Annotated in this window: 85 protein-coding genes and 2 tRNA genes (1 of these 87 only partly in view); 41 read left to right on the forward strand and 46 right to left on the reverse strand. The window is 67.3% G+C overall.

Translation table 11 applies throughout. The features are described from left to right. From BN996_RS13200 to ahaH, 10 genes are all read right to left on the reverse strand, one after another. Positions 1-82, reverse strand: the start of a protein-coding gene (locus BN996_RS13200) for a V-type ATP synthase subunit D (protein ID WP_089779654.1). The gene continues 608 nt to the left of window position 1, outside the view; only the first 82 of its 690 coding nucleotides appear in the window; the start codon lies at positions 80-82; its stop codon lies beyond the left edge, outside the window. 135 nt (positions 83-217) lie between these two features. Next, positions 218-2,215: a bacterio-opsin activator domain-containing protein gene (locus tag BN996_RS13205; RefSeq protein WP_089779656.1), complete on the reverse strand. Its 1,998-nt coding sequence runs from the start codon at positions 2,213-2,215 to the stop codon at positions 218-220. Between the two features lie 129 nt (positions 2,216-2,344). Further along, positions 2,345-3,751, reverse strand: a complete 1,407-nt coding sequence (locus BN996_RS13210; RefSeq protein WP_089779658.1) for an ATP synthase subunit B — start codon at positions 3,749-3,751, stop codon at positions 2,345-2,347. A 4-nt stretch (positions 3,752-3,755) separates the two neighbouring features. Then, positions 3,756-5,516, reverse strand: coding sequence for an ATP synthase subunit A (locus tag BN996_RS13215; RefSeq protein WP_089779660.1), 1,761 nt, complete (start codon positions 5,514-5,516; stop codon positions 3,756-3,758). Positions 5,517-5,522: 6 nt separating this feature from the next. Next, positions 5,523-5,843, reverse strand: a complete 321-nt coding sequence (locus BN996_RS13220) for a V-type ATP synthase subunit F (RefSeq protein WP_089779662.1) — start codon at positions 5,841-5,843, stop codon at positions 5,523-5,525. Further along, positions 5,840-6,886: a V-type ATP synthase subunit C gene (locus tag BN996_RS13225; protein WP_089779664.1), complete on the reverse strand. Its 1,047-nt coding sequence runs from the start codon at positions 6,884-6,886 to the stop codon at positions 5,840-5,842. The genes BN996_RS13220 and BN996_RS13225 overlap by 4 nt, the downstream gene beginning before the upstream one ends. Next, on the reverse strand, positions 6,883-7,467 hold the full coding sequence (locus BN996_RS13230; protein WP_089779666.1) for a V-type ATP synthase subunit E: 585 nt from the start codon (positions 7,465-7,467) through the stop codon (positions 6,883-6,885). Before BN996_RS13230 ends, BN996_RS13225 begins: the two co-directional genes overlap by 4 nt. 21 nt (positions 7,468-7,488) lie before the next feature. Further along, complete coding sequence (locus BN996_RS13235) at positions 7,489-7,746, reverse strand: F0F1 ATP synthase subunit C (RefSeq protein WP_089779668.1); 258 nt, start codon at positions 7,744-7,746, stop codon at positions 7,489-7,491. Between the two features lie 171 nt (positions 7,747-7,917). After that, positions 7,918-10,107, reverse strand: coding sequence for a V-type ATP synthase subunit I (locus BN996_RS13240; RefSeq protein ID WP_089779670.1), 2,190 nt, complete (start codon positions 10,105-10,107; stop codon positions 7,918-7,920). Continuing rightward, on the reverse strand, positions 10,094-10,426 hold the full coding sequence (gene ahaH / locus BN996_RS13245; RefSeq protein WP_089779672.1) for an ATP synthase archaeal subunit H: 333 nt from the start codon (positions 10,424-10,426) through the stop codon (positions 10,094-10,096). Before ahaH ends, BN996_RS13240 begins: the two co-directional genes overlap by 14 nt. Before the next feature lie 154 nt (positions 10,427-10,580). On the opposite strand from ahaH, the gene BN996_RS13250 reads away from it, so the two are divergent. Further along, on the forward strand, positions 10,581-11,204 hold the full coding sequence (locus tag BN996_RS13250) for a methyltransferase domain-containing protein (RefSeq protein WP_089779674.1): 624 nt from the start codon (positions 10,581-10,583) through the stop codon (positions 11,202-11,204). Between the two features lie 51 nt (positions 11,205-11,255). Here BN996_RS13250 and BN996_RS13255 read toward each other — a convergent pair whose 3' ends face one another. Then, positions 11,256-11,738: a type IV pilin domain-containing protein gene (locus BN996_RS13255; RefSeq protein ID WP_089779676.1), complete on the reverse strand. Its 483-nt coding sequence runs from the start codon at positions 11,736-11,738 to the stop codon at positions 11,256-11,258. 39 nt (positions 11,739-11,777) lie between these two features. Continuing rightward, positions 11,778-13,154, reverse strand: a complete 1,377-nt coding sequence (locus BN996_RS13260; protein ID WP_089779678.1) for a DUF7094 domain-containing protein — start codon at positions 13,152-13,154, stop codon at positions 11,778-11,780. Between the two features lie 146 nt (positions 13,155-13,300). Here BN996_RS13260 and BN996_RS13265 point away from each other — a divergent pair, with 146 nt between their 5' ends. From BN996_RS13265 to BN996_RS13280, 4 genes are all read left to right on the forward strand, one after another. Further along, a complete protein-coding gene (locus BN996_RS13265) occupies positions 13,301-14,470 on the forward strand; it encodes a helix-turn-helix transcriptional regulator (protein WP_089779680.1) in 1,170 nt (389 codons plus the stop codon). A gap of 69 nt (positions 14,471-14,539) precedes the next feature. Next, complete coding sequence (locus BN996_RS13270; RefSeq protein WP_089779682.1) at positions 14,540-15,337, forward strand: electron transfer flavoprotein subunit beta/FixA family protein; 798 nt, start codon at positions 14,540-14,542, stop codon at positions 15,335-15,337. Continuing rightward, a complete protein-coding gene (locus tag BN996_RS13275; RefSeq protein ID WP_089779685.1) occupies positions 15,334-16,287 on the forward strand; it encodes an electron transfer flavoprotein subunit alpha/FixB family protein in 954 nt (317 codons plus the stop codon). The genes BN996_RS13270 and BN996_RS13275 overlap by 4 nt, the downstream gene beginning before the upstream one ends. Positions 16,288-16,630: 343 nt before the next feature. Next, positions 16,631-17,473 carry a polyprenyl synthetase family protein gene (locus BN996_RS13280; protein ID WP_089779687.1) on the forward strand — a complete coding sequence of 281 codons (843 nt, stop codon included), beginning with the start codon at positions 16,631-16,633 and terminating at the stop codon, positions 17,471-17,473. Between the two features lie 73 nt (positions 17,474-17,546). On the opposite strand, the gene BN996_RS13285 is transcribed toward BN996_RS13280, so the two are convergent. After that, on the reverse strand, positions 17,547-18,680 hold the full coding sequence (locus tag BN996_RS13285) for a DUF373 family protein (RefSeq protein ID WP_089779689.1): 1,134 nt from the start codon (positions 18,678-18,680) through the stop codon (positions 17,547-17,549). A gap of 131 nt (positions 18,681-18,811) precedes the next feature. Continuing rightward, the gene (locus BN996_RS13290; RefSeq protein WP_089779691.1) at positions 18,812-20,692 is read right to left on the reverse strand and encodes a PAS domain S-box protein; all 1,881 of its coding nucleotides are present in this window, start codon (positions 20,690-20,692) and stop codon (positions 18,812-18,814) included. A gap of 107 nt (positions 20,693-20,799) precedes the next feature. Between BN996_RS13290 and BN996_RS13295 the strand changes: the two genes are divergently transcribed. Beyond that, positions 20,800-21,795, forward strand: coding sequence for a radical SAM protein (locus BN996_RS13295; RefSeq protein ID WP_049904989.1), 996 nt, complete (start codon positions 20,800-20,802; stop codon positions 21,793-21,795). Positions 21,796-21,930: 135 nt separating this feature from the next. On the opposite strand, the gene BN996_RS13300 is transcribed toward BN996_RS13295, so the two are convergent. Beyond that, a complete protein-coding gene (locus BN996_RS13300; RefSeq protein ID WP_089779693.1) occupies positions 21,931-22,617 on the reverse strand; it encodes a hypothetical protein in 687 nt (228 codons plus the stop codon). A gap of 90 nt (positions 22,618-22,707) precedes the next feature. Here BN996_RS13300 and BN996_RS13305 point away from each other — a divergent pair, with 90 nt between their 5' ends. The 3 genes from BN996_RS13305 (at position 22,708) to BN996_RS13315 (ending at position 24,650) form a co-directional block, all read left to right on the forward strand. Next, on the forward strand, positions 22,708-23,172 hold the full coding sequence (locus BN996_RS13305; protein ID WP_089779695.1) for a TRAM domain-containing protein: 465 nt from the start codon (positions 22,708-22,710) through the stop codon (positions 23,170-23,172). A 76-nt stretch (positions 23,173-23,248) separates the two neighbouring features. Beyond that, positions 23,249-23,743 (forward strand): Tfx family DNA-binding protein, encoded by a 495-nt coding sequence (locus tag BN996_RS13310; RefSeq protein ID WP_089779697.1) that lies wholly within the window; start codon positions 23,249-23,251, stop codon positions 23,741-23,743. A gap of 121 nt (positions 23,744-23,864) precedes the next feature. Further along, positions 23,865-24,650, forward strand: coding sequence for an SDR family oxidoreductase (locus BN996_RS13315; RefSeq protein WP_089779699.1), 786 nt, complete (start codon positions 23,865-23,867; stop codon positions 24,648-24,650). Between the two features lie 10 nt (positions 24,651-24,660). Here the strand turns inward: BN996_RS13315 and BN996_RS13320 are convergent, their stop codons facing one another. The 3 genes from BN996_RS13320 to BN996_RS13330 form a co-directional block, all read right to left on the reverse strand. After that, the gene (locus tag BN996_RS13320; protein WP_089779701.1) at positions 24,661-25,308 is read right to left on the reverse strand and encodes a hypothetical protein; all 648 of its coding nucleotides are present in this window, start codon (positions 25,306-25,308) and stop codon (positions 24,661-24,663) included. Positions 25,309-25,349: 41 nt separating this feature from the next. Beyond that, a complete protein-coding gene (locus BN996_RS13325; RefSeq protein WP_089779702.1) occupies positions 25,350-26,354 on the reverse strand; it encodes a mannose-1-phosphate guanylyltransferase in 1,005 nt (334 codons plus the stop codon). 78 nt (positions 26,355-26,432) lie between these two features. Next, the gene (locus tag BN996_RS13330; protein WP_089779704.1) at positions 26,433-26,714 is read right to left on the reverse strand and encodes a DUF7091 family protein; all 282 of its coding nucleotides are present in this window, start codon (positions 26,712-26,714) and stop codon (positions 26,433-26,435) included. Between the two features lie 170 nt (positions 26,715-26,884). Here BN996_RS13330 and BN996_RS13335 point away from each other — a divergent pair, with 170 nt between their 5' ends. The 3 genes from BN996_RS13335 to BN996_RS13345 all read left to right on the forward strand — a co-directional run bounded on the left by BN996_RS13335 (position 26,885) and on the right by BN996_RS13345 (position 29,017). Further along, the gene (locus BN996_RS13335; RefSeq protein WP_089779706.1) at positions 26,885-27,820 is read left to right on the forward strand and encodes a replication factor A; all 936 of its coding nucleotides are present in this window, start codon (positions 26,885-26,887) and stop codon (positions 27,818-27,820) included. Further along, positions 27,821-28,411 carry an RPA family protein gene (locus tag BN996_RS13340; protein ID WP_004969002.1) on the forward strand — a complete coding sequence of 197 codons (591 nt, stop codon included), beginning with the start codon at positions 27,821-27,823 and terminating at the stop codon, positions 28,409-28,411. Positions 28,412-28,603: 192 nt separating this feature from the next. Next, positions 28,604-29,017 (forward strand): DUF8146 domain-containing protein, encoded by a 414-nt coding sequence (locus BN996_RS13345; protein WP_089779708.1) that lies wholly within the window; start codon positions 28,604-28,606, stop codon positions 29,015-29,017. Between the two features lie 43 nt (positions 29,018-29,060). Here the strand turns inward: BN996_RS13345 and BN996_RS13350 are convergent, their stop codons facing one another. Beyond that, complete coding sequence (locus tag BN996_RS13350) at positions 29,061-29,522, reverse strand: DUF5814 domain-containing protein (RefSeq protein ID WP_089779710.1); 462 nt, start codon at positions 29,520-29,522, stop codon at positions 29,061-29,063. Between the two features lie 150 nt (positions 29,523-29,672). On the opposite strand from BN996_RS13350, the gene BN996_RS13355 reads away from it, so the two are divergent. Beyond that, a tRNA-His gene (locus tag BN996_RS13355) sits at positions 29,673-29,745 on the forward strand. A gap of 381 nt (positions 29,746-30,126) precedes the next feature. Then, on the forward strand, positions 30,127-30,951 hold the full coding sequence (locus BN996_RS13360; RefSeq protein WP_089779712.1) for a competence/damage-inducible protein A: 825 nt from the start codon (positions 30,127-30,129) through the stop codon (positions 30,949-30,951). A gap of 7 nt (positions 30,952-30,958) precedes the next feature. Here BN996_RS13360 and BN996_RS13365 read toward each other — a convergent pair whose 3' ends face one another. Continuing rightward, on the reverse strand, positions 30,959-32,131 hold the full coding sequence (locus BN996_RS13365) for a M50 family metallopeptidase (protein WP_089779713.1): 1,173 nt from the start codon (positions 32,129-32,131) through the stop codon (positions 30,959-30,961). A gap of 86 nt (positions 32,132-32,217) precedes the next feature. On the opposite strand from BN996_RS13365, the gene BN996_RS13370 reads away from it, so the two are divergent. The 5 genes from BN996_RS13370 (at position 32,218) to BN996_RS13390 (ending at position 37,285) form a co-directional block, all read left to right on the forward strand. Next, positions 32,218-32,607, forward strand: coding sequence for a cupin domain-containing protein (locus tag BN996_RS13370; protein ID WP_089779715.1), 390 nt, complete (start codon positions 32,218-32,220; stop codon positions 32,605-32,607). 132 nt (positions 32,608-32,739) lie between these two features. Then, entirely contained in the window at positions 32,740-34,794 is a 2,055-nt protein-coding gene (locus BN996_RS13375) for a DEAD/DEAH box helicase (protein ID WP_089779717.1), read from the forward strand. Between the two features lie 74 nt (positions 34,795-34,868). Beyond that, the gene (locus tag BN996_RS13380) at positions 34,869-36,725 is read left to right on the forward strand and encodes an SLC13 family permease (RefSeq protein WP_089779719.1); all 1,857 of its coding nucleotides are present in this window, start codon (positions 34,869-34,871) and stop codon (positions 36,723-36,725) included. A 49-nt stretch (positions 36,726-36,774) separates the two neighbouring features. Then, a tRNA-Pro gene (locus BN996_RS13385) sits at positions 36,775-36,847 on the forward strand. Positions 36,848-37,093: 246 nt separating this feature from the next. Then, a complete protein-coding gene (locus BN996_RS13390; RefSeq protein WP_089779721.1) occupies positions 37,094-37,285 on the forward strand; it encodes a hypothetical protein in 192 nt (63 codons plus the stop codon). A gap of 83 nt (positions 37,286-37,368) precedes the next feature. Here the strand turns inward: BN996_RS13390 and coxB are convergent, their stop codons facing one another. Then, positions 37,369-38,139 (reverse strand): cytochrome c oxidase subunit II, encoded by a 771-nt coding sequence (gene coxB / locus BN996_RS13395; protein WP_089779723.1) that lies wholly within the window; start codon positions 38,137-38,139, stop codon positions 37,369-37,371. Between the two features lie 187 nt (positions 38,140-38,326). Between coxB and BN996_RS13400 the strand changes: the two genes are divergently transcribed. Both BN996_RS13400 and BN996_RS13405 read left to right on the forward strand, forming a co-directional pair. Then, the gene (locus BN996_RS13400) at positions 38,327-40,603 is read left to right on the forward strand and encodes a DUF6789 family protein (RefSeq protein WP_089779725.1); all 2,277 of its coding nucleotides are present in this window, start codon (positions 38,327-38,329) and stop codon (positions 40,601-40,603) included. After that, positions 40,600-41,112, forward strand: a complete 513-nt coding sequence (locus BN996_RS13405; protein WP_089779727.1) for a DUF7979 domain-containing protein — start codon at positions 40,600-40,602, stop codon at positions 41,110-41,112. The genes BN996_RS13400 and BN996_RS13405 overlap by 4 nt, the downstream gene beginning before the upstream one ends. A gap of 38 nt (positions 41,113-41,150) precedes the next feature. On the opposite strand, the gene BN996_RS13410 is transcribed toward BN996_RS13405, so the two are convergent. Together BN996_RS13410 and BN996_RS13415 are read right to left on the reverse strand one after the other, a co-directional pair. Continuing rightward, positions 41,151-41,960 carry a cytochrome c oxidase subunit 3 gene (locus BN996_RS13410; protein ID WP_089779729.1) on the reverse strand — a complete coding sequence of 270 codons (810 nt, stop codon included), beginning with the start codon at positions 41,958-41,960 and terminating at the stop codon, positions 41,151-41,153. A gap of 66 nt (positions 41,961-42,026) precedes the next feature. Then, entirely contained in the window at positions 42,027-43,622 is a 1,596-nt protein-coding gene (locus BN996_RS13415) for a spermidine synthase (RefSeq protein WP_089779731.1), read from the reverse strand. A 104-nt stretch (positions 43,623-43,726) separates the two neighbouring features. Between BN996_RS13415 and BN996_RS13420 the strand changes: the two genes are divergently transcribed. Beyond that, entirely contained in the window at positions 43,727-44,443 is a 717-nt protein-coding gene (locus BN996_RS13420; RefSeq protein WP_089779733.1) for a CRISPR-associated protein Cas4, read from the forward strand. A 50-nt stretch (positions 44,444-44,493) separates the two neighbouring features. Here BN996_RS13420 and BN996_RS13425 read toward each other — a convergent pair whose 3' ends face one another. The 3 genes from BN996_RS13425 to BN996_RS13435 all read right to left on the reverse strand — a co-directional run bounded on the left by BN996_RS13425 (position 44,494) and on the right by BN996_RS13435 (position 45,991). Beyond that, positions 44,494-45,096, reverse strand: a complete 603-nt coding sequence (locus BN996_RS13425) for an L-threonylcarbamoyladenylate synthase (protein WP_089779735.1) — start codon at positions 45,094-45,096, stop codon at positions 44,494-44,496. A gap of 125 nt (positions 45,097-45,221) precedes the next feature. After that, positions 45,222-45,728, reverse strand: a complete 507-nt coding sequence (locus tag BN996_RS13430; protein WP_089779737.1) for a redoxin domain-containing protein — start codon at positions 45,726-45,728, stop codon at positions 45,222-45,224. Beyond that, positions 45,728-45,991 carry a glutaredoxin family protein gene (locus BN996_RS13435; RefSeq protein ID WP_089779739.1) on the reverse strand — a complete coding sequence of 88 codons (264 nt, stop codon included), beginning with the start codon at positions 45,989-45,991 and terminating at the stop codon, positions 45,728-45,730. Before BN996_RS13435 ends, BN996_RS13430 begins: the two co-directional genes overlap by 1 nt. Positions 45,992-46,151: 160 nt before the next feature. Between BN996_RS13435 and BN996_RS13440 the strand changes: the two genes are divergently transcribed. Further along, the gene (locus BN996_RS13440) at positions 46,152-47,552 is read left to right on the forward strand and encodes a hemolysin family protein (RefSeq protein ID WP_089779741.1); all 1,401 of its coding nucleotides are present in this window, start codon (positions 46,152-46,154) and stop codon (positions 47,550-47,552) included. 73 nt (positions 47,553-47,625) lie between these two features. Here the strand turns inward: BN996_RS13440 and BN996_RS13445 are convergent, their stop codons facing one another. Genes BN996_RS13445 through BN996_RS20190 form a run of 3 tightly spaced genes read right to left on the reverse strand, consistent with a single transcriptional unit; the run spans position 47,626 to position 49,311 of the window. Beyond that, positions 47,626-47,901, reverse strand: a complete 276-nt coding sequence (locus BN996_RS13445) for a hypothetical protein (RefSeq protein ID WP_089779743.1) — start codon at positions 47,899-47,901, stop codon at positions 47,626-47,628. Next, entirely contained in the window at positions 47,898-49,097 is a 1,200-nt protein-coding gene (locus BN996_RS13450) for an inorganic phosphate transporter (protein ID WP_089779745.1), read from the reverse strand. Before BN996_RS13450 ends, BN996_RS13445 begins: the two co-directional genes overlap by 4 nt. 46 nt (positions 49,098-49,143) lie before the next feature. Then, entirely contained in the window at positions 49,144-49,311 is a 168-nt protein-coding gene (locus tag BN996_RS20190; protein WP_167321013.1) for a DUF7859 family protein, read from the reverse strand. A gap of 96 nt (positions 49,312-49,407) precedes the next feature. On the opposite strand from BN996_RS20190, the gene BN996_RS13460 reads away from it, so the two are divergent. After that, entirely contained in the window at positions 49,408-50,370 is a 963-nt protein-coding gene (locus BN996_RS13460; protein ID WP_089779750.1) for an ArsR/SmtB family transcription factor, read from the forward strand. A 207-nt stretch (positions 50,371-50,577) separates the two neighbouring features. On the opposite strand, the gene BN996_RS13465 is transcribed toward BN996_RS13460, so the two are convergent. Next, complete coding sequence (locus BN996_RS13465) at positions 50,578-51,096, reverse strand: metallophosphoesterase (RefSeq protein ID WP_089779752.1); 519 nt, start codon at positions 51,094-51,096, stop codon at positions 50,578-50,580. Positions 51,097-51,261: 165 nt separating this feature from the next. On the opposite strand from BN996_RS13465, the gene BN996_RS13470 reads away from it, so the two are divergent. After that, positions 51,262-52,206, forward strand: a complete 945-nt coding sequence (locus BN996_RS13470; protein ID WP_089779754.1) for a cation diffusion facilitator family transporter — start codon at positions 51,262-51,264, stop codon at positions 52,204-52,206. Positions 52,207-52,266: 60 nt separating this feature from the next. Here BN996_RS13470 and BN996_RS13475 read toward each other — a convergent pair whose 3' ends face one another. Continuing rightward, the gene (locus BN996_RS13475) at positions 52,267-53,292 is read right to left on the reverse strand and encodes a threonine aldolase family protein (protein WP_089779756.1); all 1,026 of its coding nucleotides are present in this window, start codon (positions 53,290-53,292) and stop codon (positions 52,267-52,269) included. 116 nt (positions 53,293-53,408) lie between these two features. Here BN996_RS13475 and BN996_RS13480 point away from each other — a divergent pair, with 116 nt between their 5' ends. Both BN996_RS13480 and BN996_RS20195 read left to right on the forward strand, forming a co-directional pair. Next, complete coding sequence (locus BN996_RS13480; RefSeq protein ID WP_089779758.1) at positions 53,409-54,491, forward strand: aminopeptidase; 1,083 nt, start codon at positions 53,409-53,411, stop codon at positions 54,489-54,491. A 279-nt stretch (positions 54,492-54,770) separates the two neighbouring features. Beyond that, positions 54,771-54,923: a hypothetical protein gene (locus BN996_RS20195; protein ID WP_167321014.1), complete on the forward strand. Its 153-nt coding sequence runs from the start codon at positions 54,771-54,773 to the stop codon at positions 54,921-54,923. Positions 54,924-54,928: 5 nt separating this feature from the next. On the opposite strand, the gene lrp is transcribed toward BN996_RS20195, so the two are convergent. Continuing rightward, positions 54,929-55,387, reverse strand: coding sequence for an HTH-type transcriptional regulator Lrp (lrp, locus tag BN996_RS13485; protein WP_089779760.1), 459 nt, complete (start codon positions 55,385-55,387; stop codon positions 54,929-54,931). A gap of 126 nt (positions 55,388-55,513) precedes the next feature. On the opposite strand from lrp, the gene glnA reads away from it, so the two are divergent. Both glnA and BN996_RS13495 read left to right on the forward strand, forming a co-directional pair. Then, positions 55,514-56,884 carry a type I glutamate--ammonia ligase gene (gene glnA / locus BN996_RS13490; RefSeq protein ID WP_089779763.1) on the forward strand — a complete coding sequence of 457 codons (1,371 nt, stop codon included), beginning with the start codon at positions 55,514-55,516 and terminating at the stop codon, positions 56,882-56,884. A gap of 142 nt (positions 56,885-57,026) precedes the next feature. Then, positions 57,027-57,989, forward strand: a complete 963-nt coding sequence (locus BN996_RS13495) for an alpha/beta fold hydrolase (protein WP_089779765.1) — start codon at positions 57,027-57,029, stop codon at positions 57,987-57,989. A 28-nt stretch (positions 57,990-58,017) separates the two neighbouring features. Here BN996_RS13495 and BN996_RS13500 read toward each other — a convergent pair whose 3' ends face one another. The 3 genes from BN996_RS13500 to BN996_RS13510 form a co-directional block, all read right to left on the reverse strand. Further along, positions 58,018-58,980, reverse strand: coding sequence for a phosphatase PAP2 family protein (locus tag BN996_RS13500; protein WP_089779767.1), 963 nt, complete (start codon positions 58,978-58,980; stop codon positions 58,018-58,020). A 1-nt stretch (position 58,981) separates the two neighbouring features. Further along, the gene (locus BN996_RS13505; protein WP_089779769.1) at positions 58,982-60,319 is read right to left on the reverse strand and encodes a YihY/virulence factor BrkB family protein; all 1,338 of its coding nucleotides are present in this window, start codon (positions 60,317-60,319) and stop codon (positions 58,982-58,984) included. A gap of 112 nt (positions 60,320-60,431) precedes the next feature. Beyond that, entirely contained in the window at positions 60,432-61,562 is a 1,131-nt protein-coding gene (locus tag BN996_RS13510) for a tRNA (guanine(26)-N(2))-dimethyltransferase (protein ID WP_089779771.1), read from the reverse strand. Between the two features lie 120 nt (positions 61,563-61,682). Here BN996_RS13510 and BN996_RS13515 point away from each other — a divergent pair, with 120 nt between their 5' ends. From BN996_RS13515 to BN996_RS13550, 8 genes are all read left to right on the forward strand, one after another. Continuing rightward, positions 61,683-62,027: an SWIM zinc finger family protein gene (locus BN996_RS13515; RefSeq protein ID WP_089779959.1), complete on the forward strand. Its 345-nt coding sequence runs from the start codon at positions 61,683-61,685 to the stop codon at positions 62,025-62,027. 95 nt (positions 62,028-62,122) lie between these two features. Then, positions 62,123-62,953, forward strand: coding sequence for an HVO_0234 family beta-propeller protein (locus tag BN996_RS13520; protein ID WP_089779774.1), 831 nt, complete (start codon positions 62,123-62,125; stop codon positions 62,951-62,953). A gap of 60 nt (positions 62,954-63,013) precedes the next feature. Then, positions 63,014-63,865, forward strand: a complete 852-nt coding sequence (gene prs / locus BN996_RS13525) for a ribose-phosphate diphosphokinase (RefSeq protein WP_089779776.1) — start codon at positions 63,014-63,016, stop codon at positions 63,863-63,865. Between the two features lie 54 nt (positions 63,866-63,919). Beyond that, a complete protein-coding gene (locus tag BN996_RS13530; protein ID WP_089779778.1) occupies positions 63,920-64,150 on the forward strand; it encodes a DUF7860 family protein in 231 nt (76 codons plus the stop codon). Then, positions 64,151-64,786 (forward strand): uracil-DNA glycosylase, encoded by a 636-nt coding sequence (locus BN996_RS13535; RefSeq protein WP_089779780.1) that lies wholly within the window; start codon positions 64,151-64,153, stop codon positions 64,784-64,786. Between the two features lie 297 nt (positions 64,787-65,083). After that, complete coding sequence (locus tag BN996_RS13540) at positions 65,084-65,500, forward strand: HIT family protein (RefSeq protein ID WP_089779782.1); 417 nt, start codon at positions 65,084-65,086, stop codon at positions 65,498-65,500. 87 nt (positions 65,501-65,587) lie between these two features. After that, positions 65,588-66,403, forward strand: coding sequence for a DUF7847 domain-containing protein (locus tag BN996_RS13545; RefSeq protein WP_089779784.1), 816 nt, complete (start codon positions 65,588-65,590; stop codon positions 66,401-66,403). A 108-nt stretch (positions 66,404-66,511) separates the two neighbouring features. After that, complete coding sequence (locus tag BN996_RS13550; RefSeq protein WP_089779787.1) at positions 66,512-67,255, forward strand: P-loop NTPase family protein; 744 nt, start codon at positions 66,512-66,514, stop codon at positions 67,253-67,255. A gap of 87 nt (positions 67,256-67,342) precedes the next feature. On the opposite strand, the gene BN996_RS13555 is transcribed toward BN996_RS13550, so the two are convergent. The 3 genes from BN996_RS13555 to BN996_RS13565 all read right to left on the reverse strand — a co-directional run bounded on the left by BN996_RS13555 (position 67,343) and on the right by BN996_RS13565 (position 73,928). After that, entirely contained in the window at positions 67,343-68,476 is a 1,134-nt protein-coding gene (locus BN996_RS13555; RefSeq protein ID WP_089779789.1) for a tyrosine-type recombinase/integrase, read from the reverse strand. A 1,271-nt stretch (positions 68,477-69,747) separates the two neighbouring features. Continuing rightward, positions 69,748-73,269 (reverse strand): LAGLIDADG family homing endonuclease, encoded by a 3,522-nt coding sequence (locus tag BN996_RS13560; protein WP_089779791.1) that lies wholly within the window; start codon positions 73,267-73,269, stop codon positions 69,748-69,750. A 53-nt stretch (positions 73,270-73,322) separates the two neighbouring features. Further along, the gene (locus BN996_RS13565; protein ID WP_089779793.1) at positions 73,323-73,928 is read right to left on the reverse strand and encodes a conditioned medium-induced protein 4; all 606 of its coding nucleotides are present in this window, start codon (positions 73,926-73,928) and stop codon (positions 73,323-73,325) included. 161 nt (positions 73,929-74,089) lie between these two features. On the opposite strand from BN996_RS13565, the gene BN996_RS13570 reads away from it, so the two are divergent. The 4 genes from BN996_RS13570 (at position 74,090) to BN996_RS13585 (ending at position 78,263) form a co-directional block, all read left to right on the forward strand. After that, positions 74,090-74,668 (forward strand): biotin transporter BioY, encoded by a 579-nt coding sequence (locus BN996_RS13570; protein WP_089779795.1) that lies wholly within the window; start codon positions 74,090-74,092, stop codon positions 74,666-74,668. Continuing rightward, a complete protein-coding gene (locus BN996_RS13575; RefSeq protein ID WP_089779797.1) occupies positions 74,669-75,370 on the forward strand; it encodes an energy-coupling factor ABC transporter ATP-binding protein in 702 nt (233 codons plus the stop codon). It abuts the gene before it with no gap. Continuing rightward, on the forward strand, positions 75,364-76,068 hold the full coding sequence (locus BN996_RS13580) for an energy-coupling factor transporter transmembrane component T family protein (protein WP_089779799.1): 705 nt from the start codon (positions 75,364-75,366) through the stop codon (positions 76,066-76,068). The genes BN996_RS13575 and BN996_RS13580 overlap by 7 nt, the downstream gene beginning before the upstream one ends. A gap of 77 nt (positions 76,069-76,145) precedes the next feature. Next, positions 76,146-78,263 (forward strand): (Fe-S)-binding protein, encoded by a 2,118-nt coding sequence (locus BN996_RS13585; protein WP_089779801.1) that lies wholly within the window; start codon positions 76,146-76,148, stop codon positions 78,261-78,263. Between the two features lie 28 nt (positions 78,264-78,291). Here the strand turns inward: BN996_RS13585 and BN996_RS13590 are convergent, their stop codons facing one another. The 8 genes from BN996_RS13590 to BN996_RS13625 form a co-directional block, all read right to left on the reverse strand. Next, complete coding sequence (locus tag BN996_RS13590) at positions 78,292-79,254, reverse strand: L-lactate dehydrogenase (RefSeq protein ID WP_089779803.1); 963 nt, start codon at positions 79,252-79,254, stop codon at positions 78,292-78,294. A gap of 202 nt (positions 79,255-79,456) precedes the next feature. Continuing rightward, positions 79,457-79,909, reverse strand: a complete 453-nt coding sequence (locus BN996_RS13595) for a ferritin-like domain-containing protein (protein WP_008576810.1) — start codon at positions 79,907-79,909, stop codon at positions 79,457-79,459. 121 nt (positions 79,910-80,030) lie between these two features. Further along, positions 80,031-80,405, reverse strand: coding sequence for a VOC family protein (locus BN996_RS13600; protein ID WP_089779804.1), 375 nt, complete (start codon positions 80,403-80,405; stop codon positions 80,031-80,033). Between the two features lie 44 nt (positions 80,406-80,449). Beyond that, the gene (locus tag BN996_RS13605; protein ID WP_089779806.1) at positions 80,450-80,773 is read right to left on the reverse strand and encodes a 4Fe-4S dicluster domain-containing protein; all 324 of its coding nucleotides are present in this window, start codon (positions 80,771-80,773) and stop codon (positions 80,450-80,452) included. Between the two features lie 114 nt (positions 80,774-80,887). Continuing rightward, a complete protein-coding gene (locus tag BN996_RS13610; protein WP_089779808.1) occupies positions 80,888-81,178 on the reverse strand; it encodes a DUF7853 family protein in 291 nt (96 codons plus the stop codon). Between the two features lie 108 nt (positions 81,179-81,286). Further along, complete coding sequence (locus BN996_RS13615) at positions 81,287-82,450, reverse strand: acyl-CoA dehydrogenase family protein (RefSeq protein WP_089779810.1); 1,164 nt, start codon at positions 82,448-82,450, stop codon at positions 81,287-81,289. Positions 82,451-82,578: 128 nt separating this feature from the next. Further along, positions 82,579-83,292 (reverse strand): type 1 glutamine amidotransferase, encoded by a 714-nt coding sequence (locus BN996_RS13620; protein ID WP_089779812.1) that lies wholly within the window; start codon positions 83,290-83,292, stop codon positions 82,579-82,581. 114 nt (positions 83,293-83,406) lie between these two features. Then, positions 83,407-84,183, reverse strand: a complete 777-nt coding sequence (locus BN996_RS13625; protein WP_089779814.1) for an alpha/beta fold hydrolase — start codon at positions 84,181-84,183, stop codon at positions 83,407-83,409. Positions 84,184-84,376: the final 193 nt, after the last annotated feature.

An 84,376-nucleotide genomic window follows, 5' to 3' on the forward strand; every position in this document is an offset into this window, starting at 1 on the left:
TGTCGTGGCCCCGCTCGGAGAGTTCGATGCGATCTTCGATCGCCATCAAGTTCTTGCGGGTCGGCTTGACGTCTTCGGCCATCGTTAGCGGGGGTTGTTCGCCTGGGGTGTTAATCTTTTACTGTCTGGCCGGCCGGACCGCCCGAAATCGGTCAGAACGCTCGGTGGATTGACGTCTCCGGACCGCCGGGGCGTCCCCCCGGAGGTCGGCGCGGCGCTACCGCGTCCCCTCCTCGAAAAAACCGGTGACGAGCTTTCGCTGGGCCGCGCGGAGGTGCTGGTGAAACGTCGCCCGCGAGACGTCCATCGCCGCCGCGAGCTCGTCGCCGGTCACGGCGTGGGGCCACTCGAAGAAGCCGCCGAGATGCGCGAGCTGGAGCGCGGTCTGCTGTCTGTCGGTGAGCGCCGCGTTCACCTCGGCGGCGAACCCCCGACCCGTCCGCGGCGGGGCCGACCGCTCTCTGACCGCCCGGAGTTCGACGCCGGCGGCCGCCCCCGAGAGGTCGTCGAGTAGCGCCCGCCCCGCGCCGCGGTCCGGGACGACCGCGGTGAACCGACAGCCGTCACGGTCGGCTTCGAGGCCGCGAAGCCGCCCGCCCGCGTCGGCAACGAGGTGCGTCAGCGACCCCGCGTCGAAGACGACCTCGTAGAGGCCGACGCCGTCGCCGCGGGGGAGCCGGGTCACGCCGGCCACGCCGGGGAAGTCGCCATCGCCATCCACATCGGCCTCGACGTCCGCGAGTCCGTCTGTCGGGGGGTCCGTCGAGACGAACAGGCTGAGCGTCCCGTCGTCGTGAGAGATCGCGCCCTCGTAGTCGAGCGCGCACGCCCCCGCGACGGCGAGTCGGACCAGCGGTTGCGTCTCGTCGCGCACCTCGATTTCGAGTTCGAGTCGCTCGTCGGACAGCAGCGACCGCCGGCTCTCGAAGGCGTCGATGGCCGCGCCGACCGCCCGCCCGAGCGTCCCGAACACCACCCGGACCTGCTCGTCGAGTTCCGCGGCGTCAGTGTAGACGGTCAACACGCCGTAGAGCGTCTCGCGGTGGACCAGCGGAACCGCGATGGCCGAGTCGAACGGGACGACCGGCTCGGCGGAGACGCCCCCCTCGCCGACGGTCGCCGACTGGACGGTTCGCGTCTCGGCGGCGCGAGCGGTGGGGTCGTCGGGGTCGGACCGGTCGATTTCGAGATCGTCGAGGAATCCGGTGTCGGCTCCGGCCCGCTCGTTGGGAACGATGACCGCCGGCGAGAGGTCGCAGTGGCCGACCCACGCGCAGTCGAACGAGCCGGCGGCGGTGACCCGGTCGCAGACGGCGGCTTCGAGCTCCCGTCTGCTCTCGGCGCGGACGAGCGCGCTCGTCACGTCACCCAACAGTCCCTCGATGTGCTCGACGAGCGTCTGGAGGCGTGCGCGCTCCTCGTCGACTCCGGCGGCGTACCGCTCGGCGGCCGCCTCGGCGCGCACGCGCTCCGTGATGTCAGTCTGGAAGCCGACGTAGTGGGTCACCTCGCCGTCCGGCCCGCTCAGGGGCGCGACGTCGACCCGGTTCCAGAACGTCTCGCCGTTCGCGCGGTAGTTCAGCAGTTCGACCGACGCCGACTCCTCGGCCTCGATAGCGCGGCGGAGTTCGGCGACGCGCTCGGGGTCCGTGTTCGGTCCCTGAAGGTATCGGCAGTTCCGCCCCAGCGCCGCGTCGGCCGAGTAGCCGGTCATCGTCTCGAACGCCTCGTTGACGTAGACGAGCGGTCGGTCGGGCAACGAGCAGTCGGCGACGGTGATGCCGACGGGGGCCTCGTCTATCGCCTGTTCCTTCAGGTCCTCCGTTATCTCGCTCGCGGCCGCCGCGCCGCGGCGACGCCACGCGACGGCGCTCTCGACCCGCGCCGGGAGCCGCTCGAAGAGGTTCGAATCGACGACCGGGACCACGTCTGCCGCGCCGGCGTCGCGGGCGGCCGCCGCCGAGAGGTCGCCGTCGGGCGGGACGACGACCACGAGCGGGACCGCGATTGCCCCGTGGACCGCCTCGACGTCCGCGAGCCGGTCGGTCGCGAGCACGACGCAGTCGACCCGTTCGTCGGCGGCGCGCCGGCCCACTGCCTCGACGGACCCGGCGACCGACACCGAAAGCGGCGAGAGCGCGTCCACGAGTCGCTCCCGGTCGACGGCGGGACCGACGACCGCGAGGACGCGGACGGGAGACGAAGTGGCGTCCATGCCGAGACGTAGACGGCGAGACGTAAGGAAGTTCCCGCGGGCGACGCGCGGCCGCACGGCTCGAAGAACGAACGGCGCGAATAGAAGAGGAGAATCGAACCGAGGGACGAACGCGGCGTTCGCCGCGGTCTAGGCTTCCGCTTCGACCGACTCGGCGTCTTCGTCGTAGTAGTCCTCGATGAGCTCTTCGTCGATACGGTTGAGCTCGGACTTCGGGAGCGTCGACAGGAGGTCCCAGCCGATGTCGAGGGTGTCCTCGATGGACCGGTCCGTGTCGAAGCCCTGATTGACGAACTCGGCTTCGAAGCGCTCGGCGAAGTCGAGGTACTTGTTGTCGCGCTCCGACAGCGCCTCGCGGCCGACGATGTTCACGAGGTCGCGCAGGTCTTCACCCTCCGCGTACGCCGCGTACATCTGGTCGGACACGTCGGCGTGGTCCTCGCGGGTGAGCCCCTCGCCGATACCGTCGTCCATGAGACGCGACAGGGACGGAAGCGGGTTGATCGGCGGGCGGATGCCCTGCGAGTTGAGGTCGCGGTCGATGTATATCTGGCCTTCCGTGATGTAGCCGGTCAGGTCAGGAATCGGGTGCGTGTCGTCGTCACCCGGCATCGTGAGGATGGGAATCTGCGTGACGGACCCGTCGCGACCTTGGATGCGACCTGCGCGCTCGTAGAGCTGTGCGAGGTCGGTGTACATGTAACCCGGGTAGCCACGGCGACCGGGGACCTCTTCGCGAGCCGCACCGATCTCGCGGAGCGCCTCGCAGTAGTTGGTCATGTCGGTCAGGATGACGAGGACGTGGTAGTCCTTGTCGAACGCGAGGTACTCGGCGGTCGTCAGCGCGAGACGCGGCGTGACCGTCCGCTCGACTGCGGGGTCGTCCGCGAGGTTCGTGAAGACGACGGAGCGCTCGAGTGCGCCCGTGCGCTCGAAGTCCTCCATGAACTCGTTCGCCTCTTCCTGCGTGATACCCATCGCGCCGAAGACGACTGCGAACTCGGACTCCTCGCCGCTTTCTTCGTCCTCGGGCACCGTCGCCTGACGGGCGATCTGGAGCGCGAGGTTGTTGTGGGGAAGCCCCGACGCGGAGAAGATTGGGAGCTTCTGGCCGCGGACGAGGGTGTTCATGCCGTCGATGGCGGAGACGCCGGTCTGGATGAACTCCTCGGGGTACTCGCGGGAGTAGGGGTTGATTGCCGCGCCGACGATGTCCCGACGCTCGTCGGGAACGATTTCGGGGCCGCCGTCGATTGGCTGGCCGGACCCGTCGAGCACGCGCCCGAGGAGGTCCTCGGTCACGGGCATCTTGAGGGTCTCGCCGAGGAACCTGACGGACGCGTTCCTGTCGATACCGCTCGTGCCTTCGAACACCTGAATCGCGACGAGGCCCTCGGAGGATTCGAGAACCTGTCCGCGCTTGGTTTCGCCTTGGGGCGTCTCGATTTCGACGATTTCGTCGTAACCGATCGGCTCGTCGACCTCGGCGAACACCAGCGGGCCGCTGATTTCGGTGATGGTCTGGTATTCCTTCATGGTCTCAGTACAGCTCGCGGAGCTGCTCGGTGATCTCTGCTTTGAGGTCCTCGATGTACGCCTCCCAGTCTTCCTGCACACCAATGCGGTTCAGCCGGGGAGCCGCCTCGATGGCCTGAATCTCTTCGACGGGGACGCCGGCTTCGAGCGCCTTGAACGCCTCGTCGTTGAACGTGTGGATGGCGGTGAGGATTCCGTACGTCTTCTCGGGGGAGCAGTACGTGTCCGTCGGGTGGAACGCGTTCTGCTGGAGGTACGCCTCACGGAGGTAGCGAGCGATTTCGAGGGTCAACTGCTGGTCCTCCGGCAGGGCGTCCTTACCGACGAGCTGAACGATTTCCTGCAGTTCGTTCTCCTCGTCGAGCACGTCGACGGCCCACTGGCGCTCTTCGGCCCAGTCGTCCTCGACGTTCTCGACGAACCACGGGTCGAGCTGCTCTTGGTAGAGCGAGTACGACTCGTTCCAGTTAATCGCCGGGAAGTGACGGCGCTCTGCGAGGTCCGCGTCGAGCGCCCAGAACGTCTTGACGATACGCAGGGTGTTCTGCGTGACCGGCTCGGAGAAGTCGCCGCCCGGCGGCGAAACCGCGCCGATGACGGAGACGGAGCCTTCCTCGCCGTTGACGGTCGTGAAGTAGCCGGCGCGCTCGTAGAACTCGGAGAGACGCGCGGCGAGGTACGCGGGGTACCCCTCTTCGCCGGGCATCTCTTCGAGACGCGACGAAATCTCGCGCATGGCCTCGGCCCACCGGGAGGTGGAGTCGGCCATGAGCGCAACGTCGTATCCCATGTCGCGGTAGTACTCCGCGATGGTGATGCCGGTGTAGATACAGGACTCGCGGGCCGCCACGGGCATGTTGGACGTGTTCGCGATGAGGCACGTCCGGGCCATAAGCGGGTTGCCCGTCTTCGGGTCGTCGAGTTCCGGGAAGTCCTCGATAACCTCGGTCATCTCGTTGCCGCGCTCGCCACAGCCGACGTAGACGACGATGTCCGCGTCGGCCCACTTGGCGAGCTGGTGCTGCGTGACCGTCTTCCCGGAGCCGAACGGACCCGGAATCGCGGCCGTTCCGCCCTTCGCGATGGGGAACAGACCGTCGAGGATGCGCTGTCCCGAAACGAGGGGTTCGCGCGGGGTCTTCTTCTCGGCGGCGGGGCGCGCCTGACGCACCGGCCACTCCTGGTGCATCGTGATTTCTTCGCCGTTGTCGAGTTCGACGACCGTCTCGGTGACGGAGAACTCGCCTTCCTCGACGGCGACGACCTCGCCGCCCTCGAAGTCCGGCGGGACCATGACCTTGTGCTCGATGGTCACGGTCTCGGGGACCGTCCCCACGACGTCGCCGGAGGCGACCTCGTCGCCCTCGGAGACGGTGGGTTCGAACTCCCACTCCTTTTCGAGGTCGATACCCGGCGCGTCGACACCGCGGTCGAGGAACGCCGAGTTCATCTTCGACTCCAGCACGTCCAGCGGACGCTGGACGCCGTCGTAGATGGCGTCCATCATCCCCGGACCGAGGTCGACGGTCAGCGGTTCGCCCGTACTCTCGACGGGTTCGCCGGGACCGACACCGGAGGTCTCTTCGTACACCTGAATAGTCGTGAGGTCGCCCTCGATTTCGATGACCTCGCCCATCAGCCCTTCGTCGCCGACGTAGACGACGTCGTTCATGCGGGCGTCGAGGCCACGGGCGGTCACGACCGGACCACTCACGCTTGCGATGACACCGTCCTCGCGAACGGAATCTTGTGTTGCCTGACTCATGTTTGGTTATTCGTCCATCAGATCGATACCGATTGCTCTCTTGATCTGGTCACGGAGGCCGCTCGCGCCGCCGGAACCGCCGAGCGTCACGAGCGTCGGCTCGATGCTTCGCTCGACCGACTGCCGCGCGGTACGCGAGAGGTGGTCGAGGTCGTCTTCGTGCATCACGATGATGCCGACGTCCTCGTCCTCCAGCGTCCGCGTCACGGCCTCGTCGAGTTCGTCGTCCTTCGCTTCGTCCGGGACGTTCTCGAACTTGCGGACACCCGCAAGCCGAAAGCCCGTGGTGAAGTCCGGACTGCCGATAACTGCGATTTCCTGGCTCATATGGTGACCAGCTCCTCTTCTATTGCATCGGGGTCCAGCCCGGCCTCGCGGCCGCGGGCGATCGCCCGAATGTTGTCGACCTCGCGCTCCTTGGCGAGGATGTACGAGACGATTGGCGTGACAGAAAGCGGGAACACGTAACCGAGCGTGTCCGCGTACTCCAAGAGCGCCGCGTCGAGGGCGCGCTCGAAGCCGATGAGGCTGTCCGCCTCTTCGAGGTCCGAGAGGGCCGACGAGAGGCGGTCGCCGTACCGGCTGTCACGGATCTTCGACACCAGTTCGTCCGGACTGGTCGCCAGCGACGCGATCTCCCCGGCGCGGAACAACGCACCGCCCTCGATGAAGTAGTCCACGGGGTCGAGGTCGGTGCCGCTGCGAGCGATTCGGAGCGCGTTGCGGGCGTTTCGGAAGTCTATCTCCGCCTGGAGGAACTCGTGGTACTGCTCGGTTTCCTCGCTGACGACGAGCCCTTCGAGCAACTGCTCGTAGAAGGCGCGGTCGACGGCGTTTTCGAGCGGAACGAGAACGCCCACGGTCTCGAAGTCGTCGTACGCCTTCGCGAGTCCCTCTCCGAAAACCGTCCCCGACAGCTGTTCGACGACCTCCTCGATCTCCGTCGCATCGAGCAGACGCGAGATGAGGCTGTCGCTGAACTCCCCGGCGCGGATGAGGTCGGCTTCGACCTCCTCGCGGGGGGTGTCGGAGTAGAGGCCGCGGATAATCGTCTTGACGTTCCACGCGTCGAACTTCCGGAGGTAACGCGCGATGAGGCCGTAGAGGCGGCCGCCCGACCAGTCGAGGATGTCGTTGAACTGCTTCGCCAGGTTCTGGTTCAGCGCGTACTCGATGAGGTCGACGCCGGAGAACCGACTCCCGAGGGCGTTGATCTCGGTCTCGTACTCCGAGTCCTCCATGAATCGGGCGATTTCGGCCGGACTCATACGGACCAGTTTGCGGTAGTCCTCTTCGCCGAACAGCGCACTGCGCCGCGCTCGAACACGAGCGATAACGTATTCGGGATTCGAGCCGCCAGCAGTGCTCATTGGTCGTCGAACAGTCGCGTACTCACTTCCTTCAGGTTGTCCTCCCAGACTGTGTCGAGGACCGAGTCGAAGGTGTTGTTCACCCGAACGCGCGAATTCGTGCCTTCGACCACGACGCCACCGAGGCAGTCGCGCTCACCGGCAAGTTCGTAACCGTCGTAATTGGAGAGGATATCTTCGAGGAGGCCAGCGTCGGACGCACGGCCGTAGACGAGGACCTCGTCCTCGTCTTCGAACTCGACGGAGGCGGCGTCGAGGAGGGTTTTGGTCAACTCCTCGCGTCGGTCGCCCTCAAGCTCTGCGAGCTCGGTCTCGACCTGCTCGCGGACGCGCTGAAGCACGTCGCGGCGGGCGCTCAGCCGGGCCTGCTTGGCTTCGAGCTTCGCGCTGGAGAGCGCCTGTTCGCGCTCCCGTTCGAGTTGTCGCTCAACTTCGGCCTCGCGCTCTTCGACGAGCGCTTCGGCTTCGGCCTCGGCTTCGGAACGAATCGTTTCGGCTCGTTCTTCGCCGGCCTCTTTGATTTCCTCCGCACGTGCGCGGGCTTCGTCTCGGATGTCCTCAACAACGTTGTCCAAACTCATGATGGGAAAGAGAGGGGGTGCTTAGGCCGCGAAGACAACGACCAGCGCGAGGATGACGAGGGTCTCGGGGAGAACCGTAAGGATCAGCCCGTTGACGAAGAGGTCCTCGTCTTCTGCGATGGCGCCCATCGCGGCGGAACCGATGCCACGCTCCGCGTAGCCGGCGCCGAAGGCGGCGAGACCGACGGCCAGGGCCGCCGCAGCGTCGGAGGTAATAGCGGGTGAGGAAGCGGCTTCACTCTGCAGTACAGTCATGAGGGGTTCGATTGCTTCAATCATTGTGTGTTCCTGAGTACCGGATTGTCGTCTCCGAACGTCCGTATGTGCTGGCAGCCGTATCATAAAGGTTCCCAAAACGTTCGGAGCAGTCTGTCTACGACGGTGGAATCGTCGTCATTGCAAAAGCAGTCGCTCCGAACGGACAAAGTCAAAAAAGGACCGATTAGAGGGTTAGTCTTCGGTCGTGAACTCGCGGTCGTAGCCGAACGGCATGTACTCGCGACCGCCGCCCTCGAAGAACTTGTTGAAGAACTCGACGTATTCGAGACGCACGGCCTGCAGGCCGGCGCTCGTGACGCCGAGCGCGAGGACGACGAGGTGGCCGACGACGAGGACGAGCAGCCCGCCCACGACGCCCGCGGCCCCCGAATGGAAGAGACCGCCGAACATGACTTCGGTCACCTCGTGGCCGTGGTACATATCGCCGACGTGATACATGTGGCCCAGACCGAAGTGCCACTCCGCCTCGCTCCCTTCGCCGGTGACGAACACGCCGAAGACGAGCAGGTTGACGGCGAACGCCATCGACGCCTTCGCGATGAGGACCGCGCCGAGACGCGTGTACGACAGGACGTTCGACAGCGGGGCGGCGAACTCGACGAGTTCGGCCAGTTCGGCCATCCCGAGCAGCACCGCGCCGAGCATGTACAGCCCGAAGCCGACCCAGCCGACGGTGAACGAGAAGCCGGAGAAGCCGAGCGGGATGAGCCCGTCAGCGGCGAACGTGGTGAACAGGAACTCCGGCGGGACGCCACCGAGGGCGTCGCTGAAGATCCAGATCCACAGCCCGTTCAGCATGAGGATCCACGAACCGCTTTCGAGGACCGCCTCCTTCGCGCCGTGGAGCTCGTAGCTCTCGACGAAGTCGAAGATGTAGCCCACGTTGACGTGGATGATACCGACGACGACGCTCACGGTGAGCCAACCGAGGGCCCACTCAGCGGTGGCCGGCGACAGCCCCTTCTCGATGGGCGGGTGCGACAGCCCGAGCATCCCCTCCCAGAAGTACTGGGTGATGAGGTGGAAGCCGAATATCTCGCCGTAGAGGATGCCGAACAGCGTCGTGAACAGCCCCGCGGCGAGGGTGACGCCACCCATGCTCTTGAGCGCGCCGTCGTCGAACTTCGAGTAGAGGAAAAAGCCGATGGCGGTGTAGATGACACCGTACCCGAAGTCACCGATCATGAACCCGAAGAACGTCGGGAACGTCAGGAACAGGATGACCGTCGGGTCGAACTCGTAGTAGTTCGGGCGGTTGACCGCCTGAACGAGGAGTTCGAACGGCTCGACCGCGCCGCCGTTCTTCTGGACGACCGGTGGGTCGTCGCTGGACATCGAGACCGTTCCGCCGTCGGTGGCCGCGACCGCACTACCGCTCTCGGCGACCTCTTCGCGCGCGTGGTCGTGCCCGTCGCGCGAGAACTCGGCGCGTTCGATCTCTTCGACGTCGACGTGCTCGCCGACGGCGTCCTTCAGCCCGGTTGCGAACTCGTTGTATCGCTCAGTGGGAATCCAGCCCTCTGCGACGAAGGCGTTCTCGGTCGTCGCGAACGACAGCGGCGCTTCCGTCTTCTGGACGTCGATCGCCAGTCGCTCCTCGGCCGCGAGGAGGAACTCGCCCTCTTCGACGGCGATGTCGTTCAGTTCGGACTCGACGGTGTTGAGCTTCGATTCCAGCTCGCGCTTCTGCTGCTGGAGGTCCTGGATGTAGTCTTCGGGGCTCCCCTCGGCGTCCGGGATTTCGAGCGTCGCGAAGTCCGTGCCGACGAGCGCGTCCACGAGCGCAGTCTCCGACGCGTCCTCCGTGGGACGGCCGAAAATCGCGTGGGTTCGCTCGCCCGAGAATATCTCGTAGGCGTTGATGTCGTCGGCGTCGACGACCGCTCGCTCGACGGTTTCGACCTTCCCCTGACCGACGACGACCTGCAGGGACTCGTAGCCCGAAAGCAGGTCGAGGTCGATTCCGAGGTCGACAAACGGCTCCATCGCGTCGACCTCTTCGTCGATGTCGTCGAGGCGGCTCCGCAGTTCGGAGCGACGGTCGTCCAGTTCGTTGACCTCGGTGCGGATCTCTTCGAGGGGCTCTTCGAGCGCGTCGTCCGGGACGATGCGCTGGCGGCCGGCCTCGGTCTCTTCGACGCCGAGGATGCTCTTGAGCGAGCGGATGGTGACGAGTTTATCGGAGGCGCTCTCGGCGCCTTCGATCGGCGTCCCCGTCTCGAATCCGAACTCCTCCCGCCACGAGCCGTCGTATTCGGTGACGTGCAGCAGTCGGAGGTCGTGGGTAGCTTCGATGACCTCGGGCATGACGCCCTTCGAACCGGTCACCGAGACCTTGCTCATCTGCTCAGGTCTGAGCATCAACCGCCTCCTCGAATTGGCCGATGGCGAACTCGACCGCGTCGTCGATGTGGTCTTCCGCCTCGGCAACTAGTTCGTCGCGGGCCTCCTCGCCTTCTTCGAGGATACGTTCTCGCTCCGCCTCTATCTCCGCGCGTCCCTCCTGTAGACGCTCGGATTCGAGTTCCGCGGCCTCTTCTTCGGCCTCGGAGCGAATCTCATCGGCTTCGCTACGCGCCTCCGCGACGAGTTCCTCACGTTTAGCCTCGGCCTCTTCAACGATGTCGTCGGCCTCCTGCTCGGCCGTTTTGATTCGTTCGAGAACCTCTTGTCTCGGCATACTCGTATCACAGGAACGTTGCACAAGCGCTGTATAAGGTGTTTGCGGAAAGTTTGCGACAGACCCCCGAAAGGCGCGACCGAGACCCCCCTCGAACGCCGACTCGCGCGGCGAATCCGCACCGTTATCATCGGTGAGTCCTAATCCCGGCGCGATGGGAGTCCTCGAAAACAAAGCGCGGGCCCGCCTGTTCTACAAGTACCTCTCGAAGGTGTACGACCGGGTGAACCCGTTCATCTGGAACGAGGAGATGCGCGACGAGGCGCTGGAGATGCTCGACATCCAGGAAGGCGACCGCGTCCTCGACGTGGGCTGTGGCACCGGCTTCGGAACCGAGGGACTGCTCCGCTACACCGACGACGTTCACGGCCTCGACCAGAGCATCCACCAGATGCAGAAGGCGTGGGAGAAGTTCGGCAAGAACGACGAGGTCCGGTTCTACCGCGGGGACGCCGAACGGCTCCCCTTCGCTGACGACACCTTCGACGTCATCTGGTCGTCCGGCTCCATCGAGTACTGGCCGAACCCGGTCACCGCGCTCGAAGAGTTCCGCCGCGTCGTGAAACCGGGGAACAAGGTGCTCGTCGTCGGCCCCGACGACCCGAAGTCCGGCGTCTTCCAGAAACTGGCGGACGCCATCATGCTGTTCTACGACGAGGAGGAGGCCGACCGGATGTTCGAGGCCGCCGGCTTCGTCGACATCGAACACCACATCCTCCAGCGCCAACCCGGTAGCCCGCGGGCCATCGTGACTATCGCGCGCGCGCCGGAGGAGTAAGCCCCAACCGCGCCGAGGTCGACTCGGGCGCTCGTTTTCGCCGCGGCCGACTCACGACGCTCTCGCTTCGAGCGCCGCGACCGGCGTGTCGCCGTCGAAGACGCGAACGGTCACCGTCGCACCCGGTTCGATGCCCGGGTCGTTCGTCCCAGCCAGTTCGAGCGTCGCCGTCTCGCCGACGGTCCACCGCGAGTCGGCGGCGGCGTTGAACGGGCCGGTCGGGCCGGGTCGGAAGCCGCTGGCCGAGAAGAACGGCACGGGCGGTTGGTGCGCGAGCGGCTCCCCATTCACGGAGATTCGAACCGCGAGCGAGTCCACGTCCAGCGGCGCGCCGCCCTCGTGAACCAGCGACAGCGTGTCACCCGAGACGGACAGCGACAGCGCCGTGGGCCGCGTCGGGGTCGGCGAGGAGTCGGCCGCGTCGAACGCCGCCGCGCCGACGGCGGCCGCGACGACGACCACGAGGCCGATGAGGAGCACGCTCCCGAGGAGCACGGACGAGCCGCGGGTCGAGTTGCGGAACTGGCGAGGCATCGAGACGGGGTGGCCCCGTCATGGGATAAGAAGCTCCGGTCAACCGTCGGCGGGCGGGCCGGCGGGCCCGCTCTGCGAGACCGTCGAGACGGAACCGGTCGACTCGGTCGACTCGGTCGGCGTCGACGTGACCGTCGGGGAGGTGCCGTTTTCCGCGGCGGTCGCGTTCCCCGCGAGGTACGGCATGGGCGTCGGCGAGGTCGTGAGCACGACCGCCGAGTTACCCCTGATGACCGTGACGGTGTAGGGCGCTGACGGCGAGACAGTCCAGATCGTCCCGTCGGACCCGGTGTGGCCCAACAGCGTGCTCTCCTGAGTGGCTTCGAGTCCGATCGTGACGTTCGCGTCGACCGGGTCGCCCGACTCGCTTTCGTTCAACCCGATGCGAAGCGGTCCACCGGGATAGGTCCGGTCCACGGTGAGCGCCAGCCCGTCTCTGACCCCGGTGGCGCTGTCCCGGGCCGTAATCGATTCGAGGGGGCGCGTCTGCGACTCCTTGAACACTCGTCCGGTTCCGGCGTCGACGTACGCGGTCAACTGACCGTCCCTGTAGTTGATGCGTACGCGGTGGCTGTCGCCGGCACTGATGACGTTGGTCCCGTTCTGCGCGGCGCGGCTTGAGTAGATCGTCGGGTAGTCCTCCGCGACGATGTCGAGCGCCTCCTCGTAGGAGACCGTGTTCTGGTCGCGGTTGCGGAGGTCCGCGCGGTAGGCCTCGCGGACGTACTCGCCGTCGGTCACGACACTGAGAACGACCCCGGTCTCGCTCGTCCGCACGGAGAACCGCGCGGGGTCGGACTGGCCGGTCACGACCGAGACGGCGTGCCTCCGAACCGGGCCGGTGAACGTATCGAGTTCGCGTTCGAGCGCCGCGAGCCGCCCGGAGCTAATCGAGAAGTCCGGCGTCTCGGTCGTGATATCCCGGAGGGCGACGCGCCGCTCGTCGAGTTCTCGCGCCTCGGCGTCGATTCGCGCGAGTTCGATGAGGAGGTCTCGCGCGGTGATGTCGTCGGCGTTGAACCGTTCGATAGCGGAGCGCTGCGCGCTCTGGAGCGCAATCGCGCGCTGCTCGATGCTGTTTAGTTCGTCGAGGATGAGCTGTTGTCGCGTGCTGTCGTCGGTCGCGGACTCGATGCGCTCGATGGACGCGCCCGTCTGAATCTGGCCGCCGGCCCTGAGTGCGGAGAAGTCGAGGGACGGACCGAGGTCGACGTGGTGGGCTTCGACCGTCGACCGAACCAGCGCCGACGACGGGACGTCGAGGACGTGCGTCGTCTCGTTGGTCGGCGACTCGACCTGTGCGGACACCTCCCCGTCGGGAGCCATCGAGCGAGTCGAACCGTCGGCGGGACCGACCGCGCCGAGCACCGGCGACGCCACGAGGAGCATGACGACGACGAGCGGGAGGGCCTTCATCGCCGTGAGGGTACACGGCGGCGGTACTAAAATGACCCTCTTGACGCTGTCGGCGTCGGCGACGGCGGGAGAGCGCATCTCGGCGGCGTCTGACACTGTTGAATCGATGGAAAGCGTTTTCATCGCCGGATGAAACGGATTTACGTATGCGGAGCGCCGCCCTCATCGTTGCCCTCCTCACCATCGTCGCCGGCGTCGCAGCACCGGTGGCGGCCACAGACGCGGCTGCTGCCGGTGCGCAGAGCGCGGACACGGTCGTCGGCGTCTCCGCCGTGGACACGCGCGCGGGCGCGGACAAGACAACCGCTTTCGGGCGTCCGTCGGTCGTCGCCCAGCAGACGAGTCTCGAACGGTCGCCGCAGACGGAAATCTCGATTCGACTGCGTGCCGACCGCTCCGCAGACTGGCGAATCGAGATGCGCTACGAGCTCGACACGCGAAACGAGACCGCGGCGTTCGAGGAGTACGCACAGGAGTACGAACAAGGAACCACCGACGTCGGTCCCGACGAAGCGTTCTTCGGACGCGTCAGTCAGATGGCCGCCGAGCAGGCCGGCCGGTCGATGACGGTTCAGAACGCGACGACGAGGGGATACGTCGAAAACGGGACCGGCGTCCTCGTGTTGACGTTCACCTGGACCAACTTCCTAGAACAGACCGACGAAGGGCTGCGCCTCGGCGACGCCCTGTCGGCCGATGACGGCGAGACGTGGCTCACGTCGCTTCGGTCGAATCAGAACCTCACGATTCAGACGCCGCCCGGACACGCCGTCAGCGACACGGAGCTTCCCCTGGAGAACAACGCCGTCGTCGTCGAGGGGCCGCGGACCTTCGAGTCGACCGACCAGTTGACCGTGGCGTACGTCTCGACGGGCACGGACCAGGGTGTCCCGTGGGCGCTCGTCGGCGGCGGTGCCGTCATCCTCGCGGTGGCCGTTGCGGGCGTCGTCCTGTTCACCCGGCGGCGGCCGAGCGGGACGGAGCCGGCCGGAACGTCGGTGAGCCCCGAGCCGCGACAGGAGTCGGTGTCGGAGCCGACCGACGAGCCAGCGCCGGACGACGGCGACGGCGAGGAGTCCGACGACGACGTCGACCTCGACCTGCTCTCGGACGAAGAGCGGGTCGAACTCCTCTTGGAACGGAGCGGCGGGCGGATGAAGCAGGCGAACATCGTCAAGGAGACCGGCTGGTCCGACGCCAAGGTCTCACAGCTCCTGTCGGCGATGGCCGACGAGGAACGCGTCGAGAAGCTTCGGCTCGGCCGCGAGAACCTCATCTCGCTTCCCGACGAGGACGAGGACGACGAAGCGGAGTAATCGAACGACTGCGGTGCGGACGGCCGCGGTGCGAAAACGTTTATTCGCCCCGGTCGGTAGTGAACGTTGATGAAAGTTCTCGTAACCGTCAAGGAGGTCGCCGAGGTCGAAGAGGACTTCGAGCTCGACGGGCTCAGCGTGGCGGACCAGTACCTCGACTACGACCTCAACGAGTGGGACGAGTACGCGGTCGAGGAAGCCGTCCAAATCTCCGAGGAGAGCGACGACGACGTGGAGGTCGTCGCCGTCACCATCGGTCCCGAGCGGTCCGAAGAGACCATCCGGATGGCGCTCGCCAAGGGCGTCGACCGCGCGGTCCGGGTGTGGGACGACGCGCTCGACGGCGTGGACCTGCTCGACGTGGGCGCGAAGACGCGCCTCCTCTCGGCGGTCGTCGAGGACGAGGACCCCGACCTCGTCCTGACGGGCGTGCAGGCGAACGACGACAGCTTCGGCGCGACCGGCGTCTCGCTCGCCTCGGCCATCGACTTCGAGTGGGCCGCGGTCGTGAACGCCCTCGACCTCGACGCAGAGGGCGGCGTGGCGAGCGTCCGCCGCGAACTCGAAGGCGGCGTGGAGGAGCTCACCGAAGTCGACCTCCCCGCGGTCCTCACCATCCAGACGGGTATCAACGAGCCGCGGTACGCGAGCCTGCGCGGGATTCGACAGGCTCAGTCGAAGGAGATCAAACCGCTCGCGCTCTCCGACCTCGGTCTCGACGCCGCGGCGGTCGAGTCCGACCTCGTCCTGACCGACGTGTACGAGCCGGAGACCGAGTCCGACGCGACCTACTTCGAGGGCGACGCCGGGGAGCAGGCCGCCGACCTTGCGACCGTCCTCCGCGAGAAGGGGGTGGGCGCGCAATGAGCGACGTGCTCGCCGTCGTCGAGCACCGCCGCGGAAGCCTCCGCGACGTGTCGTTCGAACTCGTGACCGCCGGGGCCGACCTCGTCGGCGACACCGGCGGCGACCTCCACCTCGCGGTCGTCGGCGGCGACGTGGACGCCTTCGCCGAGGAGCTCTCGCTCGCCGGCGTTGACGCGATTCACACCGTCGCCGAGGGCGACGAGTTCAACCACGACGTGTCCGTACAGGCCGTCGAAGCGCTCGCCGGGGAGCTCGACCCCACGTACGTCCTCATGGGCAACACGGTCAACGGCCTCGACTACGCCCCCGCGGTCGCGGAGCGCCTCGACCGCCCGCTCGTGACCGACGCCATCGACCTCCGGAACGACGGCGGCCTCGTCGTCACCCGCGAGATGTACGCCTCGAAGGTCGAATCGACCGTCGAGGTCGACGCCGACCGCGCCGCGGTCACCGTCCGACCCGGCGAGTGGGACGCCGCCGAGGAGCCGGGCGAGCCCGCCGTCGAGGCGTTCTCGTTCGACCTCGACGAGTCTCGCGTGCGCTCGCGCGTGACCGGCTTCGAGGAGGTCGGAAGCGGCGACGTGGACATCACCGACGCAGACGTGCTCGTCTCCGTCGGCCGCGGTATCGAAGAAGAGGAGAACATCGAACTCGTGCAGGAACTCGCCGACGCGCTCGGCGCGACGCTGTCGTCGTCGCGGCCCATCGTCGACAACGGCTGGCTCCCGAAGGACCGACAGGTCGGCCAGTCCGGGAAGGTCGTCACGCCCAAGTTCTACATCGCAATCGGCATCTCCGGCGCGGTCCAGCACGTCGCCGGGATGAAGGGTGCGGAGAACATCGTCGCCATCAACACCGACCCGGACGCGCCCATCTTCGACATCGCCGACTACGGCATCGTCGGCGACCTCTTCGAGGTCGTGCCGGAACTCATCGAGCAGTTCGAGTAACCACCTCCCGTTTTTGGTCCAGCTTTTCCCGGACGCGAACTCGTGAGCGTTCGGGAAAAGGTGGTTGCAGGTCGTGCCGGAACTCATCGAGCAGTTCGAATAGAACCGTTTGCGCTGCGGGCGGCCTGAAGCCGCCCTCGGCAACCGCGTCACCAAAAACGCGCCTCGCTCACGGTACGTACCCAAGACAGCGTGGACGAGCAGAGCGTCGGCTGAGGGGAGCCTGAACGGGCGCACAATCACGACCCACTCGGTAGGTCAAAAACGGCCGCCAACGGCGGTTCCCGCGCTCGGTTTCTCCAAATCCGGTACGTACTTCCCTACCCAACCCTACGAACCGACAATGGAATACCTGGAGCGCCGGGTCACGATGGTAAACGACCGCCTTGAGGAGGTCGTCTCGGCGGTCGAGCCGTCGGAGCTCGCCGACCAACTCGACCACGTCGCTCTCGCGGGGGGCAAGCGCGTCCGCCCCGCCGTGACCATCCTCGCCTGCGAGGCCGTCGGTGGCACCCCCGAGGACGCCGTCGACTTCGCGGTCGGCGTCGAACTCGTCCACAACGCCTCGCTCGTCGTCGACGACATCATCGACCGGTCCGACATCCGCCGCGGCACGCCGAGCGCGTGGGCCGAGTACGGCTACGGGCCGGCCATCATCGCCTCCGACGGCCTGCTCGGCGAGGCGTTCGCCCTCCTGTCGTCGTCCGACCGCGCCACCCGCATCGTCGCCGAGTCGATGGTCGAACTCGGCGAGGGCGAGGCGACCGAACTGGTCGCGGTCCCCGGCAACGAATCCGAGTACATGCAACTCGCCCACCGAAAGACGGGCGCGCTGTTCCGCGCCGCGGCCGAACTCGGCGCGGTCGCCGCGGGCGGCGACGCACACGTCGTCGAGTCGTTCGGCGACTACGCGGCCCGCGTCGGCGTCGCCTTCCAGATTCGCGACGACGTGCTCGACGCCACCGCGGACGCGGAAGAACTCGGCAAGCCGACGGGGCAGGACGCCGAGATGGGCCGACCGTCGCTCGTGCAGGTGACGGACCTGACCCCCGAAGAAGCGAACCGCAGGGCCCGAAAGCAGGCCGACGAGGCGCTTTCGGCCCTCGACGCCTCGGGCGTCGACGACTCCGAACCGCTGGAGTATCTCCGCGACCTCGCGGAGTTCGTCATCGTGCGCGAGAGCTGAGGAGTCTGGTTCGAGTTCCGAACTGACGATGTCGACACAGACAGCCCCGAGCGGCGCGACCGCCCGCGACTGCTTACGCCGGTTGCTCGCTTTCGCCGTCGGAACCGGTCGGGTACCGGGACTCGGCCACCGCGAACGTGAGCGTGCTCAGCACGCCGAGGAGCGTGCCGACCGTGAGCGCGACGGCGAGGCCTGGGAGGTAGAACTTCCGGACCCCGGCGACCCCCTCGGGGAGGAAGAAACCGGACAGCGCGTACAGTACGATGGCGATGGCGAACACGTAGAACGGCGCGTTGAGGTAGCGCCACTTGAATCGGTCGTGGAGGTACTCGTCTGTGACCTGTCCGAGACTGCTCGTGATGCCGGCGGCGGCGAACCACTCGACCGCGCCGTGGACGAGCGTGGCGAGGATGAGCCCCGGAGCGGGGTCGCCCGCGACGCTCTCGGAGACGGTTTCGAGGAGTTCCACCCCGCGGACGCCGCCGACGACGAGGAGCGCCGCGGCCGCGACGTAGGTGATGATGGTGACGCGGCCGGCGTAGAGGACGTTCCGCGCGCGGTTTGCCGCCTCGTCGACCGCCGATTCGAGGCCGAGGCCGCGGAACAGCGTGTACAGGCCGAGGAGCGCCGAGATGAGGCCGAGGACGACCGCGCCGGGCACGTCGAAGAAACTGGCGATGGTGACGAAGGGGTAGATGAGAAGCAGGATGCCGAGCGGGACGAGGATGGTCCCGCGGGTCTCGGGGTCGGCGAGCACCTGCTTCATCGTGTAGTACATCGATTCGAGGTTCTGGGCCTGCCTGACGACGACCCGACGGACCCCGTCGATGGGGACGCGCGAGCGGATGACCGGGAGGACGGACTCGTCCTGTGCGCCGTCGGTGATGACGATGGCGTGGACCGGCTCGCCGGTCGAGAGGCTCGCGAGAACGGTGTCTATCTCGTCGCCGATGGCGCGGTTCGCCTTCACGTCGCTGCCTTCTAACCCGGTGACCGCCGCGACCTCGACTTCCTCGTCCTCCGATTCGAGCAGTTCGTCGTGGACCTGAATGCCCTGAAAGAGGACGTTCACGTCGGAGTCCTCCGGGTCCGCGGTGGCCAGCGCCACCGCGGCCTCCTCGACGCGCTGTCGACCGACGACGGGCGTCGACAGCCCCGTCTTGCGGCCGAGGTCGTCGTCGAGGTCGACACAGAGGACCAAGAGCATCGTTGACTCCTATGCCACGGGGATATATCTGCTTTCGGGGGCGCGGTCGCGGTGGCGCGGTCCGTCGGTCTCGCGGAGCGAGCGGGCGACCGCCGCGACGCTGTCGCGACCCCCTCGCGGGCCGCGGCCAGTCACGCCATCTCGCCGGCCTCGCCGACGGGGTCGAAAAGCACCTCGAAGCGCGCACCGGTCGCGCCGTCGACGGCCCGGATCGCCCAGCCGTGGGAGTCGGCGATCTGCCGGACGATACCGAGCCCGAGTCCGGTTCCGTCGCCGTCTTTGGTCGAAAAGCCCGAGTCGAAGACGCGGTCGCGGATCGACGGCGGGATGCCGGGGCCGTTGTCCTCGACGAAGAAGCCGCGGTGCGACGGGAGCGCGCCGACGCGAATCACGAGGTCCGAGTCGTCGCCGGTCGCGTCGGTGCGACCGCCCCGAGCGTGTTGGAGCGCGTTCCGAAACAGGTTCTCGAAGAGGCGCGTCGCCCGGCTCTCGTCGGCTTCGACCACCGGGAGCTCGCCGATTTCACAGCGGACGTGGTCGACGTTCGACGAGCACATCTCCCAGCCGGTGGCCGCGGAATCGGCCAGCGAGATCTCCGACGCGTCGAAGACGGAACGCTCGTCGCGGGCGAGAGAGAGCACGTCTTCGACCACGTCGGCGATGCGGCGGTGAGCGCGCTCGACGTGGTCGAGGTGGGAGTCGTCGTCGAGTTCGCGGGCGAGTTCGAGCCGGCCCTGTGCGACCGCCAGCGGCCCGCGGATGTCGTGCGAGAGGACGCGGGCGAAGGCGTCGAGCCGGGCGTTCTGCTGGGCGAGTTCGCGCTCGTGACTGATGCGTTCCGTGAGGTCGGAGACCACGCCGATGATGTTCGTCACGTCGCCGTGCTCGTCGAGGAGCGGGACCGCGCGGGCGTTCGCCCAGCGGATGGTGTCGCTTCCCTCGGGGAGGAATCTGAACTCGAACTCGTACTGCTCGTCGGCGACACCGTCTCGGATGTCGGCGAACATCTCGTCGATGGCCCGTCTCAGTTGGTCGCGGTCGTCGACGTGGATGAGGTCGAGGAACGAAAACGGGTCCTCGTAGAGCAGCGACACGTCTCGTCCCCAGGCGTCTTCGAACTGGTCGTTGATGTAGATGACGTCGAACTCGGTCGGCTCCGAGATGAACACCATATCCGGGAGCGACGAGATGATCTGTCTGGTGAGGCGCTCGGAGCGCCTGAGGAGCCGTTCGGACTCCAGTCGGGCCGTGACGTCCATCGCGGTCCCGACGACGACCGGCTCGCCGTCGACCGTCGTCCGCTGGCCGGTGATTTCCAGCGTGGTCAGGTCGCCGGCGTTGTCGCGGATGCGGACGGTGTACGACATCGATTCGACGCTCCCGTGCGACCGGTCCCTCAGGCTCTCGTCGACGATGGCGCGGTCTTCCTCGACGATGAAGTCGGTGATAGGTCGGTCGACCACCTCGTCTGTGTCGTAGCCGAGCAGGTTCGAGAGGTACTCGTTGACGAACTCGACTCGACCGTCTCGAATCACGTACAAGCCGACGAGCGACTGGTCGGCGATGACCCGGACCCACTCGTGCAGTTCGTCGAGTTCGGTCGACTGGCGGGCCGCGACGCTCGCCTTCGAGATGCGGTGCGCGAGGACCGCGAACTGGGCGTCGGTCGACCGCTTGTCCACCACGTCGGTGACGCCGGCGGCGAACGCTTCGCTGACCACGTCCTCGGAGTCGAGTCGGGTGAACAGAATCACCGGCGGCGGGTTCGGCGACTCGCGGACGCTGAGCAGGGTGTCGAGGCCGGCGGTGCCGTCGAACTCGAACTCGGTGACGATACAGTCGAACGGCGATTCGGCGTGCGCCTCAAGCGCCGCCGTCGGGTCGGCGACCGCCGCGACGTCGAGGTTGTCGCAGTCGTCGAGCGCCGCTACCGTGTCCGCGACGGCCTCGGTGTCGTCGACGATGAGGACCCGAACCGGACCCTCAGCGCGGGTGACGGGACCGAGAGACATGGCGTACTGTCAGACACATACAACAATAACCGTACCGGCGAGCGGGAGGAGCTCCGGACGAAGTCGGACGCCTTTTGGCGATGCGCCAAGTACAGTTCCGTAATCGAATGATCTCGAAGGGATGCGAGCAGTGCGCCATGGGCGGGAAGATGGTGCTGTTCGTCTACGGGTACTGCGACCAGCGCGATTGTTTCTACTGCCCGCTCGGCGAGAATCGCAAGAACGTCACCGACGTGTACGCCAACGAGCGGAAAGTCGAGTCCGACGCGGACGTCATCGAGGAGGCGAAACGCATGGACGCGCTCGGGTCGTCCATCACCGGCGGCGAGCCGCAGGAGGCGCTCGACAAGACCTGCCGTTACATCTCGCTTCTCAAAGACGAGTTCGGCGAGGACCACCACATCCACCTCTATACGGGTATCACGGGCGGGCGCGAGAACATGCGCCGCCTCGCCGAGGCCGGCCTCGACGAGATTCGCTTCCACCCGCCGCTCGAACTCTGGGGTGACATGCACGGCACCGAGTGGGAGGACATCCTCTACATCGCCCGCGAGGAGGGCCTCACCCCGGCGTTCGAGATTCCGGGCATCCGCGCGGAGCGGGAGTTCCTCGACTTCCTCGACGAGGGGGCCGCCGAGTTCTGCAACATCAACGAGTTCGAGATGTCCGACGGCAACTACCGCCGGATGCAGGAGAAGGGCTACGAACTGCAGGACGGCCACATGTCGGCGGTCGACGGCTCGAAGGAGGCCATCCTCGACGAGATGGGCGACCACGAGCGCGTCTACTTCTGTACCTCCGTGTTCAAGGACGCCGCCCAGCACAGAAACCGCCTGAAGCGCATGGCTCGCAACCTCCGCCGGCCCTTCGACGAGGTGACCGACGACGGCACGCTCGTCTACGGGAAGACCTACACCCCCGCCGAGCGCTTCATCGAACTCGGCGTCCCCGACGAGTTCTACAGCATCAAGTCGAACCACGTCGAGGTCGCGTGGTGGCTCCTCGAAGAGATGATCGAAGACGGCGACGTCGACGACGGCGAAATCGTCGAGCAGTACCCGACCTACGACGGTACCGTGGTCGAGCGGACGCCGTTAGCCTGAGTACCGGCGTTTTTGGTCCAGATTTTTGCGGAGTGAGCGAATGCGAACTCCGGAAAAAGGTGGGATGGAACCGTGGTCGAGCGGACGCCGTTAGCCTGAGTACCGGCGTTTTTCGTTCGGGGTTTTGCGCGACCGTCACGACCGATAGCGGCGGTTCGGTGTCCGGGTTCTCGCGAGCGCGACGAACAGACTCGGCGTGAGCGCCGCGACCACGGCCGCGGCAGTCGTCGGCCCGAGGGGGAGACGCATTGCGACGCCGATGCCCGCGACCGCGACGCCGACGAACACGCCCGCGGCGACGCCGGCGCGCTGTTGGCGATGGGTCGGTCGAAAGCCGCGGGCGTCGGCGTAGAGCGCCCCCGAGAGCCCGAGGACGAATCCGAGAAGCGCGCTCGTCGTCCCGAGGCGCGGGGCGAGCGCGAGGAACGCCGCGCCGACGACCGCACAGCAGGCGAGCGACGCGACCGGTGAAAGCGGGTTCACGCCCGCGCCGAAGCGGACCGCGTAGGCGACGGGGGGAAGCGACACCACGACGGCGGCGAAAAGCCCGTCGAGCGGTTCGACCGTCGCGCGTTCGAGGACGGCGGTCGCCGCGGTCAGGAGTCCGATGGCCGCGCCGAGGCCGAGGACGACTCGGGGTGGCAACGCCTCCGAGGGGTCGTCCGACCGGAGGACGCCGAAGGCGGCGAAGGGGTAACAGACGACGGCGCCGAAGAGAAGCGGGCGAAACAGCGCCCCCGAGAGGACCGCCGCGGAGACGGTCGCAGAGAGGCCGAGGAAGACGCCGATGAGGAGCGCGAACTCGGGGACGCGTTCTGCCATACCGCGGAGTTCGAGCGCGCGACGGAAAGCGTTTCGGCGGCCGGCGGGCTACCCGCAAGCGTTTAGAGTGCCCCTAGTGTACCTCCCCGCATGTCCGACTGTCCACTCGCGGACGACTGCCCGAGCTTCTCAGAACGAATCGCGGGCATGGGGTGTCAGTACTACAGCGACCGGGGCGGGGCGGAGTGGTGCGACCACTACGAACGGCCCATCTCCGAGCTCAAACAACAGCCGGTCAAGCCGGGCGAGGAGGTCATCGTCACCGTCGAGGACATCCACGAGAGCGGTGCCGGCGTCGGTCGGACCGAAGACGGTTTCATCGTCTTCGTCGACGGGCTCCTGCCTGACGCGCGCGCCGTCGTCCGAATCGACCAGGTGAAAGGGAGCCATGCCCGCGCGAAGAAGATCGTCGAGCGCCTGCCGATGGACCCCGACGCCGAGGATATCGAATCGGGTGAAACCGCGGACGCCGACGCCGAATCGACGGGGAGCGGTCGCGACGGCCCGAAGCGCCCCGAGGCGCTCGGGAGCCGAGACAACTTCTGGGGCGAGTAACGCCGAGTCGTCGGCGGCGTCCCGTGGACAGTCAGCCTGCTGTATCTTTTTTCACCCCCGAGACCTACCCCGAGGTATGAGCGACGCCGGACGCGACGACGAGACGGTCCCCGACGTAGACCAACTCCTCGACAGGGCGGGATTCGACCCGGAAACGAGCGTGCTCACCCGGAGGCAGGCGGAGGTGCTCGCGCTGCGCGAGCGGGGGGTCCGACAGTCGACCATCGCCGACTTCCTCGGCACCTCGCGTGCGAACGTCTCCAGCATCGAGGCCAGCGCCCGCGCCAACGTCGAGAAGGCCCGCGAGACGGTGACGTTCGTCGACGCGCTCACCGCGCCTGTCCGCGTCGAGGTCCCCGCCGGGAGCGACCTCTACGACGTGCCCAAGCAGGTGTACGACGCCTGCGACGAGGCGGGCGTGAAGGTGAACCAGACCGCGCCGGACCTGATGAAAATCGTCTCTGACGCCGCCGGCGACGCGGTGGAGGGACGAGAAATCAAAGAACAGCTCTTCGTCGGCGTCACGAGCGACGGGCGCGTCCGGGTCCGCCGGCACGCCGACGGCGTCTGAGCCGCGCCCGAGGAGCGCGGCGTCCGTCCCGCCTGTCGCGTCTCCGAGCCCAGCGGCTCGGTTCACCACACGTCGTGCCGCGAGGCCCACGCTTTTGCTCGCGGCGGCCGTCGCCTCTCGCATGGAACTCGGACTCGACGGCGACACGGTCGTCGTCACGGCGAGTTCGGCCGGCCTCGGGCGCGCGAGCGCCGAAGCGCTGGCCGACGAAGGAGCGAACGTCGTCGTCTGCGGGCGCGACTCAGAGCGCCTCGCGGCGACCGAATCGGAACTGGGCGACCTCGACGGCGACGTGCTCGGCGTCGAGACGGACATCACGAGCAAGCACGACGTCGAGGCGCTGGTCGAGGCGGCCGTCGAGGAGTTCGGCGGCGTCGACCACGTCGTCACCTCGGCCGGCGGCGTGCCGCCGGGCGGGTTCGCCGACCTGACCGAACAGGAGTGGTACGGCGCGTTCGACATGCTCGTCATGAGCGCCGTCTGGACCGTGCGGGCGGCGCGACCGCACCTCGAAGCGAGCGACGCGGGCACGATTACCTGCATCACCTCCACGTCGGTCAGGGAGGTCATCGACGACCTCATCCTCTCGAACGCGGTCCGCCGCGGCGTCATCGGCCTCGTGAAGTCGCTGTCGCGCGAACTCGCGCCGGGCGTGCGGGTGAACGCGGTGCTGCCGGGCGCGCACGAGACGAGCCGCATCGAGGAACTGGTGGAGGCGGCCGTCGAGCGCGGCGACCACGACACCTACGAGGAGGGACTGAACTCGTGGTCCGACGGGATTCCGCTGGGCCGCGTCGGCGACCCGCGCGAACTCGGCGACGTGGTCGCGTTCCTCGCCAGCGACCGCGCGAGTTTCGTCAGCGGAGCGTGCGTTCCGGTCGACGGCGGGCGACTGCGGAGCGCCTGAGCCCCGCCGGTCACGGCGCGATTTTTGAGGGGGACACCGACGCCGCCACGTCCCCGTGAACCCGCGACCTGAGCGCGAGGTGCGAGATTCCCACGAGGAGCAGGCCGGCAAAGTACGCGAGAAGCGCCGCACCGACGAGACCGGCGTTTAGGTCGATGCCGGCGACCGACGGAACGTTGCCGCCGTAACGCTCCCAAGCCACGGGGCGCGTCGAAATCACGGCGAAACAGCCGTAGGCCACGACGCCGAGCGCGAGTTGAAACAGGTGCGGAACGTCGGCCAGCGACAGTCGCCCTCCCCTCCCACGCTCGTCGCCGAAGACGCCGCCGCGGACGCGTTCGTGTCTGAACGGGGAGTCCGACGACCCCGCGAGCGCCGCCTCGATGACCGCGAGGTGCTTCGCCACGAAGAGCATCTGGTTGTGAGTGAGAATCACCTCGACGAACACGAGACCGATGAGAATCGGGACCATCCCGAGATACACGAGGTGGCCGGCGTAGAGCGCGTAGCCGATGACGGCGGCGATGGCGGCCATCAGGCCCTGAATCCGCCTACCCTGTTGGTCGATGAGGTCCTGTTTTTCGCTCTGGAGGCACTCGTACTGCGTCAGTAACTGCTCGACGCGCTGCCGTCGGTTCGGGAGGTAACGGTCACTCATACTGTCAATCCGGCTGAACTACGCGGAAAAGAACGGTTCGGTCAGAACATCTCTTTCCGCTTCAGCCGCGAGACGACCTCGCGGACTCTCTGCGCTTGTTCCTTCGGCACGACGAGCACGCGGTCGTCCCACGCGACGACCGCGAGGTCGGAGACGCCGACGAGCGAGACGTTCGCGCCGTCGGTGGCGACCACGTTGTCCGCGGCGTCGACGAACACCGGGTCGTCGCCGAGCGCGACGTTGCCGTCCCCGTCGGCGTCGACGATGCGTTCGAGGGCATCCCACGAGCCGAGGTCGTCCCACTCGAAGCCGACCGGGACGACCGCCGCGTCGGCGGCGCGCTCCATCACCGCGTAGTCGACGCTGACGGCCTCGACCGCCGCGAAGCCGGCGTCCGTGTCGCCGTCGTCGAGCGCGTCGAGGAGGGGGGAAAGCGGCGAGTCGCGCGCGGCGGAAAACAGCGCCTCGGGCGTCCACGCGAACATCCCGGCGTTCCAGAGGTAGCCCTCGTCGACGTAGCGGGCGGCCGTCTCGGCGTCCGGTTTCTCGTGGAACGCGGCGAGGTCGCGGTAGTCGCCGCGGTCCGCGCCGGGTTCGATGTAGCCGTAGCCGGTGTCCGGACGGGTGGGTTCGACGCCGAAGGCGACGAGCGAGCCGGTGTCGGCGGCGACGCGCGCGCCGCGGGTCATCGCCTCGGCGAAGCCGTCGCCGACGTGGTGGTCGCTCGGGAGGACGACGACGACCGGGTCGTCGTACAGCTCGGCGATTCGGTGGGTCGCGTAGGCGAGCGCCGGGCCGGTGTCCTTGGCCGCGGGTTCGACCACCACCTCGGCGTCGGGGGCGTGGTCGGGGACGTCGTCGGCGAACGCGGGGCGCGTCGAGACGACGACGTGGTCGGCGAAGTCGGCGCGGGCGACGGTCTCGGCGAGGAGGGAGCGGTCGCCGCCGAGCGGGAGGAACTGCTTGGGCCGGTCGCTCCGGCTCGCGGGGTACAGGCGGGTGCCGGTGCCGCCGGCGAGGACGAGCGCGACGAGTGGTCGGTCCATACGTCCCGGTGGCGCTACAGCCCCAAAACCGTACCACGTCGCCGGCGGCGTCGCCGACCGCGTCGCCGACAGCATCGCCTACCACGTCTCGACTATCCCCTCGCGGATGTCCTCGACGCAGCCCTGGCAGTCGGGGTGGTCGGGGTCGAAACAGGCGGGGCGACCCTTCCGGTCGACGGCGACGGCGCGGCGCTCGGCGTGGCGGCGACAGACGAGTTTCGCGCGGCCCTCGCCGTCCCGCGGGAGCGAGTGCGCCGGCGACGAGTCGCGGCCGTCCCGATAGGCGCGTTTGACCTCCTCGTAGCGCTTGCCGGCGTTTCGAGCGGCGCTTCGAATGATGCTTTCGAGGCGGTCGTCCATGGTGTCGAATGCGTCCCCGTGGCTATCAATTCCTCGCTCGGTGCGACGGTTCCGCCGCGCGCTCGGGCGTGACGTTCACTTTCACTGCGGGGTTTGCAACTTTTTATATGAGTACGCATCCAAGCTCAGTATGCCTCCCAATGGAAACCAAGGTGGAGGCGAGGTAGACCATGACTGATTTGCGAACCCACGCGGCTGAGATAGCCGACCAGTTCTCGGACCATTTAGACGTGTCCGCGGACGAAGTCGAAGAACGTTTAGAGAGCCTCGTCACCGAGTACCGCGTCCCCGTCGACGAAGCGCGGCGGAGCGTCGTCAACAGTTACCTCGACGAGGCCGGTATCGAGCGCGACGAGCTCGCCGGCGGCTCCGGCGGGAACGAACAGACCCTGCTCAACGACATCGACCAAGACGAGCAGTGGGTCGACGTGCGCGCGAAGGTCGTCGAACTCTGGGAACCCCGGAGCGAGTCCGTCGCGCAGGTCGGCCTGCTCGGCGACGACTCCGGGCGGATGAAGTTCATCGCCTTCACCACGTCCGAACTCCCCGAACTCGAAGAGGGGAAGTCGTACGCGCTCGGCAACGTCGTCACAGACGAGTACCAGGGCAACTTCTCCGTGAAGCTCAACCGGACGACGAGCATCACCGAACTCGACGAGGAGATCGAAGTCGGCGACGACTCGACCAGCGTCGAGGGCGCGCTCGTGGACATCCAGTCCGGAAGCGGCCTCATCAAGCGCTGTCCCGAGGAGGGCTGTACGCGCGTCCTCCAGAACGGGCGCTGTTCCGAACACGGCAGCGTCGAAGGCGAGTTCGACCTCCGCATCAAGGCCGTCGTCGACGACGGCGACGAGGTCCACGAAGTCATCTTCAACAGGGAGATGACCGAGGAGCTGACCGGTATCGAACTGGACGAGGCGAAGCAGATGGCCATGGACGCCCTCGACACCACCATCGTCGAAGAGGAGATGCGCGGTGACCTCGTGGGGTTCTACTACCGCGTCACCGGCCCGACGCTGGGTCGGTACGTGCTCGCCAACGAAGTCGAGCGGCTGCGCGAGCCGGCGGACGCAGAAGAACTGCTCATCAAAGCGAGGTCGATGTAAATGAGTTCCAACGAAATCCCCACCCGAGAGGTCGCCCGGCGCGTCTTCGCACAGGAGTTCAACGACGCCGGTTACACGTTCAAAGAGTCGGACGACGAGCGCGCGCCCGTCTACCTGTTGCTCCCGACGGGCGAGAGCGCCAACCGCGTCTTCCTCGTCGGCACGCTGACCGAGAAGGAAGACGTCGGCGAGGACAACGAGTACTGGCGCGGTCGCATCGTCGACCCGACGGGGACGTTCTTCGTCTACGCCGGCCAGTACCAGCCCGAGGCCGCCAGCGCGCTGCGCGACCTCGACGCGCCCGCCTACGTCGCGGTCGTCGGCAAGCCGCGGACCTACGAGACCGACGACGGCAGTATCAACGTCTCCGTCCGCCCCGAGTCCATCACCGAGGTCGACGCGGCCACGCGCGACCGCTGGGTGACCGAGACCGCGGACAAGACGCTCGACCGCATCGCGGCGTTCGACGACGAGGGCGACGAGTACGCGCGGATGGCCCGCGAGCACTACGACCTCGACCCCGAGGAGTACAAACGCGCCGCCATCGCCGCGCTCGAAAGCCTCGAACAGGCCGACGAACTGAGCGCGTAAGCGAGCGACTCGCCCGCGAGCCGGCGCATAGGCGGGATGCGAACCGGCCGTCAGACCGGCCGCCGAACACACCCGCCACCGAAACGACGGCCGATTTCCACCGTCACACGCCCCTTTTTACGACGACTCACGACGCCGAGACCCCTCGTCTGACGAACCATTAAGTGGCCTCACCACGGACCGAGGAATATCATGGGCAACAAGAACAAGACCATCTCGTTTCGCGTCAACGAAGACGCGTTCGAGACCCTTCGGGAGATCGCCGAGGAGCGGGACATCTCCCTGTCCGCCGTCTTCCGCGACTACGTGGACACGTTAGTTGCCCACGACGGTCAGGTACAGGTCGTCCCGAAACACGAACTCGAAAAGATGCGCGAGGGCGAAGAGGAGTCGTTCCCGCCGACCGTGGAGGTTCCCAAGAGCTTCATCCGCGAACACGAGCGCCTCGAACTGGAGGCCGAACACCTCCGCGAACAGCTCGAAGAACACAAAGGCTACGTGAACTACCTGCGCGAGCAGGTCGAAAACGACCACGACGACGTCGAGGAGGTCATCCAACTGGAGGACCTCGACACGGGCGACGAGCCGTCGTTCCGCCTCGGCTAAGCGCTCTCCAGTCCGCTTCGGCGTCCGCTCGTACCGATTCGGTTCAGCGAGGACCGACGAGGTCCTGCTTCGCCCGCCGGGCGTCGTCCTGCATCTCCCTGTTGCCTTCTACGTCCGCGAGCGCCTCGACCGATTCGAGCGTCCGGACCGAGTCGTCGAGAAACGAGAGCACGTCGCCGGGGTAGGCGTACACCATGTAGTCGTCGCTCATCACGTCCACGATGGCGTCGGGGCCGAGACCCTGTGCGCGGAGTTCGAGCAGGTACTCGATGAACTGGCGCTCGGGGTAGCCGGTGTAGATGTCGTCGGAGTTCTCGCAGTCGAGGAAGTCCTGCGCGAAGTCGAGCAGGCGGTCGCGGGTGGCGTCGTCCACCTTGGCGAGCCCCTCGCCGGAGTAGAGGATTTCGAGGGTCGCACCGCTGAAGACGCGCTTGGGGATGTTCGTATCCAGTTGCGAGACGATCTGGCGGTGGTTTTTGAGATAGATCTTGTCCGTGATAGCCACTGCTACCCGCGACTTCGAGCCACCGCGGCAAAAGCGTCCCGCTCGCCGACGCGGAGTGGTCGATGGGCGCGACCTCTGTTACGTACTGTCATTCCGGGACCGTAGCGTAACGTATTTTAGTCGTAGCGGATTAGGAAGGGTTGCAACGTGTCCGGGTTGGGGTAGTGGACTATCCTTCAGCCTTGTGGAGGCTGAGACGCGGGTTCAATTCTCGCACCTGGACCTCTTCTCTAAATTTCGACCGGTGAGCACCGCGTCGCGTGCGCGAAGCGCCTCGAACCTCCCACCAGACCCAAGTGTGTCATAGACAAACATACCAGATGGGATGAGAACCCAACTCCGCGCGGACAACTCGGTGTTCGACCGCATCCGCGACGCGATACTCAACCGCGGCGACCCGGAGGACAACGAAGACCCCGTCGGTCCCACGGTACCGACCGGGTGACGACTCGGTTGCGCACGGTCGCCGCCGGCCCTTCTCACTTTTCCGCACTCACACCGAGAGCGACCGTTCCGAAGCGGCGGGACTTCGGCCGTCGCCGACAACCCGAAGAGAACGCCGGAAACGAGCACGTCTTTCCTTCGGGAGCCTAACTACCCCGCCATGCAGGTCGCCATCCTCACCGTCGGCAACGAACTGCTGGCGGGGGACATCGAGAACACGAACGCGACGTGGTTGGCCAGACGGCTCACCGAGGGCGGGGCGACGGTGGCGCGGATTCAGACGGTCCCCGACGACCACGGGGTCATCGCCGAGACGGTCGCCGACTGGGCGGCCGCCTTCGACGCGGTCCTCGTCACCGGCGGTCTCGGCGGGACGCCGGACGACATCACGATGGAGGCCGTCGCCGCCGGCCTCGACCGAGCGTTCGTCGTCGACGACGACGCCGAAACGCAGGTCGAAGCGACCATCGCGGCGATTCTCGAACGCCGGCCGGACATCGACTTCGACCTCGAACCGGAGTGGTACGCGTCGATGCCCGCCGACGCCGAGGTGCTCCCGAACGAGGAGGGCCTCGCACCCGGCTGTCGGGCGGGGAACGTCTACGTCTTGCCGGGCATCCCCACGGAGATGAAGCCGATGTTCGAGTCCATCGCCGAGCGGTTCGCCGGCGACGTTCGGTCGCGGGAGGTCTACGCCGACGCGCCGGAGGGGGCCGTCGCCCGCGAACTCGGCGTCGTCGCCGAGCGGTTCGGCGTGGGCGTCGGGAGCTACCCCAACAGCGGCGGGCCGACGCGAATCAAACTCACCGGCGGCGACCCGGCGGCCCTCGACGAGGCGATGGCGTGGTTCCGGTCGAACGCGACGGTCGACCTCTACGAGAGCGAAGCGGCGGTCGAGGCGGCGCGCGAGGAGGAGGCAGGCGGCGAAGAACGAAGTCGAATCGGCCGCGACGACGGGAGGCTGGGCGGCTCCGACGGCGAGTGAGAGGGGCTCAGCGGAGCTGTGCGAGTCCGGCGTCGGAGCGCGGCATGGCGTCGAGCGACCCGCGACTGCGGATGATGTTGAAGGCGGTGACGAGGTCCGACCGAGAGACGAGCCCGACGAGTTCGCCCGCCTCGTCGACGACCGGGAGGCGGCCCACGCCGCGTTCCTGCATGAGGGCGATGGCGTCCATCGCGTCGGCGTCGGGGGTGATGGTCGCCAGTTCGTCGCTCATGATGTCGTCCACGCGGAAGGCGTCGCGTTCGACCTCCTTGACGCCGCGGGCGTCGTCGAGGGTGACCATGCCGACGAGGTCGCCGTTTCTGAGGACCGGGTAGCCCGTGTGGCGCTCGACGAACATGCGTTCGAGGAGTTCGGCGACCGACGTCCTCTCGTCGACCACGTCGAGGTTCTCGCGGGCGGTCATGATGTCGCGGACGACCACGTCCTGAAACGTCGCCTTGAGGACGGTCTGTTGAGCCTCGCCGGACGCGCCCATGTAGATGAAGAAGGCGAGCGCGACGAGGAACAGGTTGAAAAAGAGGCCGAACAGGCCGAGCAGGAACGCGAACACCTTGCCGACCTCGGCGGCCATCTGCGTCGCTTTCGCGTGCGGGCGGTTCCGCGCGAGGAGCGCCCGGAGGACGCGCCCGCCGTCCATCGGGAAACCGGGGAGCATGTTGAACACGGCGAGCGAGACGTTCACCAGCGCGAGGTAGCCGAGGACGAACTGCGCGGGAGCCTGCGACTCGGGGAGCAACAGGAAGCCGGCGTAGGAGACGACGCCGATGGCGACCGAGACGAGCGGGCCGGCGACGGCGATGGTGAACTCCTGTTTCCAGTCCTCGGGAATCTCCTTGAACCGGGCGACGCCGCCGAAGAGCCAGAGCGTGATGGACTCGATTTCGTAACCGTAGCGCATGGCGACGAGCGAGTGGCCGAACTCGTGGAGCAGAACGCCGGCGAACAGGCCGATGGCGGCCGCGCTCCCGAGCACCCACTGCATCGACCCCGCGGAGATGGCCGCGCCGTCGATGCTCGCGCCGAAGAGGTCGTTGACGATGAGCGCGAGATTCGTCACGTCCGAGCCGATGAGCCACGCGAAAAGCGGGAGAACGATGAGGAACGTGAGGTCCAACTTTATCGGGATGCCGAAGACGCTACCGATGCGGATTCCTCGCATACCCGTAGTAACCCCGGAGGGGCCTTAAGCAGTCAGGGCGGGGAGACGGGGAAATGCTTACGCGGGCAGGCAATCCACGGAGAGATATGAGCGATTCCCGACCGGAGCCGGTAGTCAAACGGAGCGCGGATATCGAGTACGAGGCGGTCGGCGCGGCCGACGGGATGTCGAAGGGCGTCCTCGTCTCCGAGGCCGACGGCGCGCCGAACTTCGCCATCCGGCGGTTCGTCCTCGATTCGGGCGCGTCGGTGCCGAAACACACCAACGAGGTCGAACACGAGCAGTACGTCCTGTCGGGCCGGTACGTCGTCGGCATCGGCGACGAGGAGTACGAGGTCGAAGCCGGCGACTCGCTTCTGATTCCCGCCGGCGTCGTCCACTGGTACCGAAACGAGTCCGACGAGGAGGGGGCGTTCCTCTGTGCGGTCCCCAACGGCGACGACGCCATCGAACTCGCCGACGACGCCGACGCCTGAGCGCGGCGCGCCGTCGGTGGCCCTCGGGGGCCGGGGGCGAGGAGGCACGGTACGAAGCCGTGTGCGGGTCGCTGGCGAGCCCGAGCGGTCGCAGGCGAATCCCTGAAATACCACGTCGCCGTAGCAGGCATCGTGTCTAAACAGGTCACCCGCGTCGACACGCTGTTTCTCCACCAGACGGGAGACGACTACCTCGTCGTCGCCCGCCGGGACGGAAAGCGGGTGCTCCGCGGCAAGCTCGAACTCAAAGAGACGAACGCGGGGCCCCGCCCCCTGCGCTTTCTGGTGACGCGGAAGGGAGAGGACTCGCCGCGCGACCCGAGCCAGTTCGTCGAACTCGCCCGGTCGGCCGCCCGTATCCGCATCTCGCAGCAGACGCCGAAAGACGGCCGCGACGAGCTGAAAGAGATGCTCGACGGCTACCAGTTGGAGGCGCTGACGGTCCGGACTTGCCGGCGCTGTGCCGTCAACGGCCGCTACTCGCCCATCACCGACGACACGGCCATCAAGGCCGAACACGAGCACATCTGCCGCGACTGCGCCGTCAAAGAGTTGGAGGGCGAACTCTCCTTCGCGGGCGGCCTCACGCAGGCGGCCCAAGAGCGGCTGGAGGAACTGCTCTACGAGACGGGCGACCTGACCCGCATCACGAACTTACTGCAGGGCGAGTTGGACCCCGACCTGACGAAGTTCGACACCATCAGCGCGACGACGGAGGACGTGGAGTTGGTCGAGACGAGCACGCTCGACCTCCACCCGAACCTGAAGTCGATGCTGACCGAGCGCTTCGACACCCTGCTCCCCGTCCAGAGCCTCGCTATCGACAACGGACTGCTCGACGGCGACGACCAACTCGTCGTGAGCGCGACGGCGACCGGGAAGACCCTCGTCGGCGAACTCGCCGGCATCGACCGGATGCTGGAAGGCGAGGGCAAGATGCTGTTTCTCGTCCCGCTCGTCGCGCTCGCCAACCAGAAACACGAGGACTTCAAGGAGCGCTACGGCCACCTCGGCAAGGTGACCATCCGGGTCGGCGCGAGCCGAATCAACGACGACGGCAACCGCTTCGACCCGAACGCCGACGTCATCGTCGGCACCTACGAGGGCATCGACCACGCGCTCCGGACGGGGAAGGACCTCGGCGACATCGGTACGGTCGTCATCGACGAGGTCCACACCCTGAAAGAAGCGGAACGCGGCCACCGCCTCGACGGGATGATCGCCCGCCTGAAACACTACTGCGAGGCCCGCGCGAAGCGCAGCGAGGGCTACGGCGGCGCGCAGTGGATTTACCTCTCCGCGACCGTCGGCAACCCGAAGTGGCTCGCACAGAACCTCCGGGCGAACCTCGTCGAGTACGAGGACCGCCCCGTCCCCATCGAGCGCCACGTCACCTTCGCGGACGGGCAGGAAAAGCCCCGCATCGAGAACCGCCTGGTGCGACAGGCGTTCGACTCGAAGTCCTCGAAGGGCTACCGCGGCCAGACCATCATCTTCACCAACTCGCGGCGGCGGTGTCACGAAATCGCCCGGAAGATTGACTACAACGCCGCGGCGTACCACGCCGGCCTCGACTACGGCCAGCGAAAGCGCGTGGAGCGGCAGTTCGCCAATCAGGACCTCGCGGCCGTCGTGACGACCGCCGCGCTCGCCGCCGGCGTCGACTTCCCGGCGTCGCAGGTCATCTTCGACACGCTGGCGATGGGCATCGAGTGGCTCTCCGTCCAGGAGTTCAGCCAGATGCTCGGCCGCGCCGGCCGCCCCGACTACCACGACAAGGGCGTCGTCTACCTGCTCGTCGAACCCGACGCGAGCTATCACAACACGATGGAGATGACCGAAGACGAGGTCGCGTTCAAGCTCCTCAAAGGCGAGATGGAGGAGGTCAGGACGGTGTACGACCAGTCCTCGGCGGTCGAGGAGACGCTGGCGAACATCGTCGTCGCCGGCAAGAAGGCGAAGGCGCTCAACAACCGGATGCTCGGCGAGTTGCCGACGACGCACGCGGTGGGGAAGCTCTTGGAGTGGGGCTTCATCGACGGGCTGGACCCGACGCCGCTCGGCCTCGCCGTGACCCGGCAGTTCCTCTCGCCGAGGGAGGCGTTCGCCATCCTCGACGGCATCCGAAAGGGGTCGTCGCCGTACGAAATCGTCGCCGACCTCGAACTCGACGAGGAAGGCCGGTGAATTCGGACGCCCTCGGCCGAGGCTGACAGTCCGAATCCCGCACGCTTTTTGGCCGCCGACGCATCGATGACCGCGTGGTAGCGATAACGCCGGACATCCTCGTCGTCTTCGCCGTCATCCTCGTCGCGTTGGCGTTTTTCGCGACCGAGCCCGTTCCGGTCGACGTGACGGCCATCGGCGTGATGGTGTCGCTGATGCTGATTCAGCCCGCCTCCGAGGCGCTCGCCTCGGCGGGGATGCTCGGCGCGCCAATCGTCCTGTTCGAGACCTACCCCGGCGACGCCCTCTCGGGGTTCGCCAACACGGCGACGCTGACCGTCCTCGCGATGTTCATCCTCAGCGAGGGCGTCCAGCGAACCGGCATCATCCAGCTTCTCGGCGCGAAGATATCGACGTTCACCGGCGACAGCGAACTCCGACAGCTCGGCGCGACCGTCGGCGTCGTCGGTCCCATCTCCGGCTTTATCAACAACACCGCCGCGGTCGCCATCCTGCTCCCGATGGTGACGGACCTCGCCGACCGCGGGCGGACCTCCCCCTCGAAGCTCCTCTTACCGCTGTCGTACGCGTCGATGTTCGGCGGCATGCTGACGCTCATCGGAACCTCGACCAACATCCTCGCCAGCGACGTCTACTCGCGCATCACGGGCGAAGCGCCGTTCACGATGTTCGAGTTCACCGCGCTCGGCGCGGTGGTGATGGCCGTCGGCGTCGTCTACCTCATGACCGTCGGTCGGCGACTCACCCCGGCGCGCATCGAGCCGCGGCGGGACCTGACCGAGGAGTTCGAGATGGCCGACTACCTGACCGAGGTCGTCGTCCGCGAGGACTCCCCGCTCGTGGGGCAGCAGGTCCAGCGGGCGCTCGTCGAGACCGAGTTCGACGTCGACCTCCTCCAGCTCATCCGCGGCGAGAGCGTCTTCCTCGAACCGCTCGGCCCGAAAGAGATTCAGCCGGGCGACGTGTTCACCCTCCGGACCGACCGCAACACGCTCGTCGAACTGCTCGACGTGGAGGGCCTCGACCTCGTGCCGGCGACCGTCACCGAAGACGAACTCGAACTCGCCGACCGCGGCCAGAACCTCGTCGAAGTCGTCGTCGCGCCGGGGTCGGCGCTGGTCGGCGAGTCGCTCGCCTCGGCGAGTTTCAGACAGCGGTACGACGCGACCGTGCTCGCGCTCCGCCGCGGCGGCGAACTCATCCGCCGGCGGATGGACAAACTCCCCCTCCGCGTCGGCGACACGCTGCTCGTGCAGGCGACCGTCGAGAGCATCGAGCGTCTCGACAACAACCGCAACTTCATCGTCGCCCAGGAAATCGAGCGTCACGACTACCGCGAGTCGAAGATTCCGGTGGCCGTCGGCATCGTCGCCGGCGTCGTCGCGCTCGCCGCGCTCGACTTCCTGCCCATCGTCGTCGCCGCGCTCCTCGGCGCGCTCGCCATGGTCGCCACGAAGTGTCTCCGCCCGACGGAGCTGTACGACGCCGTCCAGTGGGACGTCATCTTCCTCCTCGCGGGCGTCATCCCGCTCGGCATCGCGATGGAGAACTCCGGGGCCGCCGAACTCCTCGCCGAACTGGTCGTGATGAGCGGCGAGTTCCTCCCCCTCATCGCGGTCCTCGGAGTGTTCTACTTCGTGACGGCGCTCCTGACGAACGTCATCTCGAACAACGCGAGCGTCGTGCTCATGATTCCGGTCGCCATCGAGGCCGCGACGACCCTCGGAGCCGACCCGTTCTCGTTCGTCCTCGCGGTCATGTTCGCGGCCTCGACGGCCTTCATGACTCCCGTCGGCTACCAGACGAACCTGTTCGTCTACGGTCCCGGCGGCTACAAGTTCACGGACTACATCCGCGTCGGCGGCCCGCTCCAGTTGCTTCTCGGGGTCGTGACGACCGTCGGCGTCGCGTACTTCTTCCCCCTGACCTGACGGGGCGGAACGAAACCCTTTACTCCGCGACGGGGAGAGTCGTATGTGCGGGACCGTGGGTTAGCCTGGTATACTTCGGGCCTTGGGTGCCCGTGACCCCGGTTCAAATCCGGGCGGTCCCATTGGGCTTATAAACAAAGCGGCTCGTTTTGCCGCTACTTTTCACCCCAACAGAGGAGTGTCTGGGCGTGAGTCTCGCGGCCTCGTCGGAGGTGGTGGCCACTGAGCGGCGCCCCCGGCGAGGTGGTCGCGCCGACTCGGCGCGAATTGCCGCGCGAAAGTCGCACTCTGCCTACTGCTGGTCGTCCTAATCGGGGTGGTTGGCGGCGAGAACACTTTTGCGCCGAGCGGGAATCCTCTCGATTACGGTGTCAATTCAACCGCTCGACGTTCTCGGCGGACTCATGTTCGTCGTGGGAGTACTGCTCATCGCGGGCGTCGTTGCGCCCGGTACCGCCACCAGCCAGCGGCTCGAAACCGGCGCGATGCTCATGGTGCTGGGAACTGCCGCCGTGGCGGGTCCGCGAGCGTACCGCAAGGCGCTCGACAGGACGGGATAACGGGTTCGTCCGAGAGCGTTACCCGACGGGCGGGCGAACCGCGGCGTCGCTCGTCGCCGACGCGGGTGCCGCGGTGATGTTCGTCACGACGCCGTCGCCGTCGAGTTGTTCGTCGAGTTGTTCGTCGCCGATACAGCCGTCGCGGAGCCGTTCGGGGAGGTCTTCGCGTCGACCCACGCGTCGTACTCCGACTGGGTCATCACGACGACCTGTCCGTTCATCCTGCTGTGGCCCGTCCCGCAGAGTTCGGCGCAGTAGAGGTCGTACTCGCCGGTCTCGGTCGCGCGGGTCCGAGCGACCTGCTCTTGACCGGGGAAGATGTCCTGTTTGACGCCGAGGTCGGGGACGTATATCGAGTGGATGACGTCCTCGGACTCCATCACGAGACGCACGTCCCTGTCCTGGGGGACGACGAGGCGGTTCTGCGTGGTGATGTTCTCCTCGGGATAGCGGAACTCCCATCCCCACTGGTACGCGACGACTTCGACCTCCATATCGGCGGCGTCGTCGCCCGACTCGGCGGCGACAGCGGGCGTGAGATAGGGGTTCGTGAGGACGTAGTAGCCGGAGATGCCGACGAAGACGAGGATGACCGCCGTCGCCACGGTCCACGTAATCTCCAGTGCGGGGTCGTCGGTGGTGGGCTTCGGATCGTCGTTGTCGCGGAAGCGGTAGATGGCGTAGAAGAGGACCAACTCGACGAACAGGGTGAGCGGGAGGGCGACGTAGAGCAGTTGCGTGTTGAGTTCGTCGATCGCCGCGCGGTTGAGAGACTGCGCGGCGACGGGGGTCGCGACCAGACCGAGAGCCACCGCAACGAGTGCGAGTTTGACGAGCGACCGGAGGCGACTCATTACGTCGGCTACCACGCGGAGGGCCAAATAGGTTAGTCACCGCCGTCAGTTGGTTTTTCCCGACAGTTCGGTTTGTCGCACCGACGGGAGTCGTGCAACCTAGTTTTATTTCCGGACACAGTAAACGCCACGTAATGGCAATCATCCCGGGTCCCTCCATCGACGTCACGGGCGGTGAGTCGACCCGATGACGAACAGAGCCCTCGTCGAAGTGACCGCGCTCGCGCTCGTCGTGTTCTCGGTGGCGGTGTTGTGGGTTCGGCTCCGACGCGAGAAGACCGTCGAGAGCGACGGCGGCGCGACCGTCCAAGAGAGCATCAGTGCGGAGCTCGGCCGGTTCCAAAGACAGCTGTTCCGCATCTTGACGACGACGGACCACCGAGAAATCGGCATCCTCTACGTCCTCTTCGGGACGCTCGCGGGCGTCTGGGGCGGTATCGACGCGATGATGCTCCGGACGGAGCTTCTGACCCCGCCCGCGGACATCTGGACGCCGGAGACGTACAACGCGCTGTTTACGACCCACGGGTTGACGATGCTCATCTTCTTCGTCCTCCCCGTGTTCTTCGGCATCGCCAACTACTTCATCCCGCTTCTGGTCGGCGCGGACGACATGGCGTTCCCCCGGGTCAACGCCATCGGCTTTTGGCTCCTCCCGCCCGCGCTGTTGCTCGTCCGGATGGGGCTGTTCGTCCAGGTCGGCGGGCAGTTGCTCGGCCTGTTCTTCCCGGAGGAGGCGATTCGGTTCTTCCTCAGCCTCCGGGAGGTCGGCGTCGGGTGGACGCTCTACGCGCCGCTTTCGGTACAGAGCCAGAACCCGCAGCTCGACCTGTTGATTCTCGGCCTGCACCTCAGCGGCGTCTCGACGACCGTCGGGGCCATCAACTTCATCGTGACCATCGTCCACGAGCGCGCCGACGACGTGACGTGGGCGAACCTCGACATCTTCTCGTGGAACATCCTCGTGACGAGCGGGCTGGCGCTGTTCGCGTTCCCGCTTCTCGGCAGCGCGCTCGTCATGCTCCTCCTCGACCGCAACTTCGGGACGACGTTTTTCGCCGTCGAAGGCGGCGGTGCGATCCTCTGGCAGCACCTGTTTTGGTTCTGGGGCCACCCGGAGGTCTACATCCTGTTCCTTCCCGCGACGGGACTCATGAGTACGATTCTCCCGAAGTTCGTCGGTCGGAAGCTCTTCGGGTACCGATTCATCGTCTACTCGACGCTCGGCCTCGGCGTCCTCTCGTTCGGGGTCTGGGCGCACCACATGTTCGTCACGGGCGTCGACCCGCGCATCAAGGCGTCGTTCATGGCCGTCTCCATCGCCATCGCCGTCCCCAGCGCCATCAAGGTCTTCAACTGGCTGGCGACGATGTGGGAGGGCGACATCCGGATGAGCGCCCCCTTCATGCTCTGTGCCGGGAGCATCTCGACGTTCATCATCGGCGGCGTCACCGGCGTGTTTCTGGCGGTCATCCCCGTCGACATCCTCTACCACGGCACGTACTACGTGGTCGGCCACTTCCACCTCATCGTCGTCGGCATCATCCCGTTCATGATGGTCGCCGCGAGCTACTACTGGTATCCGCTCATGACCGGTCGCTGGTACGACACGCGGCTGGCGAAGTTCCAGGCCGTGCTCATGATCGTCGGGTCGCTCGTGACCTTCGTGACGCTCCTCATCATCGGCGGGTTGGGACTGCCGCGACGCCACGCGATTTACCCCCACGAGTACCAGTTCGCGAACCAGATCGCGACCGTCGGCGCGTACGTCATCGGGCTGAGCGTCCTGCTGTGGCTCTACAACGTCGTGGTCTCGTACTGGCGGGGCGCGCCGGTCGAGACGACGGACCCGTGGGACCTCAAGTCGACGGGGCAGTTCACGAAGGAGTGGGAGTGGTTCGAGTCCCGGATGGTCACGCGGTACGGACTGTCGCCGGCCGCGCCGTCGTCGGTGCGGCGGTCGTTCGACCCCTCCGCCGAACCGGACGGGTTGGCCGGCGGCGTCGGCTCAGTCATCCAGGACGTGTCGCGGAAGGCCTCGGTGGCCGCTGTCGGGGGCGTCGTCGGCACGCTCCTCATGACCGGCGGGCTCGGGACGGCGGTGCTCATCGGCGTGCTCGACCCGGCCTCGTTCGGTGAAATCGCGGAGCTCGTCGGGCTCCCGGCGACCCCGGCCCTCGGCTCCGTCCTCTTTCTCGTCGGCGGGACGGTCACGTGGCCGCTTCTCTTCCTCGCCTTCCGCGAGTTCCTCCCCGGGCGGCTGCTCTTCGAGCGCGGACTGGTGTTCTCGACGCTCATCTGGACCGGGTTCGTGGTGGCGTTCTACACCGGCCAGCAGGGACTCGGTCTCGTCGGCTACCTCGCGTTCGGCCTCGTCGCCCACTGGTCGTACGGCCTCGGACTGACCGTCACCTTCCAGTACCTGCGGTCGAGACAGCGGGCCGCGCTGGGAGGTGGAGAATGAGCCGGCGCGGCGATTCGGTGTTTTTCACCTACGTCGCGCCCTTCCTCGGCGTGTTACTCGTCGCCGTCGGTATCGCCGCGGCCGTCCCCGCCACGTACGACGTGATTCAAGACGACATCACGACCTGCGGAACGCCCACTATCGCGGTCGATTCACCCGAGGAGACCACGGCCCGATTCGGCGAGGACCCGCGGCCGAACCTGACGCGGTTCGCCTACGAGGACCTCTCTGAGGCCGAGCAGGAGGCGTTCAGGGACGCCCTCAACGACTCCGTCGGGGAGGCGCGCGTCGACGGCGAGTTCCGACACTACGACGAGTTTCTCAACGGGAGCTTCGTCACCTACGAGGGCGAGCGCCACTTCGTCACCGTCGTCGCCGAGAACCCCTGTTTCGTTGCCGCACCGCTCCAGCTACCGCTGGGCGTGTTCGCAATCGTCCTCGGCGTCATCGGCATCCTGACGCCGCCCGCGTATCGAACGCTGGTGTCGATCGAAGAGCGCGCGGAGTGAGAGAGCACGCGGAGGCGACGCCGTCTCCGCACCTCTCCTCACCCGAGTTCCGCGCCGACGTAGACGACGAGGACGAGGAGAATCCACACCGCGTCCACGAAGTGCCAGTAGAGGGCGACCGTCCGAATCGACGTGTCCCGCTCGGCCGTGAACTGTCCGCGGAGCGCGCGTCCGAAGACGAGACACAGGAGCACGACGCCGAGCGAGACGTGCAGGCCGTGGAGGCCCGTGAGGCCGAAAAAGGCGCTGGCGAACGCGCCGCTCGTGAGCGTAAAGCCCTCTTCGGCGACGAACTCGTAGTATTCGAGCGCCTGCCCGCCGAGGAAGACGACGCCGAGGGCGACGGTCGCCGCCATCCCGCCGAGGAAGCCGCGGCGGTTCCCGGCTTCGAGGGCGTGGTGGCCGTAGTGGAGCGTGACGCTGCTCACGACTAACAGGAGCGTGTTCACGAGGACGAGCGACCCGAGGAGGGAGGGGAGTTCGGTCGGGGGCCACGTGCCGACGCGAATGAAGCCGTAGTAGACGAACCCCGCGAGGAACGTCGCCACGTCGGAGACGAGAAACAGCGCCATACCGCTGACGTACGTCGATGCGCTGTCGCCCGTCGAATCGGCCCAGTCGGCGATGAACGCCTCGTAGGTCCACCCGGCGATGCCGCCGAGAAAGCCGAGGACGCCGAGGCCGACGAGGACGAGCGGAATCGCGGTCGGCACGAGCGCCGATCCCACGAGAAAGAGTCCGGCACCGGCGTACAGTCCGGCGGCACCGCCGGCGGTGACCAGCGGCCACCGACTCGTGTGTTCGTGTTCGCCGGTCGCCGACCCGACCGCGGCATCACTCGTTCCCATGCGAAAGCGGTGGGTTCCCGGTACTATAAACACCGGGACGACGGCGTCGTCAGGGGCGGGTCGGAGTTACGACCGAGGGGCGACGGCGAGCGCGGCGGCGGCGTCCGCTTCGCTCTCGTTCGTCTCGTTCGTGCGCTGGACGACGTATCGCTGGCCGACCATCGGGTCCAAGAGGCTGTCGACGGGCGCGCGGTCGTCGGTGAGAAGCGGCACGTCGTCGGTGGGTTCGTCGTTCCGGTAAGACGTGAGTTCGGCCGCGAGGTCGATGCCGATGTCGCGGCGCTGGTTGCGCGCCTGTAGCTCCGCGGCCGTCACGAGCGTCTCGTCTTTCGTCGCCACGACCTCGATGTTCTGGACGACGACGCTCCCCGCGGTGGGGAAGCTGTACACCTGCGGGTAGACCGACCGCATCGTCTTGTACTCCGCGCGGTAGAACTGCGAGGCCGGACCGCTCGGCGCGGAGATGAGGTTGGCGAACAGGACGCCGTCCTCGTCGAGGCGGTCCGAGGTGAGCTGCATGAACTCCCGTGTCGTCATCTGAAACGGAACCTTGTCCTTCCGGTAGGCGTCGAGGACGATGAGGTCGTACGTCCGGTTCGTCTCTCTGAGGTACTGCCGGCCGTCCATCGTGTGGACGTTGAGGCGGGGCGACTCCTCGACGCCGAAGTACTCCTCGGCGACGGAGACGACCTCGGGGTCGAGTTCGACCACGTCGACGGTCACGTTCGGGTACTTCTCCAAGAACACGCGCGGGCCGGTGAACCCGCCGCCGCCGACGAACAGCACGCGGTCGATGTCGTCGGACAACAGGAAGGGGACGTGGAAGTACGAGGTGTAGTCGAAGACGTGCCGCGTCGGGTCGTCGAGGTCCATCGCGCTGTGGGGCTGGCCGTCGAGGTAGAGCGTCCGCGTCCCGTCAGCGTCGGCGACGCGAAGCTCCTGATAGGCGGTCTGGGTGTGGTAGACGGTCGTGCCGCGGGAGTCGAGACCGATGCCGCCGGTCAGCGACGCGAGGACGAGGACGGCGGCGATACCGACGCTCCAGACCGCCTCGTCGCGGCCGATGTCCGGGCGGGCGAGCGCGAGCGCCGTCACGACCGAGACGAGTCCGAAGACGAGCCCGATGTTGGTGACGCTCAGAGAGGGGATGAGGAAGTACGTGGTGGCGAACGCGCCGATGATGCTGCCGACGGTGCCGACGGCGTAGACGTGGCCCGAGGCCGCGCCCACGTCGGACCGCCCGGAGAGTTCGGCCGCGTAGGGACTGATGAAGCCGAGGTAGTAGGTCGGCGGGCCGAACAGGAGCGTGATGGCGGGGAGCGACGCGAACCGGCTCGGGACGGGGAGTCCGGCGGTCGACTGGATGAACAGGTCGCCGAGGAGGATGACGCCCGCGATGTACGCCGCCGTGCCGATGAAGACGCGGACGAGCGCCCCGTGCGAGGCCCGTTCGGCCCGCTGGCCGCCGTGGTGGTAGCCGAGGCTCAGCGCCGCCAGAAAGACCCCGATGATGCTCCCCCACGTGTAGATACTGCTACCGAATTCGGGGGCGACCATCCGCCCGGCGAGAATCTCCAGACCCATGCTCGTGATTCCGGAGACGAACACGGCGAGTTCGGGCCGCGTCATCCGGAGCCACGAGGAGGAGGGCGTCGATGCCATGTCAGTCAACCAAGGGACGCGGCCGTATTAATGCACCCACGGCGACGACGGGCCGAGCGGTCGCGTCCAAACGCTCTTAGCCGATGACGGGGCCACGCCGGTCCGTGTCCTCCCTCGTCGCCGCGTCCGACCTCGCTCGCGCCGCATACTGCCCGCGACAGCTCTACTACGCCCGCCGCGACGGCGACAGAGCGCCGCCGCCCGCGGTCCGCGAGGTTCGCGCGCTCGCCTTCGAATATCCCGCCCTACTCGACGCCAACGACGACGAACTCGCGGCGCGGCCGATTTCGGTGTCGCCGTCGGCGTACCGCGAGAACCTCGTCCGACTCCGCGAGCGCGACGACTGGGACGCGCTCACCGACCCCGTCGCCCGCGACGAACTCCTCGCGGGCAAGGACTGCCGCGGCGTCGCGCACAAACTCGTCCGCTGTCCCGGCGGGGACGACGGCGAGGGCGAGGGCGAGGGCGACGACGACGACGACCAGCCGCCGATTCCCTCGCTTGTCTCGCCGGGAGAACCGCCCGAACGGGGGGTCTGGGAGCCCCAGCGCGTCAGGGCGGTCGCGCTGGCGAAGGCGCTCGCGTGGGAGCGCGAGGCGTCGATACCGCGGGCGCTGGTCGAGTACCCGGCGGTCGGCGTCGTCCGAACGGTCAGACTCACGACGGGGAACAAGGCGGCCTATCGGCGGACGCTCCGCGTCGCCCGCGACCTCGATTTCGTCCCGTCGCGGCTCCGGGACTCCGCGAAGTGCGAGTCGTGCGCCTACCGGGAGCGGTGCGGCGTGAAAACGTGGTCGCTGTCGTCGCTGCTCGGGCGGTGAGGTGGGTCGCGTCGCCGACGGCGGGGCGGCGAGACGGCGGCCGCCGCCCGCTACGCGTCGTCGGCGTGTTCGTCTAACCACGCCTCGATGTCGTCGGCCATCGCGCCGCGGCGGTGGACGACGCCGCGACCGGGGTCGACGACGGTGCTCTCGGTGCCGGGGGTCGTCCCCCCGTCGAGGACGACGGCGACGGCGTCCCGAATCTCGTCGGAGAGCTGTGAGGGGTGGGTGATGCTCCCGGTTCCGGAGCGGTTGGCGCTGGTCGCGGTGACGGGCGTCCCGGCCGCGCGGAAGAGGTCGAGCGCGAGTTCGTGGTCGGGGACGCGGACGCCGACGCGGTCCTTGCCGGCGACGAGCGCGTCCGGGAGGCTGTCGCGCCGCTCCACGACGACCGTCACCGGCCCGGGGAGGAACCGGCGCATAAAGGCCTCCTCGCGGGCGTCGGCGACGACGTGCTCCAGCGCGGCGTCCACGTCGGGGAAGCCGGCGGAAAGCGGGTTGTCTCGGTCGCGGCCCTTGATGTCGAAGACGCGTTCGACCGCGTCGGCGTTCGTCGCGTCCGCGCCCATGCCGTAGACCGTCTCGGTCGGGTAGACGACCGCCTCGCCGCGGCGGACGGCGTCGGCGGCACGCTGCACGTCGTCGTCGCTCATGAGAGAGCCGACGTGCAACGGGCGAAAAAGCGTGACGAAACGGCGATTCCGCGCGGGGACGGGAGCGCGGTCGGCGCGGCGGGGTCGAGAAACCGACCCGCGCGTCGTTTCGGAGACGAGTCCGGCTACAGGTCGTCGAGGGCGTCCTCGATACCCTCGTAGTCCGGGAAGTCCGGCCACTCGTCGGCGACCCAGCGGTACTGGACCGTTCGGTCCTCGTCGAGGAGGAACACGGCGGGGCGGTGTTCGGTGACGCCGGTCATCCCGTCGAGGTCGTGTTCGAGGTCGTAGTCGGCGGCGACGCCGGCCGCGGGGTCCGAGAACAGTCGGGCGTCCACGTCGCGCGCTTCGAGGAACGACTTGTGCTCGTACGGCGACGAGATGGAGACGCCGACCGCCTGCACGTCCTCCGGGACGCCGCGGTCGCGGAGCTCGTTCCAGACGTACGTTGCGGGGAACGCGCCCGCCATCGTGTGGAACACGAGGAGGACGGGCCCGTCGTCGGCGAGGTCCGAGAGCGAGGCGTCCTCCCAGAACTCCGCGTTGACGAGCGGGCGGGTGAAATCCGGGGCGGTGTCGCCCACGGACGGCGCGTCGTGGTCGAGCAGGGAGACGACGTCGAAGTCCGGCATCAGGCTCCCTCCCCGTAGGTGTGTTCGAGGTACTCGACGATGTTCGCCGACTCGGACATCGTGACGCCGGTGTTGTCGTCGACGATGGCCGGGACCGAGCGCTTGCCCGAGACGCGCTTGACGACGTTCCGGTCGGAGTGCATCGGCTCGACGAACCGCGACTGGTAGGCGAGGCCCTGCTCGTCGAGCGTGCGGACGACCCGCTCGCAGTACGGGCACGCCTGCAGTCGGTACAGCGTAATCGCCGGTTGCTCGTCGGACATGCGGGGTTGTTGGGAAGAGCGTCGCCTAAGCCCTTCGCTCGCGGGGATCCGCGCCGCAATATCGGTTCGGCGGGCGACTCGGCGAAGGCGACCGAGACGTCGAGCGAGGGGGTTCGAGGGCAACTCTTAATTCCGGTCCCGCGCAAGACAACGTAGTTACATGGGTTTGCCGCCGCTACAGTTACCACCAGCCACGACACTCGCGGCCGCACAGGTCTCGAACATTCCGCTGGACGACACGACGATAACGGTCCTCGGCGTAATCGGAATCATCGTCCTGATCGGTCTCTCGGCGTTCTTCTCCTCGTCAGAGATCGCGATGTTCTCGCTTGCAAAACACCGCGTCGACTCGATGGTCGAAGACGGTGTGCCGGGTGCCGAACGGGTGAAAGCGCTCAAGGACGACCCGCACCGGCTTCTCGTGACCATTCTGGTCGGAAACAACATCGCGAACATCGCGATGTCCTCGATATCGACCGGGCTACTCGTCTTCGTCGGCTTCCAACAGGGCGAGGCGGTCGCGATCGCGACGTTCGGGATAACGGCGGTCGTCCTGCTGTTCGGCGAGAGCGCGCCGAAGTCCTACGCGGTCGAAAACACCGAGTCGTGGTCCCTCCGCATCGCGCGGCCCCTGAAATACGCCGAACTGCTGTTGCTCCCGCTCGTCGTCTTCTTCGACTACCTGACCCGCGTCATCAACAAGGTCACCGGCGGACAGACCGCCATCGAGACGACCTACGTCACCCGCGACGAGATTCAGAACCTCATCGAGACCGGCGAGCGCGAGGGCGTCATCGAGGAGGAAGAACGCGAGATGCTCGACCGCATCTTCCGGTTCAACTCGACCATCGCGAAGGAGGTCATGACCCCGCGCCTCGACATGACCGCCGTCCCGAAGGACGCGACCATCGACGAGGCCATCGAGACGTGCGTGCAGGCCGACCACGAGCGGGTTCCCGTGTACGACGGCAACCTCGACAACATCATCGGCATCGTCAACATCCGGAACCTCGTCCGCGAGAAGTACTACGGCGAACGCGGCGTCGGCATCGCCGACATCGTCTCGCCGACGCTCCACGTCCCCGAGTCGAAGAACGTCGACGAGCTGATGGCCGAGATGCAGGACACGCGGATGCAGATGGTCGTCGTCATCGACGAGTTCGGGACCACGGAGGGGCTCATCACCCTCGAAGACATGGTCGAGGAAATCGTCGGCGACATCCTCGAAGGCGACGAGGAAGAGCCGTTCGAGGAGGTCAGCGAGAACACCTACCTCGTCCGCGGCGAGGTCAACATCGACGAGGTCAACGAGATGCTCGACATCGAACTCCCTGAGGGCGAGGAGTTCGAGACGCTCGCCGGCTTCATCTTCAACCGCGCCGGTCGCCTCGTCGAGGAGGGCGAAGAGATCAGCTACAACGACATCATCATCCGCATCGAGCAGGTCGACAACACGCGCATCATGAAAGCGCGCATCCAGACCAACACGGGCGTCGAAGCCGCCGACGGCGACGGCGACGAGAACGGCGACGAGGAAGCGGAAGTCGAACCCGACACCTAATCGGGACGGCACCCGGTCCGTCTCGGCGGCCGACCGCACGCGGAACTCGTTTTCGACCCGTCGTCCGCGGGACTCACCCGAGAAGCGTAAACGAGAGGAACACGAGCACCAGCGACGCCAGCGCGAGGAACACCAGCCCGGTCGCGTCGGCGGTGCCGTCGCCGAGCCGTCGTGCCCGTCCACGAAAGCGAATCGCCAGCGCGAACCCGCCGAGCCCGACGGTACCGAAGGCGAACCCGCGGAGCGAGATACCGGTCACGACCGCCATCGCGACGTGGTAGACGCCGAAGGCGGCCCAGAGCGCGGCGACGAGGGTGGCGAGCGCGACGCGGAGGCCACGAACGTTCACAGACCGAGTACGCTCGACACGAGCGTAAAGACGCCGTAGCCCAGCCCGAATGCGAGGGCGAGCGAGCCGACCCACGCGAGGACCGTGTACAGCATTTTCCGCCCGGAGACGCCCGACCCGCCGGCGGCGTAGCCGGAGCCGATGATGGCGCTGACGATAATCTCGTTGAACGAGACGGGGACGCCGAGGGCGACGGCGGTCTGGGCGATGGCGAACGAGGGAATCATCGCCGCGATGGAGCGCCGCGGCCCGAGCGAAGAGTAGTCCTGCGCGAGCGCCTTAATCATGCGCGGCGCGCCGGTCCACGACCCCGCGAGGAGGCCCAGTCCGCCGCCGACGAGGAGCGCCGGAAGCGGGACCGCGACCGCGTCGAGAAGGGGGACGAGCGGTCCGATTGCGAGGCCGACCTGACTGCCACCGGCCGAGAACGCCACGAGGCCGCCGAGGACGAGCAGGAACCGCCGCTGGCCCCGGGTCTTGTCGGTCGTCACCCACCGGCCGACTACGGCGGCCGCGGCGAGGGCGACGAGGAGTACGGCGGCGACGAACCAGACGGTCTCGCCGAGGCCGGCCACTCCGGTCAGTTCGACCGCGGCGGCCCGGGCGACCGAGGCCGACCCCGACGCGCCGCCGAGGCCGGCGAACTCCATGTTGGCGACGAGCAGCCCGACGATGCCGGCGAGCGCGGGGACGGTCCACCGCTCGGAGACGCCGTCGGCGCGGAGGAGGCGAGCGGTCGCGTACGACGCGCCGCCGCCGACGAAGGGCGTGAGCACCCACAGCGAGACGATCTGTTGGTACTTCGCCCACGCGGGGTCGCCGCCCATGGCGAGGCCGACGCCGACCACCGCGCCGGTGACCGTGAAGGCGGTGGCGATGGGGTAGCCGGCGAAGACGCCGAGCGCGACGAGCACCGCCGCGGTGAGCAGCGCGACGACCGCGGCCGCGGCGGTCAGCGTGACGCCGCCGATGAGTTCGGTGCCGACCGCGTTGGTGACGTTCGCTCCCTGCAGGAACGCCCCGGCGAAGCCGAGCAGGCCGACGATGAAACCCGCGCGCATCACCGAGATGGCGTTGGCTCCGACGGCGGGCGCGAACGGCGTCGACCCAGACGACCCCGCGCCGATGGCCCACGCCATGAACAGGCTGGCGAGCGCGGCGACGACGAACGTGGCGAGCGTCGCGGCGGCTACCACGGGGCGACCCCCCGGCGGTCGTCGGCGTCGGCTGTTGTCCCGTCCATCAGCGGCGGCGCGCCTCGTCGTACCCCTCGCTCAGTCCGAGAAGCGTCCGACGGACGAGGAGATACCCGAAGAAGACGAAGAGCAACAGCGCGACGAGCAGCCCGACGAACACGGGATTCCCCGCGAGAAAGTCGACGAGGCCGTCTACGACCAGAGGGTCGGTCATGTGGATGGGTTCGGCGGGCACGAGGTATAGCAATTTCGGCGACGCGTCGTGAAAGAATACGAACACTCATGGGAAGCGGCGAGTAACGCCGATTCGATGGCCGACCTCATCCCCTCCAGCCCGGGCGATTCGGACGACGACCGGGGTGACCGAGACCCGCGAGTCATCGGCCTCGACAGCGACGAGGCCGACGACCTGCTCGGAGCCATCTCCTCGTCGACCGCCCGGTCCGTCCTCGCGTCGCTCCACGAGTCGCCGGCGACGCCCTCCGACCTCGCAACCGAGGTCGACACGTCCCTCCAGAACGTCCAGTACCACCTCGGCAACCTCTCGGAAGCGGGCCTCATCGAAGTGGCGGACACGAGGTACTCCGAGAAGGGCCGCGAGATGAAGGTCTACACGCCCGCCGACCGGGCACTCGTCGTCGTCGCCGGACGCGAGGACGAGACGAAGGGGCTGAAGGGCGCGCTCACGCGCCTCATCGGCGGCGTCGGCGTCCTCGGCATCGGCGCGGCCGTCGTGAACCGACTCGCCCGAACCGGGTCGGTGCTCCCGTTCGGTTTCGGCGCCTCGGGCGGCGGCGCGGACGGCGCTGGCGGTTCCGAAGCCGGCCAGAGCGGCGGGGCGGGAAGCGGACTCAACGCGACCCATCAGGCCGATGCGGCCACCACGACCGCGGCGGCCGAGCCAACGTCGACCGCGACGCGGACGGCCACGGAGACGGCGACGACGACCGACGGCGGCGGGTTCGGCATCGCCGAGGTGACCACGACGTCGGATCCGACGGCGCAGACCGCGGAGGCGACCCGGACGGCGGTCGAGTCGACGCCGACGGTGACGGAGGCCGCGCGGACCGCGACGGAGACCGCGGCCGCGACGCCGACGCCGGTTCCGGACACGCCGGTCGCACAGACGGCCACGGAGACCGCGGCACAGCTCACGAGCGGGTCGAACGGGCTCGCGGGAGCAATCGGGTCGCTCTCGCCGGGGGCGCTGTTCTTCCTCGGCGGGCTGACCGTGCTTCTCGCGTGGGTCGCGGTGGGCGTACTGCGTGACTAAAACGGCTGTTTGAGCTTACGGTGCGTATTTGATACCGTCACCCGTAGGAGTGAGTACGAGGTCGCGCGTGGCCCCCAACGGCGACGGGACTGCCATCCGTGCCCCTGCCCCTCACCCCGTCGTCCGCGTGGCCTCGGACTACCCTCAACAGACCCGCTCGGGTCTGTTCCCGCTGATTCTTCCGGCCCTCCACCGGACCTCGCCCCGCTATTCGTCGGGGACGATGCGGAACGTCTCGAAGGTGTCGCCGTCGACCGTGACGAGTCGCCCGCGGAGTCCGCCGTCCGGCAGTTCCTCTAGTTCCGCGTGGGCCTTGCGGTTGCCCCGCGGTTGGGCGTGGCTCCCCGGATTGAGGAGCGGAATCGGCCCGGTGCCGTGGAAGCCCGGCCGGTGGCTGTGGCCGAAGATGACCGCGTCGGCGCCGCGCTCGCGGCCGAACATCGACAGCGCGGTGTTCCCGCCGCGGCGGGTGTGGGTCACCGCGAACTCGACGCCGCCGTAGGTGACGTTCCGCGCCGCGGGAACCCGGTCGCGTATCTCTGATCCGTCGTTGTTGCCGTACACCGCGAGGAAGCTGTCGGCTTCGTCGATGAACGCGTCGAGGACGGACTCGCGCATGAAGTCGCCCGCGTGGACGACGAGGTCGGCCTCGCGGACCGCGTCGAGGGTTCGGTTAGTCAGTCGATGACCGTCCGTGCTGTGGGTGTCGGAGACGACGACGAGCATGCGCCGGGCTAGGGGCCGGAGGGATTGAAACCTACCGACTGTTGCGTCGGGTCGGTCGGAGGCGGTCGGAGGCGGTCAGGACCGGTCGGGGACCGCCGCGGTCGGCGAGCGGTGTCCCGGTTCTGCGTCGGTAGCTCTATCCGGGCGGGGGGAGTGGCCCACGACATGGCAGGCAGTACGTCCGTCGTCGTCGCCGCGCTCTTCGCGAACGGAGCGATTGCGATTCTCAAGTTCCTCGGCTTCCTCGCGACCGGGAGTCCCTCCATGCTCTCCGAAACGTACCACTCCATCTCCGACACCGGCAACCAGGTGTTTCTCCTCATCGGCATCCGCGACAGCAAGCGCGGCGAGACGCAGTCCCATCCCTTCGGTCACGGGAAATCGCAGTTCTTCTACTCGTTTCTCGTCTCCGTGATGCTGTTCGGCATCGCCGGCTGGGAGTCGGCCAAACACGGCTACGACGCCCTGATGCACCCCGCCCACGGCGGGGGCGGCGAGGCGCTCGTCCTCGCCGGCTTCGAAATCGAGCCCGTGTGGGTCAACGTCGCCATCCTCCTCGGGGCGATCGCCTTCGAGAGCTACGCCTTCCTGAAGGCGCACGCCGAACTCCGCCGGCAGATAGAGGAGTACGAGTGGACCGGCCTCGTCGAGGCCTTCCGGCAGACGAGCGACGTGACGACGCTCACGGCGTTCACCGAGGACACCGTCGCGCTCACCGGCGCGGTGCTCGCGCTCGTCGGCATCGGCCTCACCGAGTTCACGGGCAACGAGATGTTCGACGCCGCCGCGGCGCTCCTCATCGGGATACTGCTCATGGGCTTCGCCATCGCGCTCGCGTGGGAGAACAAGCGCCTCCTCATCGGCGAGAGCGTCCCCGTGGACGAGGAACAGGCCCTCCGCGACATCGTGAAAAACGACCCGCGGGTCGTCCACGTCGACCACTTCCGCGCGAGCTACGTCGGCCCGGAGAAACTGCTCGTCGCCCTCGACGTGAGCTTCGACCCCGAACTCGACACCGAAGAGTTGGACGACCACATCACCGAAATCGAGTCCGAACTCAGGGCGGCCGACGACCGGGTCCACTTCGTCTACATCGAACCCGAGTTGTAATCCGAACGAACCGAGTGGGCCGCCAGCGGCCGACCGCGACTCACGGCGGCCCCTCTCGACCTACCGCGATTCGACCGCGTCGGCGACGAGTTCGACCGCTTCTTCCACGTCCTCGCGCGAGACGTTCAGGTTCGTCGTAAAGCGGGTGTGGTACTCGCCGAACGTGCCGCCGAGAACGCCTGCCTCGTCGCACAACTCCACGAACGCCTCGGCCGTCATCCCAGCGCCCTCGGAGTCGACGACGACGATGTTCGTGTCGGGCGTCGGCACCGAGAGGCCGGAGACGGCGTCGAGACCCTCGGCGAGGACCGTCGCGTTCGCGTGGTCGTCGGCGAGGCGGTCGACGTTGTCGAGCGCGACGAGCCCCGGCGCGGCGATGAGACCGGCCTGCCGCATGCCGCCGCCGAACTGCTTTCTGACGCGGACGGCCTCCTCGATGAACGCCTCGGAACCGGCGAGCATCGAGCCGACGGGCGCGCCGAGCCCCTTCGAGAGACAGAACATCACCGTGTCGACGCGCTCGACCATCGCCGTCGGGTCCTCGTCGAGGGCGACGCAGGCGTTGAACAGGCGCGCGCCGTCGAGGTGGACCGGAATCCCGAGGTCGCGGGCGGCGTCGGCCGCGGCGTCGACGTCGGCTTTCGGGACCGCGACGCCGCCGCGGGCGTTGTGGGTGTTTTCGAGGCAGAGGACGCCCGTGCCGGCGACGTGAAGCGACTCCTCGCGGGCGTGGTCGCGGACCTGTTCGGGCGTCGGCGCGGCGCGCTCGCCGGCGTCGTAGGCGCGGACCTGCAGGCCCGAAAGCTGGGCGAAGCCGCCGACCTCCCACTTGTAGACGTGCGCCTTCTCGTCAACGAGCGCCTCTTGGCCGGGGTCGGCGTGGACGCGGGCGGCGATTTGGTTGCCCATCGTCCCCGACGGCACGAACAGCGCGGCCTCCTTTCCGACCAGCTCGGCGGCGCGCGCTTCGAGTTCGTTCACGGTCGGGTCGTCGCCGTACACGTCGTCGCCGACGGCGGCGTCGCGGGCGGCCTCGCGCATCTCGTCGGACGGGAGCGTGACGGTGTCGCTTCGGAGGTCTATCATGCGCGGAGAGACCGCGCCGACGGAGAAATAAACGATGGTCCGCGGGGCGTTTCCCCGCGGTGTCGCAATATTTGCGCTTCGAAAGGTGTTTGCCCCGGGGACACACACGACGCGGTATGGACCCGCGCATCCGCGAGCACGCACAGACCATCGTCGACCACTCCACGAGCGTCGAGGCCGGCGACAACGTCGTCGTCTCCGCGCCCGCGGTGGCCGAGGACCTCGTCACGGCCGTCCACGAACTCCTCGGCGACCGCGGCGCGAACGTCGTCGCGATGGACGCGAACCCGCGGTTCACCCGCGCGTTCCTCCGCGCCGGCGACGACGACTACGAGACGCCCGCGCACGTGCTGGCGCTCTACGAGGAGACGGACGTCATCATCCGCGTCCGCGGCGAGACGAACGCGACCGAACAGAGCGACGTGCCGCCGGAGACGAACGCCGCGTACAAGCGCGCCTACAAGCCCGTGCAGGGCGAGATGCTCTCGAAGCGCTGGTGTCTCACCCAGTTCCCCGCGAAGGGGAGCGCCCAGCTCGCGGGCATGAGCACCGAGGCCTACGAGAACTTCGTCTACGACGCCGTCACCCTCGACTGGGACGCGCAGGGCGAACTCCAACAGCAGTTGGTCGACATCCTCAACGACGGCGACGAGGTCCGCATCACGTCGGGCGACGAGACCGACGTGACGATGAGCATCGCCGGCAACACCGCCATCAACGACACGGCCGAACACAACCTCCCCGGCGGCGAGGTGTTCACCGCGCCCGTGAAAGAGTCCGTGAACGGCGAGGTCTACTTCGACCTGCCGCTGTACCGGCAGGGCCGCGAGGTCTCCGGCGTCCGCGTCCGCTTCGAGGACGGCGAGGTCGTCGACTACTCCGCCGAGGGGAACGAGGAGGTCTTAGACGGCGTGTTCGACACCGACGAGGGCGCGCGCTACCTCGGCGAGCTCGGCATCGGCATGAACCGCAGCATCGACCAGTTCACCTACAACATGCTGTTCGACGAGAAGATGGGCGACACCGTCCACATGGCCGTCGGATCGGCGTACCCCGAGACGGTCGGCGCGGAAAACGAACTCAACGAGAGCGCCGAGCACGTCGATATGATCGTCGACATGTCCGAAGACTCGGTCATCGAAGTCGACGGTGAGGTCGTCCAGCGAAACGGCACGTTCGTCTTCGAAGACGAGTTCTGACCGGGTCGGCGGCTTCGCCCGTTAAGCGGACAACTCGCAACATTTCAGCTCCAGTTTATCGGGCGATGAATCGACCCGTGTCGTCGGGTTTTCCAGTCGAAACGGGAGCCTTCGAGCGGCCGTCGAAAACGGCGCGGAAACGCGGGCGGAACTCCGGCCGCATCGAGCGAAACTCGGAGTCTCCAGTCGAAGCGGTGCCCTTCCATCTATAGACGGGAGAGTGACAACTATACACACATGCCAGTAGATTTATTTCGACCAGTCGACGAACACGAACCGATGCCAGCGGTTCAGTGTCGAGAGTGTGGGCGCGACGTGGCGGTCCACGAGATAGAAACGGCGACCACGACGACGCCCGACGGTTTCGAGACGCGGTACCGGTGTCCCTACTGCGACTCCGAGATGCGCGACGTAAAAACGCGAATCGTCTGACGGCGTTACTGGTCGAGTTCGAGGTCGAACTGCTCGTTTTCGGAGACTGCGTTGAGCACGACCGACGTGTTGGACTCGCGGATGTCCGCGTCGGTGAGCAGTTTCTTGATCTGGGTGTTCATGCCGTCGGTGTCGCGGAACTTGCCGATAGCGATGATGTCGTAGTCGCCGGTGACCTCGTACACCGAAATCATCTGCTTTTCCGCGCGGAGGCGCTCGGTGATTTCGGGGAGCGCGGAGCCCTCGACTTTCAGTTGGATGACGGCGGTCACGTCGTAGCCGAGCGCGTCGTAGTTGACGCGGGGCGTGTAGCCCTCGATAACCCCCTCGTCTTCGAGGTCTCGCAGGTGATTCGAGACGGTCGTCACCGACACGTCGAGTTCTTCGGCGAGGCTTCGCAGGCTCGCTCGGCCGTCGCCGAGGAGCGCGTTGATGAGCTTCGCGTCGAGGTTTTCGTACGTCATTACATCTACACACCCTCCCGGGGCATTAGAATTTTACGAATATCCAATTCTGTGGCACACCGCGGGGAATTGCATTAAGCGGAAAGGTCTTTATAGTGCGGGTGTTCGAATCGCGTGTTCAGGAAAATGACGGAAGACAACGCACTCACCGACGGCGGCCTGAGCGACGAGGCACAGTCGGTCATCGACGAGATCGAAGAGAAGAATGTCGACTTCCTCCGACTGCAGTTCACCGACATTCTCGGAACGGTCAAGAACGTCTCCATTCCGGCCTCGCAGGCCGAGAAGGCGTTCACCGAGGGAATCTACTTCGACGGTTCCTCCATCGACGGCTTCGTGCGCATCCAGGAGTCCGACATGCGCCTCGAACCCGACCCGTCGACGTTCGCCGTCCTCCCGTGGCGGAAGAAGGAAAACAGCGCCGCCGGGCGTCTCATCTGTGACGTGTTCAACACGTCCACCGGCGAGCCCTTCAGCGGCGACCCGCGCGGCGTCCTCAAGCGCGCTATCGACCGCGCCGAGGAACTCGGCTATGACGTGAACGTCGCACCCGAACCGGAGTTCTTCCTGTTCGAAGAAGACGAGAACGGCCGCGCGACGACCGTCACGAACGACGCCGGCGGCTACTTCGACCTCGCGCCGAAGGACCTCGCGTCCGACGTGCGCCGCGACATCATCTACGGCCTCGAAAGCATGGGCTTCGACATCGAGGCCTCGCACCACGAGGTCGCCGAGGGCCAACACGAGATTAACTTCACGTACGACGACGCGCTGTCGACGGCCGACAACGTCGCAACCTTCCGGTCCGTCGTCCGCGCCATCGCGTCCGAACACGACCTCCACGCGACGTTCATGCCCAAGCCCATCCCGCGCATCAACGGCTCCGGGATGCACACCCACATCTCGCTGTTCCAGGACGGCGAGAACGCGTTCCACGACGGCGACGACGAGTTCGACCTGAGCGACACGGCAAAGAGCTTCGTCGCGGGTATCCTCGAACACGCGCCCGCAATCACGGCGGTCGCCGACCCGACGGTCAACTCCTACAAGCGCCTCGTCCCCGGCTACGAAGCGCCGGTCTACATCGCGTGGTCCGACCGCAACCGCTCGGCGCTCATCCGCAAGCCGGCCGCCCGCACGCCGGCCGCCTCGCGCATCGAGGCCCGCTTCCCCGACCCGTCCTGTAACCCGTACCTCGCGTTCGCCGCGCTCATCCACGCCGGTCTCGACGGCGTCGAGAAGGGTCTCGACTGCCCCGACCCGGTCCGCGAGAACATCTACGAGTTCGACGAGGAGAAGCGCGAAGAGTACGGCATCGAGACGCTCCCGAAGGACCTCGGCGGCGCCGTCGACGCCCTCGAAGAGGACGAAGTCATCCAGAACGCCCTGGGCGACCACGTCTTCGAGAAGTTCGTCGAAGCCAAGCGCTCCGAGTTCAAGGACTACCTCGTCGACGTCTCCCAGTGGGAGCTCGACCGGTACCTCGAAACGTTCTAACCGTCGCGCGCGCCCAACACGGACTATTTTTTGCCGCCGCCGAACCCGGTAGCTCGCGGACTATTCGCGAGTGCGCCGGTCCGGAGCAGGCACCACAGACAATAGTTAACACCGTGCACAGACTACGCTACCCAGTAGACGGATGGCGTCCACACGGAGAACCGACGGCCGGTCGCCCGATGCGGAAACCGCAGACGCGAAGCGCGAGTTCGGGACGGCCCAACGGGTCGCGTTCGAGGCGGAAGGAGTCTCGTTCGAGTCGCGGTACGTCGACCTCGACTCGCCGGCGTGCCGAGTCCACGTCGTCGACGCCGGCGAGCCGACCAACGAGCCGCCGCTGGTTTTCGTCCACGGCGTGATGAACTTCGGCGCGATGTTCGCCCCGCTGATGGGTCGGCTCGGCGGCGCGCGGATGCTCGCGCTCGACCGCCCCGGTTGGGGCCTGAGCGACGACTTCCGATACGACGCCGACACCCAGCGCCGGGTGGCAGTCGATGTCCTCGACGGGGTGCTCGACGCGCTCGACGTCGACCGCGTGGACGTCGTCGGACATTCGACGGGCGGCTACTGGGGACTCGCGTTCGCTCTCGCGCGCCCCGGCCGAGTCCGCCGACTCGTCGCCGTCGGCGGCGTTCCGGCGTTTCCCGGGACCAACCCGCCGATTCCGCTTCGGCTGTTCACGGTCCCGATTGTCGCCCGACTGCTCGTCCCGCGGGGACACCCGACCGAGGCGACAGTCGTCGAGCAACTGGCCGTCGTCGGAGAAGACCGGACGATTCGGCGATACCCCGAACTCGTCGCCGCGAGGGTCGCCCACGACCGCAACCCGCGGGCGTCGGCCGTCGGGGTCAGCGAACTTAAGTCGTTCATGACGCTCAGCGGCTGGCGTGCGGGCGCACGGCTGACGCCGTCCGAACTGCGGGCCGTCGAACGGCCGACGACGTTCGTCTGGGGTGACGAAGACTTCCTCGGCACGCCCGAAGACGTCCGAGAGACGATTGCGTCGATGACGGACTCGCGGCTCGAAACGCTCGCCGCCGGCCACATTCCGTGGCTCGGTCACCCCGACGCGTGCGCCGACGTCGTCGCCGCCGCTCGGGCGTAGCGCCGCCGAAGTCGGTCGGAGAAGGAACTCAGTCCGCGCGCCGCGCGTTCTCGCCGCCGCCGAATCGGAGTTGCAGACGTGGCGCGACGAGGATGAACGCGACCACCGCCGCGGTGGCGAGCACCGTCACCGGGACCGGCGCGGCGGCCGCGTCCACGCCGACCCAGAGGCCGCCCGCGACGAGGAACGCGACGAGCGCCACCGGCGGCGACAGCGTCGGCAGCGACTCGTGGTCGGCGAGTCGCGTCCAGCCGACGAGGCCGCCGAGCGACCCGCCGAGCGCCGCCGCGGCGTTTTCGGTGTGCCCGGAGAGGCCCGTGGCGAACACCACCGCGAGCGCGAGGACGCTGAGACCGGCCGCGATGGCGAACAGGCGCGCCGGGTCGAGGTGGCCGGCCGCGTCGGGGTCGTCCGCGGCGGCGACGAGGAAAATCGCCTTCAGGAAGCCGAGGCCGAGGAGGACGCCGAGCGCGACGTCGACGCCGTAGTGGACGCCGAGGAAGAGACGCGAGAGCGAGACGATGCCGACGACGACCGCCGCGGCGACGAGTCGGCGGCGGCGGTCCCACACGTCGAGAAGCGAGACCGCGGCCCCGTAGACGACAGTCGTCCCGAGGGCGTGGCCGCTCGGGAAGCCGAAGCCGTCGTCTGTCGTGAACGAGACGAACAGGTCCGAAAGCGGCGACGGCCACGCGGGCGCGCCGGCGACGGCCGCGGTCGGCGGTCTCGGTAGTGCGAAGCCGACTTTCAGCGCGGTGACGAGCGCCAGCGACCCGAGCGCGAGGCCGACGAAGGAGGCCGCGGTCCGCCGCGGGCGCGCCGTGATTCTGGGGCGACAGAGCCAGTACAGCGACGTGAACGCGACGAAGTAGAACCACTGGTCGCCGAGTTGGGTGACGAGGCCGAACAGGAAGACGAGCGCGTCCGGTGCCTGCGCAAGGGCGTTTTCGCCGAACCCGCGGGTCTGAAGCGAAAGCGCGAACCGGAACATCTCAGCCGCGGCGTTCGCGGACCGCGTCGATGGCGCGCCCGGGGACGCCGAGGGCGCTCAGGCCGATGCCGAAGATGACGAACAGGACGTAGAGCCCGAGCGTCGACAGGAAGATGATGAGCATGGCGACGACCGCGATGAGGTCCGACTGGAGATAGTAGAACGCGCCGAGCGTGAGGACCACGCCGTAGCCGAGCACGAGATAGGGACCCCAGCCGCGGGCCTTCCCGCGGCGCATCCGGCGGCGGACGTAGCGCTTCAACTCGGCTTCGAGCTTGGGCTTTTCGACCGTCCGGTCGGTCACGTCGTCCTCGAACGCGTCGAGGTCGGCCCGGAGTTCCTCGACCTGCGATTCCAGCTCCTCGATGTCGGGAGCGCCGCGCGGGGAGACGGACGCGCCGGTCTCCGCGTCGCCGGCGTCGTCCGTCCGCGGCCCATCGGTGTCACCTCGGTCGTCGCTCATATCCGTACGAGCGTCATGTCGGCCTCCCGTATGTTGTACCTGCCGGTCCACTCCGGGCGGTCCCCCCGGCGGGTCACGCGGTTCCGCGGGCGGGGCGTCGCCGCCGACCCCCGCGAGGACCGCGTTGACGACCGCGCCCGAAAGCAGGATGAGCCCCGAGAAGTAGAACCACGTCACGAGCAACAGGAGCGTCCCGAGCGCGCCCGCGACCGACGCGCCGGCAACCGACGCGTAGACGCCGAAGCCGACCCCGAGGAGGGTCCAGCCGACGGCCGCGAAGACGGTCCCCGGCGCGACCTGCCGCGGCGAGAGGTCGGCGTCGGGGAAAACGTAGTACAGCGGGAAGAAGGCCGCACAGAGCGTGAGAAGCAGCAGAAGCGGCGAGAGCAGTCGGAGGAACGGAACGTCGAGGAGGCCGAGCAGCGCGGTCAGCACCGCGACGCCGATGGTGCCGACGCCGATGCTGGCGAGGGCGATAGCGCCGTCGCGGAGTTGGTCGACCAATCCCCCCGCCTCGGAGCCGTAGATGCGCGAGAAGGCGATGTCGAGGCCGCGAAAGAGCTTCAGCGCGCCCCAGACCGTCAGCGCGAGACTCACCGCTCCGACGCTTCCCTGTCCGGTGCGGTCCGTGAGGGCCTCCTCGACGAGGTCCTGCCCGGTCGGAACGAGATACCGCTCGACCAGCGTCTGGAGCTGCGCCTGCAGCTCCGCGCCGCCGATGGCGGTGGCGACGACGACGCCGAGGACGAGAAGCGGAATCAGCGAGACGAGCGCGTAGTACGAGATGCTGGCCGCGAGAAACGATATCTCCTTCTCCCGAATCGTGTCGACGACCGCCCGCGCGACGGGGACGACGGTTCGAATCGTGGCGCTCACGTATCCCGGAAACGACACGAGAGACAAAGAAGCTACCCGCCGAGACGGCGGGACGGGTCGGTTACGGCGGGGGTCGGCGGTCGCCGCTCAGATACGGGGGCAGGACTCGAAGTCAGGCTTCGGGGTCGAGCGCGGCGGTCGCCTCGCGTATCTCCGCGACCGTCGCGTCGGTCTTGAACGCGGTGCCGTGGTAGTGGGCGGGCGTGGCGTCGTAGCCGGCGTCGCGGAGCGTTTCGAGGAACGTCTCCATCTTCGAGGCCGAGCGGCCCCAGAGCTTACAGAGGCGGTGCTGGTCGAAGTGAGTCGGCGCGTCGAGTTCGACCGCGAGCGTGTCGAGGAGCTTGCGGGCGCGCTTCGCGGTGCCGAAGTCCTCGGTCACCTCGTCGCGGACGGCCTCGGCGAACGCCGGCTCGGAGACGGGGCCGAGCCAGATGGGACCGGCTTCGAGAATCCGGGTCGAGTCGCAGTTGGCGCACGACTCGGGCGGGTGGGCGATGAGCGAGCGCTCGGCCTCGCGGTGGAGGCAGTCCTCGCAGTGGTAGACGAAGCCGGTCGATTCGAGGAGTTCGTCGGCCTTCGTCGCCCGCTCGTCGAGTTCGAGATACGCCCGCGCGTAGTGGCGCGTCGCGTGCGAGAGAATCGGGACGGCGGCCTTGTCGTAGCGGGCGGCGGTGCGGACCATCGCGCCGAGGAGGGTGCGAAGCCCCATCTCGGGGTGGTAGTCGGTGTTCTGCGGGAGACAGCCGTACTTCCGGATGCCGCTTTTCTGGTGTGCGCCGCACAGCGGGGCGGTGTCGGTGGCGGTGACGCAGACGAGGTCGCGGGTGTTTGCGAACGCGGGGTCGGCGAAGGGCATCGGCGTGCCGAAGGGGTCGAGGTCGACCACGTCGAAGACGGAATCGTACATGAGGGCGTTGGCGTTGCGGTGGACCGCCTCGCCGCCGTTGCCGGCGCGGTCGAGGTTCGACTGGGCGAGTTCGACGGCGTCGGTGTCGAGGTCGGCGCAGGTCACGTCGTAGCCCTCGGCGGCGGCGCGGACGCCCCGGATGCCCGAGGCGGCCATCGCGTCGAGGTAGCTCTCGGCGCGGGGTTCGCGCTCGCGGAAGGCGCGGAGGACGGCCGCGGTGATGTCTCGGTTCAACTCCTGTGTGGGGTTGTAGAAGACATCGTCGCCGGTCCCCGCTGACGCCCCGTCGCGGGCGTCGGGAACCTCGATTTCGACGCCTCCCTCGCTCACGTGCATACCCGCAGTCGCCCGCGCGGGCGGAAACCGGTTGCGATGCGAGTGGGCGACGCGACTGCGGCGGTCGGTCCACCCCGCGGCATCGAATGCGTTTTCACCGCCACCGACGAAGTCGCCGGCGTGGACTCGGCCGACGACTGGCGAGCGGCCCTCGAAGCGGCCGGGCGGCTCTCGCCGAACATCGTGCAGGCCATCGTCGACGCCCACGGCGACCGGGGCGTCACGGCCATCGAGGCCGTCTCCGAGCGGCGGGTGAAGCGCTACCGCGATTTCGACGTGGTCGTCGGCTACGACGACGAGTACGTGGTCGAAGACCGGGGCTGTACCTGCAAGGACTCCCAGTACAACCTCGACCCCGACGAGGGCGAGCGCTGCTGGCACGTCCTCGCGGTCGACGTGGCCGAGGCGCTCGGCGAACTCGACCACCACGACATGTGGTACTCGGACGTGCGGGAGTTCCTGTAGTTTCGCTTCTCGGAACGCGCCCGTTCGGCCCGTCGCCGCGCCGCGGGAACGACCACAATCCTTTCCGAACCGCGCCGCGAACCTCGGCCCAACGGATGGCTGATTTCGACCTCTCTATCGACGAAAAGCGGGTGTACGCGGACAAGTCCGGCAAGCAGACGGCGTACGTCGCCGCGGGCGTCGGGGTCGTGACCGTCGACGTCTCCGACGACCTCGTCGGCGGCTTCCGCATCGACCGCCGGTGTACCGCGCGGGACGCCGCCGGGTCGCCCGGGGAAGTCGCCGTCGCCACCGACGAGGACGTGCTCCTCGTGCAGGGCGACGACTACCACGAACTCGACTTCGGCCCCGCGACGACGGTCGGCTTCCACCGAAATCGCGTCGTCGCCGCCGACGAGGACGGCCGCGTCGCCCGCTTCGACGAGTCAGGGTGGACTGACCTCGGCGCGGTCGAGTCGGTCCGTGCCCTCGACGGGAGCCTCGTCGCGGCCGACGACGGCGTCTACCGCATCGGCGACGACGACGGCCTCTCGCACGTCGGCCTCGGCGGCGTGAACGACGTGTCCGACCCCGCGGGCCGCCTCGGCGGGACCGAGGGAACCCCGCTCGCCGCGACCGACTCGGGGCTGTACGCGCTCGGAAACGGCTGGATGGACGCACTCGACGGGGCGTTTTCGGCGGTCGCGTCGATGCCGGACGGCCGCGCCCACGCGGTCGGCCCGGACGGCGTCGTCGCGCGCGACGAGGAGTCGGGGTCGTGGGACGACGCGCCGATTCCGCTGGACGAGACGGTCGTCGCGCTCGCTCACGACGCCCGCGCCGCCTACGCCGTCACCGACGCGGGGAGCTTCTGCGTCCGACTGACCGGGGGCGACTGGCGGACGCAGGTGCTCGGGTTGGACGCGGTCGGCGTCGCGGTTCGCTGACACGCGACGGGGCTGAACGCAACGAAAAGCGGTTTTACCCCCCACGAGAGACGAACGGGTATGCTCGTACCCGGCGCATCCTCGCAGGCACTCGCGGCCGCGCTCGCCGACGAACTCGGCGAGTCGCTCGCGGCCGTCGAGTACGACCGCTTCCCCGACGGCGAGACGCTGGCCGCGGTCCCCGGTTTCGACGCCGACGCCGCCACCATCGTCGCCAGCACCGCCAGCAACGACGCCTACGTCGAACTGCTCCAACTGCAGGACGCCGTCCGCGAGGCCGGCGCGTCGGCGGTCACGACGGTCATCCCGTACATGGGCTACGCCCGACAGGACAAGGCGTTCGAGGCCGGCCACCCGGTTTCGGCCCGCGCGGTCGCCCGCGCCGTCAGCACGACGACCGACCGCGTCGTGCTCGTCAACCCCCACGAGGACGCCGTCTCGGAGTTCTTCGACGCGCCCGTCGACATCGTCGACGCCGCCGGGCGACTCGCCGAGCCGCTCCCCGAACTCGACGCCCCGCTGTTTCTGTCGCCCGATTCGGGGGCCATCGGCATCGCAGAGACCGTCCGCGACGCCTACGGCGAGGGCCAGACCGACTACTTCGAGAAGGTGCGTCACTCCGGGACCGACGTGGAAATCACGCCGAGCGACGCCGACTTCGCGGGCCGCGACGTGGTCATCACCGACGACATCATCGCCACCGGGTCGACCATGAGCGAGGCCGTCGCCGTGCTCGCCGACGGCGGCGCGAAGCGCGTCTTCTGTGCGACCGTCCACCCGCTTCTGGCTCGCAACGCCCGCACGAAACTCGCCCGCGCCGGCATCGAGCGCGTCGTCGGCACCGACACCATCGAGCGCGACGTGAGCGAGGTGTCCGTCGCGCCCGCTCTCGCCGCCGAACTCGAACGCTAACGAACCACACAGTCTCTCGAAACGGTTTTGCCAGTCCCCGCATCTCGGGATAGTATGGGACGCTACGGAAACATCGACTACCCGCGGATGACCAAGACCGGCCTCGGACTGGGGCTCGCGCTGTTCCTGTTCGGCGCTATCGGCGCGAAAGTCGCCCTCGCCGTGAGCGGCGGTGCCATCCCCGGCTGGGAGCGCACGCTGTTTTTCGACGCCGAGTGGCTCGGCATCGCGATGGTCCTGTTCTCGCCGATTATCTTCGGCATCGTGCTCCCGCTGACGGAGTAGATGGCCGGCACCGACCCGCGGTTCCCCGACGACGACGAGACGCTCGTCCTCGAACCCGACTGCGCGCGCTGTCCGGCGCTCGTCGAGTGCCGAAACCGCATCTCGTGGGGGGTCGGTCCCGACGACGCGACGGTGATGGTCGTCGGTGAAGCGCCCGGCGCGGGCAACCCGGACGCCGACCGCTGGCGGGGCGGCAACTGGACCGGGATGTCCTACACGGCCCGGCACTCGGGCCGCCGCATCCGCGAGACGATGGCCGCCGTCGGCTACGAGTCGGGCGTCTTCTACACGAACGCGGTCAAGTGCTTCCCCTCGGACGGCGAGGGGTCGAACCGCGCGCCCACCGCCGCGGAAAAGGCGAACTGCCGCGACCACCTCGTTTCCGAACTCGAAGCCGTCGACCCCGACGTGGTGGTCCCGACCGGTCGCCACGCGACCGAAAGCGTCCTCGCGCTCGACGACGCCTCGCTGGACGGCTTTCTCGACACCGTCCTCGACCCCGTCGAGAGCGAGCGGTTCGGCTACACCGTGGTCCCGCTTTTGCACCCCTCGTACCGCGACGTGTGGCTGTCGCGTCTCGGCTACGAGTTAGACGAGTATCTGGAGACGCTGGCGGCGTTGCTGCCCGAGCGGTAACCCACCGATTATTGCGCAATTCAATAGACGTATTGCGCAATCTGAGATGGATTGCGCGCAATATCAACTAGTTCGCCGAGGGAACTGCGGGAGGTCGCGCAATCGAGGGTCGATTGCAGGTTCGATTGCGTGCAATTGCGTCTCGCACAGAAGCGTTACCCTCCCAATCGACGGGGAGACGGTCGGCGATTTCTCTCTACCGGCGCCGACGGCGAGACAGACGAACCGAGCAGCAGACGAGACGGCACGCACGAACCGGTCCGAACTTTCTTTTTCCCGCCAATCGACGTGCCACGTATGTCCGACTGCATCTTCTGCGCCATCGTCGACGGCGACATCCCCGGTCGAATCGTCCACGAGACCGAGCACACGCTTGCGTTCCTCGACGCCAACCCGCTCGCGCCCGGCCACACGCTCGTCGTGCCGAAGGAGCACCACGCCCGCCTCGACGAGGTGCCGGCCGACGCGGCGGCCGACCTCTTCGCCGCCGTGAACGACCTCGTCCCGCGCGTCGAGTCGGCGGTCGACGCCGACGCGACGAACGTCGGCATCAACGACGGCCCCGCCGCCGGGCAGGAGGTCGACCACGTCCACGTCCACATCGTCCCGCGGTTCGAGGGCGACGGCGGCAGTCCCATCCACGCCGTCGCGGGCGAGCGCCCCGACCTCTCCGACGAGGAACTGGACGACATCGAGGCGTCCATCTCGGGCTGAAGCGACCGTTCTCGTTCCCGTCAACCCCGCCTTTCCCCGTAAGTATCGATACGAACGCATATATGGCCGCCACAAGTACCGCCAGTCGTGACAGTCCTCCAATCGTTTCGAACGACCCTCCAAGTCGTCACCGAGACGCCCGTGCTCGTCGCGTTCGCCCTCGCGTTCGGGGCCATGAACGCGTTGAACAACGCCTCCGGCCTCGTCAGTGTGGTCGGGACGCTTCTGCTCCTGTTCGGCTCACCGGCGCTCATCGGTGCGTTCTACACCGTCATCGATGACGCGCGACCCGGTTCCGACACCGACCTGCGCGCGTCCACCGCGGCACAGCGCTACTACGTCAGCCTGCTCGGCGCGAGCGTCCTTTCCGGCCTCGTCATCGTGATCATCGCGATGGTCGTCGGCGGCGGCGTCGTCGGCTACATCGGCTTCGACCGGCTCAACGCGGTCCTGAACGGCTCCGCGACCCTCACGCTCGCCGAACTCGCCGCCGCCGGGGCGGCCTTCGTGGTCCTCGCGACGGTCATCTACGTCTTCACGTTCTTCGACACCGCCGTCGTCTTCGACGGGAAGACCGCGGGCGGGTCGCTCAGTCGAAGCGTGAACTTCGTCTTCGGAAACTTCCGGCGGGTCGTCGGCTACGCGGTCGTCGCGACCGTCGCCACCTCGGTCGTCGACCTGCCGGTGCTCTGGTTCGTCACCCTCGACGGGGCGACCACCGTCGCCGGCGCGGTGACGGCGTTCCAAGCGCCGATGTCCGGGGTCGATATCGCCGTCGTGGCCGTCGCCTCGACGGTCACCACGCTCGTCGGGCGGACCTACAAGGTCTGTTTCTACCGGGCCTGCGCGGATGACGCATGGGGTTCGGGGCCGGCGTCGGCCGACGGCGAGTGGTCGGCGTAGTCGCTCGCCCGTTCGTCCCAATCACCTCCACGAGCTGAATAGTATCTTCCAGCGACACCAACACCGGGCGACCGAAGCTATTAATCTGAGCACCCGACCAATCGCGGTATGTCGATTCCCACCACTATCGCGCTCGTCGGAGCCACCGGCGGCGCGGGGACGACCCGACTGACGCTCGAACTCGCCGCGGCGCTCGCGGACGACGGTCGCGACGTGGCCGTCCTCGACGCGGCGTTCGCCACGCAGGGACTCTCGGACTACGTCTCGGGGACGCTCGACCCCGACGCGACGGCGCTCGTCACCGACGACGCGGACGTGCCGCTCGAATCGGGACTGGTCGCGTTCGCCCCCGACGCCGAGGGGCGCGTGGCCGTCTGCCCGGCCGCGGCCCCGTTCGAGCGACTCGCGCGGGCGATGACGCCCGACGCCGCGCGGGCGTTCGAGGGGCGCATCGCCGAGGCCGCAGACGGCTTCGACCACGTCCTCGTCGACGCGCCGCTCCTCGCGTCGAACCAGACGGTCGCCGCCGCCGCGGCCTGCGACCGAGTCGCGCTCGTCGCGCCCGCCACGGACCGCGGTGCCGACGCCGTCGGTCGACTCAGCGCGCGGGCCGCCGACATCGGCACCGACGTCGACGCCGTCGTCTCCACGTTCGGGGAACTCCGCGACGCGGACGTCGTCGTCCCCGAAACCGAGGCGGACGGCATCGCCGACGCGCCGGCGTGCCGTGACGACGCCGAGTTCGCGGCGGGCGTCGGCGCGGTCGCGGAGGTCGTCCTCGACGTCGAACTCGAATCCGCGGCCGCCACCGGCGGAGTCCTCGGCTCGGTCGGCGAGTACGTCCGTCGCTGAGCGCGCGGGGCGTCGAGTACTTCGGGAGAACAGTCGTGCGTCTCGGCCGCTGGCGGTTGTTGGATTTCAATCCAGAGTTCAACCGCATCACAACGAGAATTCGGTAGAAAGACCCAGCGAGTACATATTTTCTAGATATACCGTCTCGATATCCTCATAGTATGTATGGATATAGCTGTCAATCGTCTCTCGATTCGGGTCAGCACTCTCAATTCGATCTCCACGCATATACTGAACCAACTCACGTGGGATCTCACACTCGACTTGCCAGTATGTGCTAAACCGATGCCGCCCGTAATGACTCGTCACCGCTCGATGAACATCGGTCTCGTCATACTCTGGCCTGAACACGCTCGTCCACACGCGGTTGATCGCTTCAGGGGTGATTTGCGAAGCCGTCGTGTGACTCTGGAACACCCACTGACTCCCCGTATCTGGTCGTACCAATAAGTGCTGCACGAGTGATTGGTACACCTCGTCATCTAGTGGGAGGAGTCGCGCTCGGTGTGACTTATTCCCCGGTTCCTCGTATCTCGACGGGATGTAAACCCCCTGGGAGAGGTCCTCGACGATGGGGGTTGTTCCAAGTCCAGGGTATGCTGTGTTCAGTTCCTCGTGGTCAACTGCGAGGTTCGCCAGTCGGAGGTTACTCACCTCACCCGCCCGCAGACCCAGTTTGAGTTGTAAGACGACAATTAGACGGTCGCGGACGTCGGTGATCGTGCGGACGATTTCACCGAGGCGCGTTGGCGAAATTCTCGGCGGGTCTTTCGAGGGGGGTTGTGACAAATCCGTTGTCGCGAACACGTACTCGAACGGATTGTAGCCAGGATCATGCGGGAACACTGAATCGGCCTGCCAGTAGCGATACACTCGATTGAGTCGGTGAAGCCGTGTCCGAATTGTCACGGGCTTCAGCTCTCGCGTTGAGAGACAGTTCTCCACGTACCGGAGGATATGGTCCTCGCTCGGACACGCCGGGTGCCGTCCTACACTGGACATATGGCGAGTCCACTCGTCGATGAGTTGCTGGTATGCTTGTGTGGTTCTAGGGGCAGGGTCGTCTGGCTCGAGGCCACATTTCAGGAAGACTTCAAATGGATCCACCGCCAGCGCTTCGAAGGTCGACTCGTACACCGACAGGGGATCACGTTCTCGTCCGAACGCGGCGCCAATTTCATCGCGAAGTGCATTGCCCGTCGAGTCATAGTCGTCGGTCATTGCGGTGCACCTCCCAACATCATTGTTCTCCTGTCTTCTTCGCCCACAGCGCTTGTGCCGTGGGATAGCTCGCCGCCGCCATCCACACGGGATGATACACGTGTGGGTATCCTGGATGCCGCTGAAGCCATGTGAAGAACTCTTCAACACGAATCCAGTATTCAGAGTAGACTGTGTTGAGCGTCCGCGTCTCCGTTAACTCTGCAAGCCACGCCTCCACGTCGACCGGTCTTGCACACGCGTGATGCCGACCCCGCGACTCTATGTACGACGTGAATGCGGAGCCTGCTTTCCGCAATGTTGCACGGTACGCGTTCGAATCGAAATTGGGGTTCCGTGAGTTGACGAATTCATCCCACACATCTCGTGTCTCAAACGTCGATGAAAACCGCTCTAGTCGTGATCGAGAGGGGACGTCATTCAGTTGTTTGTAGATGCCCATCCGCCGGTGTACGTTGTTTGATTTTTGTCGATTCATACGAATTCGACCGCTTCAGGCAGCCGACACCCCTGTCGGCTGCCAATAAAATCTCATGTTCGACTTGAAGGCTGAGAGTGTACGATATCACCAGTACAGGGCACGGGTGTATCCGCAACAAGACGTTCACAAGGCGTCTTCGACATCTGTTCCGAGTGAGTTCGTATATAGTCTACATGGCCATGAATATCCGCGATAGGCCCTGAGGCTCGAATTAGTGAATTTTGGATTCCTACTCAACTCGTGTTCTGCACTGTACCGAAATTCCGTATTGCCGGTACACCTCGACGTAGGTGGGGTGTATCGGGGATATAGAAATATGCTGTCCACTCGAATAACCACCTGAGACTGACAGTGAGTCAGAGCGAATCACCAGTGGTTGAAATCGTCGTAGAGAGAGTATACAGCCCTGTTCGAGCTAGTATTCGAATTCATGTCGACGTCTCGAAATAGGTATCTGACGGCCGTTTCACGACAGCACCACGGGCGATAGCTGGCTACACCCCTGTTCGAGCCTTATGTTGCGGATACACCCAATCGGTGTACTCGAAGCGGGGAGAGTGAATCCGTCTCGATATGAAGTGGGGGCTGTGATGCAAAGGGAGATTTCTCTGACTGCTCTTCCGGAAGCTTCTCAAAGGATTCGGCGGCGATAGCTTGCCGGGAGGTGACTTCATAAACTTTACAGTTTTGACTATCTCGGTGCTTGTGAGAGGAAGAATTGAGACCGTCCACAGGCGCTCCCAAACCAGCTGACATCGACGCAGTCGGCCAAGACTCGGGCGATGAATGTCTACGTCGCGCGGTACACGTCGCCGCGGGGCTCGTAGATGTCGCCTTTCATCTTGAGCTTGTCCAGCTGGTCGTTGACCGTCTTCTCGTCCATGTTCAGCTCGCTGTTGGCGCGTTCGAGGACCTCCTCGTGGGGCGCGCCCTCATCGTACTCCTCCTGCATGGTGCGGATGAGTTCGAGCAGGTTCTTGATGCGGTCGCGCTGGGTCTTCGAGCGACCCGTCTCGACGATGTCGGCGTCGAACTCGCCGGTCTCGGGGTCCATGCCGATGTCGCGCAGGCAGGACTCGACGATGCCCGTGACGCGCTCTGCGTCCTCGCGGGTCACCTTGTCCGAGAGGCGGACGCGGGCCGAGGCCTCGCCGAGCCGGACGAGCGCTTCGAGCTTCCGGGCGGTCACGGGGACGGGGGCGTCCTCGTCGGCGCCGCGAGCGCGGAAGTCGACGTAGAAGTCGCGGATGACCTGTTTCGCCTCGTCGGTCATCGTCGGGTAGCAGGTGCGCTTCGCGTAGGCGATGTACTTGCGAAGCAGTTCCGCGTCGATGGTGGGCGCGACCTCGTCGGTGACGGCGTCGACCTGCTGTTCGGTGAACTCGGAGTTGGCGACGTTCGTCCGCTGGGTGTTCAGCTCGCCCGCGTAGTTCGTCTTGAGGATGTGGTCCGCGAGCTTCGAGTCCTCGTCGGGGTCGGGGTCGTCCGTGACCGTGAAGATGAGGTCGAACCGGGAGATGAGCGCGGGTTCGAGGTCGATCTGCTCGCCGATTGGCTCGTACTGGTCGAAGCGGCCGTACTTCGGGTTCGCCGCGCCGAGGAGCGAACACCGCGACTTGAGCGTCGCGTTGATGCCGGCCTTCGAGACCGAAATCTGCTGTTGTTCGAGCCCCTCGTGCATCGCGGAACGGTCCTCGGGTCGCATCTTGTCCAGTTCGTCGACCGCCGCGATACCCTTGTCCGCGAGGACGAGCGCGCCGGCTTCGAGCGTCCACTGCTGGCCGTCGCCGAAGTCGTCGCGGACGGCGGCGGCGGTGAGACCCGCCGAAGACGAACCCTTTCCGGAGGTGTAGACCGAGCGAGGAGCGATGTGGCGGATGTACGATAACATCTGGGAGTTGTGCGAGACGAGCCCGTTAGAAACGTAGCTGTGGGTGCCTTCGACTTCGAGGTCGTACACCCACTCTTCGGCGGGTTCGACGCGCTCTATCGACTCGATGCGCTCCCAAGCGACGTTGCCGTCTACGAGCGACCGGAGCCCAGAGACGCGGTCCACGAGCGAGCGGCCCCCGTCAGCGACCGCTCGTGCTTCTTCGTCGTCTCGATTCTGTAGTGCGCCTTCGAACGCCGAGACGACGCGAGCGAGACTGCCACGACTCGGGTTACGGTCGCCTCGTTCGTAGTGCTGGTACGTCGAGCGCGGAAGGCCACACTCGGCCTGCGTGAGTCCGAGTGCCTCGCGGAGTTCACGAAGCTCTCCGCCGGCGGGAATCAAATCGGTGTTCGTGTTCCCGTTCGTTCCTCCGAACTCGGCGGTCGCGAGCGATTTCCGCTCGGTCACGAATCCGATTTCGTCGACGTACGTCTCGAAGTCGTCGCCGCTGATTCGGAGCCGGTAGCTCCCGTTGTGTCGCGGACGCAGTTGCGACCGGATACCAGCGGTGAGCAGGAGCGTCCGAACGTCTTCGAGGAGTTCGCGACTCATCGAGGCAACCGTTATCTCTCGTTGACTCGCCGAGACGTGACCTTCGCCTTCGATGAGCGCGCGGAGGAACGCCCGGCCGGTGTCCGCGCTCGCCGACATGAGCTGTTCCGGGATTCGCTGCTCGGCCGAGCCCGCTAGGAGCGTCGGGGAGAGATTTTCGAGGAAGCTAACGAGCTCCCCGGACCCACAGATGACCTCACGCGCGCTCTTTCCTTCGTGTGGGGTCCGCTCGAAGTAGTTGACGCCGAGACGGTCGAACGCGTCCGCCACGTCGTCGAGCACTTCGCGGTCGTTGTTCGTGACGGAGACGAACCCGGTCGCATCGTCACGCTGTTCGACGTACCCCTCAGCGACGATGTAGCCGACGAGCCGAGCGAGCCAAGGTTGCCACTCGTCCGGGAGGTCGAGTCGAATCGCGTTGTGCGATTTCGACCGCCGGAAGTCGACGTCGAGTTCGTCCCGACCCGTCGCCGGAAGCGAGCGCGGTGCCGCGAGGAATGCGCCTTCGGTTAGCTCGTCCGCCCTCACCGCGGTCGTCATCCCGTCGGTACGGGTGAACAACGGGTGGGACGGGGTGACCTCGATTTCGCGGCCGGTGTTCGTCTGGATACGGAGCATTCGGTCCGGGGCCTCTCGCTTCCAGACTTTCGTCGCCTGTCGCGGCGTGAGCGTTCCGTCGGGACCGAGCGATGGGACGGTGAAGTCCGCAGTGTCCCAAACCCCATCATCGATGGGTTTCGGGTCATCGAGGTTCGATTCGACCAACGCTCGAATCGGCACGTCTCTCCCGTCAGCGAGCGTCACACGAGTGTCGCCGTCGACACACTTCCCGGTACCGGGGTCCCCTATCAGCAGCATGTGCAGGTCGCCGCGAATCCGCGAGCCGTCGGGGAGGTGTTTCGTCACGCCCGAAAACAGCTGGAGAATCATGGCCATCTTCTCCTGTTCGTAGCCGTAGATGGCGGGCGCGACGGACTCGACCATCTTCTCGTAGATGGCCGGGTCGTTCGAGAGTTCGACGATTTCGGCCACGTCCTCGTCGGAGATCTCCATGTCCTCGAACTCCTCGTCCTCGATGGTGAGCGAGATGCCCTCCATGTAGTAGTCGAAGACGGGAGTCTTCTCGTTGCCCGAGGTCTGCTGTTCGATGTGGAGGACGCCGACGACGGTGACGTGGTCGCCGGCGGTGACCTTGCCGGTCACGTCGTCCGAGAGGTTGATGTCGATGTTCTGCGGCGTCTCGCCCCCGCGCAGGCCCTCGGGGGACTCCTGGACGCGCAGTTTCTGTGAGTCGACGAAGTTCGACTGGTCGAAGTCGATGCGGAACGGCCCCTGACGCTCGCATCCCTGGCACTCGTGGGGTTCCTGAAAGCCGCCGTCTCCCTGCGGGATGTAGCTCATCGTCCCGCAGCGCTGGCACTCGAAGGCGGCCTCCGTGATTTTCGGGCGCACGTCGGTCGCCTTCCGGACGATTCCCTGCACCGAGATGAGCGTCCCGATGTGGTCGTCGTTGACCCGGATGTTCCGGATGTCGACCGTCTCGGGGAGGTTGCGCATCCGGACGTGGGCCTGCCCGAGTTTCACGTCCGCGGGGAGGTCGAACAGGCGCAGAGCCTCTTCCGCGTACTCCTGGAACTGCCCGGGCTTCGTGATGTAGTCGTCTGCGAGCTCCGCGTCGAACCGATAGAGGTCGTCGTAATCGATGTACAGCGACCGCTTTTCCTTCGGGTACTGCTGTGCGAGCGTCCCGATCTCCTCTCGGTAGTAGTTTCGGTAGAACTCGATGAACCGCTCCGTCAGGTCTCGGTTCTGGGGGGCCTGCGCCATCGCACAGGGGTATGTCCCCAAGTGGTTAAGAACCTTCGTCGTCTGACCGACCGCTACAGTGACACGTCGGTCTCGATGTCTTCGGTCGCCTCGCGGAGGCCGTCGCGGCGGGCGTCCTCGGCCAGCCGATTCGAGAGGTCGTCGTCGGTCAACAGCTCCGCGAAGTCGTCGCGGAAGCGGTAGTTGGCCCGGCTCGAACGGATGTCAGCCTCGGCGACGGGGCGGCACTCGGAAACGACCTCGACGGGCACTTCAAGCGTCTCGGCGATGGTCTCGTCGTCCGCGCCGTCGACGAGCAGGCTGTCGAAGCGGTCGGCGTCGAACGGGAACTCGCGGTCGGCGTCGCGGACGAGGTGGAGGTCGAACCGGGCGGTGCGAACCGCCTCGGGCGACGCGTCGAGTTCGACCGCGAGGTCGGCGTCGGAGTCGCCGTCGAAGAAGCCGACGACGAGCGCGACGAGCGCGTCGTCGCCGAGGTCGGTGTCGAACGCGTAGCGCTCGCGCATCGTCGCCACGATGCCGCGGACGCGCTCGCGGACCGCTTCGGGGTCGTCCACGTCGGCGAGCGACCCGCGCGACTCGGACTGCTGTTCGGTCACGGTGTCCGACCCGGTCGCCTCGATGAAGATGTCGCGGAGCTCGGCGGTCTTTTCGTCCATACCCTGAGAATGGCACGTCCAGCGTCTTTAATGATGCTGACCCGAGCGCCGCCGAGCGCCGGAGAGACGACTCGAATCGCCCGACAAGCCGCGAACCGGCTCCCCGCCCGCGAACTCCGTAAACCGATAGGTTAAACTAGGTTTACGAGACAGCGACTGGCATGGCAACCGAACGCGAGTCTGTCGAACTCGTCGGCGACGAACTCGTCGGCAACATCGCCCGCGCCGCCCTGTTCGCGGCGCTCATGGGCGCGGGCAGTTACGTCTCGTTCCCGAACCCCGTCTCGCCGATTCCGGTGACGATGCAGGTGCTCGTCGTCTTCCTCGCGGGCATCTTCCTCGGTCCCGTCTGGGGCGGCGGCTCCATGGCGCTCTACCTCGTCGCGGGCGGCCTCGGCGCGCCGGTGTTCGCCGGCGGCTCCGCCGGATTCGCGCCGCTCGTCGGGCCGACCGCGGGCTACCTCTGGTCGTACCCGGTCGCCGCGGTCATCGTCGGCCTCGTCGTCCACGGCGGCGTCAGCGTCGGCGACTACCGCGTGAGCACCGCCCGGCTCGTCGGCGCGATGGTCGCCGGTACCGTCGTCGTCTACGCCTTCGGGACGCTCGGGTTCGCGTACGTCCAGCGCGTCGGCCTCGAATCCGCCTTCTGGACGGCCTCCGCCGCGTTCATCCCCGCCGAGGCGTTCAAAATCGCCGCCGCGGTCGGCATCGTCCGGTCCGACGCCATCGCCGCCCAGTAGATGATTCGCGTCGAGGGACTCGTCCACCGGTACGGCGACACGGTCGCGGTCGATGGCGTGGACCTCGCCATCGACGACGGCGAGTGCGTCGTCCTCGCGGGCGCGAACGGCTCCGGCAAGACCACGCTCGTCCGCCACTTCAACGGCCTGCTCGACCCCGACGAGGGGTCTGTGTCGGTCAACGGCCGGAACGTCTCGGACCACCTCGTCGCCGCCCGGACCGCCGTGGCGATGGTGTTCCAGCACCCCGAAGACCAACTGGTCGCGGCCACCGTCGGCGCTGACGTGGCGTTCGGCCCGGAGAACCTCGGCCTCGACCGCGACGAAATCGACCGCCGCGTCAGCGAGTCGCTGGCCGCGGTCAACCTCGACGGCCGGGGGGACGAGCGCGTCGACGCCCTCTCCGGCGGCGAGGTCGAACGCCTCGCCATCGCCGGCGCGCTGGCGATGCGCCCCGACCACCTCGTCTTGGACGAACCGTTCACCGGCCTCGACGAACCCGCCCGGCGCTCGGTGCTCGCCCGCCTCCGCGACCTCCGCGCCGAGGGTACGAGCCTCGTCGTCGTCACCCACGACCTGCGCGACGTGGCCGAGTTGGCCGACCGCGTGGTCGCCCTCGCCGACGGCGGGGTCGCCCTCGACGCCGCGCCCGACGAGGCCGCAGACCGCCTCCCCGACCTCGACGTTCGCCCGCCGTGTTGACCTACGAGCCGGGCGACAGCCTCGCCCACCGACTCGACCCGCGGACCAAGCTCGCGGTGCAGGTCGCCTTCGCGGCGGCCGGCTTCGCGCACACGACGCCCGCCGGACTCGTCGTTCTCGGCGTCGTCGCCGCGGGCTGTCTCCGCGCCGCCGACGCGTCCCCCGTCTCGGCCCTCCGCGACCTCCGCTATGCGATTCCGTTCCTCGCGCTCGGCCCGGTCGTCGAGGCCGCCCGCCTCGGCGCGCCGTGGTTCGACCCCGAGGCGGCCGTCGACCCCGCGCTCGCCAGCGTCCGCGTGTTGCTCGTCTTCTTCGTCGCGGCGGCGTACGTCAGGACGACGCCCGTCCGCGAGTCCCGCGCGGCGATTCAGCGGCTCGTGCCGGGTCGGTTCGGCGTTGCCCTCGGCGTCGGCGTCGCACTCGTCTTCCGGTTTCTCCCGCTGGTCCGCCGCGACCTGCGTCGCGTCCGCGAGGCGCAGGCGGCCCGCCTCGGGAGCGAACGACGGCTGGACGAACGGCTCTCGCTCGTCGCCGCCGGCGGCCTCCGGCGGTCGTTCGCGCGGGCCGACGCGCTCGCGCTCGCCCTCCGCACGCGGTGTTTCGCGTGGAACCCGACGCTCCCCGAGATTCGGTTCGGCCGGCGCGACGCGCCCGGGCTCGTCCTCGCCGCCGCGCTCCTCGCGAGCGCCGCGCTCTGAACCGAGGACCCGCACAATCCGCCGACCGGCGTGCAGTGGGTGGCAAGATTTAACCCTCCGTTCTCCGGTGATTGATTATGGACTTTGCGGCACAGGCGGACGTTACGCGGGAGACGTTCTGGACGATTAGTCCGGTCGGCGAGGCGCTCTTCTACGGTCTCGCCGCCATCGCGTCGCTCGTGTTCCTCTACGGGGTGTACGAGCGGTTCGCCCGGTACGCGCGCGGCGGCGAGGACCCGTTCGACCGGCTGTCCGACCTCCCGGGGCGGACGGTTCGGGCGGCGAAGGTGGTGTTCTCCAACGAAAAGCAGTTCGAGCGCGACCGGTTCGCCGGCGTGATGCACGCGTTCATCATGTGGGGCTTTCTGACGCTCCTCATCGGGACGACCATCCTCGCCATCGACATCGACGTGTGGCGGCGGGTGACTGGCAGTTCCTTCTTCGTCGGCGACTTCTACCGCTCGTACTCGTTCGTCATGGACCTCATGGGTCTCGCGTTCGTCGTCGGCGTCGGGATGGCGCTGTGGCGGCGCTACGGGGTCCGACACCCCCGACTGTGGGGCAAACACACCGGCTTCGAGGACGCCGCGTTCGTCTGGACGCTGTTTCTCCTCGGCGTCGGCGGCTACGTCCTCGAAGGCGTCCGCATCGTCGGCACCGACTTCCCCGACTTCGAGACGGTGAGCTTCGTCGGCTACTTCGTCGCCGTCGTGTTCGAGGCCGCGGGCATGGGGCAGGGCCTCGCGCAGACGCTCTACTGGTTCGGCTGGTGGTCCCACGCGCTCCTCGCCTTGGCGTTCGTCGCCGCCGTCCCCTACGCCAAGCCCCTGCACATGCTCACCTCCTTCGCCAACGTCGTCACCGCAGACGAGAAGGCCGGCAAGCGCCTGCCGGCGGTGCCCGCGGACACGCCGCCGGACGAAATCGGCTACGTCTCCGAGGACGACTTCTCGTGGAAGGCGATGCTCGACATGGACGCCTGCACGAAGTGCGGCCGCTGTACCGACGCCTGCCCGGCGAAGGCCTCCGGCCGCAACCTCGACCCGCGGGACGTGATTCTCGACCTGAAGACCTACCGCGAGTCGGTCGACGCCGGCGGCGACTCAATCGACATCGTCGCGGACGGCAGCACCTCCGTCGTCGACGCCGAGTCGATGGAGTCCTGTATGGCCTGCATGGCCTGCATGGACGCCTGCCCGGTCGATATCGAGCACCTGACGCACTTCACCGAGATGAACCGCCGGCTCACCGAGACGGGCCAACAGCAGGAGCCGGTCCAGGAGGCGATGATGAACATCTTCCAGAACGGCAACGCCTTCGGCGACCCCCAGCGCAAGCGGCCCGACTGGACCGACGACCTCGACTTCGAGGTGCCCGACGCCCGCGACGAATCGGTCGAGTTCCTCTGGTACGTCGGCGACTACCCCTCCTACGACGAGCGCAACCGCGCCGTCGCCCGCTCTTTGGCCCGCATCTTCGAGGAAGCCGGCGTCTCCTACGGCATCCTCTACGAGGACGAACAGCACGACGGCAACGACGTGCGCCGCGTCGGCGAGGAGGGCCTCTACGAGATGCTCGTCGAGGACAACGTCGCCGCGATGGCCGACTGCGAGTTCGACAAAATCGTCTGTACCGACCCCCACTCGTACAACACGTTCAAAAACGAGTACCCGGAGATGGACGACTCGTTCGACTACCCGGTGTACCACTACACTCAACTGGTCGAGCGCCTCGTCGGCGACGACCGCCTCGGCCTCGCGGGCGACGAACTCGCCGCCCAGACGGTGACGTACCACGACCCGTGTCACCTCGGCCGGTACAACGGCGAGTACGAAGCGCCCCGCGAAGTCATCCGCGCGACCGGCGTCGAACTCGCCGAGATGCCGCGCAACCGCGACCAGTCGTTCTGCTGCGGCGGCGGCGGCGGCGGCCTCTGGATGGACCACGACGAGGAGTCGAAGCCGTCCGAAGAGCGCCTGCGCGAGGCGCTCGACGACACGACCGGCGGCGTCGAGCGGTTCGTCGTCGCCTGCCCGATGTGCGCGACGATGTACGAAGACGGCCGCAAGACCGGCGACTACGAGGACGACATCGACGTCGTGGACATCTCCGAACTCGTCGTGGAGGCGCTCGACGCGAAGGCCGCCGCGACGACGGAAGCAGGCGCAGATACGACGCCCGCGTCGGCCGACTGAGTCGGTGACGCGGCCGGTTTCTTCGATTCTATTCTACGTCCAAGCGGTCGAGGGACTCGCGGATGACGCCCGCCGACTCCCGGAGCGCGGTCGTCTCGTCCGCCGAGAGGTCGAACTCGTGGACGTCGCGGACGCCGCCTTGGTTGACGGTACACGGGAGGCTCATGTAGACGTCGTCGATGCCGTGTTCGCCCGAGACGAGCGTCGAGACGGTGAGGATGGAGTTGTCGTCGCCGAGGATGCGTTCCGTGGTCGCGGCCACCGAGCGGGCGACGCCGTAGTTCGTCCGCTCCTTGCGCTCGATGATCTCGTAGGCGGCCTCGCGCACCTCCGCTTCGACGCGGGCTTTGAGCGCGTCGACGTCGTCGACGCCGTGGCTGGTGGCGTACGACCCGAACGGGATGCCGCCGAGGTTCGCCGAACTCCAGACGAGCACCTCGCTGTCGCCGTGCTCGCCGACGACGTAGGCGTGGACGTTCGCCGGGTCGAGGTCGAACTCGCGGCTGAGCGAGTGACGGAACCGCGACGTGTCGAGGACGGTCCCCGACCCGATGACGCGCTCGGCCGGCAGGTCCGACACCTTCCACGTGACGTACGACAGCACGTCGACGGGGTTGGTGACGATGAGCATGACGGCGTCGTCGTTCAGTCCCTCCGTAATCTGCGGAATCATGTCGGCGAAGATATCGGCGTTCCGCTCCATCAGGTCGAGGCGGGTCTCGTCCGGCTTCTGACTGGCCCCGGCGGTGACGATGACCACGTCGGCGTCCCAGCAGTCCTCGTAGTCGCCCGTCCGCACCCGGACCGGCGACGTGAAGTACGACCCGTGGTTGAGGTCCATCGCCTCGCCCGCGACGCGCTCCTCGTCAATATCGACGAGGATGATTTCGCCCACGAGACTGCTCTCCATCAGCGCGAACGCCGTGCTCGACCCGACTGCGCCCGCACCGCCGACGACCGCGACCGTACCTTTGCCGCGTTCAGTGCTCATACCGGCCGTTCGGGCGACGCCTTGATAAAAACAGAGCTCCGTTTCGAAGAACTGGGAGTACAACTCCCGTAACGGATGATAATTTGTGAGATACCGGTCGGTGGCGGGTCATTTTTTGAAATGAAGAATAATCGGAGTCGCCGAACCGTCGCACCGGTACCACGCCGACCGTCGCGGGTGCGGTCGCCCGCCGCCCGCGACGCTATTCGCGGTCGTACTCCTTCTTGAAGCCGCGGAACTCGGTCCGGTGGGCCTCCTCGTCGGCGAGGATGGTCACGGCGAGGTCCTCGGTGACTGGGTCGTTGGCCTCCTCCGCGGCGTCGATGAGCGCCCGGTAGGTCTCGATGGCGTCCTCCTCGGCCGTGAGGACGCCGTTGATGACGGCGAGCACGTCCGTGCTGTCCTCCGGGGGCTGGAGGTCGTGCTGGCGCGCCTCGAAGGACGCCGAACCCGGCGGCTTTTCGTCGAGCTGCTTCAGCCGGTTACCCAGCTGTTCGGCGTGGGTGAGTTCCTCCTGAATGTCGGTCTGGAGGGACTCCTTTATCTCCTCCGCCCGGACGCCGTCGAGGACGATGGAGTTCGTCATGTAGTTCATCACCGTCTCGATCTCGTCCTGATAGGCGCGCTTCAACAGCGCGGTCACGTCCTCAGACATAGCGACTTCGTATTGACGCTCTGGCAACAAATAGCTGTTCGCCGCGGCGGGCCAAGCGGGTGGCCAACGCGTCGGCGTCGGGGAAAATCGGCGTGCGAGACGGGTCGGCGGCGCGGGGGAGTCAGTCTTCGAGCGCGACGAGTTCGACGACGTAACCGTCGGGGTCCTTCACGAACGCCGCGCGGGCGTTCGCCGGGTCGATGTCCACCGGCGGCTTGACGACCTCGGGCGACTGCGCTTCGACGATGTCCTCGAACGCGCGGTCGGCGTCGGCGACTTCGACCGCGACGTGGTCGATGCCGGCGGGTTCGACGCGGGCCGCCGAGGTCGGGTCGTACTTGAACTGCAGTTCCATGTCGGTGTCGTCGCTACCGACGTAGACGTTCCGGACGCCGTCGAGTTCGAACTCGTTCGTCTGTTCGAGGCCGAGGTCGGCGTAGAAGTCGAGCGTGGCGTCGATATCCGAGACGACGAGGGCGGTGTGGATGAGACCCATGGCCGACGCGACGCGGCCCGGAGAGATAACGTCTGGTCTTCGCGTCAGGCCTGCCGCGAGGCGTCCACGTCGATGGCGTCGACGGGACAGATGTCGACACAGAGCATGCAGTCGATACACTGGTCTTCGTTGGTCGGTTCGACCTTCCGCTCGCTCACCGGGTGGTCGGGCGTGTCGACCCACGTGAACACGTCGACGGGGCAGTTTTCGAGGCACGCGCCGTCCGCGAGACAGATGTCGTAGTCGACGGCGACGTGGGTGCCGTGGATGCCGAGTTTCGCCGGCGGGTCGACGGGTCCCCAGACGGCGACGCCGTTTTCCTCGCCCGCACGTTCCCGGTTCTGGTCGAAGTTCGAGTCGATAGCCATCGCCGGGCGTTGGCCGCACCGCGTACTAAAACGCCCGCATCGGCGACGCGAGAAATCGGGGACCGCGTCGGGGACGGCGAAAGGAAAGCAGCGAACTGGGCGTCGGGCGGGCGACTATACCCGCGCGGCCTCGATGTGTTCGAGGACGCGCGAGATGTGGTGGTCGTCCCGGGCGGGTGCCCGCTTCCGATAGGTGCGGAGGGCGTCTACGAGATAGTCGAGTTCGGCGCTGTCGAAATCTTCGTCGCCGGCCTCGACCCGCGCGAGCAGGCCGGGGGCCGGCGTCGGCTCTTCGTCTGCATCGACCGCCCGCTCGATGGCGTCGAGCAACGCGGCGTGGACGACCCACGTCTCTTCGCGAGACAGGTCGAGCGCCGTCGGACGGTCCTGGGCCGATGTGGTCATTGTGGGGCCTCTATCGTATCCTATGGGCGGGGAGATATAAATGTATGTGTACTGTTGTCATGCGTCACGCACGACCGCGAAAGCCACGGGGGCGTCCGCTCCCGAGTTCTAGTGGAATGCTTCGATTCCCGTCAGGTCCGCGCCGAGAACGAGCGTGTGGATGTCGTCGGTCCCCTCGTAGGTGTAGACGGTCTCGATGTTCTCCATGTGGCGCATCGGCGAGTAGTCGGTCGTGATGCCGTTGCCGCCGAGCATCTCGCGGGCCGTTCGGGTCACCTCGCGGGCGACGCGGACGTTGTGGCGTTTCGCCATCGACACCTGCTGGTGCCGCAGGTCGCCGCGCTCTTTGAGGTCGGCGAGGCGGTGGGCCATCAACTGCGCGTTCGTGATTTGGGTCGCCATCTCGGCGAGTTTGCCCTGCTGGAGCTGGAACCGCGCGATTGGGCCGCCGAACTGGTCGCGGTCCTTCGCGTACTGACGGGCGTCTTCGAAGGCGTCGCGTGCCGCGCCGACGACGCCCCACGCGATGCCGAACCGCGCCTGCGTGAGACACGAAAGCGGCCCCTTCATCCCCTCGACGCCCGGGAGGACGTCTTCCTCGGGGACCCGCACGTCGTCGAGGCCGATTTCGCCCGTGACCGACGCGCGCATCGAGAGCTTGTCCTCGATTTTGTTCGTCGTCACGCCGTCGCGGTCGGTCTCGACGAGGAACCCGCGGACCGGCGACCCCTCCGCCGACACGTCGCGCGCCCAGACGACCGCCACGTCGGCGATGGGCGAGTTCGTAATCCACGTCTTCGAGCCGTTGAGGACGTAGCCGTCGGCGTCGCGCTCGGCGCGGGTCTCCATCCCCGACGGGTCGGAGCCGTGTTGCGGTTCGGTCAGACCGAAACAGCCGACCGCTTCGCCCGACCCGAGTTTCGGGAGCCAGCGCTGTTTCTGCTCGTCGGAGCCGTAGGCGTGGATGGGGTAGATGACGAGCGACCCCTGGACGCTCGCCATCGACCGGAGGCCGGAGTCGCCGGCTTCGAGTTCCTGCATCAGGAGGCCGTAGGCGAGCTCCCCGAGACCGGGGAGGCCGTAGCCGTCGAGGTTGGGCGCGTAGAAGCCGAGTTCGCCCATCTTCGGAATGAGGTCGGTCGGGAACGTCCCGGCCTCGTAGTGCTCGCCGATGTCGGGTTTGACCTGCTCGTCGACGAAGCGCCGGGCCTCGTCGCGGACGAGTTTCTCTCCGCCGGTCAGGTCGCCCTCCAATTCCAGATAATCGAGCATGATGGTTTCTGCGCTCGGCGCGGTGAAAAGCGATTCGCTCGGTCGAGGTTCGCGGAGACGGACGGTCGAAAAGCCGGGCGGTCGTGATTCAGAGACGGCTCCGAAACCGCGAGACGGCAGTCGAGCCGTCAGGCCGCCGATTCGACCGAGCCCGCGTTCGCCCGGTTCACGTAGCCGACGAAGTTGTCGAACAGGCGCTTGGCCTCGCAGGCCGCGGCGTAGTTCTCCGGCGTGATGCCGTCGACGACCGACTGAATCCGCTCGTCGGGGAGGAACTCCTTCTGCCGGGCGATGGTCTCGGCGGTGTCGGTGTCGTACTCGGGGTGGAACTGGACGCCGAAGGCGTGGTTCCGGCGGAACGCGTGGACGCCGAACTCGTTTTCGGCGAGGAGGTCCGCGCCCGACGGGAGTTCGGCCACTCGGTCGCCGTGGGAGGTGAAGACGGTGAATCGCTCGCCGATGCCGGCGAGGATGTCGTCCTCGTCGTCGGCGCGGGTGCGTTCGATTTCGTTGTAGCCGAGTTCGAACTCGCCCATGTCCTCGACGGTGCCGCCGAGGGCCGCCGCGACGACCTGATGGCCGAAACAGACGCCCAAGAGAGGAACGCCGCGCTCGTCCGCGTCGGCGACCCACGACACGAGGCTTCGAATCCACGGCTCGTCCCAGTAGACCGACGACGACGAGCCGCTGATAACGACGCCGTCGTAGTCGAAGTGGTCTGGGAGACGGCCGTCGGTAACGTCGAACTCGACGAGGTCGGCGTCGAGTTCGCGCCTGAAGTTTCGTGACGTGCTCGAATCGCCGTGGGAGGCGTCCAAGAACGCGAGTCGCGGGCGAGTCATCGTGGAGAGACAATCGGCGGGGCTCTAAAGAAGTTGCGCCCGGACCGCTCACTGCCGGCATCTGCGAGGCGCGACGGCGGCCGCGACAGCGGGGCGAACGCGCCGGAACGACGCTCAGTCGTCGCCGACCGATTCGAGAAAGGAGACGAGCGCGTCGTTGACGAGCCGCGACCGCTCGACGGTGACGAGGTGCCGCGCGCCCGCGAACGACTCGAACTCGCCGCGCGGGAGTCCCTCGGCCAGCGCGCGGCCCCCCTCGACCGGCCAGACCGGGTCGTCGTCGCCGTGGAGGACGAGCGTCGGGACCGTCACCTCGTACAGCGGGCCGGCGTCGTAGTCGGCGACGGCGGCGGCCTGCGCGGCCCACGCCTCCGGGTCGGCGTCTTCGCGTCCGCGCCACGAGACGAGTTGGTCGACCACCTCGGGCTGTTCCGCGCGGAACGCCTCGGAGAGCGCCGGCGCGAGCGACTCGCGGAGCGCGGCCGGGTCGTCGGGCGCGGCAGAGAGCGGTTCGGGGTCGACTCCCTCCCCGGAGGCGGCGGTGCCGACGAGCGTGAGGCTCCGGGCGCGGTTCGTCGTCCGCGCGGCCTCCAGCGCGACCAGCCCGCCGAGGCCGAACCCGACGAGGTGGGCCTTCCGGACGTTCGCGTCCGCGAGGACGGCCACGAGGTCGGAGACGAGCGTCTCGACCGAGTACGGTCCCGCGGGGGCGTCGGAGCGTCCGGCCCCGCGGAGGTCGGTCACGAGGCTCTCGTAGGGGCCGGCGACGGCGGCGTGTTGCCAGCCCCACTGCCACGCGCCGTAGCCCGCGTCGCCGACGAAGGCGACCGTCTCGCCGTCGCCCTCGCTGTCGTAGTACAGTTCGACCCCGTCCGCGACTGCCGTGGGCATACCGGTGGCTCGGCGGGCGAGCGACTTAGGGCGTCCGTCTCGGGCGCGAAAAAGCGAAAACGAAGCGAACTCGCGGGAGCCGCGGGACCGACTCAGGCGTTCAGGACCGTCCGGAGCACGTCGGGGGCCTCGTCGAGCGCGTCGTCGAGCGCGTCCACGTCGGGGCCGCCGCCCTGCGCGAAGTCCGCGGGGC

It is taken from the genome of Haloferax massiliensis (genome assembly GCF_001368915.1).
In the GTDB taxonomy this organism is placed as follows: Archaea; Halobacteriota; Halobacteria; order Halobacteriales; family Haloferacaceae; genus Haloferax; species Haloferax massiliensis.

Excerpts from the sequence above, each read along its gene's own strand:
- BN996_RS13205 (WP_089779656.1), bottom strand. The coding sequence starts at position 2,215 with ATGGACGCCACTTCGTCTCCCGTCCGCGTCCTCGCGGTCGTCGGTCCC.
- BN996_RS13210 (WP_089779658.1), bottom strand. The coding sequence starts at position 3,751 with ATGAAGGAATACCAGACCATCACCGAAATCAGCGGCCCGCTGGTGTTC.
- BN996_RS13215 (WP_089779660.1), bottom strand. The coding sequence starts at position 5,516 with ATGAGTCAGGCAACACAAGATTCCGTTCGCGAGGACGGTGTCATCGCA.
- BN996_RS13220 (WP_089779662.1), bottom strand. The coding sequence starts at position 5,843 with ATGAGCCAGGAAATCGCAGTTATCGGCAGTCCGGACTTCACCACGGGC.
- BN996_RS13225 (WP_089779664.1), bottom strand. The coding sequence starts at position 6,886 with ATGAGCACTGCTGGCGGCTCGAATCCCGAATACGTTATCGCTCGTGTT.
- BN996_RS13230 (WP_089779666.1), bottom strand. The coding sequence starts at position 7,467 with ATGAGTTTGGACAACGTTGTTGAGGACATCCGAGACGAAGCCCGCGCA.
- BN996_RS13235 (WP_089779668.1), bottom strand. The coding sequence starts at position 7,746 with ATGATTGAAGCAATCGAACCCCTCATGACTGTACTGCAGAGTGAAGCC.
- BN996_RS13240 (WP_089779670.1), bottom strand. The coding sequence starts at position 10,107 with ATGCTCAGACCTGAGCAGATGAGCAAGGTCTCGGTGACCGGTTCGAAG.
- ahaH (WP_089779672.1), bottom strand. The coding sequence starts at position 10,426 with ATGCCGAGACAAGAGGTTCTCGAACGAATCAAAACGGCCGAGCAGGAG.
- BN996_RS13250 (WP_089779674.1), top strand. The coding sequence starts at position 10,581 with ATGGGAGTCCTCGAAAACAAAGCGCGGGCCCGCCTGTTCTACAAGTAC.
- BN996_RS13255 (WP_089779676.1), bottom strand. The coding sequence starts at position 11,738 with ATGCCTCGCCAGTTCCGCAACTCGACCCGCGGCTCGTCCGTGCTCCTC.
- BN996_RS13260 (WP_089779678.1), bottom strand. The coding sequence starts at position 13,154 with ATGAAGGCCCTCCCGCTCGTCGTCGTCATGCTCCTCGTGGCGTCGCCG.
- BN996_RS13265 (WP_089779680.1), top strand. The coding sequence starts at position 13,301 with ATGCGGAGCGCCGCCCTCATCGTTGCCCTCCTCACCATCGTCGCCGGC.
- BN996_RS13270 (WP_089779682.1), top strand. The coding sequence starts at position 14,540 with ATGAAAGTTCTCGTAACCGTCAAGGAGGTCGCCGAGGTCGAAGAGGAC.
- BN996_RS13275 (WP_089779685.1), top strand. The coding sequence starts at position 15,334 with ATGAGCGACGTGCTCGCCGTCGTCGAGCACCGCCGCGGAAGCCTCCGC.
- BN996_RS13280 (WP_089779687.1), top strand. The coding sequence starts at position 16,631 with ATGGAATACCTGGAGCGCCGGGTCACGATGGTAAACGACCGCCTTGAG.
- BN996_RS13285 (WP_089779689.1), bottom strand. The coding sequence starts at position 18,680 with ATGCTCTTGGTCCTCTGTGTCGACCTCGACGACGACCTCGGCCGCAAG.
- BN996_RS13290 (WP_089779691.1), bottom strand. The coding sequence starts at position 20,692 with ATGTCTCTCGGTCCCGTCACCCGCGCTGAGGGTCCGGTTCGGGTCCTC.
- BN996_RS13295 (WP_049904989.1), top strand. The coding sequence starts at position 20,800 with ATGATCTCGAAGGGATGCGAGCAGTGCGCCATGGGCGGGAAGATGGTG.
- BN996_RS13300 (WP_089779693.1), bottom strand. The coding sequence starts at position 22,617 with ATGGCAGAACGCGTCCCCGAGTTCGCGCTCCTCATCGGCGTCTTCCTC.
- BN996_RS13305 (WP_089779695.1), top strand. The coding sequence starts at position 22,708 with ATGTCCGACTGTCCACTCGCGGACGACTGCCCGAGCTTCTCAGAACGA.
- BN996_RS13310 (WP_089779697.1), top strand. The coding sequence starts at position 23,249 with ATGAGCGACGCCGGACGCGACGACGAGACGGTCCCCGACGTAGACCAA.
- BN996_RS13315 (WP_089779699.1), top strand. The coding sequence starts at position 23,865 with ATGGAACTCGGACTCGACGGCGACACGGTCGTCGTCACGGCGAGTTCG.
- BN996_RS13320 (WP_089779701.1), bottom strand. The coding sequence starts at position 25,308 with ATGAGTGACCGTTACCTCCCGAACCGACGGCAGCGCGTCGAGCAGTTA.
- BN996_RS13325 (WP_089779702.1), bottom strand. The coding sequence starts at position 26,354 with ATGGACCGACCACTCGTCGCGCTCGTCCTCGCCGGCGGCACCGGCACC.
- BN996_RS13330 (WP_089779704.1), bottom strand. The coding sequence starts at position 26,714 with ATGGACGACCGCCTCGAAAGCATCATTCGAAGCGCCGCTCGAAACGCC.
- BN996_RS13335 (WP_089779706.1), top strand. The coding sequence starts at position 26,885 with ATGACTGATTTGCGAACCCACGCGGCTGAGATAGCCGACCAGTTCTCG.
- BN996_RS13340 (WP_004969002.1), top strand. The coding sequence starts at position 27,821 with ATGAGTTCCAACGAAATCCCCACCCGAGAGGTCGCCCGGCGCGTCTTC.
- BN996_RS13345 (WP_089779708.1), top strand. The coding sequence starts at position 28,604 with ATGGGCAACAAGAACAAGACCATCTCGTTTCGCGTCAACGAAGACGCG.
- BN996_RS13360 (WP_089779712.1), top strand. The coding sequence starts at position 30,127 with ATGCAGGTCGCCATCCTCACCGTCGGCAACGAACTGCTGGCGGGGGAC.
- BN996_RS13365 (WP_089779713.1), bottom strand. The coding sequence starts at position 32,131 with ATGCGAGGAATCCGCATCGGTAGCGTCTTCGGCATCCCGATAAAGTTG.
- BN996_RS13370 (WP_089779715.1), top strand. The coding sequence starts at position 32,218 with ATGAGCGATTCCCGACCGGAGCCGGTAGTCAAACGGAGCGCGGATATC.
- coxB (WP_089779723.1), bottom strand. The coding sequence starts at position 38,139 with ATGAGTCGCCTCCGGTCGCTCGTCAAACTCGCACTCGTTGCGGTGGCT.
- BN996_RS13400 (WP_089779725.1), top strand. The coding sequence starts at position 38,327 with ATGACGAACAGAGCCCTCGTCGAAGTGACCGCGCTCGCGCTCGTCGTG.
- BN996_RS13405 (WP_089779727.1), top strand. The coding sequence starts at position 40,600 with ATGAGCCGGCGCGGCGATTCGGTGTTTTTCACCTACGTCGCGCCCTTC.
- BN996_RS13410 (WP_089779729.1), bottom strand. The coding sequence starts at position 41,960 with ATGGGAACGAGTGATGCCGCGGTCGGGTCGGCGACCGGCGAACACGAA.
- BN996_RS13415 (WP_089779731.1), bottom strand. The coding sequence starts at position 43,622 with ATGGCATCGACGCCCTCCTCCTCGTGGCTCCGGATGACGCGGCCCGAA.
- BN996_RS13425 (WP_089779735.1), bottom strand. The coding sequence starts at position 45,096 with ATGAGCGACGACGACGTGCAGCGTGCCGCCGACGCCGTCCGCCGCGGC.
- BN996_RS13430 (WP_089779737.1), bottom strand. The coding sequence starts at position 45,728 with ATGCCGGACTTCGACGTCGTCTCCCTGCTCGACCACGACGCGCCGTCC.
- BN996_RS13435 (WP_089779739.1), bottom strand. The coding sequence starts at position 45,991 with ATGTCCGACGAGCAACCGGCGATTACGCTGTACCGACTGCAGGCGTGC.
- BN996_RS13440 (WP_089779741.1), top strand. The coding sequence starts at position 46,152 with ATGGGTTTGCCGCCGCTACAGTTACCACCAGCCACGACACTCGCGGCC.
- BN996_RS20190 (WP_167321013.1), bottom strand. The coding sequence starts at position 49,311 with ATGACCGACCCTCTGGTCGTAGACGGCCTCGTCGACTTTCTCGCGGGG.
- BN996_RS13460 (WP_089779750.1), top strand. The coding sequence starts at position 49,408 with ATGGCCGACCTCATCCCCTCCAGCCCGGGCGATTCGGACGACGACCGG.
- BN996_RS13465 (WP_089779752.1), bottom strand. The coding sequence starts at position 51,096 with ATGCTCGTCGTCGTCTCCGACACCCACAGCACGGACGGTCATCGACTG.
- BN996_RS13470 (WP_089779754.1), top strand. The coding sequence starts at position 51,262 with ATGGCAGGCAGTACGTCCGTCGTCGTCGCCGCGCTCTTCGCGAACGGA.
- BN996_RS13475 (WP_089779756.1), bottom strand. The coding sequence starts at position 53,292 with ATGATAGACCTCCGAAGCGACACCGTCACGCTCCCGTCCGACGAGATG.
- BN996_RS13480 (WP_089779758.1), top strand. The coding sequence starts at position 53,409 with ATGGACCCGCGCATCCGCGAGCACGCACAGACCATCGTCGACCACTCC.
- BN996_RS20195 (WP_167321014.1), top strand. The coding sequence starts at position 54,771 with ATGCCAGCGGTTCAGTGTCGAGAGTGTGGGCGCGACGTGGCGGTCCAC.
- lrp (WP_089779760.1), bottom strand. The coding sequence starts at position 55,387 with ATGACGTACGAAAACCTCGACGCGAAGCTCATCAACGCGCTCCTCGGC.
- glnA (WP_089779763.1), top strand. The coding sequence starts at position 55,514 with ATGACGGAAGACAACGCACTCACCGACGGCGGCCTGAGCGACGAGGCA.
- BN996_RS13495 (WP_089779765.1), top strand. The coding sequence starts at position 57,027 with ATGGCGTCCACACGGAGAACCGACGGCCGGTCGCCCGATGCGGAAACC.
- BN996_RS13500 (WP_089779767.1), bottom strand. The coding sequence starts at position 58,980 with ATGTTCCGGTTCGCGCTTTCGCTTCAGACCCGCGGGTTCGGCGAAAAC.
- BN996_RS13510 (WP_089779771.1), bottom strand. The coding sequence starts at position 61,562 with ATGCACGTGAGCGAGGGAGGCGTCGAAATCGAGGTTCCCGACGCCCGC.
- BN996_RS13520 (WP_089779774.1), top strand. The coding sequence starts at position 62,123 with ATGGCTGATTTCGACCTCTCTATCGACGAAAAGCGGGTGTACGCGGAC.
- prs (WP_089779776.1), top strand. The coding sequence starts at position 63,014 with ATGCTCGTACCCGGCGCATCCTCGCAGGCACTCGCGGCCGCGCTCGCC.
- BN996_RS13530 (WP_089779778.1), top strand. The coding sequence starts at position 63,920 with ATGGGACGCTACGGAAACATCGACTACCCGCGGATGACCAAGACCGGC.
- BN996_RS13535 (WP_089779780.1), top strand. The coding sequence starts at position 64,151 with ATGGCCGGCACCGACCCGCGGTTCCCCGACGACGACGAGACGCTCGTC.
- BN996_RS13540 (WP_089779782.1), top strand. The coding sequence starts at position 65,084 with ATGTCCGACTGCATCTTCTGCGCCATCGTCGACGGCGACATCCCCGGT.
- BN996_RS13550 (WP_089779787.1), top strand. The coding sequence starts at position 66,512 with ATGTCGATTCCCACCACTATCGCGCTCGTCGGAGCCACCGGCGGCGCG.
- BN996_RS13555 (WP_089779789.1), bottom strand. The coding sequence starts at position 68,476 with ATGACCGACGACTATGACTCGACGGGCAATGCACTTCGCGATGAAATT.
- BN996_RS13560 (WP_089779791.1), bottom strand. The coding sequence starts at position 73,269 with ATGGCGCAGGCCCCCCAGAACCGAGACCTGACGGAGCGGTTCATCGAG.
- BN996_RS13565 (WP_089779793.1), bottom strand. The coding sequence starts at position 73,928 with ATGGACGAAAAGACCGCCGAGCTCCGCGACATCTTCATCGAGGCGACC.
- BN996_RS13570 (WP_089779795.1), top strand. The coding sequence starts at position 74,090 with ATGGCAACCGAACGCGAGTCTGTCGAACTCGTCGGCGACGAACTCGTC.
- BN996_RS13575 (WP_089779797.1), top strand. The coding sequence starts at position 74,669 with ATGATTCGCGTCGAGGGACTCGTCCACCGGTACGGCGACACGGTCGCG.
- BN996_RS13585 (WP_089779801.1), top strand. The coding sequence starts at position 76,146 with ATGGACTTTGCGGCACAGGCGGACGTTACGCGGGAGACGTTCTGGACG.
- BN996_RS13590 (WP_089779803.1), bottom strand. The coding sequence starts at position 79,254 with ATGAGCACTGAACGCGGCAAAGGTACGGTCGCGGTCGTCGGCGGTGCG.
- BN996_RS13595 (WP_008576810.1), bottom strand. The coding sequence starts at position 79,909 with ATGTCTGAGGACGTGACCGCGCTGTTGAAGCGCGCCTATCAGGACGAG.
- BN996_RS13600 (WP_089779804.1), bottom strand. The coding sequence starts at position 80,405 with ATGGGTCTCATCCACACCGCCCTCGTCGTCTCGGATATCGACGCCACG.
- BN996_RS13605 (WP_089779806.1), bottom strand. The coding sequence starts at position 80,773 with ATGGCTATCGACTCGAACTTCGACCAGAACCGGGAACGTGCGGGCGAG.
- BN996_RS13610 (WP_089779808.1), bottom strand. The coding sequence starts at position 81,178 with ATGACCACATCGGCCCAGGACCGTCCGACGGCGCTCGACCTGTCTCGC.
- BN996_RS13615 (WP_089779810.1), bottom strand. The coding sequence starts at position 82,450 with ATGCTCGATTATCTGGAATTGGAGGGCGACCTGACCGGCGGAGAGAAA.
- BN996_RS13620 (WP_089779812.1), bottom strand. The coding sequence starts at position 83,292 with ATGACTCGCCCGCGACTCGCGTTCTTGGACGCCTCCCACGGCGATTCG.
- BN996_RS13625 (WP_089779814.1), bottom strand. The coding sequence starts at position 84,183 with ATGCCCACGGCAGTCGCGGACGGGGTCGAACTGTACTACGACAGCGAG.